107 protein-coding genes and 1 tRNA gene (2 of these 108 running past the window's edge) are annotated in these 111,726 nt (G+C 74.9%); 59 read left to right on the top strand and 49 right to left on the bottom strand.

From position 1 onward, the window contains the following. Positions 1 to 843: the 3' portion of an MFS transporter gene (locus tag ACT7CP_RS06450; RefSeq protein ID WP_445443806.1), read on the top strand. 471 nt of this gene lie to the left of the window's left edge; the window shows 843 of its 1,314 coding nt (coding positions 472-1,314); its start codon lies beyond the left edge, outside the window; its stop codon occupies positions 841 to 843. Positions 844 to 867: 24 nt separating this feature from the next. On the opposite strand, the gene ACT7CP_RS06445 is transcribed toward ACT7CP_RS06450, so the two are convergent. The 8 genes from ACT7CP_RS06445 to xylB form a co-directional block, all read right to left on the bottom strand. Next, positions 868 to 1,410, bottom strand: coding sequence for a pilus assembly protein TadG-related protein (locus ACT7CP_RS06445; RefSeq protein ID WP_445443805.1), 543 nt, complete (start codon positions 1,408 to 1,410; stop codon positions 868 to 870). Further along, positions 1,407 to 1,808 carry a hypothetical protein gene (locus ACT7CP_RS06440; RefSeq protein WP_445443804.1) on the bottom strand — a complete coding sequence of 134 codons (402 nt, stop codon included), beginning with the start codon at positions 1,806 to 1,808 and terminating at the stop codon, positions 1,407 to 1,409. The genes ACT7CP_RS06445 and ACT7CP_RS06440 overlap by 4 nt, the downstream gene beginning before the upstream one ends. Positions 1,809 to 1,836: 28 nt before the next feature. Next, the gene (locus ACT7CP_RS06435) at positions 1,837 to 2,214 is read right to left on the bottom strand and encodes a TadE/TadG family type IV pilus assembly protein (protein WP_445443803.1); all 378 of its coding nucleotides are present in this window, start codon (positions 2,212 to 2,214) and stop codon (positions 1,837 to 1,839) included. Then, entirely contained in the window at positions 2,214 to 2,408 is a 195-nt protein-coding gene (locus ACT7CP_RS06430) for a hypothetical protein (protein WP_445443802.1), read from the bottom strand. The genes ACT7CP_RS06435 and ACT7CP_RS06430 overlap by 1 nt, the downstream gene beginning before the upstream one ends. 50 nt (positions 2,409 to 2,458) lie before the next feature. Then, complete coding sequence (locus tag ACT7CP_RS06425) at positions 2,459 to 3,409, bottom strand: type II secretion system F family protein (protein WP_445443801.1); 951 nt, start codon at positions 3,407 to 3,409, stop codon at positions 2,459 to 2,461. Then, positions 3,406 to 4,269 carry a type II secretion system F family protein gene (locus ACT7CP_RS06420; protein ID WP_445443800.1) on the bottom strand — a complete coding sequence of 288 codons (864 nt, stop codon included), beginning with the start codon at positions 4,267 to 4,269 and terminating at the stop codon, positions 3,406 to 3,408. Before ACT7CP_RS06420 ends, ACT7CP_RS06425 begins: the two co-directional genes overlap by 4 nt. Beyond that, entirely contained in the window at positions 4,266 to 5,501 is a 1,236-nt protein-coding gene (locus tag ACT7CP_RS06415; protein WP_445443799.1) for a TadA family conjugal transfer-associated ATPase, read from the bottom strand. Before ACT7CP_RS06415 ends, ACT7CP_RS06420 begins: the two co-directional genes overlap by 4 nt. 71 nt (positions 5,502 to 5,572) lie before the next feature. Continuing rightward, positions 5,573 to 7,006 carry a xylulokinase gene (xylB, locus tag ACT7CP_RS06410; RefSeq protein ID WP_445443798.1) on the bottom strand — a complete coding sequence of 478 codons (1,434 nt, stop codon included), beginning with the start codon at positions 7,004 to 7,006 and terminating at the stop codon, positions 5,573 to 5,575. A 32-nt stretch (positions 7,007 to 7,038) separates the two neighbouring features. Here xylB and ACT7CP_RS06405 point away from each other — a divergent pair. The 3 genes from ACT7CP_RS06405 to ACT7CP_RS06395 all read left to right on the top strand — a co-directional run bounded on the left by ACT7CP_RS06405 (position 7,039) and on the right by ACT7CP_RS06395 (position 8,978). Beyond that, positions 7,039 to 7,120: transfer RNA gene (locus tag ACT7CP_RS06405), tRNA-Leu, on the top strand. A 69-nt stretch (positions 7,121 to 7,189) separates the two neighbouring features. Next, positions 7,190 to 8,113: a pyridoxal-phosphate dependent enzyme gene (locus tag ACT7CP_RS06400; protein WP_445443797.1), complete on the top strand. Its 924-nt coding sequence runs from the start codon at positions 7,190 to 7,192 to the stop codon at positions 8,111 to 8,113. Between the two features lie 136 nt (positions 8,114 to 8,249). Next, positions 8,250 to 8,978, top strand: a complete 729-nt coding sequence (locus tag ACT7CP_RS06395) for a DedA family protein (protein ID WP_413963316.1) — start codon at positions 8,250 to 8,252, stop codon at positions 8,976 to 8,978. A 75-nt stretch (positions 8,979 to 9,053) separates the two neighbouring features. Here the strand turns inward: ACT7CP_RS06395 and ACT7CP_RS06390 are convergent, their stop codons facing one another. From ACT7CP_RS06390 to ACT7CP_RS06370, 5 genes are all read right to left on the bottom strand, one after another. After that, positions 9,054 to 9,971 (bottom strand): cation diffusion facilitator family transporter, encoded by a 918-nt coding sequence (locus ACT7CP_RS06390; protein ID WP_445443796.1) that lies wholly within the window; start codon positions 9,969 to 9,971, stop codon positions 9,054 to 9,056. Positions 9,972 to 10,059: 88 nt separating this feature from the next. Next, positions 10,060 to 10,668, bottom strand: a complete 609-nt coding sequence (locus ACT7CP_RS06385) for a non-canonical purine NTP pyrophosphatase (protein ID WP_445443795.1) — start codon at positions 10,666 to 10,668, stop codon at positions 10,060 to 10,062. Between the two features lie 11 nt (positions 10,669 to 10,679). Continuing rightward, positions 10,680 to 11,417, bottom strand: coding sequence for a ribonuclease PH (rph, locus tag ACT7CP_RS06380; protein ID WP_445443794.1), 738 nt, complete (start codon positions 11,415 to 11,417; stop codon positions 10,680 to 10,682). Further along, positions 11,414 to 12,310 (bottom strand): glutamate racemase, encoded by an 897-nt coding sequence (gene murI, locus ACT7CP_RS06375; RefSeq protein ID WP_445443793.1) that lies wholly within the window; start codon positions 12,308 to 12,310, stop codon positions 11,414 to 11,416. Before murI ends, rph begins: the two co-directional genes overlap by 4 nt. 70 nt (positions 12,311 to 12,380) lie before the next feature. Next, positions 12,381 to 13,844, bottom strand: coding sequence for a cryptochrome/photolyase family protein (locus ACT7CP_RS06370; protein ID WP_445443792.1), 1,464 nt, complete (start codon positions 13,842 to 13,844; stop codon positions 12,381 to 12,383). 91 nt (positions 13,845 to 13,935) lie between these two features. On the opposite strand from ACT7CP_RS06370, the gene ACT7CP_RS06365 reads away from it, so the two are divergent. Beyond that, the gene (locus ACT7CP_RS06365; RefSeq protein WP_445443791.1) at positions 13,936 to 15,249 is read left to right on the top strand and encodes a nicotinate phosphoribosyltransferase; all 1,314 of its coding nucleotides are present in this window, start codon (positions 13,936 to 13,938) and stop codon (positions 15,247 to 15,249) included. A gap of 45 nt (positions 15,250 to 15,294) precedes the next feature. Here the strand turns inward: ACT7CP_RS06365 and ACT7CP_RS06360 are convergent, their stop codons facing one another. From ACT7CP_RS06360 to ACT7CP_RS06350, 3 genes are read right to left on the bottom strand one after another with little or no spacing between them, the layout of a single operon-like run. Then, positions 15,295 to 15,582, bottom strand: coding sequence for a DUF3039 domain-containing protein (locus ACT7CP_RS06360; protein WP_191148785.1), 288 nt, complete (start codon positions 15,580 to 15,582; stop codon positions 15,295 to 15,297). 58 nt (positions 15,583 to 15,640) lie between these two features. Further along, positions 15,641 to 17,212, bottom strand: coding sequence for an ABC transporter permease (locus tag ACT7CP_RS06355; protein WP_445443790.1), 1,572 nt, complete (start codon positions 17,210 to 17,212; stop codon positions 15,641 to 15,643). Further along, positions 17,188 to 18,990 carry an ABC transporter ATP-binding protein gene (locus ACT7CP_RS06350; RefSeq protein ID WP_445443789.1) on the bottom strand — a complete coding sequence of 601 codons (1,803 nt, stop codon included), beginning with the start codon at positions 18,988 to 18,990 and terminating at the stop codon, positions 17,188 to 17,190. Before ACT7CP_RS06350 ends, ACT7CP_RS06355 begins: the two co-directional genes overlap by 25 nt. Positions 18,991 to 19,279: 289 nt before the next feature. On the opposite strand from ACT7CP_RS06350, the gene ACT7CP_RS06345 reads away from it, so the two are divergent. From ACT7CP_RS06345 to ACT7CP_RS06330, 4 genes are all read left to right on the top strand, one after another. Next, positions 19,280 to 19,972 (top strand): phosphocholine cytidylyltransferase family protein, encoded by a 693-nt coding sequence (locus ACT7CP_RS06345; RefSeq protein ID WP_307502038.1) that lies wholly within the window; start codon positions 19,280 to 19,282, stop codon positions 19,970 to 19,972. A gap of 12 nt (positions 19,973 to 19,984) precedes the next feature. Then, positions 19,985 to 20,806, top strand: a complete 822-nt coding sequence (locus ACT7CP_RS06340) for an ABC transporter permease (RefSeq protein WP_413963324.1) — start codon at positions 19,985 to 19,987, stop codon at positions 20,804 to 20,806. Beyond that, positions 20,806 to 21,594 carry an ABC transporter ATP-binding protein gene (locus tag ACT7CP_RS06335; RefSeq protein ID WP_445443788.1) on the top strand — a complete coding sequence of 263 codons (789 nt, stop codon included), beginning with the start codon at positions 20,806 to 20,808 and terminating at the stop codon, positions 21,592 to 21,594. Before ACT7CP_RS06340 ends, ACT7CP_RS06335 begins: the two co-directional genes overlap by 1 nt. A 76-nt stretch (positions 21,595 to 21,670) precedes the next feature. Then, on the top strand, positions 21,671 to 21,982 hold the full coding sequence (locus tag ACT7CP_RS06330; RefSeq protein WP_086514604.1) for a hypothetical protein: 312 nt from the start codon (positions 21,671 to 21,673) through the stop codon (positions 21,980 to 21,982). Here the strand turns inward: ACT7CP_RS06330 and ACT7CP_RS06325 are convergent. Then, positions 21,972 to 22,295 (bottom strand): helix-turn-helix domain-containing protein, encoded by a 324-nt coding sequence (locus ACT7CP_RS06325; RefSeq protein WP_307502049.1) that lies wholly within the window; start codon positions 22,293 to 22,295, stop codon positions 21,972 to 21,974. The genes ACT7CP_RS06330 and ACT7CP_RS06325 overlap by 11 nt on opposite strands. 153 nt (positions 22,296 to 22,448) lie before the next feature. Here ACT7CP_RS06325 and ACT7CP_RS06320 point away from each other — a divergent pair, with 153 nt between their 5' ends. After that, positions 22,449 to 23,198 (top strand): hypothetical protein, encoded by a 750-nt coding sequence (locus ACT7CP_RS06320; protein ID WP_413963328.1) that lies wholly within the window; start codon positions 22,449 to 22,451, stop codon positions 23,196 to 23,198. A 42-nt stretch (positions 23,199 to 23,240) separates the two neighbouring features. Here ACT7CP_RS06320 and ACT7CP_RS06315 read toward each other — a convergent pair whose 3' ends face one another. From ACT7CP_RS06315 to ACT7CP_RS06285, 7 genes are all read right to left on the bottom strand, one after another. Continuing rightward, on the bottom strand, positions 23,241 to 24,524 hold the full coding sequence (locus ACT7CP_RS06315) for a hypothetical protein (protein WP_445443787.1): 1,284 nt from the start codon (positions 24,522 to 24,524) through the stop codon (positions 23,241 to 23,243). Between the two features lie 97 nt (positions 24,525 to 24,621). Beyond that, entirely contained in the window at positions 24,622 to 25,497 is an 876-nt protein-coding gene (locus tag ACT7CP_RS06310) for a glycosyltransferase family 2 protein (RefSeq protein WP_445443786.1), read from the bottom strand. Next, positions 25,494 to 26,315, bottom strand: coding sequence for a CDP-alcohol phosphatidyltransferase family protein (locus tag ACT7CP_RS06305; protein WP_413963331.1), 822 nt, complete (start codon positions 26,313 to 26,315; stop codon positions 25,494 to 25,496). Before ACT7CP_RS06305 ends, ACT7CP_RS06310 begins: the two co-directional genes overlap by 4 nt. After that, a complete protein-coding gene (locus tag ACT7CP_RS06300; protein WP_413963332.1) occupies positions 26,312 to 27,385 on the bottom strand; it encodes a glycosyltransferase family 2 protein in 1,074 nt (357 codons plus the stop codon). Before ACT7CP_RS06300 ends, ACT7CP_RS06305 begins: the two co-directional genes overlap by 4 nt. A gap of 145 nt (positions 27,386 to 27,530) precedes the next feature. After that, positions 27,531 to 29,051, bottom strand: a complete 1,521-nt coding sequence (locus tag ACT7CP_RS06295; protein WP_445443785.1) for a S1C family serine protease — start codon at positions 29,049 to 29,051, stop codon at positions 27,531 to 27,533. A 209-nt stretch (positions 29,052 to 29,260) separates the two neighbouring features. Beyond that, complete coding sequence (locus tag ACT7CP_RS06290) at positions 29,261 to 30,151, bottom strand: hypothetical protein (RefSeq protein ID WP_445443784.1); 891 nt, start codon at positions 30,149 to 30,151, stop codon at positions 29,261 to 29,263. Next, entirely contained in the window at positions 30,142 to 30,636 is a 495-nt protein-coding gene (locus ACT7CP_RS06285) for a hypothetical protein (protein ID WP_445443783.1), read from the bottom strand. Before ACT7CP_RS06285 ends, ACT7CP_RS06290 begins: the two co-directional genes overlap by 10 nt. Before the next feature lie 247 nt (positions 30,637 to 30,883). Between ACT7CP_RS06285 and ACT7CP_RS06280 the strand changes: the two genes are divergently transcribed. The 10 genes from ACT7CP_RS06280 (at position 30,884) to ypfJ (ending at position 39,720) form a co-directional block, all read left to right on the top strand. Next, complete coding sequence (locus ACT7CP_RS06280; RefSeq protein ID WP_413963336.1) at positions 30,884 to 32,089, top strand: aminotransferase class I/II-fold pyridoxal phosphate-dependent enzyme; 1,206 nt, start codon at positions 30,884 to 30,886, stop codon at positions 32,087 to 32,089. A gap of 129 nt (positions 32,090 to 32,218) precedes the next feature. Further along, a complete protein-coding gene (locus tag ACT7CP_RS06275; protein ID WP_413963337.1) occupies positions 32,219 to 33,154 on the top strand; it encodes an ABC transporter ATP-binding protein in 936 nt (311 codons plus the stop codon). Further along, positions 33,151 to 33,984, top strand: a complete 834-nt coding sequence (locus ACT7CP_RS06270; RefSeq protein WP_413963338.1) for an ABC transporter permease subunit — start codon at positions 33,151 to 33,153, stop codon at positions 33,982 to 33,984. Before ACT7CP_RS06275 ends, ACT7CP_RS06270 begins: the two co-directional genes overlap by 4 nt. 95 nt (positions 33,985 to 34,079) lie before the next feature. Continuing rightward, complete coding sequence (locus ACT7CP_RS06265; protein WP_413963339.1) at positions 34,080 to 35,327, top strand: sensor histidine kinase; 1,248 nt, start codon at positions 34,080 to 34,082, stop codon at positions 35,325 to 35,327. After that, positions 35,324 to 36,022 (top strand): response regulator transcription factor, encoded by a 699-nt coding sequence (locus tag ACT7CP_RS06260; RefSeq protein ID WP_445443782.1) that lies wholly within the window; start codon positions 35,324 to 35,326, stop codon positions 36,020 to 36,022. The genes ACT7CP_RS06265 and ACT7CP_RS06260 overlap by 4 nt, the downstream gene beginning before the upstream one ends. Positions 36,023 to 36,110: 88 nt before the next feature. Then, on the top strand, positions 36,111 to 36,479 hold the full coding sequence (gene clpS, locus ACT7CP_RS06255; protein WP_445443781.1) for an ATP-dependent Clp protease adapter ClpS: 369 nt from the start codon (positions 36,111 to 36,113) through the stop codon (positions 36,477 to 36,479). Beyond that, the gene (locus ACT7CP_RS06250; RefSeq protein ID WP_445443780.1) at positions 36,476 to 36,976 is read left to right on the top strand and encodes a DUF2017 family protein; all 501 of its coding nucleotides are present in this window, start codon (positions 36,476 to 36,478) and stop codon (positions 36,974 to 36,976) included. Before clpS ends, ACT7CP_RS06250 begins: the two co-directional genes overlap by 4 nt. A 90-nt stretch (positions 36,977 to 37,066) precedes the next feature. Further along, positions 37,067 to 38,080, top strand: a complete 1,014-nt coding sequence (locus tag ACT7CP_RS06245) for an NAD-dependent epimerase/dehydratase family protein (protein ID WP_445443779.1) — start codon at positions 37,067 to 37,069, stop codon at positions 38,078 to 38,080. Continuing rightward, positions 38,077 to 38,727, top strand: a complete 651-nt coding sequence (locus tag ACT7CP_RS06240; protein ID WP_445443778.1) for a DNA alkylation repair protein — start codon at positions 38,077 to 38,079, stop codon at positions 38,725 to 38,727. Before ACT7CP_RS06245 ends, ACT7CP_RS06240 begins: the two co-directional genes overlap by 4 nt. Positions 38,728 to 38,814: 87 nt before the next feature. Then, positions 38,815 to 39,720 (top strand): KPN_02809 family neutral zinc metallopeptidase, encoded by a 906-nt coding sequence (gene ypfJ, locus ACT7CP_RS06235; RefSeq protein ID WP_445443777.1) that lies wholly within the window; start codon positions 38,815 to 38,817, stop codon positions 39,718 to 39,720. Between the two features lie 39 nt (positions 39,721 to 39,759). On the opposite strand, the gene ACT7CP_RS06230 is transcribed toward ypfJ, so the two are convergent. Together ACT7CP_RS06230 and ACT7CP_RS06225 are read right to left on the bottom strand one after the other, a co-directional pair. Further along, positions 39,760 to 40,047 (bottom strand): CDGSH iron-sulfur domain-containing protein, encoded by a 288-nt coding sequence (locus ACT7CP_RS06230; RefSeq protein ID WP_445443776.1) that lies wholly within the window; start codon positions 40,045 to 40,047, stop codon positions 39,760 to 39,762. Continuing rightward, positions 40,044 to 41,186 carry an iron-containing redox enzyme family protein gene (locus tag ACT7CP_RS06225; protein ID WP_445443775.1) on the bottom strand — a complete coding sequence of 381 codons (1,143 nt, stop codon included), beginning with the start codon at positions 41,184 to 41,186 and terminating at the stop codon, positions 40,044 to 40,046. Before ACT7CP_RS06225 ends, ACT7CP_RS06230 begins: the two co-directional genes overlap by 4 nt. A gap of 171 nt (positions 41,187 to 41,357) precedes the next feature. On the opposite strand from ACT7CP_RS06225, the gene ACT7CP_RS06220 reads away from it, so the two are divergent. The 5 genes from ACT7CP_RS06220 (at position 41,358) to ACT7CP_RS06200 (ending at position 49,238) form a co-directional block, all read left to right on the top strand. Next, a complete protein-coding gene (locus tag ACT7CP_RS06220) occupies positions 41,358 to 42,623 on the top strand; it encodes an ROK family protein (protein ID WP_445443774.1) in 1,266 nt (421 codons plus the stop codon). 178 nt (positions 42,624 to 42,801) lie between these two features. Beyond that, a complete protein-coding gene (locus ACT7CP_RS06215; RefSeq protein ID WP_413963349.1) occupies positions 42,802 to 44,190 on the top strand; it encodes an extracellular solute-binding protein in 1,389 nt (462 codons plus the stop codon). 3 nt (positions 44,191 to 44,193) lie between these two features. Next, positions 44,194 to 45,183, top strand: coding sequence for a carbohydrate ABC transporter permease (locus ACT7CP_RS06210; protein WP_445443773.1), 990 nt, complete (start codon positions 44,194 to 44,196; stop codon positions 45,181 to 45,183). A 2-nt stretch (positions 45,184 to 45,185) separates the two neighbouring features. After that, entirely contained in the window at positions 45,186 to 46,106 is a 921-nt protein-coding gene (locus ACT7CP_RS06205) for a carbohydrate ABC transporter permease (RefSeq protein ID WP_445443772.1), read from the top strand. A gap of 105 nt (positions 46,107 to 46,211) precedes the next feature. Then, a complete protein-coding gene (locus ACT7CP_RS06200; RefSeq protein ID WP_445443771.1) occupies positions 46,212 to 49,238 on the top strand; it encodes an alpha-mannosidase in 3,027 nt (1,008 codons plus the stop codon). A gap of 41 nt (positions 49,239 to 49,279) precedes the next feature. Here ACT7CP_RS06200 and ACT7CP_RS06195 read toward each other — a convergent pair whose 3' ends face one another. After that, positions 49,280 to 50,494, bottom strand: a complete 1,215-nt coding sequence (locus ACT7CP_RS06195) for a mandelate racemase/muconate lactonizing enzyme family protein (protein WP_445443770.1) — start codon at positions 50,492 to 50,494, stop codon at positions 49,280 to 49,282. 55 nt (positions 50,495 to 50,549) lie between these two features. After that, positions 50,550 to 51,761, bottom strand: a complete 1,212-nt coding sequence (locus ACT7CP_RS06190) for a fumarylacetoacetate hydrolase family protein (RefSeq protein WP_445443769.1) — start codon at positions 51,759 to 51,761, stop codon at positions 50,550 to 50,552. A 110-nt stretch (positions 51,762 to 51,871) separates the two neighbouring features. Here ACT7CP_RS06190 and ACT7CP_RS06185 point away from each other — a divergent pair, with 110 nt between their 5' ends. From ACT7CP_RS06185 to ACT7CP_RS06170, 4 genes are all read left to right on the top strand, one after another. After that, a complete protein-coding gene (locus tag ACT7CP_RS06185; protein WP_445443768.1) occupies positions 51,872 to 52,918 on the top strand; it encodes a LacI family DNA-binding transcriptional regulator in 1,047 nt (348 codons plus the stop codon). 100 nt (positions 52,919 to 53,018) lie between these two features. Then, positions 53,019 to 53,750, top strand: a complete 732-nt coding sequence (locus ACT7CP_RS06180; protein WP_445443767.1) for a hypothetical protein — start codon at positions 53,019 to 53,021, stop codon at positions 53,748 to 53,750. 55 nt (positions 53,751 to 53,805) lie between these two features. Continuing rightward, complete coding sequence (locus ACT7CP_RS06175; protein WP_445443766.1) at positions 53,806 to 54,849, top strand: NAD(P)-dependent alcohol dehydrogenase; 1,044 nt, start codon at positions 53,806 to 53,808, stop codon at positions 54,847 to 54,849. Between the two features lie 236 nt (positions 54,850 to 55,085). Next, entirely contained in the window at positions 55,086 to 56,183 is a 1,098-nt protein-coding gene (locus ACT7CP_RS06170; protein ID WP_307502136.1) for a fatty acid desaturase family protein, read from the top strand. Between the two features lie 121 nt (positions 56,184 to 56,304). On the opposite strand, the gene ACT7CP_RS06165 is transcribed toward ACT7CP_RS06170, so the two are convergent. The 4 genes from ACT7CP_RS06165 to ACT7CP_RS06150 all read right to left on the bottom strand — a co-directional run bounded on the left by ACT7CP_RS06165 (position 56,305) and on the right by ACT7CP_RS06150 (position 62,366). Further along, positions 56,305 to 57,483 carry an AAA family ATPase gene (locus tag ACT7CP_RS06165; protein WP_445443765.1) on the bottom strand — a complete coding sequence of 393 codons (1,179 nt, stop codon included), beginning with the start codon at positions 57,481 to 57,483 and terminating at the stop codon, positions 56,305 to 56,307. Between the two features lie 119 nt (positions 57,484 to 57,602). After that, on the bottom strand, positions 57,603 to 58,619 hold the full coding sequence (locus ACT7CP_RS06160; protein WP_445443764.1) for a diacylglycerol/lipid kinase family protein: 1,017 nt from the start codon (positions 58,617 to 58,619) through the stop codon (positions 57,603 to 57,605). Between the two features lie 137 nt (positions 58,620 to 58,756). Continuing rightward, a complete protein-coding gene (locus tag ACT7CP_RS06155; RefSeq protein WP_445443763.1) occupies positions 58,757 to 60,586 on the bottom strand; it encodes a BCCT family transporter in 1,830 nt (609 codons plus the stop codon). Between the two features lie 124 nt (positions 60,587 to 60,710). Then, positions 60,711 to 62,366: a sensor histidine kinase gene (locus ACT7CP_RS06150; RefSeq protein WP_445443762.1), complete on the bottom strand. Its 1,656-nt coding sequence runs from the start codon at positions 62,364 to 62,366 to the stop codon at positions 60,711 to 60,713. A gap of 381 nt (positions 62,367 to 62,747) precedes the next feature. Here ACT7CP_RS06150 and ACT7CP_RS06145 point away from each other — a divergent pair, with 381 nt between their 5' ends. The 4 genes from ACT7CP_RS06145 to ACT7CP_RS06130 all read left to right on the top strand — a co-directional run bounded on the left by ACT7CP_RS06145 (position 62,748) and on the right by ACT7CP_RS06130 (position 65,783). After that, positions 62,748 to 63,296, top strand: coding sequence for an alternate-type signal peptide domain-containing protein (locus ACT7CP_RS06145; protein WP_413964097.1), 549 nt, complete (start codon positions 62,748 to 62,750; stop codon positions 63,294 to 63,296). A 141-nt stretch (positions 63,297 to 63,437) separates the two neighbouring features. Continuing rightward, positions 63,438 to 64,043 carry a TasA family protein gene (locus ACT7CP_RS06140; protein WP_413964096.1) on the top strand — a complete coding sequence of 202 codons (606 nt, stop codon included), beginning with the start codon at positions 63,438 to 63,440 and terminating at the stop codon, positions 64,041 to 64,043. Beyond that, positions 64,040 to 64,939 carry a hypothetical protein gene (locus tag ACT7CP_RS06135; RefSeq protein ID WP_445443761.1) on the top strand — a complete coding sequence of 300 codons (900 nt, stop codon included), beginning with the start codon at positions 64,040 to 64,042 and terminating at the stop codon, positions 64,937 to 64,939. The genes ACT7CP_RS06140 and ACT7CP_RS06135 overlap by 4 nt, the downstream gene beginning before the upstream one ends. 28 nt (positions 64,940 to 64,967) lie before the next feature. After that, entirely contained in the window at positions 64,968 to 65,783 is an 816-nt protein-coding gene (locus tag ACT7CP_RS06130; protein ID WP_445443760.1) for a signal peptidase I, read from the top strand. Positions 65,784 to 65,850: 67 nt separating this feature from the next. Here the strand turns inward: ACT7CP_RS06130 and mmsB are convergent, their stop codons facing one another. The 7 genes from mmsB to ACT7CP_RS06095 form a co-directional block, all read right to left on the bottom strand. Beyond that, complete coding sequence (mmsB, locus tag ACT7CP_RS06125) at positions 65,851 to 67,059, bottom strand: multiple monosaccharide ABC transporter permease (protein WP_445443759.1); 1,209 nt, start codon at positions 67,057 to 67,059, stop codon at positions 65,851 to 65,853. Beyond that, positions 67,056 to 68,600 (bottom strand): multiple monosaccharide ABC transporter ATP-binding protein, encoded by a 1,545-nt coding sequence (mmsA, locus tag ACT7CP_RS06120; protein WP_445443758.1) that lies wholly within the window; start codon positions 68,598 to 68,600, stop codon positions 67,056 to 67,058. The genes mmsB and mmsA overlap by 4 nt, the downstream gene beginning before the upstream one ends. 126 nt (positions 68,601 to 68,726) lie before the next feature. Further along, on the bottom strand, positions 68,727 to 69,866 hold the full coding sequence (locus tag ACT7CP_RS06115) for a substrate-binding domain-containing protein (protein WP_413964091.1): 1,140 nt from the start codon (positions 69,864 to 69,866) through the stop codon (positions 68,727 to 68,729). Positions 69,867 to 70,114: 248 nt separating this feature from the next. Next, complete coding sequence (locus ACT7CP_RS06110) at positions 70,115 to 70,780, bottom strand: response regulator (protein ID WP_445443757.1); 666 nt, start codon at positions 70,778 to 70,780, stop codon at positions 70,115 to 70,117. Next, the gene (locus tag ACT7CP_RS06105; RefSeq protein ID WP_445443756.1) at positions 70,777 to 72,027 is read right to left on the bottom strand and encodes a sensor histidine kinase; all 1,251 of its coding nucleotides are present in this window, start codon (positions 72,025 to 72,027) and stop codon (positions 70,777 to 70,779) included. The genes ACT7CP_RS06110 and ACT7CP_RS06105 overlap by 4 nt, the downstream gene beginning before the upstream one ends. A gap of 37 nt (positions 72,028 to 72,064) precedes the next feature. Further along, the gene (locus tag ACT7CP_RS06100) at positions 72,065 to 72,943 is read right to left on the bottom strand and encodes an ABC transporter permease (protein ID WP_445443755.1); all 879 of its coding nucleotides are present in this window, start codon (positions 72,941 to 72,943) and stop codon (positions 72,065 to 72,067) included. Further along, positions 72,940 to 73,884, bottom strand: a complete 945-nt coding sequence (locus ACT7CP_RS06095; protein WP_445443754.1) for an ABC transporter ATP-binding protein — start codon at positions 73,882 to 73,884, stop codon at positions 72,940 to 72,942. The genes ACT7CP_RS06100 and ACT7CP_RS06095 overlap by 4 nt, the downstream gene beginning before the upstream one ends. Before the next feature lie 132 nt (positions 73,885 to 74,016). Here ACT7CP_RS06095 and ACT7CP_RS06090 point away from each other — a divergent pair, with 132 nt between their 5' ends. Next, positions 74,017 to 75,249, top strand: a complete 1,233-nt coding sequence (locus tag ACT7CP_RS06090; RefSeq protein WP_445443753.1) for a DUF418 domain-containing protein — start codon at positions 74,017 to 74,019, stop codon at positions 75,247 to 75,249. Here ACT7CP_RS06090 and ACT7CP_RS06085 read toward each other — a convergent pair. Together ACT7CP_RS06085 and ACT7CP_RS06080 are read right to left on the bottom strand one after the other, a co-directional pair. After that, positions 75,236 to 76,375, bottom strand: a complete 1,140-nt coding sequence (locus ACT7CP_RS06085) for an SDR family oxidoreductase (protein ID WP_445443752.1) — start codon at positions 76,373 to 76,375, stop codon at positions 75,236 to 75,238. The two genes, ACT7CP_RS06090 and ACT7CP_RS06085, sit on opposite strands and share 14 nt — an antisense overlap. A 62-nt stretch (positions 76,376 to 76,437) precedes the next feature. Continuing rightward, complete coding sequence (locus ACT7CP_RS06080) at positions 76,438 to 76,713, bottom strand: hypothetical protein (protein ID WP_413964084.1); 276 nt, start codon at positions 76,711 to 76,713, stop codon at positions 76,438 to 76,440. 104 nt (positions 76,714 to 76,817) lie between these two features. Here ACT7CP_RS06080 and ACT7CP_RS06075 point away from each other — a divergent pair, with 104 nt between their 5' ends. The 3 genes from ACT7CP_RS06075 to ACT7CP_RS06065 are packed head-to-tail and all read left to right on the top strand — an operon-like array spanning position 76,818 to position 78,546. Next, a complete protein-coding gene (locus ACT7CP_RS06075) occupies positions 76,818 to 77,258 on the top strand; it encodes an iron chaperone (RefSeq protein WP_445443751.1) in 441 nt (146 codons plus the stop codon). A 59-nt stretch (positions 77,259 to 77,317) separates the two neighbouring features. After that, complete coding sequence (locus ACT7CP_RS06070; protein WP_445443750.1) at positions 77,318 to 78,079, top strand: alpha/beta fold hydrolase; 762 nt, start codon at positions 77,318 to 77,320, stop codon at positions 78,077 to 78,079. After that, the gene (locus ACT7CP_RS06065) at positions 78,076 to 78,546 is read left to right on the top strand and encodes a MarR family winged helix-turn-helix transcriptional regulator (RefSeq protein ID WP_445443749.1); all 471 of its coding nucleotides are present in this window, start codon (positions 78,076 to 78,078) and stop codon (positions 78,544 to 78,546) included. Before ACT7CP_RS06070 ends, ACT7CP_RS06065 begins: the two co-directional genes overlap by 4 nt. 17 nt (positions 78,547 to 78,563) lie before the next feature. Here the strand turns inward: ACT7CP_RS06065 and ACT7CP_RS06060 are convergent, their stop codons facing one another. Further along, complete coding sequence (locus tag ACT7CP_RS06060; RefSeq protein ID WP_445443748.1) at positions 78,564 to 79,691, bottom strand: hypothetical protein; 1,128 nt, start codon at positions 79,689 to 79,691, stop codon at positions 78,564 to 78,566. Between the two features lie 132 nt (positions 79,692 to 79,823). On the opposite strand from ACT7CP_RS06060, the gene ACT7CP_RS06055 reads away from it, so the two are divergent. Beyond that, positions 79,824 to 80,645, top strand: coding sequence for an Ltp family lipoprotein (locus tag ACT7CP_RS06055; protein ID WP_445443747.1), 822 nt, complete (start codon positions 79,824 to 79,826; stop codon positions 80,643 to 80,645). Positions 80,646 to 80,666: 21 nt separating this feature from the next. Here the strand turns inward: ACT7CP_RS06055 and ACT7CP_RS06050 are convergent, their stop codons facing one another. Next, a complete protein-coding gene (locus tag ACT7CP_RS06050) occupies positions 80,667 to 81,905 on the bottom strand; it encodes an MFS transporter (protein ID WP_445443746.1) in 1,239 nt (412 codons plus the stop codon). Between the two features lie 81 nt (positions 81,906 to 81,986). Between ACT7CP_RS06050 and ACT7CP_RS06045 the strand changes: the two genes are divergently transcribed. From ACT7CP_RS06045 to ACT7CP_RS06015, 7 genes are all read left to right on the top strand, one after another. After that, positions 81,987 to 82,886: a LysR family transcriptional regulator gene (locus ACT7CP_RS06045; RefSeq protein ID WP_445443745.1), complete on the top strand. Its 900-nt coding sequence runs from the start codon at positions 81,987 to 81,989 to the stop codon at positions 82,884 to 82,886. Positions 82,887 to 82,947: 61 nt separating this feature from the next. Then, positions 82,948 to 83,949, top strand: coding sequence for a ring-cleaving dioxygenase (locus ACT7CP_RS06040; RefSeq protein ID WP_445443744.1), 1,002 nt, complete (start codon positions 82,948 to 82,950; stop codon positions 83,947 to 83,949). Then, positions 83,946 to 84,569, top strand: coding sequence for an alpha/beta hydrolase (locus tag ACT7CP_RS06035; protein WP_445443743.1), 624 nt, complete (start codon positions 83,946 to 83,948; stop codon positions 84,567 to 84,569). The genes ACT7CP_RS06040 and ACT7CP_RS06035 overlap by 4 nt, the downstream gene beginning before the upstream one ends. A gap of 64 nt (positions 84,570 to 84,633) precedes the next feature. Further along, entirely contained in the window at positions 84,634 to 86,157 is a 1,524-nt protein-coding gene (locus ACT7CP_RS06030) for a cation:proton antiporter (protein WP_445443742.1), read from the top strand. Between the two features lie 227 nt (positions 86,158 to 86,384). Continuing rightward, positions 86,385 to 87,137: a molybdenum cofactor guanylyltransferase gene (gene mobA, locus ACT7CP_RS06025; protein ID WP_445443741.1), complete on the top strand. Its 753-nt coding sequence runs from the start codon at positions 86,385 to 86,387 to the stop codon at positions 87,135 to 87,137. Next, a complete protein-coding gene (locus ACT7CP_RS06020) occupies positions 87,127 to 87,561 on the top strand; it encodes a DUF6457 domain-containing protein (RefSeq protein WP_445443740.1) in 435 nt (144 codons plus the stop codon). The genes mobA and ACT7CP_RS06020 overlap by 11 nt, the downstream gene beginning before the upstream one ends. Continuing rightward, positions 87,558 to 88,910, top strand: a complete 1,353-nt coding sequence (locus tag ACT7CP_RS06015) for a molybdopterin molybdotransferase MoeA (protein ID WP_445443739.1) — start codon at positions 87,558 to 87,560, stop codon at positions 88,908 to 88,910. Before ACT7CP_RS06020 ends, ACT7CP_RS06015 begins: the two co-directional genes overlap by 4 nt. 78 nt (positions 88,911 to 88,988) lie before the next feature. Here ACT7CP_RS06015 and ACT7CP_RS06010 read toward each other — a convergent pair whose 3' ends face one another. From ACT7CP_RS06010 to nirD, 4 genes are all read right to left on the bottom strand, one after another. After that, positions 88,989 to 90,716, bottom strand: a complete 1,728-nt coding sequence (locus ACT7CP_RS06010) for an FAD-dependent oxidoreductase (protein WP_445443738.1) — start codon at positions 90,714 to 90,716, stop codon at positions 88,989 to 88,991. Then, complete coding sequence (locus ACT7CP_RS06005) at positions 90,709 to 92,790, bottom strand: molybdopterin oxidoreductase family protein (RefSeq protein WP_445443737.1); 2,082 nt, start codon at positions 92,788 to 92,790, stop codon at positions 90,709 to 90,711. Before ACT7CP_RS06005 ends, ACT7CP_RS06010 begins: the two co-directional genes overlap by 8 nt. An 80-nt stretch (positions 92,791 to 92,870) precedes the next feature. After that, positions 92,871 to 94,373 carry an MFS transporter gene (locus ACT7CP_RS06000; RefSeq protein ID WP_413964070.1) on the bottom strand — a complete coding sequence of 501 codons (1,503 nt, stop codon included), beginning with the start codon at positions 94,371 to 94,373 and terminating at the stop codon, positions 92,871 to 92,873. A gap of 105 nt (positions 94,374 to 94,478) precedes the next feature. Then, positions 94,479 to 95,555: a nitrite reductase small subunit NirD gene (nirD, locus tag ACT7CP_RS05995; protein WP_413964069.1), complete on the bottom strand. Its 1,077-nt coding sequence runs from the start codon at positions 95,553 to 95,555 to the stop codon at positions 94,479 to 94,481. A 253-nt stretch (positions 95,556 to 95,808) separates the two neighbouring features. Here nirD and nirB point away from each other — a divergent pair, with 253 nt between their 5' ends. The 7 genes from nirB to ACT7CP_RS05960 all read left to right on the top strand — a co-directional run bounded on the left by nirB (position 95,809) and on the right by ACT7CP_RS05960 (position 104,175). Then, positions 95,809 to 98,463: a nitrite reductase large subunit NirB gene (nirB, locus tag ACT7CP_RS05990; protein ID WP_445443736.1), complete on the top strand. Its 2,655-nt coding sequence runs from the start codon at positions 95,809 to 95,811 to the stop codon at positions 98,461 to 98,463. Positions 98,464 to 98,466: 3 nt separating this feature from the next. Further along, positions 98,467 to 99,531 carry a uroporphyrinogen-III C-methyltransferase gene (gene cobA, locus ACT7CP_RS05985; RefSeq protein WP_445443735.1) on the top strand — a complete coding sequence of 355 codons (1,065 nt, stop codon included), beginning with the start codon at positions 98,467 to 98,469 and terminating at the stop codon, positions 99,529 to 99,531. Further along, on the top strand, positions 99,528 to 100,679 hold the full coding sequence (locus ACT7CP_RS05980; RefSeq protein WP_445443734.1) for a uroporphyrinogen-III synthase: 1,152 nt from the start codon (positions 99,528 to 99,530) through the stop codon (positions 100,677 to 100,679). The genes cobA and ACT7CP_RS05980 overlap by 4 nt, the downstream gene beginning before the upstream one ends. Before the next feature lie 136 nt (positions 100,680 to 100,815). Next, complete coding sequence (locus tag ACT7CP_RS05975; RefSeq protein ID WP_445443733.1) at positions 100,816 to 101,013, top strand: hypothetical protein; 198 nt, start codon at positions 100,816 to 100,818, stop codon at positions 101,011 to 101,013. A gap of 91 nt (positions 101,014 to 101,104) precedes the next feature. After that, a complete protein-coding gene (locus tag ACT7CP_RS05970; RefSeq protein WP_445443732.1) occupies positions 101,105 to 101,647 on the top strand; it encodes a DUF2243 domain-containing protein in 543 nt (180 codons plus the stop codon). Further along, positions 101,640 to 102,452 carry a cytochrome c oxidase assembly protein gene (locus ACT7CP_RS05965; protein WP_445443731.1) on the top strand — a complete coding sequence of 271 codons (813 nt, stop codon included), beginning with the start codon at positions 101,640 to 101,642 and terminating at the stop codon, positions 102,450 to 102,452. Before ACT7CP_RS05970 ends, ACT7CP_RS05965 begins: the two co-directional genes overlap by 8 nt. 166 nt (positions 102,453 to 102,618) lie before the next feature. Then, the gene (locus tag ACT7CP_RS05960) at positions 102,619 to 104,175 is read left to right on the top strand and encodes a PASTA domain-containing protein (protein ID WP_445443730.1); all 1,557 of its coding nucleotides are present in this window, start codon (positions 102,619 to 102,621) and stop codon (positions 104,173 to 104,175) included. Here the strand turns inward: ACT7CP_RS05960 and ACT7CP_RS05955 are convergent. Further along, the gene (locus tag ACT7CP_RS05955; RefSeq protein ID WP_445443729.1) at positions 104,172 to 104,795 is read right to left on the bottom strand and encodes a helix-turn-helix domain-containing protein; all 624 of its coding nucleotides are present in this window, start codon (positions 104,793 to 104,795) and stop codon (positions 104,172 to 104,174) included. The genes ACT7CP_RS05960 and ACT7CP_RS05955 overlap by 4 nt on opposite strands. A gap of 47 nt (positions 104,796 to 104,842) precedes the next feature. Here ACT7CP_RS05955 and ACT7CP_RS05950 point away from each other — a divergent pair, with 47 nt between their 5' ends. The 6 genes from ACT7CP_RS05950 (at position 104,843) to ACT7CP_RS05925 (ending at position 110,816) form a co-directional block, all read left to right on the top strand. Then, on the top strand, positions 104,843 to 105,793 hold the full coding sequence (locus ACT7CP_RS05950) for a class I SAM-dependent methyltransferase (RefSeq protein WP_445443728.1): 951 nt from the start codon (positions 104,843 to 104,845) through the stop codon (positions 105,791 to 105,793). Positions 105,794 to 105,890: 97 nt separating this feature from the next. Then, a complete protein-coding gene (locus ACT7CP_RS05945) occupies positions 105,891 to 106,694 on the top strand; it encodes a hypothetical protein (protein ID WP_445443727.1) in 804 nt (267 codons plus the stop codon). Next, complete coding sequence (locus tag ACT7CP_RS05940; protein WP_445443726.1) at positions 106,694 to 107,503, top strand: hypothetical protein; 810 nt, start codon at positions 106,694 to 106,696, stop codon at positions 107,501 to 107,503. Before ACT7CP_RS05945 ends, ACT7CP_RS05940 begins: the two co-directional genes overlap by 1 nt. Further along, positions 107,493 to 109,253 (top strand): DEAD/DEAH box helicase, encoded by a 1,761-nt coding sequence (locus ACT7CP_RS05935; RefSeq protein WP_445443725.1) that lies wholly within the window; start codon positions 107,493 to 107,495, stop codon positions 109,251 to 109,253. The genes ACT7CP_RS05940 and ACT7CP_RS05935 overlap by 11 nt, the downstream gene beginning before the upstream one ends. A gap of 97 nt (positions 109,254 to 109,350) precedes the next feature. Beyond that, a complete protein-coding gene (locus ACT7CP_RS05930; RefSeq protein WP_445443724.1) occupies positions 109,351 to 109,917 on the top strand; it encodes a GNAT family N-acetyltransferase in 567 nt (188 codons plus the stop codon). Further along, positions 109,914 to 110,816, top strand: a complete 903-nt coding sequence (locus ACT7CP_RS05925; RefSeq protein ID WP_413964056.1) for an alpha/beta fold hydrolase — start codon at positions 109,914 to 109,916, stop codon at positions 110,814 to 110,816. Before ACT7CP_RS05930 ends, ACT7CP_RS05925 begins: the two co-directional genes overlap by 4 nt. Here ACT7CP_RS05925 and ACT7CP_RS05920 read toward each other — a convergent pair. Next, positions 110,813 to 111,523 (bottom strand): hypothetical protein, encoded by a 711-nt coding sequence (locus ACT7CP_RS05920; protein WP_445443723.1) that lies wholly within the window; start codon positions 111,521 to 111,523, stop codon positions 110,813 to 110,815. The two genes, ACT7CP_RS05925 and ACT7CP_RS05920, sit on opposite strands and share 4 nt — an antisense overlap. 129 nt (positions 111,524 to 111,652) lie before the next feature. Here ACT7CP_RS05920 and ACT7CP_RS05915 point away from each other — a divergent pair, with 129 nt between their 5' ends. Further along, on the top strand, positions 111,653 to 111,726 hold the start of the coding sequence (locus ACT7CP_RS05915) for an FAD-dependent oxidoreductase (protein ID WP_445443722.1). 1,198 nt of this gene lie beyond the right edge of the window; only the first 74 of its 1,272 coding nucleotides appear in the window; the start codon lies at positions 111,653 to 111,655; its stop codon lies beyond the right edge, outside the window.

Below are 111,726 nucleotides of genomic sequence, written 5' to 3'. Positions count from 1 at the left end.
GCGGTGATCCACCTGACGGGGGCGTCGCAGTCGGCGTTCGCGATCCACATCGTCGCGTGCCTCGCGGCCGCCGTGACGCTGCTGGTGCTGCCCGACCCGATGGACGTCGTGCGCCGCAACCGCGCCGCCGACCTGCAGAGCGCGGCACCCGCGACCTCCGGCGAGCCGCAGGACGACGAGTCCGTCGCCGCGGCCGCCGGCACCGCTCCCGCTGCGGCGGCCAAGCGCTCGGCGGGTCTCGGCCGGACGCTCTGGCGCTTCAAGGGCGTGCTCGTGAAGCTCGGCTCGGGCGCGGCCCTCATCGGCGCGATGCGGGCGGGTCGCGGCGTGCTCCTCCCCCTGTGGGCCGTGAGCATCGGCATCTCGGACGCGAACACGGCGCTCATCATCGGCATCGCGGGCGGCGTGGACTTCGCCCTCTTCTACGCGAGCGGCCAGATCATGGACCGCTTCGGCCGCCTGTGGAGCGCCGTGCCGTCGATGGTCGGGCTCGGCATCGGCTACCTCGTGCTCGCGTTCACGCCCGGCCTGCCGACGAGCGTGCAGTGGTTCATCGGCGTCGCCATGTTCATGTCGGTCGCGAACGGCATCGGGTCCGGGATCCTCATGACCCTCGGCTCCGACCTCGCGCCCAAGGACGACCCGGCGCCCTTCCTCGGCGCGTGGCGGTTCACGGGCGACGCCGGCAGCGCGGCCAGCCCGCTCCTCATCGCCGCGATCACCGGGGCTGCGTCGCTCACGATCGCGAGCGGGGTGATGGGGGTGCTCGGGCTCATCGGCGCCGGGATCCTCGTGCGGTACGTGCCGCGGTACGTGCCGCGGAAGCCGAGACCCGCGCGCTGACCCACCCGGCGACGCGCGCGCGGATCAGCCGCCGCCGGCCGGGCCCGCCGGGGCGCCTCCCGGCCCGACCAGCACGCTGCGGGCCGTGCTGGTGACGTCGATGCGCACGCCGCCCGGGGCCAGCAGCGACGCGACCGGCGGGATCCAGGTGGCGGACAGCGTGACGCGGGCGCTCCGGCCGTCGGGCGTGACGGCGCCGTCCAGGTGGAGGTCGTGGAGGCCGTCGGTCGGCTCGTCGGCCAGGAAGCCCGCGACCGCGGCGGCGACGCCGTCGTCCGTGAGGGGCGGGAGCGCGATGCCGTCGCCGTCCGCGTTCGGCGCCGCCGGGTGGCCGTCGCCGTCCACGTCGAAGGACTCGGCGCCCGCCAGCGCGGCGGCGTCCGCGAGGGAGAAGAGCCGCACCCGCTCGAGGTAGAGGGAGGACGCCGCCGACACCATCAGGATCACGGCCAGGCCGAGCGCGCAGGACGCGATCACCAGCGGAAGGATCGATCCCTCGTCCGCGGACGCCGCCCACGGGCCCGTCGCGGGGGCGACCGGTGGCCGCCGTCGGCGCGCGGGCGTCATCGCGCCGGCCGCGCGAAGACGGAGACGCGCTCGTCGGCATCGCCCCGCACCGTCACCGAGCCGGGTGCGTCCGGGCCCGCGACGGCCGGAGCCAGCGGCAGCGCCGCCGCGACCCGGACGGAGACGCGCACGAGCGAGCGCGGCGCGTGGCATCGCCGGGGATCCGGGGTGCAGGTGATGTCGAGCGCGATGCCGTCGGGCGCCACGCCCTCATCGGCGAGCGCGACCTCGACCGCCGCGCGGGCCGCCCGCCGCCCGGACGCGTCGTCGTCGGCCCGGACGTAGACGCGAGCCGCCTGACGAGCCGCGCCCTCCGTCCCGAGCGCCGCGCCCTGGACGGCCGAGAGGGCGATGACGAGGTAGACGAGCGGCACGAGCAGGAGGACGCCGGCGGTCATGAGCTCGAGCGACGCCGACCCCCGATCGTCAGCCCAGGCGCTCCACAGCCGCATGGCCCGTCACCTCCAACCCGCGGTCGACGCCGAGGAGGCCCACGAGGGGCAGCGTCGTGCGGACCGTCACGCTCACGACCGCGTGGCCGAGCACGGTGCCCGTGCGGGCGGTCACGTCCTGCGCGTACCGCTCCCCCACGGCCGTCGTGATGAGATCCCGCGTCCGCTCGACGCCGTCGGCGCGGGTCGCCCCGGCGAGCGCCGCGGTGCGCGCCCCCTCGGCGGCCGCGTCCAGCACGGTGGTCCGCACGTGCAGCGCCAGGGCGAGCTGGATCACCGAGAGCGCGAGGACCACGAGCAGCGCCCCGACCATGACGAACTCGGCGGGGGCCGAGCCGCGGTCGTCGCGCATCAGAACGACGTGACCCGGTCGATGGCCTGCGTGAACACGTGCTGCAGCAGGGGTCCGGCGACGCCCCACAGGATGACGACGAGCCCCGCCGTCATGAGCGTGATGAGCACCCAGCCGGGCACGTCCCCGCGGTCGTCGCCCCATGCGGCGCCGGGCGTCCGCTCCCCTGTCTGGATGCCTCGTTCGTCGGTCATGTCGTGCCTCTCCGTCGATGGTCGGTGGTGGGTCGGTGGTCGGCGTCCGCCTACAGCCCGAGCTGCAGGACGACGACGCCGGGGAACAGGGCGAAGACGATGGTGAGCGGGAGGATCAGGAACACCAGGGGCACGAGCATGCCCACCTCCTTGCGTCCCGCGCTCTCGAGCAGCTCGCGCTTGGCGACCTCGCGCGCGTCCTGCGCCTGGGCGCGGAGGACCTCCGCGAGGGGCGTGCCGCGCTCGAGGGATCCGGCCAGCTGGTCGACGAGGCGGGACACGGACGGCAGGGCCAGGCGCCGGGCGAGGTCGTCGAAGGCGCGGGTGACGGGGATTCCGGTGCCGACGTCGGCGACGACGCGCCCCAGCTCCCCCGCGAGCTCCCCCGACCCCACGCGGGCGACGCGGCGGAGGGCGTCGAGCAGCCCCTCCCCCGCCGCGAGGCTGAGCGCCAGGAACTCCAGCACCGTGGGCAGCTCCGCGGAGATGCGCGCGACGCGGCGCGTGGCCCGGCGTTCGAGCGCGGAGTCGCATGCGACGAGCCCCGCGACGGCGGCGACGAGGGGGATCGCGACCAGCTGCATCTGCGGGACGGCCCCGGCGACGAGGGCCGCGCCGCCGGCGAGCGCGGTGGCGACCGCTCCCGCCGCGGTCCCGAGCACGAGCCCCACGAGCTGGCGGGACCGGTGCCGCTCGACGTCCTCGGCGACGCCGGCCTGGCCGAGCAGCCGCTCGATCCGCTCCGTCCCGCCGAGCACGCGCGCGAGGCCGCGCCGCAGCGGGACGACCACCGGGGCGCCGAGCGTCCCGAGCACGGGCAGGGGGTGCACGGTGGTGAGCGCGAGATGCCGGCGCGCGCCCTCGGACACGTCGAGCACGTGCGGGGCGACGCGGTCGAGCAGGCGCGCACGGCGCAGGCGCGGGACCGCGCCCATCATGGACCAGAGGCCGAGGCCCGCCAGCAACCCGAGCACGGCGCCCCAGGACTCCGCTCCCGTCACGCGAACCACCTCCGGTCCTCGGGCAGGCGCCCGAGCGCGAGCATCAGCCGGTAGGCGACGGCCGAGACGGCGAGGCCGCTCACGATGACCACGGTGCCCGCGGTCGTGTCGTACGCGGCGGCGGCCTCGGGTCGGGTGGACAGCAGCGCCAGGATGATCCACGGCGCGGCGACCCCGAGCTTGGCCGCGTTCACCACCCACGACTGCCGCGCCTCGGCCTCGCTGCGGATGGCCGCCTCCTCGCGGAGGAAGCGGGCGAGGCCGCGGAGGACGTCGGGGAGCTGCGTGCCGCCCACCTCGCGCGCCATCCGCAGCGTCTCGAGGATGCGGTCGGCGGTGGGGTCGGCCAGCCGGTCCTTCAGCTCGTCGAGCGCGACGGCGAAGCTCCCGGTCGTGCGGTGCACGGACGCGAAGTCCTGGAACGCCGGCCGGAGGACGGTCGGACCGGCGACGGCGAGCGACCCCACGGCGTCCGGGAGACCCATGCCCGCCCGCACGGCGCTCACGAGGTGGTCGACCACGTCCGGCCAGACGTCGCGCTGCGCCCGCCGCCGGGCCGTGGAGCGCGCGCCCACCACGACCCATGGGAGGAGGAACCCCGCGAGGCCGGCGGCCAGCGCAGCGGCATCGACACGGAGGAGGGCCTCGACCAGCACGGCGGCCGCGAGCCCGACGAGGGCGGAGACGACGAGGAAGGAGCTGACGGACACCCGCTCCAGCCCGGCGTGCGTGAGGCGGTCGTGCACCGCCGCCGTCACGCCGCGACTCCGCTCGGCGCCGCCCTCGACCACCGGCCAGACCCAGGGCGCGAGGAGGAGGACGAGGCCCGCCCCGAGGGCGAGGCCGAGGGCGGCGCTCACGGCGCCCCCACCAGGATCCGGAGCGGGTCGAGCCCCGCCGACCGGTACTTGCCGAGGTGCGCCGGCTGTCCGCCCGTCGCGGTCAGCATCCCGTCCTCCAGCGCGAAGACCGAGCTCGCCTCGATGACCATGCCGGAGTGCCGGCCGCCGGGCGCGAGGATCTCGACCACGCGGCGGGCGCCCGACGGCAGCACCTCGAGGTGCACGACGAGGTCGACCGACGTCGCGACGGTGGGGACCACGAAGGCCGCGTCGATGTTGCGCCCCGCGAGCAGCGGCAGCGTGCACAGCTTGACCAGCGCCTCGCGCGCGCTGTTCGCGTGGATCGAGCACATGCCCGGCACGCCGGAGTTGAGCGCGATGAGGAGGTCGAGGCACTCCGCCTCGCGCACCTCGCCGACCACGAGCCGGTCGGGCCGCATGCGCAGCGCCTCCTTGATGAGGCGCCGCAGCGTGATCTCGCCGGAGCCCTCGAGGCTCGGCTGCCGGCACTGCATGGCGACGACGTCGCGGCCCGCGGGAGCGAGCTCGAACGTCTCCTCGACCGTGACGATGCGGTCGGAGGCCCGGGCGGAGGCGAGGAGCGCGTCGATCATGGTGGTCTTGCCGGTGTGGGTCGCGCCGCTCACCACGATGGACAGGCCCGCGCGCACGCTCATGCGGAGGAACTCGGCGGCCTGGAGCGGCAGGCTGCCGAGCGCCACGAGGTGGTCGAGGTCGCGGATCCGCCGGGAGAACTTGCGGATGTTGACGGCCCAGTGGCGGCGCGTGACGTCGGGGATGACGACGTGGAGACGCGAGCCGTCCGGCAGGGACGCGTCGACGAAGGGCGTCGAGAGGTCGACGCGGCGCCCGGACGACTGCAGCATCCGCTCGACGAGGTCGCGCACCTCCGCGTCGGAGAGGACGAGCGAGGTCAGCTCGGGGACGCCGGCCCGCGCAGCGAACACGCGCGTGGGGGCGTTGATCCAGATCTCCTCGATCGCGTCGTCGTCGAGGAGCGGCTGCAGCGCGCCGAAGCCCGTGATGCGCGCGAGCACCTGCCGCTCGGTGGCCGCCTCGTCGTCGAGGAGCCGGGTGTCTGATCCGAGCGCCTGCTCCGCGAAGCGCCGGACCTCCTCGCGCACCACGGCCGCCGTACCGGCCGGGTCCGGTGCCGATCCGTCGTCCCGCAGGCGCTCCCGCACGCGACCGGCGATGGTGTCGAGGGGCGTCCGCGTCTGCACCCGCACAGGATGCTAATCAGCAGGCGATCCCGCCGGGGCCGTCCACAGGTCGACGCGTCAGCGCCGGCCCGCGGGCGTCAGTACCCCAGCTCCGCCTTCGCCGCCGCGTACGCCGCGCGCACCGCGGGCACGCCCGGCGCGTCGAAGACCTCGTCGCCCGCGAGGGGCCACGCGGGCACGCTGCCCGTGAGGATCCACGCGGCCTGCTTCGCGGCGCCGTCGGCGACGAACTCGCCCGCGTCCGGCACGTGGATCGGGACGCCGAAGATCGTGGGCGCGATCTCGCACACGGCGCGGCTCTTCGCCCCGCCGCCGATGAGGAGCACCCGCTCCACCTGCACGCCCTGGCGCGTGATGGCGTCGAGCCCGTCGGCCAGGCCGCACAGCATGCCCTCGACGTGCGCGCGGGCCATGGTCGCCGGGGTGCTGTTGCGGAGGGTCATGCCGTGCAGCGATGCGGTCGCGTCCGGCAGGTTCGGCGTTCGCTCGCCCTCGAAGTACGGGAGGAGCACGAGGCCGTCGGATCCGGCGGGCGCCTCGAGCGCGAGCTCCGAGAGCCGCGCGTGGTCGACGCCGAGGAGGCGCGCTCCGCCGTCGAGCACGCGGGCGGCGTTGAGGGTCGCGATGAGCGGGAGGAAGTTGCCCGTGGCGTCGGCGAACCCGGCGACCGTGCCGGAGGCGTCGGTGATCGGGTCGGCCGTGACCGCGAAGACCGTGCCGGAGGTGCCGATGGAGACGACCACGTCGCCGGGCACCGCGCCGAGGCCGAGGGCCGCGGCGGCGTTGTCGCCGGCGCCGGGCCCGACGGGGATGCCCGCGGGGACGCCGGGGATGCCGTCCGCCGTGACGCCCGCGGACTCGCCGGGGCCGAGCACGCGCGGCAGGCCGACGACGCGGCCGAGGGCGCGCTCCAGCAGGTCGAGTCGGTACTCCCCCGAGACGCTCGACCAGTAGGCCGTGCCGCTCGCGTCGGAGCGGTCGGTGGCGAGGGCGGCGAGGTCCGGGGATCCGACGCCGTGGCCGAGGAGGCGCCAGGTCAGCCAGTCGTGCGGGAGGGCGACGGCGGCGACGCGGGCCGCGTTCTCCGGCTCGGCGTCGCGGAGCCAGCGGAGCTTGGTGGCGGTGAAGGACGCGACGGGGACGACGCCGGTGGCGCTCGCCCAGGTGTCGGCGCCCAGCTCGTCGCGGAGGTCGGTGGCGGCCTGCGCGGAACGGGTGTCGTTCCAGAGGAGCGCGTCGCGGACGACCGCGCCCGACTCGTCGAGGCAGACCATGCCGTGCTGCTGGCCGCCGACCGAGATGGCCGCGACGTCGTCGAGGCCCCCTGCGTCGGCGACGGCCGCGAGGAGGGCGTCCCACCATGCTGCGGGGTCCACCTCCGTGCCGTCGGGGTGGGACGCGCGGCCGGAGCGCACCAGGGCGCCCGTGTCGAGGTCGCGGACGACCACCTTGCAGCTCTGCGTGGAGGAGTCGATGCCTGCTACGAGTGTCTTCGTTGTCACGATCAACATATTAGGGGTCGTCCTAAGCTGGTCGGGCACCCGCGGGAGTGGTGGAATCGGTAGACACGCAGGATTTAGGTTCCTGTGCTTTCGAGCGTGAGGGTTCAAGTCCCTTCTCCCGCACGACGGCGAGGGCCGCCGCGAGCGGGATCCGCCCGACGGCGACGCTCCGATCCGAACGAGGAGCAGCCCGTGGACGACCGCATCCGCCTCTGGACCGAGCCGACGCCCGTGCACCCGGTCCCCCGGCTGGCCGAGGCGCTCGGCCTCCACCCCGAGCGGCTCCTGATGAAGCGCGACGACCTCATCGGCTGGGGCGGCGGCGGCAACAAGGCCCGGAAGCTCGAGCGGTCGCTCGGCCGGGCGCTGGCGCGCGGGGCGACGACGGTCGTCACGACGGGCGCCGCGCAGAGCAACCACGCGCGCATGACGGCGGCCGCGGGCGCGACGCTGGGGCTCGACGTGGTGCTCGTCCTCAAGGGGCACGAGGTCGCGGCGCGCGGCAACGTGCTGCTCGACGGGCTGTACGGCGCGCGCCTCGAGTGGTCGGGGGACGAGGACGCCGGGTCGCGCGCCGGGTCCGTCGTGGCGGAGCTGGAGGCGGCGGGCACGCGCGTGCACCTGGTGGCGTTCGGCGGATCCGACGCGAACTCCGTGCAGGGGTTCGTCGACGCGGGGCACGAGCTGCGGGATCAGGTCGGCGACGTCGACCACGTGGTGGTGGCGCTGGGCTCGGGCGGCACCATGGCGGGGCTCGTCGAGGCACTGGGACCGGAGCGCGTGCTCGGCGTGCACTGCGGGGCGGTGGAGGAGCCGCGGGCGGTGGTCGCGGGGTTCCTCGGGGAGCGCGGCACGGGCATCGGGGCCGAGCGCCTCCGCATCGACGAGGACAGGGTGGGCGCCGGGTACGCGCACCTCACCGTCGAGGCGCGGGCCGCGCTCGTGCTCGTCGCGCGGACGACCGGGATCCTCCTCGACCCGACGTACACCGCACGCGCGGCGGCGGGCCTCGCGGCGGCGGCGCGCAGCGGATCCATCGGCGCGGACGACCGGGTCGTGCTCTGGCACTCGGGCGGCGTGCCCGGGCTCTTCGGCCACGCCGAGCTCGGCGCCTGACGCCCGGCGCCTGACGCCCGGCGCACCCCTCGACCGGGGGTGTCCCGGTCACGGCGCGCTCGCGGCGGCTCCCGATATCCTGTGCTCTGCCACCGGTCGCCCACGATCGTCGGCCCACCACGACTGGAGCCCTCACGTGCATCCCCAGCTCTTCGACTTCCTCGACTCGACGACCCTCATCGAGTCGTTCGGGGGATTCGCCCTCATCGGGATCTGCCTCATCATCTTCGCCGAGACGGGACTGCTCTTCGGCTTCCTCTTCCCCGGCGACACGCTCCTCGTCATCGCGGGGCTGACGCTCCCCGGCATCACCGGCATCGACATCTGGTGGGTCTGCCTCGCCATCGCCTTCTCGGCGTTCGCGGGCGGCGAGGTCGGCTACCTCATCGGCCACAAGGCGGGCCCGAAGGTGTTCGAGCGCAAGGACTCCGGCATCTTCAGCCGGCAGAACGTCGTCCGCACGAACGCGTTCTTCGCCCGCTTCGGCGGACTCGCGGTCATCGCGGCGCGCTTCGTGCCGATCGTCCGCACCTTCGCGCCCATCGCGGCCGGCGTCGGCCACATGGACTACCGCAAGTACTCCTTCTACAACGCCGTCGGCGCGATCATCTGGGGCGCCGGGCTGACCTGGCTCGGCCACCTCCTCAACGGCTTCCCGCCCATCCGCGACTTCGTCACGCACTACATCGACTACGTCCTGCTCGGCGCGGTCGTCGTCACGCTCGTGCCCACGGCGATCCACTTCCTCCGAGCCCGCAAGCACGCGCGCGACGAGGAGCAGGCCGGCGTCGCGCACGACGGCGCGGACCTCGCGCTCGCGCCCGAGTACTTCGACCAGGACCCGTCGAACGACCCGCGCCGCTGAGGCGGACGGTGATCACGGGCGCCGCGCGGGCCGCGGGCTGCGGACGCGCCCACTGACGGCGTGCCCCTCCGCGGGTCAGACGTGGTGGCGGTGCTCGTGCCCGGCATGCTCCTCGGGCTCCAGCTGGAACGTGCTGTGCTCGACGTCGAAGTGGTCGTCGAGGCAGCCCGCCAGCCGGTCGAGCAGCTCCCCCGTGCGTCCCTCCCGGAACACCTCCTGCTCCACCACGACGTGCGCGGTGAACACGGGCGATCCCGAGGTGATGGCCCACACGTGGACGTCGTGCACGGCCGTGACGCCCGGGGTCTCGAGCAGGTGCGCGCGGATCCGCTCGGGCTCGGTGCCCACGGGCGTGGACTCGTTCAGCACCCGCACCACGTCCCGCAGCAGCACCGCGGCGCGCGGCACGATGAGCGCCGCGATGACGAGCGACGCGATCGCGTCGGCCCGGCCGAAGCCCGTGAGCGCGATGACGACGCCCGCGACGATGGTCGCCACGGATCCGAACGCGTCGCCGAGCACCTCGAGGTAGGCGCCGCGCAGGCCGATGGAGCGGCCCGCTCCCCCGCGCAGCACGAGGAGCGCGGCGACGTTGGCGACCAGGCCGATGCCGGCGGCGAGCAGCATGACGCCGCCGTCGACCTCCGGGCCCTCGGGCGCGAGCAGCCGCTGGACGCCCTGCACCGCGACGTACACGGCGACGACCGCGAGGATCAGGCCGTTGACGAGCGCGCCGAGCACCTCGCCGCGCTGGAAGCCGAACGTGTGCCGGTCGGTCGCGGGACGGGAGGCGACGACCGTGGCGACCAGGGCGATGCCGAGCCCCAGGAGGTCGCTCGTCATGTGACCGGCGTCCGCGAGGAGCGCCAGGGAGCCGGAGACGAGCGCGCCGACCACCTCCACGACGAGCACCGACGCGGTGATGGCGATCGCGATGACGAGGCGGCGACGGTCGGTCACGGCTGCGCCGTGGTCGTGCGATCCGGAACCCATGCCCCCACCGTACGGGCGCACGAGCGGACGGATCCAGCCGGCCGCGCAGTCGGGAACGAGTCCCGCTCTCAGGAGGGCGCGCGGGTGCTCAGCCCCGGCCGAGGAGCTCCCGCCGGACCACCGGCATGATCGCGTCGAAGGCCAGCGCACGGTGGCTCACGCGGTTCTTCTCGTCGGCGCTCAGGGCCGCCGCGCTCGCGCCGCCGGTCGCCGGTCGGAAGATCGGGTCGTAGCCGAAGCCGCCCTCCCCCTCGACCGCGCGGAGCACGGATCCCTCCCAGACGCCGAGCGCCGTGCGCTCGACGAGGCCGCCGTCGGTCGGCACGACGAGGGCGGCCGCGCACGTGAAGCGCGCGCCGCGGTGGGCGTCCGGCACGTCGCCGAGCTGCCAGAGCAGCAGCTCGAGGTTCGCCCGGCTGTCGCGGGCGGGGCCCGACCAGCGCGCGGAGAAGATGCCGGGCGACCCGCCGAGGACGTCGACGCCGATCCCGGAGTCGTCCGCCAGCACCGCGTGCCCGGTGTGGAGGGCGGCCGCGCGCGCCTTGATGAGGGCGTTCTCCTCGAAGGTCGTGCCGTCCTCCACGGGCTCCGGTCCGTCGTACGCGACCAGGTCGATGCCGTCGAGGCGAGCGCCGAGGATCCGGCGGAGCTCCTCGACCTTGTGGGCGTTGTGCGTGGCGAGGACGAGCGGGATCACGGGCGTCTGCCTCAGCGTCCGAGCGCCTGCGCCTGCAGGGCGGTGAGCGTGACCCCGCCGCCGAGGGCGAGGTCGAGCAGCGCGTCGAGCTCGGCGCGGTCGAAGGGCGCGCCCTCGGCCGTGCCCTGCACCTCGACGAACGAGCCGCTGCCCGTCATGACGACGTTCATGTCGGTCTCGGCGCGCACGTCCTCGACGTACGCGAGGTCGAGGAGCGGCCTCTGGTCGACGATGCCGACGGAGACGGCGGCGACGCTGTCCTTCAGCGGCGTGGCCCGCTGGGCGATGAACTTCCGCTCGCGGCCCCACTCGAGCGCGTCGGCGAGGGCGACGTACGCGCCCGTGATCGCGGCGGTGCGCGTGCCGCCGTCGGCCTGGAGCACGTCGCAGTCGATGACGATGGTGTTCTCGCCGAGCGCCTTCATGTCGACCACGGCGCGGAGGCTCCGGCCGATGAGGCGCGAGATCTCGTGGGTGCGGCCGCCGACCTTGCCCTTGACGGCCTCGCGGTCCATGCGCTCGTTCGTGGCGCGCGGCAGCATCGCGTACTCGGCGGTGACCCAGCCCTGGCCGCTCCCGGCCATCCAGCGCGGCACGCGGTTGGTGAAGGACGCCGTGCAGAGGACGCGGGTGCGGCCGAAGGAGATGAGGGCGGATCCCTCGGCCTGCTCGCTCCAGTTCCGCTCGATGCTGATCTCGCGCAGCTGGTCGGCGGCGCGGCCGTCGTGGCGGGTGGTCTCGTCGGTCATGTGCGGCCTCGGCTCTGGTCGGGGATGGAGGGGGTGCCGGACGCGGTCGACGCGGCGAACGCGTCCTCGCGGATCCGGCGGGGAAGGGTGATGGCGCCCGTCGCGACCAGCTCGACGTGCGTGACGCCGGTGCCGAGCATGCGGTGCGCGAGGTCCTCGAAGTCGGACGCCCGGCCGCCGGTCGCCTCGTACCGGATCACCGGCGGGGCGTCGGAGCGGCGCTCGATGCCCGCGGAGACGAGCTCGCGGTAGACGTCCTTGGCGGTCTCGGTGTCGCTCGAGACGAGCGTGACGTCCGGGCCCATGATGAGCGAGATGGCGCCCTCGAGGAACGGGTAGTGGGTGCAGCCGAGCACGAGCGTGTCGACGCCGGCGTCCTTCAGCGGCGCGAGGTACCGCTCGGCCGCCGCCATGAGCTCGGGACCCGAGGTGATGCCGCGCTCGACGAAGCCGACGAAGTCGGGCGCCTCCGCGGAGGTGAGCGCGAGGTGCGGCGCCGCGGCGAACGCGTCGTCGTAGGCGCGGCTCGTGACGGTGGCGTGCGTGGCGATGACGCCGACGCGGTGGTTGCGGGTGACGCTCACGGCGGTGCGCACGGCGGGCTGGATCACCTCGATCACGGGGATGTCGTAGCGCTCGCGGGCGTCGCGCAGCATGGCGGCGGAGGCGGTGTTGCAGGCGATGACGAGCATCTTGACGCCCCGGTCGACGAGGTCGTCGAGGACCGCGAGGGCGTAGCGGCGGACGTCCGCGATGGGCTTGTCGCCGTAGGGCGTGTGCGCCGTGTCGCCGATGTAGACGATGGACTCCCGCGGCAGGAGGGTCGCCACCGCTCGGGCCACCGTGAGGCCGCCGACGCCTGAGTCGAAGATCCCGATCGGCGCGTCGCTCATCCCGCCAGCCTACCGGCGGGTGCGGCCGCCCCCGGAGCCCGGCCCCTCGGGAGCGGACCGGCGCCGGCGGTCAGAGCGACGTCCGCGCGTCCTCCTGCGCGACGAGCTCCGGCAGGTCCTTCAGCCGCGACAGGCCGGCCAGCGGCTGGTTCATCCGCGCGTTCCCGCGGAGCCGCTCCTGGTGCCGCTCGAGGAACCTCCAGTAGCCGGCGGTGTACGGGCACGCCGTGGGCCCGACCCGGACCTTCGGGTCGAAGGGGCAGCCGCCGCAGTGGTCGCTCATGCGGTCGATGTACCCGCCGCCGGCCGCGTACGGCTTCGTCGCCATCCGTCCGCCGTCCGCGTGCAGCGCCATGCCCACGACGTTCGCCGGCATGACCCAGGGCGTGCCGTCGACGAAGGAGTCGATGAACCAGTCGTTCATGGCGCGGGGGTCGTAGCCGCGCTGGAGCGCGAGGTTGCCGAGGATCATCAGCCGCTCGATGTGGTGCGCCCAGCCGTGCGTCCGGACCTTGTCGACCACGTGGGAGAGGCAGGCCGCCTCGATGCCCGACGGATCGAGCGCCTGCAGCGCCGTGGGGACGCCGCGGTGCGCGTCGAGCCGGTTCTGGGACGTGTAGTCGTCCTCGAACGCCCAGTAGAGGTGCCAGACGTAGTCGCGCCAGCCCATGATCTGCCGCACGATGCCCTCGACGCTCTGGATGGGCGCCCGCCCGGCGGCGTGCTCCGCCGTGATGCGCTCGATGACGTCGGCGGGATCCAGCACGCCCATGTTCATGGTGGCGCTGAGCAGCGAGTGCGCCATGGTCCAGTCGCCGCGCAGCGAGGCGTCCTCGAAGGGCCCGAAGTCGTTGAGGCGGCTGGCCACGAAGTCGTCGAGCGCCCGGCGACCCTCCTCCGGGGTGACCGCGAAGCGCCGCGGCCCGTCCTCGCCGACGAACCGCACGAGGCCCTTCCGCTCCCACGCGTCGAGGTCGGCGCGCACCTCGGCGTCGATGTCGTCCTCCACGGGCCACCAGGGCTCCGGGAGCCCCAGGCTCGCGGCACCGCGGGGCGGGCGCTCGCGGTTGTCGTGGTCGTAGTTCCAGCGTCCCCCGACCGGGACGTCGCCGTCCATGAGGATGCCGGTGCGGGCGCGGGACCACCGGTAGAAGTCCTCCATCACCAGGCGGTTCGAGGTGCGGCCCGCCATCCACTCGGCGAACTCCTGCTCGCTTGTGACGAAGCCGCGGCTCGGCAGCACCTCCGCCCCGATCTCGGCCACGAGGCGACGGAGCCCTCGCGAGGTGGGGTCGATGACCTCGAGGTCGCGCCGGCCCTCGACGACCTCGCGGTAGTGGTCGACCTGGTGGAACTCGACGCGGTCGCCCAGCGCGCGGGCCCGGTGCCGGATGCCGGACAGGATGAGGTGCGCCTTCGCGCGGTGGTACGGCCGCCGCGCCAGCAGGCCGCGCGACTCGATGAGCAGCATGGGCCCGCCGTCGTCGAAGTGGTCGCCCAGCTGGTCGGCGAGGATCCATCGCGTGCGCTCCATGGCACGAACCTAGGCGGGACCCCCGTCATCGCCGCCGCGCGTGCGCTAGCCGGATCGGCCCGACCCGCGGGCGCCGTCCTAGGCTGGGCGCGTGCACCAGGCGACCTCCCTCCTCACCGACCGGTACGAGCTGACGATGCTCGACGCAGCGCTCAAGGCCGGCACCCACGACCGCGAGTGCGTCTTCGAGTGCTTCGCCCGGCGGCTGCCCACCGGCCGCCGCTTCGGCGTCGTCGCGGGCACCGGACGGCTCCTCGAGCTGATCCGCGACTTCCGCTTCGGTGAGGCGGAGCTCGAGTACCTCCGCGCCGAGCGCGTGGTGGGCGAGGACGCGCTCGCGTGGCTCGCCGACTACCGCTTCCGCGGCCGCATCACGGGCTACCGCGAGGGCGAGGCGTACTTCCCCGGGTCGCCGCTCCTGACCGTCGAGGCGCCCTTCGCCGACGGCGTGATCCTCGAGACGCTCGTCCTCAGCGTCCTCAACTACGACTCGGCCGTGGCCAGCGCCGCCGCCCGCATGGTGCAGGTGGCCGGCGGGCGGCCGCTCGCCGAGATGGGATCGCGCCGGACGGGCGAGCGCTCCGCCGTCGCCGCCGCGCGCGCCGCGTTCATCGCGGGCTTCAGCGCCACGTCGAACCTCGAGGCCGGGCGCACCTGGGGCGTCCCGACCATGGGCACGGCCGCGCACTCCTTCACGCTCCTGCACGACACCGAGGAGCAGGCCTTCCGCGCGCAGGTCGACGCGCTGGGCGCGGGGACGACCCTCCTCGTCGACACCTACGACGTCCGGCAGGGCGTGGAGACCGCCGTCCGCGTCGCGGGCACGGGCCTCGGCGCCGTGCGGCTCGACTCCGGCGACCTCCCCGTCCTCGTCGGCGAGGTGCGCGCGCAGCTCGACGCGCTGGGGGCGACGCGCACCCGGATCACCGTCACCAACGACCTCGACGAGCACGGCATCGCGGGCCTCGCGGCCTCGCCCGTCGACTCCTACGGCGTCGGCACCTCGCTCGTCACGGGATCCGGTGCCCCCGCGGCCGGCATGGTCTTCAAGCTGGTCGCGCACCGCCCCGCCGGCGGCGGCGAGTGGGTGGCCGTCGCCAAGCGGTCCACGGGCAAGCAGAGCCGCGGCGGCCTCAAGGGGGCCCTGCGCCGGCACGATGCGACGGGCGTCGCGACGTCCGAGCTCGTCACGGTCGGGCCGCACCCGGAGCAGCTCCCCGGCGACCGCGACCTCATCGTCACGCTCGTCGAGGACGGGGAGCCGGATCCGCGCTGGCTCGGTCCCGCGGGCACCGCCGCGGCACGCGAGCACCATGCCCGCGTCGTGCGCGACCTGCCGGTGCAGGCGTTCCGCCTGCGCGCGGGCGACCCGGCGATCCCCACCGAGGAGGGCGCGCCCGCCTGAGGCCGACCCGCACGCCGGCCAGGCGCGCACGGGCGGACGATCGGGCTACTCCGGCTTCATGCCCTCGTAGATGCGCTTGCAGTCGGGGCAGACGGGGAACTTCTCGGGGTCGCGGCCGGGCAGCCACTTCTTGCCGCAGAGCGCCTTCACGGGCTTGCCGCTGATGGCGGACTCGAGGATCTTGTCCTTCTTCACGTAGTGCGAGAAGCGCTCGTGATCGCCGGGCTCGATCGTCTCCTGCTCGAGGAGCTCCTCGAGCTCGCGGTCGAGGGTGTCGGTCCCGCCGCCCTGCGTGGGCCGGCCGGGATCCTGTTCGATGCTGAGGATGACCATGCCCCCAGTCTAGTTTTGCCGCGCGCGGGATCCGGCGGGCGCGTCGGCGGGGTCCTCGCTAGTGCCGCTGGGCGAACGCGAGGAGCTCCGGGCCGCGCCGCTCGAACACGCGGCCGCCGCCGACGAGGCCCGCGACCAGCGTCAGCGCGCCGATGCCGAGGCCCACGATGAGCGACCACGCCGGGTAGGCGCCGCCGTGGACGAGGCCCATCCAGCCGAGCCACGCGGACGGGAGCGCCAGCACGACCGTGGCCAGGAAGGTGAGCGTCGGGACCGTGGATCCCCCCGCGCCCGCGGACTGCGGCGCGTGGAACGGGCTGTCCCCCGGCCGCGACGCCGGGTAGGGGAAGCGCGCGGAGAAGAGCGACGCCAGCCCGACGCCGACGAGCAGGACCCCGCCGCTGACGCCGACGACCGACGGCAGGACCGACGCGTCGCCGAAGCCGAGCGCGCTGAGCGGCGCGCCGATCGCCACGAGCGGGACCCCGATGGCGAGCACCGGCACGATGCGGCCGACGCGGTCGGCGACGCCGCGGATCCCCGAGACCACGTGCAGCCAGACGGCCGTGTGGTCGTGCGCGGTGTCGTTGTGCACGCTCCAGCCGAGGAACAGGGCCATGACGGGCAGCGGCACGAGCGCGAGCACGTGCGCGTCGACGTCGACGATGACGAGCGGGACGAGCAGCACGAGCGGGAGCACGGGGATGAGGACGAGCGTGGCGCGATAGCGCGGGTCGCGGATCCAGTACGTGACGCTGCGCGCGGCCACCGCCCCTGCGGGCGACGCCCCGAAGCGACCGAACCAGCCGAGGCCGGTCTGCGCGCGGCCGCCGCCGGCGCGGTCGGGAGCGGTCAGCGCCCACGGCACGACGCGGATCCAGAGGAGAGTGAGGAGCGCCGCCGAGGCGATGGCCACGAGCAGCATGCCGGCCGCGTCGCCCGCGTCGCCGGCGACCGCCGCGGCGGGGGCGGCCCAGGCGGCGCCGAGCGGGGTCCAGGCGAGGACGTCGAGCAGGCCGCGCGCGGGTCGGAGCCCGTCGTCGAGGAGATCCGCCTGCGCGAGGGCGACGACGGCCGGGACGAGCAGCACGGCGACGAGGCCCGCCAGCAGGCCGGTCGCCTCGCGGGCTCTGCGCGTGCTGAGGAGGACCGAGGCGAGCACGGTGCTGATGCGGGCGACGAGCACGCACGTGACGACGGCGGCGACGGCCCCCAGGACGGCGACGAGGGCCGTGACCGGGTCGCGCGCCCACGTGACGACGGTGGTCAGCGCGAGGACGACGAGGATCACGCCGGGCACGCTGACGAGCGCGGCCACGCCGAGCGCGAGGGCGAGCCGCCGGGACGCGATGCCGTAGAGCGCGAAGCGCCGCGGATCCAGGGCGTCCTCGGATCCGAGCACGAGCGGCACGACCAGCGCGCCGAGGACGACGAGCGCGCCCCCCGCCACGACGAGGTCCCGCGCGGCCGGCACGTCCGCGTCGCGGAGACCCGCGAGCGCGCCCACGGCCAGCACCGTGACGAGGATCCCGTAGACGCCGGCCGCGACCAGGCCGAGCACCTGCCAGGGACTGCGGCGGAACGCGTTGGCGAGGAGGGCGAGCCTCAGTCGGAGAACGAGTGCAACCACGAGAATCCCTCCGCCGTGCGTCGGCCGCCGGCCAGGGCGACGAAGCGCTCCTCCAGCGAACGGCCCGCGCGGACCTCGTCCATGGTGCCCGAGGCGAGCACGCGGCCGTTGACGATGATCGCGACGTGGTCGCAGATGCGCTGGATGAAGTCCATGCCGTGGCTCGACAGCACGACGGTGCCCCCGTGCGCGACGTAGTCCTGGAGGATCTCGACGACGTTCGCCGCCGACACCGGGTCGACCGACTCGAACGGCTCGTCGAGCACGAGCATGCGCGGCGAGTGGATCATGGCGCAGGCCAATGCGACCTTCTTGGTCATGCCCGCCGAGTAGTCGGTGACGAGGCGACCCACGGCGTCCTCGATCCCGAAGGCCTCGATGAGGTCGGCCGAGCGGCTGCGGATCTCCGCGTCGTCGAGCCCCCGGAGCGCACCCGAGTAGTGCAGCAGCTGCGCGCCCGTGAGGCGGTCGAACAGGCGGAGGCGGTCGGGGAGGACGCCGATGCTGCGCTTGGCGGTGAGCGGGTCCCGCCACACGTCGATGCCGTTCACGGTCACGGTGCCGGCGTCGGGCCGGAGGAGCCCCGTGACCATGGACATGGTGGTGGTCTTGCCGGCGCCGTTCGGGCCGACGATCCCGTAGAAGGATCCCGCGCGCACCGTGAGCGCGATGGCGTCGACCGCGACCTTCTCGTCGAAGCGCTTGGTGAGCCCCTCGATCACGAGGACGTCGTCCCCGAGCTCGGGTGCGGCGGCGCGCTCCCCGCGCACCGAGGGCGTGAGGGCCGTCTCCCCCACCCCGGGCAGGCCGGGGCGGGTTGAGCGCGGCGAGGTCAGGCTGTCGGTGCGCACGGTCACGGCGCGCGCGGGGGCGACGGGGACCGGCTCGGGCTCGACCGTCGGCTCGGGCTCGGGTGTGGTCGTCGCGGCGACCGACGCGGCAGCATCGCCGGACGCCGGCTCCCGGTCGTCCGCGACCTCGCCCGACGCCCTGTCGGCGTCGTCGTCGTCGTGGATCGCGGTCGCGTCCTCTTCGGGTGCGACAGGATCCGCCCCGCTCACGTCATCCGCTCGCGTCGCGCCGGCTTCGTGGTCCACGTCCTCGTGCGCCACGCCCTCGTCCGGGGACGCCGAGGCCACCGGAGCCTCGAGGGCGTCGCCGTCCGCGGGATCGTCGTCATCCGCGAGCAGATCGCGGAGCTCCTCGAGCCCACCCTGCTCCCGCTCGGCGGCCGCCGGGCCCTCCTCCTCGGAGGCGGAGGCGGCATCCGCGAGGAGCGCGGCGTCGGCGGGCACGGCCCCTGCGGGAGCGGACTCGGACGACTCCGCCACAGGACCGCCGTCCACTCCGGCACCGGCCGCGACGGCGCCCTCGGCGCTCCCGGCAGGGCGCTGGACGCGCGTGCGGCGACGCACGCGCGGCGGACGCGGAGACGTCGCATCGCCCTCGGACCCGGTGTCGGCGTCCGCACCCGGGCGCACCGTCGACGCGACGACGGGCGAGGACTTCACACGGGGCGGGGTGGGTGACACCACGACGGCGGGCGCGGTGCGCGGGGACGGCGCCGTGGCGCGACGCGGCACCCGCTGTCCCGGGCGCGGCGGACGCGGGACGGCGGCAGGCGTTCCGGTGCTCGAGGCGTCGGTCGCGACCTCGGGACCGGTGGCGGCGGGCGCGTCGGCGGCCGATGCGGCGCGGTCCGATGCGCCGTCCCGCGGCTGCGCACCGATGTCGGACGTGGCGTCGGGGGAGGTCGTCTCGTCGGGGGCGTCGGTCACGCGCCCACGTTAGCAAGGCACCCCTCCGTGCCCACCCCGCCGTCCTCGACGGGGCGGTGACGCCCCTCACCGGAGGCCGTGAGGGAGACGGCGCCCACCGTCCCCGCGGCTGGCCACATCACGAAAGGGACACGACAGCACGCGGGATCCCGCCCATTTCCCCGCCTGCGGCCTACGATGGAGGAGGCATGACGGAGTGTCGAACAGGAAACCCGCGGGTGAAGACCCGGCGAACCCTCGACGTCCGAGGGTCCCGGCGCACTCGGCACCCGCATCGAACGGAGAACACATGACCACGCAGGTAGTCATCCTGGCGGCAGGCATGGGCAGCCGTCTCGGACGCAGCCTCCCCAAGCCCCTCACCGAGCTGAGCGACGGCCGCACCATCATGGGCCAGCAGTTCGACAACATCCGCTTCGGCCTCGGCGACGACGCCAAGGTGAGCATCGTCGTCGGCTACAAGCTCGACCACATCATCGACGCCTTCCCGGACGCCGACTACATCTACAACGAGCAGTACGACCAGACGAACACGTCCAAGAGCCTGCTCCGCGCCCTCCGCGCCTCGGGCCCCGGCGGCGTCCTCTGGATGAACGGCGACGTGGTCTTCGACCCGATGATCCTCCGCCGCGCCGCCGCGATGATCGCGCGCGACCAGTCCTTCGTCACCGTGAACACCTCGCGCGTCTCCGACGAGGAGGTCAAGTACACGACCAGCCCCGAGGGCTACATCCGGGAGCTGTCGAAGACGGTGAAGGGCGGCCTCGGCGAGGCGGTCGGCATCAACTACGTCTCCAAGGCGGACAAGCCGGTCCTCATCCGCCAGCTCGCCCGCGTCGGCGACCAGGACTACTTCGAGCGTGGAATAGAGTTGGCGATCGAGCAGGACTCCCTGCTCGTCGAACCGGTAGACATCTCCGACCTGTACGCGGTCGAGGTCGACTTCGCGGAGGACCTCGAGAGGGCCAACCTCTTCGTCTAGACCGCCTCGGGGATGCTGACGCAGAGGATCCCCGTCGTGCCCGATGCCGCTCCCGGCCGTGCCTCCCGCACCCCCGCCGCCCGGTATCGCCGCTCGCTCTGGCTCCTCACGACCCGCGACCTCAAGGTCCGCTACTCGACGAGCGCCCTCGGCTGGTTCTGGTCGATCCTCGACCCGCTCGTCATGTCGGGCATCTACTGGTTCGTCTTCACGGTCGTGTTCTCCCGCGACGTCGGCCAGGAGCCGTACATCGTGTTCCTCCTGGCGGCGCTCCTGCCGTGGATGTGGTTCACCGGCGCGACCAGCGACTTCACGAAGGCGTTCAGCTCGCAGGCCAAGCTCGTCCGGTCCACGCGGATCCCGCGCACCATCTGGGTGCTCCGACTGGTCTTCGCGAAGGGGTTCGAGTTCCTGGCGAGCCTCCCCGTCCTCGCCGTCTTCGCGGTGGTCGCGGGCGCCCGCCTCGACGTGCACGTGCTCCTCTTCCCGCTTGCCGCGATCCTGCAGGCGGCGCTGCTGCTCGGGATCGGGCTGATCATCGCCCCGCTCGTCGTGTTCTTCCGCGACCTCGAGCGCGCCGTCAAGCTCGTGCTGCGCTTCCTCTTCTACGCCTCCCCCATCGTCTACTCGGCACGCGACCTCCCGCCGGAGCTGCAGCCGTGGGCGGCGCTCAACCCCCTCACCGGCATCTTCGGCCTCTACCGGTCGGCGTTCTTCCCCGGGGAGCTCGACTGGTACGCCGTGGGAGTGTCCGCCGCGATCTCCGCCGCGCTGCTGCTCGTCGGCGCGCTCGTGTTCCGCCGCTCGCTCCCGGCCGTGCTGAAGGAGATCTGATGGCCGCACCGCACGAGGACCCGCCCGGACGCCCGGTCATCACGGTCGAGGACGCGGGCATCCGCTTCCGCCGGAACCGCAAGGCCCGTCGCAGCTTCAAGGACCTCTTCGCGGGATCCGCGCGCCGGTCGCGCCCGGGCGAGTTCTGGGCCCTGCGCCACGTCTCGTTCGAGGTCCGCGCGGGCGAGGCGATCGGCGTCGTGGGCCGCAACGGCCAGGGCAAGTCGACCCTCCTGAAGCTCGTCGCCGAGGTCCTCATCGCCGACGAGGGGACCATCGGCGTGCACGCGGGCGTCGCGCCGCTCATCGAGATCACGGGCGGGTTCGTCAACGACCTGACGGTGCGCGACAACATCTACCTCACGGCCGGGCTGCACGGGATGTCGAAGGCGGAGATCGACGCGCAGTTCGACGAGATCATCGCGTTCGCGGAGATCCCCGAGTTCGTGGACACGCCCTACAAGCACCTCTCCAGCGGCATGAAGGTCCGCATCGCGTTCGCCGTCATCTCGCGCCTCGACGAGCCGGTCCTCCTCGTGGACGAGGTCCTGGCCGTCGGCGACAAGGCGTTCCGCGAGAAGTGCTACCACCGGATCGAGGAGATGCTGGCGGAGGGACGCACGCTCTTCTTCGTCTCGCACAACGAGCGGGACCTCCGCCGCTTCTGCACGCGCGGCCTGTACCTCGACAAGGGCGCGCTCGTGCTCGACGGGCCGATCGACCGGGTCGTCGACGCCTACAACGCGGACCACGACCCGCCGGCCGCGGCGAGCCCGACGGCGGGCTGAACGCCCCTCCTCCCCAGCACGGCCCTTCCACAGGCCCACGCCCCCGCACGTCGCACGCCGCCCCTACCGTGCACGCATGCTGCGACCCGTCCCGCCCCTGCCCGCCCGTCCGGATCCCGAGCCCGCGTACCGCGTGCCCTGGCACTTCGACCGCACGCTGGAGCGCCCGCGCTTCGCCCTGGTCAACGTCGGGGACGAGGTGCTGCACGCCATCTCGCTGCACCTGCTCGGCTCCGGCACGATGCTGTCGCGCGCTCCCGTCACCGTCCGACCCGGGGAGCGCCTGTCGACCACCATCCGCGGCGACGACCTCGCGCTCGACACGATCCTCGTGGTGCGCTGGTTCCGGCCGGACGGGGGCGAGTACCTGTGGCGCGTCAGCTTCTGACGGGCGTGGTGCCGCGCCGGTCGCGCTCGCGCTCGAGGCGGATGAGGTCGGCGGGCGAGTCCCCGTCGTCCTGCGGCAGCATGTCGGCGGTGAGCCCGGTCACGAGCAGCCCGGCGTCCACGTCGAGGCCGCTCGCGATCTTGATGATGTTGCGGAGGCTCGGGTTGCGCTGGCCCCGCTCGATCTTGCCGAGGGCGGTCCAGTGGATGCCGGAGAGCTCCGCGAGCGTCTCCTGGCTGATGCCGATGCGCTGGCGCTGCTCGCGCACGCGGGAGCCGAACTCGGCTGCGGCGTCGGAGACGGTGGTGACCATCCCCCATGCCTATCCGCCACGTGGGGGAAAGATCAGAGCGCAGCCGGCCCATGCTTCCATGCCCGCGGCTGAGCGGATAGGTCGCGATCACGGGCGGGTCGTGCTCGACGAGGCCGGCGCGACCCCGACCGCCCCCGCGCGTAGGCTCGGAGCATGAAGGACGCTCCCGACCTCGACCCGACCGTGGCCACCGGCATAGATCGTCTCCTGTCCGTGCAGCGGCCCGTCGTGCTCGCCCACATCCGATCGATCCGGGCCCGTCACCCCGAGGCCTCCCCCGACCGCATCATCGCCATCCTCGAGAGCCGCTTCCTCGCGGCCGTCACGGCCGGCGGCGCGGCGGTGGGCGCCAGTGCGGTGATCCCCGGCGTCGGCACGGGCATCTCGCTCGCGCTCACCGGCGTGGAGACCGCCGGCTTCCTCGAGGCCAGCGCCCTCTTCGCCCAGTCCGTCACCGAGGTGCACGGCATCACGGTCGAGGATCCCGCGCGTGCCCGCGCGCTCGTCATGACCATGATGCTCGGGGCGCCCGGGGCGCAGGTCATCCAGCAGTTCACGGGCCAGTTCCAGGGCCAGCCCGTCGACCGCAACGCGAACTGGGGACGCGCCATCACGTCGGGCCTCCCCTCGTTCGCCATCGGCCCCATCGCCGACCGGATCAAGCACGCGTTCATCAAGCGCTTCATCGTGAACCAGGGCGCGAGCGCCATCGGGCGCGCGGTCCCCTTCGGCATCGGCGCCGTCATCGGCGGCACCGGCAACCGGATGCTCGGTCGCAAGATCGTGGCCAGCTCGCGGCAGGCGTTCGGCCCCGCACCCGCGGACTTCCCGGCGGAGCTCGCCGTGCCGGAGAAGAAGCCCCGCGTCATCCGCATCGCGGAGAAGAAGGCCGCGAAGCGCTAGCTCCCCACCGGCGCTCGCCTCGGCCCGGCCGGGTCCCGACGGTCAGGACTCCTCGTCCTCGTCGTCGATCTGCTCGTCGGCGGGGGCGACCTCCCCGTCGCGGGCGTGGAGCGCGGCGTGGCGGTCCCACTCCCCCATCAGGCGCTCGATCGCCGCGTGGAAGCGTGCCGTCGCCGCGCCCGGAGCGGCGTCGCCGAAGTAGTGCCGCACCCACGCGGCGAGGCGACGGTCCGCCGCGTCGTCGTGCTGCAGCGCGTCCAGCCGCGTGACGATGTCGCGCGCGTCCTCCGCGGTCAGCCACTCGCAGTCGGAGAGGTAGCCGTCGGTGTCGATCTGCGCCTCGGCGCGCACGGGCCGCGTCACCATGAGCGGCCGCCCGGCGGCTAGGCGGTCGTAGACCATCGCGGAGATGTCGACGATCGCGAGGTCCGCGGCGGACAGCTGCCAGGCGAGCTCGCGCGAGCGGTCCACGACGTGCTGCGCCGCGGGATCCTGCGCGTTCGCCCGCTCCAGCATGGCCGCGATCTCGCGGTTGGCGCGCGCGTACTCGGGGTCGACGACGCCCGATCGGGGATGCGGACGGTAGACGACGCGGTGCCGCCCGGTGGCGATGAGGTCCCGCACTAGGGGCACGCCGTGCGAGGCGATGGACCCGTACGCGGCGGCCGCGCGGTCCCCCTCCCAGGTCGGCGCGTACAGGACGACCGTCCGGTCGTCCGGCGTGTACGGCAGCTCACCCGAGTAGTGGTCGGCCTGCGGGCGGCCGATGGGGATCGCCCGGCGGTCGAGGTCGTAGTCCCAGAGCACCTTGCCCAGCCGGGCGCGGGCGGCGTCGCCGGCGATGAGGCTGTAGTCGTAGGCCTTGAACTGGTTGGTGGTCATGTACATCTTGTCGGACTCGCCGTGGTTGACGAAGACGTGCCAGCGGCGCCCGTACCGCATCATCTGGAAGTTGCGCGTGTTCTGGTTGACGTAGAGCACGATGCGGATGTCCTGCTCCGCGATGACCCGCTCGAGGTCGGCCACGCGGCGCACGTACTCGACCGGCAGCGGGCTCTCGTCGAGCAGCGCGTCCGCTCCGCTCGGGTGCCGGCTCAGGATCACGACCGGGTGCGTGCGGGCGAGCTCGAGGAGCGGCCGGTACCACTGGCGGATCTGGTACATGTTCACGGCCGAGTCGGCGAAGTACACGGCGACGCGGTACTCGCCCTGCGGCGACGGGGCGCGGAGCGCGAGCTTGCGCTGCAGGGAGCCGCGGGCACGGCGCTGCTGGACCAGAGAGCGGACAGCGCGTGCGCCCAGGCGAGCGTCGTTCAGGAGACCCATGCATCCACCGTAGCCAGCGCTCGGAGCGGCTCCGGACGCGCCCCGCTCGGGGGCGCGGAACGGTGTGGGATCGTGACCGACCGCGGCCGGGTCACGATCAGATGACGGGCGGCCTGCCCGCGCGCGCCATCCGGACGACGGTCCGCCACGACATGGGTCGGCGCGCGCCGGGCGACATCGTCCAGCCCTCACGCCAGCCCCGGATCCAGGTGCCCAGCCCGTCGCGGTTCCGCGCGCTGCGGATCAGCTGCACGGCCGTCCACGATGCGACGTACACGGGCACGAGCGGCAGCGGGAGGTTGCGCCGGGCCAGCCAGACGCGGTTCCGCGCATTGAGGCGGTGGTACTCCGCGTGGCGGGTGGGCGCGACGGCGGGGTGGTGGGCGACGAGGTCGCCGGCGTACCAGGCGCGGAAGCCCTGGTCCCAGACGCGCCACGCCAGCTCGATCCCCTCGTGCGCGTAGAAGAACGCGCCTGCCCACCCGCCGGCCGCCTCGAAGGCGTCGCGACGCACGACGACCGCGCCCTCGAGCACGGAGAAGACCGCGCTCGACTCGCCGGGATCGCCCTTGCGGATGCGCGGGATCCAGCGCCGGGGCGTCGCCGCTCCCGTGGGGTCGACGATGCGCGGTTGGATGAGCGCCACGTCGCCCAGCCGGCGCATGAGGGCGAGGCAGTCGACGAGGAAGGTCGCGCTCGGCACCGTCTCGTCGTCGTCCAGGAAGAACAGCGTCTCCCCCGCCACGTGCGGGACGCCGGCGTTGCGTCCCGCCGGGATGCCCAGGTTCTCCGGCAGGTGCAGGCCCCGGACACCCGCGGCGAGTCCCTCGGGATCCCAGCCGTTGCCGACCACCACCACGTCGAGCTCGACGCCCTCCTGCCGGAGCACCGAGGCGATCGACGCCGCGAGCCCCTCGGGTCGTCGTCCCTGGCTGAGGACGACCACGCCGACGCGGGGCAGGCCGTCCGTCACGCGGAGGTCAGCCGACGGGAGGTGACGATCATGACGAAGTGGCCGACGAGCGCGAGCACGGCCAGCGGCACGAGCGCGGCGAGCAGGACCCGGTCGGTCGCGGGCTGCCCCGCCACGATGCCGACGAGCGTGACGACGAAGACGACGATCGTGAGCTCGACCGAGTGGAACATGCGGTGGAACGGGAGGAAGCGCACGGCCCGACGCGCGACGGCGATGAGCGACTGCCGCGACGCGACGGTGCTCGCGCCGACGGGCGCCTTCGGCAGGTCGGCGGATGCGCGAGCGACCCGGACCATGTCGTTCAGGGCCTTGTTCAGCACGATCACCAGCGCCAGCGCGAAGGCGAGCGTCGTCCACGGCAGGTCGCCGGGCGCTTCGAACGGGTAGGCGGCCGCGCGGATCCCGAGCGCGAGGGCGATCAGGGTCTCCGTCGAGTAGTGGCCCACGGCGTCGAGGAAGTGCCCGACCGGCGAGGAGGTGCGGCGCCAGCGCGCGACCTCCCCGTCGCAGCAGTCCACGAGCATCTGCAGCTGGCCGAGCACCAGCGCGAGCGCGGCGCCGCCGATGCCGGGGATGAGCAGCGCCGCCGCCGCGGCCCAGCCCGTGAGGATCATGACCACGGTGACGCCGTTCGCGCTGATCCGGGTGCGCAGCAGCAGCCACGTGAGGTACGGCGACAGGTCGCGCAGGTAGAGGTGCGCCGTCCAGTGCTCGGCGTTGGCGCGGAGCCGCACCTCGGGCGGCTGCGTCACTCGCCGCAGCTCGGCGATGGAGGTGGGCAGGCCGCGGTCGCCGGTGCCGGGAGAGGCGGTCATCGGCCCGTGTGCCCGTCGAGGTCGTCGGTGAGCTCGAGGAAGCCGAGAACGAAGCCGGTGCCCCAGCTGAAGTGGATGGACGGGAGGACCGCCGCGAACCGCAGCATCGTCGCGGCGCCGTCCCGCGATGCCACCGTGACGGTGCTCACCAGGACGAAGCCGGCATAGACGCCGGGCACGACGAACGCGGCGACGAGCCGACGGAGGGCGGGCAGGCCGACGGCCGGTCCGACCAGGCCCGCGATCCCGAGGACGAGGCCCGCGGCGACCCCGGCCACCGCGACGGGGGGCACGAAGTAGCGCACGGAGTTCTGCCGCGTGTAGCGCCGCGCGAGTTCACCGCGCCAGAGGCCCGTGGCGAAGAACTGACGGATCAGCGAGCGGAAGGTGGAGCGCGGGCGGTACGTGACCTTCATGCGCGGGGTGAACCAGACGAGGCCGCCGGTCTGTCGGAGGCGCCGGTTGAGCTCCCAGTCCTGGCCGCGGCGGACGCCCTCGTCGAACAGGCCGACCTCGAGCAGGCGGTCGCGGCGGAACGCGCCGAGGTACGCGGTCTCCGCGGGTCCCTCCTTGCCGCCCACGTGGTGCGCGGTGCCGCCCAGCCCGACGCGCGCGCCGTAGGCCCGGGCCACGGCCTTCTCGAACGGGGTGCGTCCCTCGGCCGACATGAGTCCGCCGACGTTGTCGGCGCCCGTGGCCTGGAGCGTCTCGACGGCGATGCGCGTGTAGTCCCTCGGCAGCAGCGAGTGCGCGTCGACGCGGATCACGATGGGGTGCCGCGTGGCGCGGATGGCGGCGTTGAGGCCGCCGGGCGTGGAACCCGTGGGGTTGTCGACGCTCGTGATGCGCGGATCCGCTCGGGCCATCTCGCGGACGACCTCCGTGGTGCCGTCGGTGCTCGGCCCGAGGGCCAGCACGACCTCGACGTCGCCCGCGTAGTCCTGCTGCATCATGCTCTCGACCGCGGCCCGGACGTGGGCCGCCTCGTTGAGGATCGGCATGACGTACGAGACGGCGGGCAGTCCGCCGGTGCTGCCGGCGACGGGTTCGCGTCGCGGGAGGTGCGCCATCTGAGCCGATCTCGTGAGGGAGGTGCGGCCGGGGCCTGTCAGTGGCCGAGCCTCGCAGCACTTTACCAGCCTCCTCGTCCGGCCCCGCCCACGACGACGAGGGGCGGACCGGCACCCGCCGATCCGCCCCTCGTGATGCGTGGACCTACTGCTGGAGCGTGCCCAGCTTCACGTCGATCTGCTGCTTCTGCCCGCCGCGGATCACGGTCAGCTCCACGTCGCTGCCGCCCGCGAGAGCGCGGACCTGCGCGGTGAGGTCGCTCGCCTTGCTGATCGGGATGCTGCCGAACGCGGTGACGATGTCGCCCTGCTTCAGCCCCGCCGAGGCCGCGGCACCGCCGCTCTGGACCTCGGCGATGAAGGCCCCACCGACCGGGGTCGTGGAGTCGCCCGTGGCGACGTCGCGGACGCTCGCCCCCAGCAGGCCGTGGGAGGCGCTGCCCCCCTGGATGATCTCCTGGCCGACCCGCTTGGCGAGGTTGGACGGGATGGCGAAGCCGACGCCGATGCTGCCCGCGGTGGAGCTGGTGCCGCCCGCGTTGGCGATGGCGACGTTGACGCCGATGAGCTTGCCCTCGCCGTCGAGAAGGGCGCCGCCGGAGTTGCCGGGGTTGATCGCCGCGTCCGTCTGGATGACCGCGAGGTTGATCGTCGCCGCCGCCTGGCCCTGGGGGCCGGAACCGCCCTGTCCGCCGGATCCGCCCTGGCCCTCGTTGCCGAAGGGCCAGAAGTTGAACGGCGTCTCGTCGCTCTGGCTGCCGTCGCCCGGCGTCTCGGGAGCGGCGGAGGACGCGACCTGGATGCTGCGGTCGAGAGCGCTGACGATGCCGTCGGTCACGGTGCCGGAGAGCCCGAGCGGGGCTCCGATGGCGATGGCCGTGTCGCCGACGTTGAGCTTCGACGAGTCGGCGAACTCGATGGGCGTGAGGCCGCTCGCCCCGTCGAGCTTGATGACGGCGAGGTCGACGACGGGGTCGGTGCCGACGAGCTGGGCCGTGTAGAGGGCGCCGTCGGCCGTCTTGACCTGGATGGTCGCGTCGCCCGTCTGGCCGTCGAGCGTCACCACGTGCGTGTTCGTGAGGATGTATCCATCACTGGAGAGGATGACCCCGGATCCGGTGCCTCCGCCCTGCGCGCCCGCGACCTCGATGGTCACGACGGAGCCGGAGACCTTCGCGGCGACGGCGGTGATCGGGGTCGCATCGTCGGGGTCGTTGACGGTGATGTTGGCGGGCGACTGGCTGACCGACTCCGTGGCGTCCTCATCGTGGGCGACCGTCCAGGCCGTGAGCCCTCCTGCGGCGCCGCCGATGAGCGCGCCCACGGCGAGCATGGCGACGAGGGGCAGCGCCTTGGCGGTCTTGTTTCGGCGCGGAGGAGCGGCGGTCGTGGCGCCGTCGGTGCCGGTGACGGGGGCCGACGCCTGGTCGGAGTCGGAGGAGGACGGCGCGACCGGGGCCGCGCCGTAGGCGAGCGTGTCGCGCTGATCGGCGCCGGACGGAGCGGGATGGGCTGCAGCTGCGGGGCCGGCGGGTGCGGGCCAGGCCGCGGCGTCGCCTGATGACGGCGCGGGCGCGGAGGCCGGGCCGTCCGAGGAGCCGTCGGCGCTGCCGTCGATGTCTCGGCGGCCCTCGTGCTCGTCTGCTCCGTGGGTTCTGTCGGTCATCGGTGCTGCTCCTCTCAGGTCCTGCCAGCATTCCGGGCGAGTCTGGGCGTTCTCTATGGCTGCCCTGACAGCGGGCCTTCCTGACCCCGGCGGAGGATCCGCCGGTTCTCAGGACGACTCCCGCATGACCCGGTTGCTGGTCCGAGCGTACGCGTCGCATCGGACGCGGGGACCGCGGGCAGGGGGCTTGACCTGCCCTCGCTTCTCCGTCAGCAGCCGGGTCCGGCATGAGCCGATCCGCATGCACCGCCGACCAGGACCGTGGAACCCTGGAGGACATGGAGCGTGACCGGCCCGATGAGCACCGGGAGGACGCCCGGGATCTGCTGCCACCCACCCCCGTCGAACCTGTACGACGGCGAATACGCGATCGTCAGGCTGATCTGCCGGTCACCGACGCTCGGATACACGTGGCTCGTGTCAGTGGGACTGAAGTCCTGCTGGCCCAGCTGCCTCCAGGACGCCCCCGGACCCTCGACCGTCGTCGACGTCCCGTCGCCGTGATCCCACGTGAAGGACACCGGCACGAACCGCACCTGCGCCGGCCGACCCAGCAGCGTCCCGTCGACCACCTGCGGAGTTGCGTCCGTGAGCAGGTTCACCGGCGCCCCGACCAATGCCCACCCGTTCGGCTGCGACCGGATCGACGCCGACCGCGGCACGAACTGCGCCACGTCCTCCAGCGTCACCCCGGGGCCAGCGGGCGCGACCGGGGCCGGATCGGCCGGCTTCACGGGCGGCTGCGCGGGCGGGAGGAACGCGTGCTGCCCGTCCAGGCAGGTGCCCTTCCCCGGCCGACAGGCCGTGTCGACGTCTGCCGCGAGGCGGTCCTGCCTCGGCACCGGATGCGGCACCACCGGCGCACTTGACCCCTCATCGTCGGGAGAACTCGCTGCCCGACCGTCACCAGAGGCGGATCGCGGGACAGCCGCGCTCCCCGTCAGCTGCACCGACGCTCCGCTGATCGCACCAGCGGCGCATGCCCCGCTACTGGTCGTACGCGAGCTGCACCCGGCGTCCGAGGCGGATGCCGCATCCGCCGGCGTCAGCGAGACCACGGCGAGCGTCGCGACGACGAACAGCCGTGAGCTCATCCGCATGCGTGCACCCTGTCATTGCGCACGAAGTCGCTTATCCGCCAGCTGCCATCCTCGATCTTCACCGCCTTCATCTGCAGGCTGACGAGGTTGTCCCGCTCGGGCGTGATGTCCGCACCTGATGCATCGAGCACGCGCGTGCCACTCACGTCGAGACACACCTGCGCGTCCATGTAGGCGCGCCCCTGGGCGTCGCTTCCTCGATCAGTGACCTCGAAGCCGCGGAAGGTGTCCTTGCCGACGATTCGACGACCCGACTGGTGGTCGGATTCGAGGCTGTCAGCGTCCGACGAGAGCGCGGTTCCGGTCAGGAAGCCTCGCAGCTCATCGATTGTCTCCGTCTCCATGGGGAGGTCGAGGTAGGCCGAGTACAGGCTCTTGAAGGTCGCATCGTCCTGCTCCTGCCGGGTCAGCGTCGTCGATGGGGTAGGCGGAGCTTCCGCAGTCGATGAGCATCCCCCTAAGACGGACAAGCACGTGATGACCACGAGGGTCGACGCTGCCGATCCCCGTCCTCCGACAGGTAGGCCATGCCATCGCTGGTGCAAGATCTTCTCCCCCGGCCGTTCGGATCCCGCGCGTCTGGGTGCGCATGCACGACCAAGGCGCCGCGGGTGGAGGAAACGTAACGGGTGTCCGGGACGCCAGCTCGAAAGGCTCCACACGGCCGGAATCACCACGACGTCGACCACCTGTGAGGGGACCGCGGCGACGCGGCCGCGCCATGATGGGCGCATGACGATTCCCGGCGCGTGGGTGCGCGCGGCCCGCGGGGCCATGCTGCTGGCGCCGGACGGCACGCCCGGCACGACCGTGTTCGCGGAGATGAGCGCGCTGGCGGCGGCGACCGGCGCGATCAACCTGGGGCAGGGGTTCCCGGACGAGGACGGGCCGAGCGAGGTGCTCGAGGCCGCGCGCGCCGCGATATCCGCCGGCATGAACCAGTACCCGCCCGGACGCGGGACGCCCGAGCTGCGTGACGCCGTCGCCGCGCATCAGGAGCGCTTCTACGGCCTCGCCGTGGATCCCGCCACGGAGGTGCTGGTCACCGCGGGGGCGACCGAGGCGATCGCGGCGACCCTCCTGGCCCTCGTGGAGGAGGGCGATGAGGTCGTCACGCTCGAGCCGTTCTACGACGCGTACGGCGCCCTCATCTCGCTCGCCCGCGGGATCCACCGCACGGTTCCGCTGCGCGCGCCCGGCTTCCAGCCGCACCCCGACGACCTGCGCCGCGCGATCTCGGACCGCACCCGCGTGATCCTGCTCAACGACCCGCACAACCCGACCGGCACGGTGCTCAGCCCCGAGGCGCGCGCGCTCGTCGTGGAGCTCGCCGTCGCGCACGACGCCGTGATCGTCACCGACGAGGTCTACGAGCACCTGGTCTTCGACGCGCCGCACGTGCCCATCGCGACCCTGCCGGGCGCGCGCGAGCGGACGGTGACGATCTCCTCCGGCGGCAAGACGTTCCGGACCACGGGCTGGAAGATCGGCTGGTTGACGGCGCCCGCTCCCCTCGTGTCGGCGATCCTCGCGGTGAAGCAGTTCCTCACGTTCGTCAACGGCGCGCCGTTCCAACCCGCCATCGCGACCGGGCTGGCCCTGCCGGACGCCGTCTTCGACGGGATCGCCGCCGACCTGCGCCGCAAGCGCGACATCCTCGCGGCGGGTCTGACGGCGGCGGGCTTCCGGATCCACCTGCCGGCGGCGGGCTACTTCATCGTCGCCGACGCCGCCCCCCTGGGCTTCCCCGACGCCCGCGAGCTGTGCCTGCGGCTGCCCGAGCTGGTCGGCGTCGTCGGGGTGCCCCTGTCCGCGTTCTGCCGACCGCCGCTGGCGGAGGAGCACGCGTCGCTACTGCGCTTCGCGTTCTGCAAGCGGATCGACGTGCTCGAGGAGGCGGCGACGCGCCTCGCCGCCCTCGGGGACGGGACCGCCTGAGCCGGCACCCTGGTACCACCGCGGTGCCGCGGCGGGGTCCGGAGGGGGGACGCAGATCCGAGGACCCCGCACCTAACGTTGCTCACGCGGGCGCTGGGTCCGCGCAACCACCCTGAGGAGGCAGCGCGCATGATCGTCGCTGAGAACCTGACCAAGCGCTACGGCGCGAAGACCGCCGTGGACGGCGTGAGCTTCACCGTCCAGCCGGGCATGGTGACCGGATTCCTCGGCCCGAACGGCGCCGGCAAGTCCACCACGATGCGCATGATCGTGGGGCTCGACAGCCCCACCTCCGGCTCCGTCACCGTCAACGGCCACCGCTACCGCGACCTCCAGGCACCGCTCCACGAGGTCGGCGCGCTCCTCGACGCCAAGGCCGTGCACACGGGCCGGAGCGCCTACAACCACCTGCTCGCGATGGCGGCCACGCACGGGATCCCGCGCACCCGCGTGGACGAGGTCATCGAGATGACGGGCCTCCAGCCCGTCGCGAAGAAGCGCGTCGGCGGTTTCTCCCTCGGCATGGGGCAGCGGCTCGGCATCGCCGTGGCGCTCCTCGGGGACCCGCGCACGCTGATCCTCGACGAGCCCGTCAACGGCCTCGACCCCGAGGGCGTGCTCTGGGTGCGCAACATCACGCGCTACCTCGCCGGGCAGGGCCGCACCGTCCTCCTCTCCTCGCACCTCATGAGCGAGATGGCGCAGACGGCCGACCACCTCATCGTCCTCGGCCGCGGACGCGTGCTCGCGGACGCGCCGGTCGCCGCGGTGGTGGCCGGGGCCACGAGCGGCCTCGTCCGCGTCCGGTCCCCGCACGCCGACCGGCTCGGCCAGGCGGTGGCGCGGCCCGACGTCGTGGTCACGAGCGTCGAGCGCGACGTCATCGAGATCACCGGGCTCACGGCCGCGCAGGTCGGCGACGCGGCCCTGTCCGCGGGCGTCGTGCTGCACGAGCTCACGCCCGTCACCGCGTCCCTCGAGGACGCCTACCTGTCGCTCACGCAGGGCGACGTCGAGTACCACAGCGCCGCGATCGGCACGACGGAGCAGGAGACCGCACGATGAGCACCACGACCTACGCCCCCGCCCCGGTGACCACGGGACGCCCGACCCTCGCGCGCCTCATGCGCTCCGAGTGGATCAAGCTCCGCACCCTCCGCTCCACCATCTGGTGCTTCGCGCTCGTCTTCCTCCTCCTCGCCGGCTTCTCCGCGCTGTTCACCCCGTTCGTGGTGGACCAGCTGCGGGACCAGCTCTCGCTGCCCGGCGTCCCCGCGTCGGACCTGCTGGTCTCGGTGGGCCTCAGCGGCCTCACGCTCTCGATGCTCGTCGCGGGCGTGCTCGGCGTCCTGGTCATCAGCGGCGAGTACTCGACCGGCATGATCCGCTCGTCCTTCAGCGCGGCGCCCCGCCGGCTCGGCGTCATCGCGGCCAAGGCGATCGTCTACACGGTCGTCACGTTCGTCGTCACGGCCGTCGCGGTCGCCGCCGCGCTCGTCATCGCCCGCGGGTACTTCGGAGCCGCCGGCGCCGACGTCGACCTGCTGTCGGGCGACCTCCTGCTCGCCGCGCTCGGCGGCGTGCTCTTCGTGGTGCTGATCGGCCTCATGGGCTTCGGCTTCGGCCTGCTGCTGCGCAACGGCGCGGCGGGCATCGGCGCCCTCGTCGGCCTCGTGCTGGTCGTCCCGATCGTCGGATCGCTGCTCGGCGGCGTGCTCGACTGGGTCGCGGACCTCGAGCCGTACTTCCCGCTCAGCGCGGGCAACCGGCTCTACGCCACCGGCACCGCGGCGCCCGGCTCGCTCGAGTTCTGGCAGGCGCTGCTGGTCATGCTCGGCTGGGTCGCGGTGATCCTCGTGCCCGCCCTCGTGCTCGCCCGCAAGCGGGACGCCTGATCGACGCGGGCCGGAGGGCGCCGTCGGGCGCGGCGGACGTCGCCGCGCTCGACGGCGTCCGCCTGCCCACCCCGCCCGGCGCGATCCGCGGCTGGATGGCGCGGCACCCGCGCGTCGTCGACGCGGCCATCGCGCTGCTGTTCACGTGGGGCTCCATCGCGACCGGCGTCGGCCTCGGCAGCCGGTCGACCGTGCCCTCCGCGGGGATCGTGCTCGTGCTGCTGTCCCTCCTCATGGGCGCCGCGCTCATGTTCCGCCGCAGCCGCCCGGTGACCGTCCTCTCGGTCAGCGTCGCCTGCGCCGTCGCCGTCGCGATCATCTCCGGCACCTTCGACGGCGGCGCGATCCCCTTCGCGCTGTACGCCGTCGCCGTGCACGGATCCTCGCGGCGCGCCTGGATCGGCCTCGGCGGCGTGGCCCTCCTCGCCGCCGTGATCGTGCCCGTGACCGCAGGCACCGGGCCCCTCGAGCTGTCGGCCGCGACCATGCTGATCGTCAGCCTGATCCCCATGCTCATCGCGACGCTCATCGGCACCAACGTGGGCGGCCGGAAGCGCTACGTGCAGGCGCTCCGGGACCTCGCCGTGCAGCTCGCCCGGGAGCGCGACCAGCAGGCGCGGCTCGCCACGGCGGCGGAGCGCACGCGCATCGCCCGGGAGATCCACGACATCGTCGCCCACGGGATCACGGTCATGGTCACGCTCGCGGACGGCGCCAGCGCCAGCGCCGTGGCCCGGCCGGAGCTCGCGCGGGACGCCATGCGAGAGGTCGCCGACACCGGCCGCACCTCCCTCTCCGAGATGCGCCGGATGCTCGGCGTGCTCGCGGAGGATCCCGGCGACGTCGCCGCCGACGCGCCGTCGCTCCGCGCACCGCAGCCCGGCCATGCCGACCTCGCCGCGCTCGTCGACTCGTTCCGCTCGACGGGCCTGCCGGTGCGCTTCACGAGCACGGGCACGCCGCCGGACGACCCGGGCCGCCAGCTCGCCGTCTTCCGCGTCGTGCAGGAGTCGCTGACCAACGTTCTCCGGTACGCGCCCAACGCCGACCGCGTCGACGTCAGGGTCGACCACCGGCCCGACGAGATCGTGGTCGAGGTGACCGACGACGACGTGACCGGCCCGGTCGTGCCGCCCGTCCCCGGCAGCGGGCGCGGACTGGTCGGCGTCTCCGAGCGCATGGCCGTCTACGGCGGCACGGCGTCCGCCGGCCGACGCGAGAACGGCGGCTGGCGCGTGCACGCCCGGCTGCCCGGCGGGCTCCACGACGTCCGGCCCGGCGACGCGACGCGATCCCCCGCCCCCACCGCCGACGCCCGCCCCCGCATCCAGGAGGACCGATGACCGACACCCGCACCCCCGTCCGCGTGCTCATCGTGGACGACCAGGCGCTCGTGCGCATGGGCTTCCGCATGGTGCTCGACGCCGAGCCCGGGATCGAGGTGGTGGGCGAGGCCGCCGACGGGAGCGCCGCCGTGACGCGCACCGGCGAGCTCCGGCCGGACGTCGTGCTGATGGACGTGCGCATGCCGGGCATGGACGGCATCGAGGCCACCACCGAGATCGTGGCGCGGCACCCCGCGACCCGCGTGATCGTCCTGACCACGTTCGACCTCGACGAGTACGCGTTCGCGGGGCTGCGCGCGGGCGCGAGCGGCTTCCTCGTCAAGGACACGCGACCCGAGCACCTGATGCAGGCGATCCGCGCGGTGGCCGACGGCGACGCCGCCATCTCCCCCCGGGTGACGCGCCGCATGATCGAGCTGCTCGGCACCGCGATGCCCGCGGCAGGTGCCGCGGCGGGCACGGGCGACGGCGCGGCCGACCCGCGTCTCCGTCCCCTGACCTCCCGCGAGCTGGAGGTGCTCACGGCGCTGGCCGAGGGGCTCACCAACCAGGAGATCGCCGGCCGGCTCTACCTGTCCGAGTCGACGGTGAAGACGCACGTGGGCCGGGTGCTCGCGAAGCTCGACGTGCGGGACCGCGTCCAGGCCGTGATCCTCGCGTACGACTGCGGGCTCGTGCGGCCCGGTGCGTGAGGACGCGCGGGCCGGGTCGCCGGGGGCCCGCGCGGCGGGAGAGGATGGACCCGCCGGCCGCACGCCGGGACGGACCCACAGGAGCGCGATGACCACCACCGCCGAGGACGCGCGCGTCCCCCTCCCCCGGGCGCGACGCGCCGCCGATCCGCCCGCGGGCGATCCGGGGGCGGGGACGAGCACGGGCGCCGACACCAGCCTCCTCGAGCGCGCGTCGACGCCTCCGGTCTGGAGCTGCGTCGTCTGGAACGACCCGGTGAACCTCATGACCTACGTCTCGTACGTGTTCCGCAGCTACTTCGGCTTCCCGCGGGAGCGCGCCGACGAGCTCATGCTCCGGGTGCACGAGGACGGCCGGGCGGTGGTGGCCACCGGGATCCGCGAGGAGATCGAGCGCCACGTGCTCGCCATGCACGGCTACGGCCTCTGGGCCACGCTCGAGCGGGTCGACGCGTGAGGGCGTTCCGCCCGCGGCCGGACGGCACGGTCGCGGCCCACGTCGAGCCGCACGAGGTCGCGATGCTGCGGGGGCTGCTCGACGAGCTCCGCGGGATCCTCGACGAGGGGGCCGCGGGCGACGGCGCCCCCTCCCCCGTCGCCGGACGGCTCCTGCCCGACGCGTACCCGGGCGACGCCGAGGCGTCCGCTGAGTTCCGCCGATTCACCGCATCGGACCTCGTCGCGGGGAAGGCCGCGGACGCGACGTCCGTCGAGGCGACCCTCGCGGAGGCCGACGCCCGCGGGGCCGGGCGGCGCGGGCTCCTGGTGGTCCTGGATCCGGCGGGCGCGCAGGCCTGGCTCCGCACCCTCAACGACCTGCGGCTCGCGATCTCCGTGCCGCTCCGCATCGACGAGGCCGACGGCTGGCGCGACCGCGCTCCGCGGGAGAGCGCGAGCCTGTACGACTGGCTGAGCTTCGCGCAGGGGTCGCTCATCGAGGCCGTCGACCGCTGACCCCGGCCCCTCCGCAGGCTCGGCGAGCATGATGGAGGGGACCCGCGGACCCGCCGGCCCGATGGGCCGTGTCCGCAGGAGAGGAGCAGCATGCGCGTCGTCGTCATCGGAGCGACCGGGAACCTCGGGACCGGGGTGCTGCGGCGCCTCCACGCCGCCGGGGCGGACATCGTGGGGGTCGCGCGGCGCATGCCCGACGCCTCCCTCGAGCCGTACTCCGGCGTCACCTGGCGGCTCGCCGACATCGGCGCCGCGGGCGCCGTCTCCGGCCTCGCGGCGACCCTGCGCGGCGCGGACGCCGTGATTCACCTCGGCTGGGCCCTGCAGCCGAACCACCGCGAGCGCGTGATGCACCGCACCAACGTCGTCGGCACCGCGCACGTGCTCGAGGCCGTGGCGCAGGCGGGCGTGCCCCAGGTGGTCGTCGCCTCCTCCGTCGGCGCGTACAGCGCAGCTCCCAAGGACCGGCCGCGGGACGAGTCGTGGCCGACCGGCGGGATACACACCTCCCACTACTCCCGGCACAAGGCCGAGAACGAGCGCGCGATGGACGCGTTCGAGACAGCCCACCCCGAGGTCGTGGTGACGCGCATGCGGCCGGGCCTCGTGATGCACGACGAGGCCGCGGCCGAGATCGCCCGCCTGTTCCTCGGGCGCCGGATCCCCACCCGCTGGCTCGGCCTCGCCACCCGCACCCCGGTGCTGCCGCTCCCCCGCCAGCTCGTGTCCCAGGTCGTGCACAACGAGGACGTCGCGGACGCGTTCTGGCGCGCGGTCGAGCGGCGCGCGCCCGGCGCCTTCAACATCGCGGCCGACCCCGTCGTCGATCCCGCACTCGTGGGGCGCCTGCTCGACGCGCGCGTCGTGACCGTCCCCCTCCCGGCGCTCCGGGCCCTCGTGTCCGCGAGCTGGCGGCTGCGCATCCAGCGGACCGACCCGGGCTGGATCGACATCGCCGCCAACGTGCCCGTCATGTCGACCGAGCGCGCCCGCGAGGTGCTGGGGTGGACGCCGACGCACCGCGCGGAGGACGTCCTCGCCGAGTTCGGCCGCGCCTTCGTCCACCGCACCGGCCGCGAGGGCTCGGCGCCGCTCGCCGGATGACCGCGGACGCCGACTTCATCGCGGCCGCGCTCGAGCGCGAGGGCGACGGGTACCGCGCGGAGGCGGAGCGGGAGCGGCTGCGGTCGGACCTGGAGTTCGTCGGCGCGTCCGTGGGCGCCGTCCGCGGCACGGTGCGGGACCTCGGGCGGCGGCATCCGGGCATGAGCCGGGACGAGGCGGTCGCGCTCGCGTCGGAGCTGTGGCGCTCGCGGGTCTACGAGCGCCGGCTGGCGGCGGTCGTCCTGCTGCAGACCCATGTCGACCGGCTCGACAACGGCGACCTGACGCGGATCGAGGGGTTCGTGCGGGATGCGCGGCTGCGGGTGCTGGTGGATCCGCTCGCCCTCGACGTCATCGGCCCGCTCGTCGAGCGCCTGGCCGGGCCGTCGCGCGTGAAGGCCGACGCCGCGCTCGACCGCTGGGCGGGCGAGGCGGACGTGTGGCTGCGCCGGGCGGCCCTGCTCTCCCCGTCCCGGCCGCTCCGCGCGGGCGGCGGTGACTGGGACGGCTTCCTCCGCCGCGCCCGGGCGGCCCGGACTGCGCCGCGCGGCGGGCACGACGTCGTGCGGGAGGCGGTGGACCGCGTGCGCGAGCTCGTGCGCGACGCGCGGCCCGACCTCGCCGCGGATCCCGTCCCCGGCGGCTGAGCGTCCCCGGCCGCTGGACGCCGGCGGCGCCTGGCCGCCCGCGGCGCCCGCCCGGACGTCCCGCCCGCCCGCCGGTACGGTCGGGACATGACCTTCGACGACGACGCCCGCATCGACAGCAGCAAGGTCACGCGTCGCCGTGGCCGGGGACGCACCACCGGCATCGCCGCGGGCGGCGGCGGGCTCCTCGTGGTGGTCGCCGTGGTCCTCGTGCAGCAGCTCACGGGCGTCGACATCTCCGGCCTCGTCGGGGGCGCGGGCGGCGGCGGGGGCGGATCCTCCGAGCAGCAGGACGAGGCCCTGACGGGCTGCGACACCGGGGCCGACGCCAACGCGGACATCCAGTGCCGGATGGCCGGCGCCGCCGACTCGCTCGACACGTACTGGACCGCGACGGCGCCCGAGGTCGGGATCGGCGACTACGGCACGCCCGGCTTCGTGCTCTTCGACGCCGCGACGACCACGGCGTGCGGCGACGCGACGAGCGCGACCGGCCCGTTCTACTGCCCGCCCGACCGCAGCCTCTACATGGACACCACGTTCTTCGACGAGCTGCGCTCCCGCTTCGGCGCGTCCGGCGGGCCGCTCGCGCAGATGTACGTCGTGGGCCACGAGTGGGGCCACCACATCCAGCAGCTGTCGGGCGCCTTCGACCGCGCCGACCGCACGGGCACGGGTCCCGAGTCCGACTCCGTGCGGCTCGAGGTCCAGGCCGACTGCTACGCGGGCGCGTGGGTGGGGGCCGCCTCCGAGATCCGGGACGACGGCGGCACGGCGTTCCTCGAGCCGGTCACGCCGACCGAGATCGCCGACGCGCTCGACGCAGCCGCCGCCGTGGGCGACGACCGGATCCAGGAGGCGAGCGGCGCCGAGGTCGACCCGCACACCTGGACGCACGGATCCGCCGAGCAGCGCCAGCGCTGGTTCGAGGCCGGTCGCGCGGGCGGTCCCGCGGCGTGCGACACCTTCGCGGTGCCGGCCGGGCGCCTCTGACGCCCGGCCGCACCGGGTGCCGCGGCCGCCGCGCCGGCGTCAGCCCTCGGCGGGCGCGGGCGGATCCGTGCGGAAGCCGACCAGCCGGTGCGTGCCGTCGCAGTAGGGCTTGATCGAGGACACGCCGCAGCGGCAGAGGGCGACCGTGCTGCGGGTGCGCGGCAGGGGCCGGCCCTCGGGATCCACGATCTCGAACTCCCCGCGCACGAGCAGCGGGCCGTCCGGGTACGCGATGATGCGCGGCGGCTCGGCGGCGGGCGACCGCACGGGCGCGGGCACGGGCACGGGCCGGACCGGCCGGTCGTCGTCCGCGGGCAGCGCGCTCACGCGGCGCTCGGCGCGACGGCGTCCGCGACGGCCGTCGACCCCGGCCGGAGGGACGAGCGCCCGGCCGTCCAGCTCGACAGGACGTGCGTCCCGACCCAGCCCTCGACCTCGAGGCAGGCGGCCGCGCCGAACAGCACGTCGCCGAGGAGGTGCGGCTCGGACTCGACGAGCCCGCCCGCGAGGTCGTGCGCCGCGATCTGCTCATGGACGGCGTCGGCCTCGACGTGCTCGTCGTAGTACCAGGCGACGTCGTCGCCGAAGCCGAGGCGGCGGATCCCGCTGGCGTAGAGGCGGCTCGGGATGCTCGAGGTCATCTCGAACGCGGCGAGGTGGCCGACGATCGCACCGCGGAGGCGGCGGTGCAAGCCGAACAGCGACATGGTGTTCGACGACGCGAGCGTGATCGCGGGGACGTCGTCGAGGTAGGCGCCGTAGCGGTCGTCGAGGCCGACGCCGCGGAGGGTCGTCCCGAAGATCGTCGCGTGCACGCGCTCGGGGCGGCCGCCGCCGTACTCGTCGGCCTGGATCTCGACGAGCGCCGCCTTCGCGCGCCCGCGGAGCCGCGGGATCGCCCAGGAGTGCGGGTCGGCCTCGCCGAGCGTGTAGACCGAGCGCTGCACGAGGAGCTCACGGAGCTGCGCGACGCTGGCCTTCTTCGCGACGAAGCGCGAGAGGGACGGGCCGGAGTCGGCCGAGGTGAGGGCGAAGAGCGCCGCGGCGACGCCGGCGGAGGTCGGCTCGGGGAGCTCGGGGACGGTGACGCGCTCGCGGAGGGCGGCCTCGACGGCGCGCTCGAGGATCCCGCGGACCGCGAGGAGGCGGGGGTCCCACTCGCGGTCGTCGTCGACGCCCTCGAGGCCCGCGTGGTGCAGCTCGTACAGGCAGAACAGGGCCAGCTGGACGTCGTCGTCGCGCATCACGTCGTCGGTCGCGGCGAGCGCCTGCATCGCGAGCGCGGCGAGGTCGGGGCCGGCCGCGATGGCGAGCCCGTCGGCGGCGGTGCCGACCCCGGATCCGGGCGCGACGTCGGCGCCGACGAGGTCGGCGAGGAGCGCGGCGCTGAGCGGGCCGCGCGCGGCGGGGAGGGGGGACGGACGGGTGCGGACCGCTTCGTGGGCGGTGGCGAGCAGATCGGTCATGGGTCCACCCTGCCTCGACCCCCCATGGCCGGGTCGGGCGTGTCGGCGGTACCCCCGGGGAGCGGTAAGGAGGAGCGCGCGGATGCGGGGCGGCGCGACCGGGCCCGCGCATCCGGGATACTGCCGGGAGGCCCGCGCGCGACGGGCGACGCCGGCGCGAGGAGGTGCCCCATGCGACGCGGCACCAACCTGCCCGCCATCGGCGGCTACAACCGCACGGTCGTCCTCGACGCCGTGCGCCGCGCGGCCGAGGGGGCCAGCCGCTCCGAGATCGCCGAGCGCACGGGCCTCAGCGCGCAGACCGTCACCAACGTCTCGCGCCGCCTCATCGACGAGGGCCTCGTGCGGGAGGGCGGCACGGTGATCCGCGGCCCCGGCAAGCCCCGCACGCTCCTGCACCTCGTCGCCGACGGACGCTTCGCGGTGGGCGTGCACGTGGATCCCGCGGTCATCACCTCCGTGCTCCTCGACCTCGAGGGCACGGTCCTCCGGCACGTCAGCAGCCCGACGCCGTCCGCGTCGCGGCCCGACGAGGTGGTCGCGCTCGTGGCCCGCCTCGTCGACGGGCTCATCGCCGACGCGCGGGTGGACCGCACGGCCGTCCTGGGCGTCGGGCTCGCCGCGCCCGGCCCCATCGACGTGGGCGCGGGCCTGGTGCTGGATCCGCCGATGCTCCCCCGCTGGCGCCACGTCCCGCTGCGCTCCGCGCTCAGCACCGCGACGGGCCTGCCCGTGCTCCTGGAGAAGGACGTGACCGCGGCCGCCGTCGCCGAGCTGTGGTTCGGCCCCGGGGACCGCCGGCACCTCGCGTTCGTCTACTACGGGACGGGGTTCGGCACCGGGCTCGTGCTCGGCGGCGAGCCCGTGCGCGGCGCGAGCTCCAACGCCGGGGACTCCGGCCACATCATGGTCGCGTCGCGCGGGAGGCGGTGCACGTGCGGGCGCGTCGGCTGCGTGGGCGAGCTGATCACGCCGCACGCGCTCGTGCGGCAGGCCGTCGAGGGCGGCGTGCTCACGGCCGGTGACGTGTCGGACGCCGCGCTCGCGGAGGCCGCGGCGAGCGGCGACGCCGTCGACATGCGGCTCATCGGTGAGGCCTTCCACGCGCTCGCGGCCCGGGCGGACGCGGAGGACGGCCCGGCCCGGCGGATCGTGGAGGCCGCGGCCCGGCACCTCGCGCGCGCCATCGTGATCCAGGTGAACCTGCTCGACCTCGACGAGGTCGTGTGCGGCGGCCCGTTCTGGCCCCCGATCGCGCGTCTCGTGCTGGCGACCCTGCCCGAGGAGGTGCGCCGGTCCCCCGCGCTCATCGCGAAGCACCCCGTGCGCGTGGTCGAGTCGGCGGTCGGCGAGGACGTCGCCGCCGTGGGCGCCGCGTGCCTCGTGCTCGACAACGCGTTCTCGCCGCGTCCGTCGGCCATGCTCATCCGCGGCTGACCCGCGTCCGCGTGCGGCGGGCAGGACCGAGACCGGTCCGCATCCGCGCGGTGCGGCGGCGACGCCGTCACCGGATCGTCACCGCCGATGTCTTGACATGGATTAGTCCATACGTTTGGCTAACCCCGACGAGCCGCGACGATGCCGCCCGTCCGATCCAGTGGAGCAAGGGAGCACCATGACGAACCACCTGCCGCACCGCAGGACGCGAGCCCGCGTCCTCTCCATCACGGCGGCGTCCGTCGCCGCCCTCCTCCTCGCCACCGGCTGCTCGGGCGGCGCGGGCGGCGGGGACGGGAAGACACTCAAGGTCGCGTACCAGAAGTTCGGCACGTTCACGCAGATGGACGCCCACATGAAGGAGACCGCGGCGTCCTTCGAGGCCGCGAACCCCGGCATGAAGGTGGAGCTCGTGCCCATCGCCGCGCAGAACGACGACTACTTCACGAAGCTCGCGCTGATGAACCGCTCGGCGTCCACCGCCCCCGACGTGATGTACGAGGACACCTTCAAGGTGAAGTCCGACGCCGCCGCCGGCTACCTCCTCCCCCTCGACGACCAGGTCGCGGGCTGGGAGGACTGGGACATGTTCTTCGACTCCGCCAAGGAGGCCGGCGTCGGCGAGGACGGCAAGGTCTACGGGATCCCGATGGGCACCGACACGCGCGCCCTCTGGTACAACAAGGACCTCTTCGCCCAGGCCGGCCTGCCCGTGCCGTGGGAGCCGAGGACGTGGGATGACGTGCTCGACGCGGCGAGGACAGTGAAGGAGAAGCTGCCGGACGTCGTGCCCATCAACGTCTACTCCGGGAAGCCGCAGGGCGAGGGCGCCACGATGCAGGGCTTCGAGATGCTGCACTACGGCACCCCCACCGGCACCCTCTTCGACGACGCGAGCGGCAAGTGGCTCACCGGCTCGCAGGGCTTCATCGACTCGCTCGGCTTCATCGAGGACGTCTACCAGGGCGGCATCGGCCCGAAGCCCGAGGAGGCCCTCGACACGAACATCTCCACCATCGTCGGCGGCGAGTGGCTGCCGGCCGGGAAGCTCGCGATCGACCTCGACGGATCCTGGCTGAGCGGCACGTGGCTGGAGACCGGCACGAACCCCTGGCCCGAGTGGAGCGACGTGATGGGCCAGGCGCCCATGCCGACGCAGGACGGCGCCGCCCCCGGCGCGGTCAGCATGTCCGGCGGCTGGACCCTCGCGGTCGGCGCGAAGACGAAGGCCCCCGACAAGGCGTTCGCATTCATCGCCGATGCGCTCGACAAGGACGGCTCGAAGGCCTACGACATCGCCGCCAGCCAGATCGCGGTGCGCAGCGACGTGGCCGACGACCCGGAGTACGTGTCCTCGAACCCGACCTTCGAGTTCTTCTCCTCCATCGTCGACGTCACGCACTTCCGCCCGGCGACCACCGACTACAGCCGCATCTCCAACGCGATCACGGTGGCGATGGAGTCGGTGATGACCGGCCAGCAGTCGCCCGAGGAGGCGGCGGCCGCGTACGACGAGGCGCTCGTCGGGATCGTCGGCGAGGACGGGACCCAGAAGGCCGAGGACTGATCCGTGGCGACCATCGCCCCCGTCCCGGTCGGCCGCGAGGCCGGCCGGCGGGGCGCCGCGGCGCCGGGTGACGGCCCCGGCTCGGGCGGGCCGTCGCCGGTCCGGCCGGGCCGGGCCCGCGCCCGCGCGCTCCGCACCGGCGCGCGCACCATCCCGCTGCTGCCCTCGATCGTCCTGCTCGCCCTGTTCCTCCTCGGTCCCGTGATCTCGAGCCTCTACGGCTCCTTCACCGACGCGTCCCTCACCGGGTACGCGGCCGGCGGGGCGCAGTTCATCGGCTTCGACAACTACACGGCGCTGTTCGCGGATCCCGACTTCCCGAAGTCGGTGCTCCTCACGCTGGCGTTCGTCTTCTTCTCCGCGGTCGTCGGTCAGAACGTCGTCGGGCTCGGGCTGGCGCTCCTCATGCGGCAGGGGAACCGGGTCGTCCGCGCGGTCGTCGGCACCTTCGTCATCGCGGCGTGGGTGCTGCCGGAGATCGTCGCCGCGTTCGCCGCGTACGCGTTCTTCAACGACTCGGGGACGCTCAACACGATGCTCGCCGCCGTCAGCATCGAGGGCGCGAACTGGCTCTACGGCCTGCCGCTGCTGTCGGTGATCCTCGCGAACGTGTGGCGCGGATCCGCCTTCTCGATGCTCGTCTACTCGGCGGCCGTGCAGGAGGTGCCGCCGGAGATCACCGAGTCGGCCGAGGTGGACGGCGCGACCGGCTGGCAGCGGCTCGTCTTCATCACGCTGCCGGTGATCCGCCGCAGCATCTCGACGAACCTCATGCTCACCACGCTGCAGACGCTCTCGGTCTTCACCCTCATCTTCGTGATGACGGGCGGCGGCCCCGGCACCAGCAGCTCGACCCTGCCGATCCTCGCCTACCAGGAGGCGTTCCAGTTCTCCCAGCTGGGCTTCGGCACCGCGATCGCCACGATCATGCTCCTCGTGGGAGCCGTGTTCTCGGTGATCTACATCAGGGCCCTGCGCCCGGAGGTGGACTGACCATGGCCGTGACCACGACGGCGCCGGCACCCGCCCGCGCCTCCCGCCCCCGCCGCGCGGACCGCCGCGCCGCCCGCGCGTCCGGGACCGGCATGACCTCCCCGAGCGGGCGCGTGATGCGCGTCGTCGCGAACGGCGTGCTCGTCGTCGTCGCCCTGTGCTTCGCCGTCCCGCTCGTCTGGCTCGTGCTCGCCTCGGTCGACCGGTCGGCGACGCTGTCCGCCCGGATCCCGGAGGAGTTCACGCTCGACAACTTCACGGCCGTGCTCACGCCGGAGATCTCGTTCATCCCGCTGATGAACAGCCTCGTGCTCTCGGGCGGCTGCGCGATCGTCACGGTGGTGGTCGCGATCCTCGCCGCGTACCCGCTGTCGCGCTACCGGATGCGGATCAACAAGCCGTTCCTCTACGGGATCCTGTTCGGCACGTGCCTCCCCATCACCGCGATGATGGTGCCCGTCTACAGCCTCTTCGTCACGCTCGACCTCATCGACTCGATCGGCGGCACGGTCTTCTTCCTCGCCGCCACGAGCCTGCCGATGGCGATCTGGATGGCGAAGAACTTCATGGACTCGGTGCCGATCTCCCTCGAGGAGGCCGCGTGGACGGACGGCGCGTCGATGATGCGCACGCTCACCCACATCGTCGTGCCGCTCATGCGGCCGGGGATCGCGGTGGTGTTCATCTTCGTGTTCATCCAGGCGTGGGGGAACTTCTTCGTGCCCTTCATCCTGCTGCTGAGCCCGGACAAGCAGCCGGCCGCCGTGAGCATCTTCAACTTCTTCGGGCAGTACGGGTCGGTCGCCTACGGGCAGCTCGCGGCGTTCTCGCTCGTCTACTCGGTGCCCGTCATCGCGCTGTACGTGCTCGTGTCGCGCACGCTCGGCGGGTCCAACGCCCTGGCCGGCGCCGTGAAGGGCTGATCCCGACCGCACCATCCGCACGACCGCTCCACCGCACGACCCGCTCCACCCGCACCACCGATCCGCCCGCCCGCGGCCCGCCCGCGCCATCGACTGGAGATGACCATGCCCCCCACCACCGCGCTCGCCGAGGCCCGCATCGCCCGCTTCGTGCAGGACCGCCTCCTCCCCCACGTGCACCGCCGTCGGATGCCGCTCGCGATCGAGGCGTGGGACGCGCCGGGCGAGCCCGTGCCGTTCGCCGAGGCCGTGCGGCAGGAGCTCCGGCCCTTCGCGGTGGGCACGCCGTGGAGCCGGGCGTGGGGCACCACGTGGTTCCACGTCAGGGGCGAGGTGCCCGCGGACGGCGCGATGGAGGGCACGGCGCTCGAGGTGCTCGTCGACCTCGGCTTCAGCGACCGCCAGCCCGGGTTCCAGGCCGAGGGCCTCGTGCACCGGCCCGACGGCAGCGTCGTGAAGGCCATCGAGCCGTACAACGGCTACGTGCCGCTCGCGGCGGTCGGCGCGGGCACGGCGCCCGGCACGCGCATCGACCTCTGGATCGAGGCGGCGTCGAACCCCGACATCGGCGGCGACACCTTCCACGGCGAGACGCCGCTCGGCGACCCGGCGACCGCCGGCGACGAGCCCATCTACCGGCTGCGCACCATGGACCTGGCCTGGCGCGACGAGACCGTGTGGGAGCTCGACCGCGACGTCTGGACGCTGCGCGGGCTGATGGGCCAGCTGGACCCGGCCTCCTCCCGGCGCGCGGAGATCCTCGCGGCGCTCGAGCGCATGTGCGACGCGGTGGATCCCGACGACGTCGCCGGCACCGCCGCCGCCGGCCGCCGGGAGCTCGAGGCCGTGCTGGCGGCTCCTGCCCACGCGAGCGCGCACCGCGTGACCGCGGTCGGCCACGCGCACATCGACTCCGCGTGGCTGTGGCCCGTCCGGGAGACCCGCCGCAAGGTCGCGCGCACCTTCTCCAACGTGCTCGCGCTCATGGACGAGGATCCCGACTTCGTGTTCGCCGCGTCCAGCGCGCAGCAGTACGCGTGGCTCAAGGAGGACCACCCGGAGCTCTTCGCGCGGCTGCGGCAGCGCGTCGCCGAGGGCCGCTTCGTGCCGGTCGGCGGGATGTGGGTCGAGTCGGACACCAACATGCCGGGCGGCGAGGCGCTCGTCCGCCAGCTCGTGCAGGGCAAGCGGTTCTTCCTCGAGGAGTTCGGGATCGACAACCGCGAGGTGTGGCTGCCCGACTCGTTCGGCTACTCGGGCGCGCTCCCGCAGATCGTGCGCGGCGCGGGCGCCGAGTACTTCTTCACGCAGAAGCAGTCGTGGAACGAGACGAACACGATGCCCCACCACACCTTCCTCTGGGAGGGCATCGACGGCAGCCGCGTCTTCACGCACTTCCCGCCCGTGGACTCCTACAACTCCGACCTCTCCGGCGAGGACCTCGCGCGCGCCGAGCGGCAGCACGCCGAGAAGGCCGTGGCGAACTCCTCGATCGTGCCGTTCGGCTGGGGCGACGGCGGCGGCGGGCCGACCCGCGAGATGACGGCGGCGGCGCACCGCACGCGCGACCTCGAGGGGTCGCCCCGTGTGACGCTCGGCAGCCCGCTCGACTTCTTCGACGCCGCGAAGGCCGAGATCCGGGATCCGCACGTGTGGTCGGGCGAGATGTACCTCGAGTTCCACCGCGGCACCTACACGTCCCAGGCCCGCACGAAGCAGGGCAACCGGCGGAGCGAGCACCTGCTGCGCGAGGCCGAGCTGTGGCTCGCGACCGCGGCCGTGCGGGGCCTCGCGGAGTACCCGCACGACGAGCTCGACGCGCTGTGGCGCACCGTGCTCCTGCTGCAGTTCCACGACATCCTGCCGGGCACCTCGATCGCGTGGGTGCACCAGGAGGCGGAGCGCGAGCACGCGCGCGTGCAGGGCCGGCTGCGCGCGCTCGTCGCCGAGGCGCAGGGCGCGCTCGCGGGCGCGGGCGACCGGCGGATCGCGTTCAACGCGGCGCCGGTGGACGCGGTGGGCGTCGCCGCGCTGTCGGCCGCGGCCGTGGATCCCGCCGACGGCTCCCCCGCGCCCGTCGCGGACGGCGACGGCTGGGTCCTCGACAACGGCCTCGTCCGGGCGCGGTTCTCCGCCGACGGCACGGTCTCCTCGCTCGTGGACGCCGCGTCCGGTCGCGACCTCGTCGCCCCGGGCCAGCGCCTCGGCCTCCTCCAGCTGTTCCGCGACACCCCGAACCAGTGGGACGCGTGGGACATCGACGACGCGTACCGCCGCAACCGCACCGACCTCACGGACGTCGAGGCCGTGCGCGTCGACGGCGCCTCGCTCGTGGTGGAGCGCGCGTTCGGCGCCTCGCGCGTCACGCAGACATGGACCCTGCCCGCCGGCGAGCCGGAGCTGCAGGTGGTCACCGACGTCGACTGGCACGAGCGGCAGAAGCTGCTGAAGCTCGCGTTCCCGCTCGACGTGCACGCCGACCGCGCCGCCTCGGAGGTGCAGTTCGGGCACGTGCAGCGCGTGACCCACGCCAACACGTCGTGGGAGACGGCGCGGTTCGAGACGGTGGCGCACCGCTGGGTGCACGTCGGCGAGCCGGGCTTCGGCGTGGCGGTCGCGAACGACGCGACCTACGGGCACGACGTGACGCGGATCCCCCGCCCCGACGGCGGCAGCGCGACCCTCGTACGCCAGTCGCTCCTGCGGGCGCCCGTGTTCCCCGACCCGCACGCCGACCAGGGCCGGCACGTGCTGCGCTCGGCGGTCCGGGTCGCGCCCGACGTGCTCGACGCCGCGGACGCGGGCTACCGGCTCAACCTGCCGGTGCGCGAGGTGACGGGCGACCACGGCGTCGCGCCGCTCGTGACGTCGTCGTCGCCGGCCGTCGTGATCGAGGCCGTGAAGCTCGCCGAGGACCGCTCGGGCGACCTGGTCGTGCGGCTCTACGAGGCGCGCGGCGGCCGGGAGGCGGCCGTGGTGCGCGTGGATCCCGACGCCGGGCTCGGCGCCGCCCGCCGCACGGACCTGCTGGAGCGGACGCTCGAGGACCACGCCGTCGTCCCCGCCGGGGAGGGCGTGCCGATCACGCTGCGGCCGTTCGAGATCGCGACCCTGCGGTTCGCGCGGGGCTGACCCGCGACCACGACGGCGGCGGGCGGGCGGGCGGGCGCGCGTCAGGCGGACGCGACGTCCGGCCCCCGCGGCGCGATCGGCTCCCCGCCCCGCGTGAAGTAGATGCGGGCGTCCCGCGGCCGGATGTCGGCGACCGCGTCCTGGAACAGCCGCATCGGGTGCGGCGTGAACGGGTGCTCCGCGATGGCGTCGAGGTCGAGCTCGATGCCGAGGCCCACGCCCTCGGGGATCATCACGTCGCCCTCCGCCGTGAGCTCCAGCCGCTCGTCCGAGATGTCGGAGCGCCACGGCACGTCCACCGCCATGATCTCGAGGTACCGGAAGTTCGGCAGCGTCGCGCCGAGCTGCAGCGTCGCGGCCGTCGACAGCGGGCCGCTCGGGTTGTGCGGCGCGAACGGCACGTGGTGGTGCGCGGCGAGCGTGGAGATGAAGGACAGCTCCATCAGCCCGCCGGCGTGCGTCACGTCGGGCTGCACGAAGTCGACGGCCCCGCGCGCGAGCGGGGAGACGAACCCCTGCCGGCCGTACCAGCGCTCCCCCGCGGCGATCGCGACGGGCGACTTCGACCGGATCTCGATCATCGCGTCCACGCCCTCCGGCGGGCACGGCTCCTCGAAGAAGACCGGGTCGTAGCGCTCGAGGCGCCGGGCGATGCGGATCGCGGTGGGCACGTCGAAGCGCCCGTGCCCCTCGATGAAGAGCTCGACGTCGCCGCCGACCGCGTCGCGCACGGCGGCGACGGACTCGAGCATGCGGTCGATGTCGCGATCCGTCGCGTGCCGCTCGGCCGCCTCGAACGGGTCCCACTTGAGGCCGCGGAAGCCCGTCGCGACGGTGGCGACCGCGGCGGCCGCGAAGTCCTCGGGCGCGCTGATCCCGCTGAACCAGCCGTTCGCGTAGGCCCGGACCCGGTCGCGCACCTGGCCGCCGAGCATCCGGTGCACGGGCACGCCGAGCTCGCGCGCGGAGATGTCCCAGAGCGCCGTCTCGAGGGCGCTCAGCGCCGTGCCCGTGACAGGCCCGCCGCGCCAGTAGGCGTCGCGGGAGACCTCGTGCACGGTCTCGGCGATGCGCCGCGGATCCCGCCCGAGCACCGCCCGCTCGAGCACCTGCACGGCGCCCTGCACGGCGTGCTCCTGCCCCTCGAGCGTCGCCTCGGCGACGCCCGTCAGGCCCTCGTCGGTCTCGACGCGCAGGAAGACGAGGTTGGTGCGGTAGAAGTCGACGACGACGGTGCTGACGCGCGTGATCCTCACGGGGTCCCCTGCTTCCGGGTGGCGGCGGTGCCGTCGGTGACGGCGGCGGCGCCGGTCATGCGGATCCCCTCCCCGCCAGGTGCTGCAGGAGGGCGCGCACGCCGAAGGTCCAGGGCGCGCAGTCCTCGGCGGCGCGCACGCGGTTCTCCAGCGTGCCGAGCCGCGGCGACGAGATGCGGACGACGTCGTCCGCGTGGTGGGTGAAGCCGCGGCCCGGGGCGTCCCGGTCCTCCGTGGGCGCGAACATCGTGCCGAGCATCAGCAGCGCGCCGTCCGGGTAGGCGTGGTGCGGGCCGATGAGCTGGCGCACGAGGTCGAGCGGGTCGCGCGAGATGAGCGACATGTCGGACACGGCCCGGAGTGCAAACCCGTCGGCGCCGTCCACGCGCAGCGACACCCGGAGCGCCCGCACGTCGTCCATGCCGAAGGCATCGTCGAGCAGCCGGATGAACGGCCCGACCGCGCCGGACGCGTTGGCGTCCTTCGCGCGGCCGAGCAGCAGGGCGCTGCGGCCCTCCACGTCGCGCAGGTTGACGTCGTTCGCCAGCGTCGCGCCGACGACCCGGCCCGTCGACGCGACCACCAGCGCGACCTCGGGCTCGGGGTTGTTCCAGGCGCTCGCGGCGAGCACGCCCACGTCCTCGCCCGTCCCCACGGTCGACAGCGGCTGCCCCTTGGTGAAGATCTCGGCGTCCGGGCCGAGGCCGACCTCGAGGTACGGGCTCCAGGTGCCCTGGGCGAGCATGGCGTCCCGGAGGCGGAGGGCGGCATCCGAGCTCGGCACCACGTCGCGGATCTCGGCGCCGAGCAGCCGGGTGAGCTCGTCGCGCACGGCCGCGGCCGCCGTCGGGTCTCCCCCGGCGCGCTCCTCGATGACGCGCTCCAGGAGCGACGCCGCGAAGGTCACGCCCGCGGCCTTGACCGCCTGGAGGTCGATGGGCGACAGGATCCACGGGCGCGCGGGGTCCCGCCCATCCGGCCGCGCGTTGGCGACGACGTCGTCGACCGTGCCCAGCGGACGCGCGGGCGCCTCCCGGACGAGGGCGACCGGATCCGGCGCGTCGGCCAGCTCGCTGACGGTGGCGACGACCCTGCTGAGGTCGTGCACGACGCCGTCGCGGACGACCACGGGCGACGGGCCGCCCGTGCGCGGATCCCAGACCCGTCCGACGAGGACGGCCCGGTCAGCGTCCTCGGGCAGCGCGCCGGGCGCCGCGGGATCCGCGCCCGCCTCCGCCCCGGGCTGCATGCGCGTGTGCTCCTGCATGGCGACCGCTCCGTCCCGCGGCGTGCGGACGGATCCCCGGCGCATCGTCGCTGGGACGACCTTGGCCCACCCCGCCGCCGAGGTCCACGCATTTGCGCGAAAATGGCGTCGTGCACGAGGACGCGGACGACGACCGGACGGAGCGGGGCGACCCGCCGACCCTCGCCGACGTCGCCCTCCGCGCCGGCGTCTCCATCTCGAGCGCCTCCCGCGTGCTGGGCGGCCGGGGCGAGGTGCGGGCGGAGACGCGCGCCCGGATCCTGCGCGCCGCCGCCGACCTCGGCTACCGCCGCACGGACACCCGCCGGGGCCGGCCGGCGCTGCACGAGCCCCGCCTCATCGAGCTCGTCGTGGGACGCTTCGGCAACCCGTGGACCCGCACGGTCGCCGAGGCCGCCCGCGACCGCGCCGCCGCCCTCGGCTACGACCTCGCCCTCACGGTCGAGCGCGCGGATCCCGCCGACGACTGGTGCGCGCGCGTCGTCGCCCGCCGCTCCTCCGGCGTAATCCTCGGCGTCACCACCCCCACGGCCGCCGAGCGCGACGCCCTCCGCGACCTCCGCATCCCGCTCGTGCTGCTCGATCCCCGCGCCGAGGTGCCCGCGGGGTCGACGTCCGTCGGCACCACGGACCGCGCGGGCGGCCGGGACGCGGGCGCGCACCTCGCCGAGCGCGGCGCGACCGCCTTCCTCGTGGTCGCGGGTGCGCCGCGCTTCCGCTTCGGCCGGGCGCGCGAGGCCGGCTTCCGCGACACCGTGCGGGCGGCCCGGCCCGTGGTGCCCCTCCACCGGATCACGACGGGCTGGTCCGCGGACGAGGTTATCGACCCCGCCGAGCTCGCCCGCGCCGTCGCCGTCGCTGCCGCGGCGGGCGGCCCCCTCGGCGTCTTCGCGGTCACCGACGACATGGCCTTCGCCGTCTACCGCGCCGCCACGGCGGCCGGCCTCCGCATCCCGGACGACCTCCTCGTGGTGGGCTTCGACGACGAGCCGCGCGCCGCCGCCGCCCGGCCCCCGCTGACGACTGTCCGCCAGCCGCTCGCCGCCATGGCCGCGCGCGCCGTGGACCTCGTGCACGTGGCCCGCACCGGATCCCCGGCCGACGCGCACGTGGAGCTCCCGACGCGCCTCGTGGTCCGCGCCTCGACGGGCGGCTGATCGGCGGATCCCGCCCCGGACAGGGGGCCCGGCGCGGCCTCGGACCGGGTGCGGCCGACGGCAGGATGGACGCGGGCGGGAGCCCCGACGAGAGGGCCGCATGACCGCCGACGACACGACCGCCGACCGCGACGCGGCACCCGCCGACCCCGGCCACGAGACCCGTGAGCTCCTGCGCGTCGGATGGGACGCCCTCACGACGTGGATCGCCCACGTCCTCACTCCGCGGCGCCGCCTCACGGCGCTCGTCGTGGGGATCACCACCGGCGTCATCGTGACCCTGCTGCTGCGCGCCCTGCTCCTGCACGCGGACGACTCCGACGGGGACGAGACCGTGCTCGCCGCCGCCCTCGGCCTGGTGATCGGGGCCGTCGCGGGCGCCGTCCCCCTGACCACGTGGCTCTCGCGTGCGTCCCGCCGCATCCGCTCCGCGACGGGGGCGCATCCGCACTGGCGAGACGCCGCGCTCCTGGATCGGTCGGTGGATGCGCGTGGCCGCGTGGCCCTCGCTCCGGGGACCGCCGAGCGGATCGCGGTCGAGTCCCGCCGCGCGATCGCGTCGTCCGCGGTCGGGGTGCCCGGCGCGCTCATCCTCCTGGTCACCGTGCTGATCGCCACGCCCGTCGTGCTGCTGCAGGGGACGGCGACCGTGCAGATGCTCATCGTGCCGCTCTACATCGTGACGAGCGCCTCCACGCTGTACACGATGGCCCGCGCCGCCGGCCCCATGGCACTCCTCCGCGACGCCGCCGACGCCGAGCTCGCCCTCCCCGAGTCCGAGCGCCCGGTGGCCCCGCCCGTCGATCCCCCGCACGGCAGCCGCCTGCCCTGACCCGCGCGACGCGGCACCCAGCAGGTTCCCCCACTAGGGGAATACCGTGGGACGGATGAAGGCACTCCAGTACACCCGCATCGGATCCCACCCCGAGGTCGTCGAGATCGAGAGGCCGACCCCCGGTCCCGGCCAGGTCCTCCTCCGCGTCACCGCCGCCGGCGTGTGCCACTCGGACGAGTACGTCATGGGCCTGTCGGAGGAGGAGTACCACGCCGCCGGGTACGCGCTCCCCCTCACGCTCGGCCATGAGGGCGCGGGCGTCGTCGAGGAGTTGGGCGCGGGCGTCGAGCACCTCGCCGTCGGGGATGCCGTCGCCGTCTACGGCCCCTGGGGCTGCGGCCGCTGCCATGCATGCGCCGAGGGACGAGAGAACTACTGCGAGAACGCCGCCGCCGAGGGGATCAAGCCCCCGGGGCTCGGCGCCCCCGGCTCGATGGCGGAGTACATGATCGTCGACGACCCGCGCCACCTGGTGCCGCTCGGCGACCTCGACCCGATCGAGAACGTGTCCCTCACCGACGCGGGCCTCACGCCGTACCACGCCATCAAGACCTCCCTGCCGAAGCTCGGCGCGGGCACGTTCGCGGTCGTCATCGGCACGGGCGGACTCGGTCACGTGGGGATCCAGATCCTCCGCGCCCTGAGCGGTGCCACGGTCATCGCCCTCGACGTGAACGAGGAGAAGCTGGAGCTCGCCCGCCACGTGGGCGCGCACCACACGGTCATCAGCGACGCGGCCGCGGCCGACGGCATCCGGGCGATCACCGGCGGACGCGGCGTGCAGGCCGTGTTCGACTTCGTCGGCGCGACGCCGACCATGGCGACGGCCGTGCAGGTCGTCGAGCCGGGGGGCGACGTCACGATCGTCGGCATCGGCGGCGGCGCGGTCGAGGTCGGGTTCGGACGCATCGCGTTCGACGCCGCCATTCGGATCCCCTACTGGGGCAGCCGCTCCGAGCTCATCGAGGTGCTCGACCTGGCGCGCTCCGGACAGGTGACGGTCGAGACGCAGCGCTACTCCCTCGACGAGGGACCCGACGCCTACGCCGCCCTCGCCGCGGGTGCCGTCCGCGGCCGCGCGGTCATCGTGCCCTAGCCGCCCAGCAGCCTGTAACCCGCGGACTGGCGCGGCGGTGTCGCCCATCGACAGCGACACGCCGCCCGCGCTGTGAGTCTCCCTGGTGCGACGTGCCCGTCCCTATGGGAGTGTGGGTCCTGGTTGCCCCAGATCCCGGCCGCCTGCGTCATGTGCCCACGTGACGTCGACATACAGCGGCTCGCCACGGCGGCCCGCTCCACCTGGCCGAGAGGCCACGGACGAACGAGCTGACCATGACTGACACCACCGCAGCACCTCGCATCGTGCTCACCCGCCCCAAGCGCGGCGGCGGAGCCAACCCCACCACCGAGTACTCGGGCCTCCTCAACACGGTCCGCGACGCCGGCCTCCTGAACCGCCGCGTCGGGTTCTACGTCCTGATGTTCTCCGGCATCACCGCGGCCCTCGTCGGCCTCGGCGCCGGCTTCGTGCTCCTCGGGGACAGCTGGTTCCAGCTGCTCATCGCCGCCGGCCTCGGCATCATCTTCACCCAGTTCGCCTTCCTCGCCCACGAGGCCTCCCACCGACAGGTGTTCGAGTCCGGCAAGGCCAACGACATCGCCGGCCGCACACTGGCGAACCTCTTCGTCGGCATCAGCTACTCGTGGTGGATGACCAAGCACTCCCGCCACCACGCCAACCCGAACGTCCTCGGCAAGGACCCGGACATCGAGCGCGACGTCATCTCCTTCACCCCGGAGGATGCCGCCCGCGCCAAGGGCGTCTACGGCTGGTTCACGCGCCACCAGGGCTACGCGTTCTTCCCGATCCTCATGTTCGAGGGCCTCAACCTCCACGTCCACGGCTTCCGCACCGTGTTCGGTCGCGGCAAGGTCGACAAGCGCTGGCTCGAGATCTCGATGCTCTCCACCCGCATCATCGCCTACCTCGCCGTCGTGTTCTTCTTCCTCCCCCTCGGCATGGCGTTCGCGTTCGTCGGCGTCCAGCTCGCCGTCTTCGGCGTCTACATGGGCGCCTCCTTCGCCCCGAACCACAAGGGCATGCCCGTCCTCCCCAAGGACTCCAAGGTCGACTTCCTGCGCCGACAGGTCCTCACGTCGCGGAACATCAAGAGCACCTGGCTGACCGACATCTACATGGGCGGCCTCAACTACCAGATCGAGCACCACCTCTTCCCGAACATGCCCCGCCCGGCACTGAAGAAGGCCCAGGTCATCGCCAAGGAGTACTGCGCCACCCACTCGATCCCGTACACCGAGACCACCCTCCTGGCCTCGTACGGCATCGTCGTCGCCTACCTCAACCGGGTCGGCCTCTCCGCCGGCGGCGACCCGTTCGACTGCCCCGCGTCGGCGTCCTTCGGACGCTGACACCCGGCGGCCGCTCCGCCTCACCTGACGCCTCCCGCGCGCCGCCCTCCGGGCCGCGACCGGGAGGCGTCGTCGTGCGTGCGGCGTCCGGCGGTCCGGACGCCGCCGCCCCCGACGCGGACTAGCGCCTGCCCCAGTCCCAGGACGGCGTGCTGAGCAGCCCCTGCCCGCGGAGCGTCGTCTCGCCGTGCGGCTTCTCGAGCACGAGCTCCCCCGCCTCCGCGTGGGCCGAGATCGCGGCCGCGAGGCCCGGGGCGTGCGTGACCACGAGGATCTGGATCTGGCGCGACGCCTCCGCGATGAGCTCGCCGAGCGCGGGCAGGAGGTCCTGGTGCAGGCTCGTCTCCGGCTCGTTGAGCACCATGAGCTCGGGCGTCTCCGTGGTGAGGAGCGCCGCCGTGAGCATGAGCATCCGGAGCGTGCCGTCCGAGAGCTCGGCCGCGTCGAGCACGCGCAGCACGCCGGGCTGCTCGAGGCCGAGCGTCAGGATGCCGTCCTGGGAGCGGATGACGATGCGGGATCCCGGGAACGCCCGGTCGACCAGGGCGTCGAGCGCGTCGCCGCGGCCCCACTCGCAGATGGTCTGCACGGCCGCCGCGAGGTCCGACCCGTCGCTCGCGAGGACGGGGGTGCGCGTGCCGACCCGGGGCCGACGGGCCGGCGCGTCGGCGTCCGTGCGCAGGTGGTCGTAGAAGCGCCAGCCGCTCATCCGACGCCGGAGGATCATCGCCTCGGGGCTCGTGACCGCGTCGGCCACCTCGCTGAGCACGCTGAGGTGCGGCGGCACCATGGCGGGCACGTGCATCCACCCGTCGGCCTCGTCGCGCACGCGCACGTCCTGCCAGCGGCGCTCGAGCACGAGGGACCGCGGCCGGGCCACGGGACCGCTGAAGAGGAGCTCGCGCTTGATCTCCGGATCCCGCCCGAACATGGTCGGCGGCCGGGCCGACGGATCGCTCTGCGGGATGCCGAGGTCGACGAGGTAGCCGAGGTCGTCGCCCGCGAAGCCCAGCCGCAGCGCGATGGGGCCCTTCCGCACGGTGCCCTGCACCGCGTGCTCGCCGTCGCGCATCGCGCGGGACAGGCCCTCGGGGCCCGCCCACAGGACGGCCTCGAGGCCGCCCTCGCGGGCGAGCGCGCCGACCGCCCCGCCCTGCGCCATGTCGGCGATGAGGCGGAGCGCCCGGTAGACGTTGGACTTGCCGCTGCCGTTGGCTCCCGTGATGACGTCGAGGCCGGTGAGCGGGAGCGCCAGGTCGCGGACGGAGCGGTAGCCGGAGACGGCGAGGGTGCGGATCATGCCGCGACCCTCCCACGGGCCCCCGACAGCCGTCGTCCCCCCGGGGTCGCACCTGCCGCGCGGCCCCTGCGCCTCAGGTCGCAGACGAGAGGCCCGGGAGCGCGACCGCGAGCCGCGGATCAGGCGTCCTGCGGCACCCGCACGGTGAGGCCGCCGGGCAGCACCTGGATCTTGAAGCCGACGGCGCGGCCGAACGGGTCACCGTCGAGCTCGATGTCCTCCTCCTTCTCGAGGCGGACCACGACCTCCTCGGCCGTCCGGTACTCGAGCGCGCGGACCTCCTTCTCGGGCCCCATGAGGCGGCGGCCCGCGGCGGTGCGGCGGACGACGCCGTTCTCCCACGCGACCTTGACCCAGATCTGGATCCAGCCGAGGATGCCCTCCGGTCGCATGAGCACCACGTCGAGGATGCCGTCGTCGACCGCGGCGTCCGGCAGCAGCAGGATGTTGGCGGGCAGCGACCCGCAGTTGCCGACGATGAGGGTGTGCGCGCGGCGGCGGTGCGTGCTGCGGCCGTCGAGGCGGTAGCGCAGGCGCAGCTGGTCGCGGTCGCGGAGGGCCTTGAAGATCGCGTCGACGTAGGCGAGCCAGCCGACCTTCTTCTTCAGCTCCGAGTCGGTGTTGGCGAGCATCTTGGCGTCGATGCCGACCCCGGCCATGACGACGAACACGTGCTTGTCGCGCGTCTCGTCCTGGCGGAGGATCTCGATGGCCGCGAGGTCGACCTTCCGGTCGTGGCCGGAGAACGCGGCCTCGAGCGAGTGCTCCACGTCGTTGAGGGTGAGCTTGAGGTTGCGGGCGAGCAGGTTGCCGGTGCCGGAGGGCAGGAGGCCGAGCGCGACGCCGGATCCGGACATGCCCTCGGCGACCGCGCGGACGGTGCCGTCGCCGCCGGCCGCGATGACCATGTCGACGTCGTGGGACAGCGCCTCCTGAGCGGCGCCCTTGCCCGGGTCGTCCTCGCTGGTCTCGAACCAGAGGGTCTCCTCCCAGCCCGCGGTGCCGGCGGCCTGCGCCACCTTCGCCTTCAGGGAGTCGAGGTCGACCTTGATGGGGTTGTAGACGACGGCGGCACGGCGACCCGACCCGTCGGTGGGCGATGGTGCGGGAGCGGAGGCGGGGGTGGAGGTCGTCATCATGGTCACCCTACCGACGCGCGCGGCCGCCGAGGAGTGACGGGGCCGCCCGGATGCCGGGCGGCCGACTGGCCCGCGGACGACGATGCCGCCCCGCGCGCGGGGCGCGGGTCGGCATCGTCGTCGTCAGCGGCGCGTCAGGAGCGCCGGGCCTCGTCCTCGTCGCCGAGGGGCTCGCGGATCTCCGCGTCCTCGGGGTCGATGGGGTCGACCGAGAGCTGGAAGTGGTCGCCGTGCTGCTCGACGCCGTTGACGACCGCGTCGCGCATCATCTCGACCGCGACCTGGCGGCGCACGATGAGCGGATCCGTGCGCAGCTCCTTCCAGAGGGCGTAGCAGGCGACGAGCATCACGATCACGAACGGCAGCGAGGCCACGACCGTGAGGTTCTGCAGGCCCGTGAGGGCCTCGGTGCCTCCACCGCCGATGGCCAGCATGATCGCCGCGACCGCGCCCATGACGACGCCCCAGAAGACGACCACCTTGCGGCTCGGGTGCAGGGCGCCGCGCTGCGAGAGCGTCCCCATCACGATCGACGCGGAGTCCGCGCCGGAGACGAAGAAGATGCCCACGAGCAGCATGACGAGGACGGTGCTGACGCTGGCCAGCGGGTAGTGGTTCAGCAGCTGGAACAGCGTGTTGTCGGACACCACGGCGCCGTCGACGGTCATGTCGCCGTCGACCTGCTGCGCGTGGATCGCGGAGCCGCCGAAGATCGAGAACCAGATGAGGGCCACCAGGCTCGGCGCGAGGAGCACGCCGACCACGAACTCGCGGATGGTGCGGCCGCGGCTGATGCGTGCGATGAACATGCCGACGAACGGCGTCCACGAGATCCACCAGGCCCAGTAGAAGACGGTCCAGCTGGAGAGCCAGGCGCTCATCTCGTCGCCGCCGGTCGCCGCGGTGCGCGACGCCATCTCGGTCATGTCGCCGAGGTAGGCGCCGAGCGTGGCGGGGATGAGGTTGAGGATCAGCAGCGTCGGGCCGACCACGAACACGAAGACGGCGAGCACGACGGCCAGCACCATGTTGATGTTCGACAGCCACTGGATGCCGCGGGCGATGCCCGAGACGGCCGAGAAGATGAACGCGATCGTGAGCACGACGATGATGCCGATGAGCAGCGGGGCCGTGGCCTCGTCCACCCAGCCGTTGAACTCGAGGCCGGCGCCGATCTGCGTGGCGCCGATGCCGAGCGAGGCCGCCGAGCCGAAGAGCGTGGCGAAGATCGCGAGCATGTCGATGACGCGGCCCGCCCAGCCCTCGGTGCGCTTCGTGCCGAGCAGCGGCTGGAAGATGGAGGAGAAGAGCTGCTTGCGGCCCTTGCGGAAGGTGCCGTAGCCGATCGCGATGCCGGCGACCGCGTAGATGGCCCAGGGGTGGAGGCCCCAGTGGAACATCGCGGTGGCCATGGCGGTGCGGATGGCCGCCTCCGACTCCGGCTGCGTGGTGCCGGGCGGCGGGGAGACGAAGAAGCTGAGCGGCTCGGCGGCGCCGAAGAACATCAGGCCGATGCCCATGCCCGCGCTGAACATCATCGCGATCCACGAGACGGTCTTGAACTGCGGCTTCTCGTCGTCGGCGCCCAGCTTGATGCGGCCGTAGCGGCTCGCGGCCAGCCAGATGACGAAGATCACGAAGAAGCTCGCGGCGAGCACGAACAGCCAGCCGGTCTTCTCGATGACCCAGCTCTGCGCGGCGCCGGACACCGAGGCGAGGCCGTCGGTGCTCACGATGCCCCACACGACGAAGCCGACCGCGAGGACCGCCGTGATGCCGAAGACGAGGCGGTCGATCTTCGGGTGCTCGGGCTCGTAGAGGTCGACCGAGCCGGTGAACCGGGCCTCGAGGAGGCGGTGGTCGGAGTGGTCGCGGCGGGTGGGCCGCGTCCCGTCGGGACCCGATCTGCGCTTCGGGACGAGACGGTCGAGGAGACGTTCTGCGGGCGTGCGCGTGGAGGTCATGGAGGGGATGGGCTCCTGAGGGCTGGAGGGCATGGGCATCGCCCGCAGGGGTCCCGCGAGCGACCGGCCGAGTCTAGGCGGACCGCGCGCGGAGGGTCGATTCGCGCTCCGGTCTTGCCATCCGCTATGAGGAACGGTATTGGACGGGCTCGCGCGGGGCTGCCGGGAGGGTGGCGACGACGCGCGTCCCGTGGCCGAGGCGGCTGGCGATCCGCAGCGATCCGCCGTGCGCGACGACCGTGCGCTGGGCGATGGAGAGGCCGAGGCCGAGGCCCGGGACGGCGCCGTCGCGCGCCGACTGCGCGCGGAAGAAGCGGTCGAAGGCGTGGCGCTGGTCCTCCTCGCTGAGGCCCACGCCCGTGTCGGCGACCGCGAGCACGGCGTCGTCCCCCTCGCGCCCGAGGTCGACGTCGATCCGGCCGGACGGGGTGAACGCGATCGCGTTGGCGACGAGCGCCTCGACCACCTGCGCGAGCCGGTCGGCGTCGCCGTCGAGCAGCACGCCGGGCTCGAGGCGCGCGTGGAGCTCGAGGCCGCGCTCGGCGGCGCGGTCGGCGGCGGCGCGGACGACCGCGTCGACGCGGGCGGTCAGGTCGACGGGTCCGCGCGTGAGGGCGGGACCCTGGTCCGCGCCCGCGAGGAGCGAGCCGATGAGGCCGGACAGCTGGTCGACGTTCCGCTGGATGACGGCGACCTCGCCCGCGATGCCGAGCGCATCAGGATCGTGCAGCTCGCCGATGAGGTCGAGGTAGCCGACGATGCTGGTGAGCGGCGTCCGCAGCTCGTGCGACACGGTGGCGAGGAACTCGTCGCGCACCTGCACGGCCTGCGCGAGGTCGGTGACGTCGTAGGCCGCGAGCACCGTGCCCGTGCGCTGGCCGGGGCGACGGCCGATGGCCCGCACGGAGAGCACGAGGGCGCGCTGGTTGCCCGGCTCCCCCACCCAGTAGACGGGCCCGTGCACCTTGTCGGCGTAGAGGGCCTCGAGCAGGACCTTGCCGTCGCGGGCCACGGGCGTGACGCGGTCGGATCCGTAGACGGCCGTGGCCCGGCCGCTCACGGGGTCGTATCCCGCGATCTGGAGGAGCTCGCGGACCGCGGAGTTGCGGAGGACAGGCCGGTCCTCCGCGTCGAAGAAGACGATGCCCACGTCGACGGCGTCCGCGACGTCGCGGAAGGTCGCGGTCTGCTCGCGCGACTCGTGGAGGAGGCGCGCCTGCGCCTCCGTCGCCTCGGCGAGCTCGCGCCGGTCCCGCCGCTGGGTCGCCGCCGCCTGCGCGGCCGCGGTGACCAGGAGGGCCATGAGGAGCAGCCCGCCGCCGAGGTCCGCCCAGGCGATGGTCGTCGCGGGCAGCTCGCCGTCGCGCAGGAGGGGGAAGAGGGTGATGGCGAGCGCGCCCGCGATGGCCACCGCGACGCCCCCCGTGGGGAAGGCGAAGACGAGCCAGAGCAGCGGGAAGACCACGAGGAGGGTGGCCGCCGGGAGGGTGGCCGAGGTGGCGTCACGGAGCACCGCGACCGCGAGCAGGTCGACCGCCGGCACGGCGATGAGGAGGGCCGAGGGGGCGCGGCCGACCGCGAGGACGGCGGCGAGGACCGAGGAGACCGCCACCACGGCGAGCGCGGACAGGTACCAGGCGTCGGCCTGCACCTCGGGCTCGACCACGGCGACGAGGACGCCCACGACGACGCAGCTGAGGACGAAGGGCACCTGCGCACGGGCGGACCGCCGCCGCCGCTCGTCCGCGGGTGACCGCACGGGGAGCACGGCAGAGGACATGCGTGCCCCTCCTCCGTCGACCGGCGGTGCCCGCCGTGGCCCGAGCCTAGACCGGACGGCCCGCCCCGCAGGGCCCGCGGGGCCCCCGTCGTCGCGGTCCGGCCTGCTCGACGCGGCGGCGCGGCGGCTTGAGCCGGAGCTGGGACGCGCTTGAGGTGGAGCCGGGGACGGCTTGAGGCAAAGCTCGGAGGGACTTGCAGAAGCCCAGCGGGTCGCTTGAGGCCGCTCCGTCAGAGTGGTGTTCGTCGAAGGAACACCGGATCGACACCGCAGGAGCGCCGACCAGGCGCCGGCGGAGCACCGGAGACGACCGGCAGGACCCCACCCGCCGCCTCCCCCACGAACATGCGCGGCACACCGCGTGAGAGAACAGGAAACCCCATGAACAAGATCGTCTCCGGTGCCGTCGCAGGTGCCGCTGGAATCGTCCTCCTCCTCGGCGGCGCCGGCAGCTTCGCGCTGTGGAACGCCAACGCCACGGTCGCCGCCTCGAGCGTCTCCGCCGGCAACCTGGCCCTCGCCGCCGACACCACGGGCGTCTGGACCGACATCACGAACCCCAGCACCCCCAAGGTCATCGACCCCGCGACCTACCGCATCGTCCCGGGCAACGTCCTCCAGTACAAGAGCGCCCTCACGGTCACCGCGACCGGCGACTCGCTGGCCGCCGACCTCACGTACAACCCCCTCTCCATCAGCGGCGACGCCGCCCTCAAGGCCGCCGTCACCACCAAGCTCGACGTGACCTCGACCGACGCCAGCATCACCGCCGGCACCGCGGCCAACACCTTCACGGTCAAGCCCTCGACCGCCGCCTCCAAGGTCAACGTCGTCCTCACGGTCACGTTCCCCTCCTCCGCGACCACCGGCCAGAACGGCACGCTCTCCTTCGACAAGCTCGCCTTCACGCTCACCCAGCGCGCGCTCTAGTCCCCGGCTCCCCTCCTCGCGGTGACGTCACCCGCGGGGAGGGGGTTCCCATCTCCCCGGTGCCCCGCACCGAACCAGGTGCACGACCCGCACGACCCGCATCCCCACCCGCACCGGAAGCACCGACAGGAAGGCACGACCATGAGCCGGAAGCAGGCATCCGCCCCGCGTCCCGCCCACGGTCGTCGCTCCACCCGCCCGGCCGCGCGCCGCACCCCGCTGCGCGCGGCCTGGTCGACCATCGGGCTCCTCACCGCCGTGCTCGTCGCCTCGCTCGCCGCGACCGGCGGCAGCTACGCCCTCTGGAACGGCACGGCCAGCACCGCGGCCGCGCCGGTCACGAGCGGCACGAGCGGCCTCGTCGTCACCCAGCAGTCCGCGCTCGACCTCTCGGCGCTCCTCCCCGGCCAGGGCGTCCTCGGCACCTTCACCGCGAAGAACACCGGCACGGTAGCCTTGGACGTGGCCATCTCGGTGCGAGGCACCTCCTCCAACGCCGCCTTCCCGGGCGAGCTGTCGGTGCGCCTCGGATCCGTCTCCTCCACGGGCGCCTGCGTCGCCGGGGCCACCACCTGGTCCGGCCGGCCCGGACAGCTCGCCACCACGAACGCGTTCGCCCGGGTCCAGCCCGGCGCCTCCTCCATCACGTGCGTGCAGGTCGTCCTCGACGCCGACGCCCCCCAGACCGTCCAGGGCTCCACCGCGCAGCTCGCCTTCACCCTCGTCGGCACGCAGGTGCAGCCGTGACCCGTGCCCGTCGAGGCCAGCCCCGGCATCGGGCCGCGCTCCTCGTCGGCTTCACGGTCCTCCTCCTGGGCGCGGGCGCGACCGCCGGGCACGCGCTCTGGGCGTCCACCGCCACCACCGCGACGAACGTCCGCTCGGCCAGCGTCGCCGTGACCGAGGCCGGGTTCGACAAGCTGGCCGGCGAGCTCACCGCCGCTGCCCCCGCGCGCACCACCGCGGTCGTCGTCACGAACACCGGATCCACCGCGGGCGCGTGGAAGGGCACGATCACGACCGCCCCGACCAACGACGCGGACCGCACCCTCGCCTCCGGCACGATGGTCACCGCCTGGGCGTCGACCACCGGCACCTGCGCCGCCAGCACCTCCCCCGCCTCCGGCGCCGTCACGGGATCCTGGGCCTCGCCGCCCGCCCTCTCCGGCTCGCTCTCGGCCGGCGCCGCCGCCACCTGGTGCGTCCGCGCGGTCGGCAACCTCTCGAAGCCCGCCACCGCCAAGGTCGACGCCACCCTCACGACCGTGCTCGGCACGGGCGCCTGGACCGGCCGCGACACCTCGCGCGCCGTGCAGACCACCACCGCGCCCGTCGTCACCGGCGGCTTCCAGTGCACGCCCACGCAGGGCGACTGGTACGTCTTCGTGTCGTGGGACGCCTCCACGGCCGCGCAGTCCGAGTCCTACGGCGTCATGGTGAACGGCACGCGCATCGCCACCACGACGGGCTACTACCCCATGACCGGCATCACCCGCGACCAGGTCCCCACGACCCTCGCCCCGGACGGCACCGTCAAGGTGACGGTCGACCTCCTGCGGAACGGCGTGAGCGTCCGCCAGGTCGCGAGCGGCACCATCGTGGCCTTCACCAACAACGGCACGCGCGGCTTCCGCTGCAGCTGAGCCCCCACCCCCACGGAACGACATCACCATGGCCCGCCTCCTCCCCCGTCGCCGCGCTCGTCATGCCACCGCCGGTGCGCGCCCCGCCGACGACATGGCGCGCGTCGACCCCGACGAGGGCACGCCGGCCCGGGGTCCCGTCCGCCAGATCCTCAGCGCGGCGGGCGTCGGCCTGAGCGTCGGGATCCTCCTCGTCGTCATCGGGCTGGCGGCCGTGCTGCTCGTGGTGCCGAAGGTCTCCGGATCCGTGCCGCTCACGATCCTCACGCAGTCGATGGAGCCGACCCTCCCGCCCGGCACCCTCATCGTGGTGCGCCCGGTCGACACGGACGACCTGCAGGTGGGCGACGTCGCGACGTACCAGATCCGGTCGGGCGAGCCCGCGGTCATCACCCACCGCATCACGGCCATCGCGTCCGAGTCCGACGGCACCCGCTCCTTCACGTTCAAGGGCGACAACAACGCCGAGCCGGACTCGAAGGCCGTGACGCCCGCGCAGATCCAGGGCGAGGTCTGGTACTCGGTGCCGCTCGTCGGCTGGGCGAACCAGGCGGTCAACGGGCAGGCGCGCGGCTGGATCATCCCCGCCGCCGCGGTGGCGCTCCTCGTCTACGCGGCCGTCACGATCCTGACGGGCGCCGTGCAGGCGCGCCGGAAGCGCCAGGCGTCGGCCGCCGACGACGCGGACGCGGCGGGCGACCACGAGCACTCCGACCGGATGGCGGCGGGCGTCGCCGAGGCGGCCGCCGCGGATCCGTCCCACCCCGGCGCCGGCACCGCCGCCCTGCCCGCGACGGCCACGAGCGCCAGCCCGGCCCCGACCCGCGGGCGCCACCGCCGCTGAGCGCACGACGACGGCCCGGCCGCTCCCCGAGGGGGCGGCCGGGCCGTCGTCGATCCGGCGTGCCGGGTCAGCGCCCGGAGCGCCGCTTGCTGTAGACGTCGAAGGCGACCGCGAGCAGCAGCACCAGGCCCTTGATGACCTGCTGCCACGCCGCGTCGACCGACAGGATCGACAGGCCCTGGTTGAGCACGCCCATCACGAGGCCGCCGATGACCGCGCCGACGACCGTGCCGACGCCGCCCTGCACGGCCGCGCCGCCGATGAACACCGCGGCGATGGCGTCGAGCTCGAAGCTCCCGCCTGCCGAGGCCACCGCGCTGCCGGCGCGCGCCGTGCTGACGACGCCCGCGAGGCCGGCGAGCAGGCCCATGTTCACGAAGATGAAGAAGTTGACCCACTGGGTCTTGACGCCCGACATCATCGCCGCGAACAGGTTGCCGCCCATCGCGTACACGTGCCGGCCGAACACCGTGCGCGTGAGGAGGAACGAGTAGAGGAGCACGAGGGTCGCCAGGATGATCAGGATGATCGGCGTCCCGCGGTTGTACGCCAGCAGGTAGCAGAGGTACATGATCGCGAAGACGGCGATCGCGGTGCGGATCCAGAACGAGACGGCCCGCTCGCGCGGCAGCTCGAGCTTGCGGAGCGTAGCGCGGGTGCGCAGCTGCTGCGCCACGAGCGCGATCGACACGAGCGCGCCGATCCCCAGCGTGATGAGGTCGGGCGTGCCCGTGGTCGGCAGGTTGCCGCTGCCGATGGAGTTGAACTCGGCCGGGAGTCCCGAGATCGTGCCGCCCGTGAGGAGCACGAGCGCCACGCCGCGGAACACGAGCATGCCGGCGAGCGTCACGATGAACGCCGGGATCCCGACGAACGCGACCCAGAAGCCCTGCCAGGCGCCGATCAGCGCGCCGACGACGAGCGACAGCGCCACGGCGGCACCCCACGGCAGGCCCCACTCGTTCATGCTGAGCGCGGCGACGGCGCCGACGGTCGCGACGACCGAGCCCACCGACAGGTCGATGTGGCCCGCGATGATCACGATGACCATGCCCATCGCGAGGATCAGCACGTACGCGTTCTGCTGGATGAGGTTCGCCACGTTGCCCGGGTAGAGCAGGCGCCCCTCGGTGAGGACCTGGAACAGCAGGATGATCACGGCGAGGGCCGCGAGGATCCCGTACTGCCGGAGGTCGATCCGGCGGCGCGGGCGCTTCTTGATCCCGTCCGGCGTGGGCACGTTCGGCGCGGTGGCCTGCTCGGGCATGACGGTCACTTCTGCGCTCCTGACTTCCGGCTGGCGGTCATGTGCCGCATCAGCTCCTCCTGTGTCGCGTCGGCCCGGGCGACCTCCGCGGTGAGCCGGCCCTCGGCGATCGTGTAGATCCGGTCCGAGAGGCCGATGAGCTCGGGCAGCTCGGAGGAGATGACGATGACCGCCTTCCCCTCGGCCGCGAGCTGGTTGATGATCCCGTAGATCTCGTACTTCGCCCCGACGTCGATGCCGCGGGTGGGCTCGTCGAGGATGAGCACGTCGGGACCCGAGTAGATCCACTTGCTGAGGACGACCTTCTGCTGGTTGCCGCCGGACAGCTTGCCGACCACCCCCGAGACGTCGGGCGTCTTGATGTTCATCCGCTTGCGGTAGTCGTCGGCGACCGCGTACTCGCGGTGCCGGTCGATGACGCCGAGCTTGACGAGCTTCGACAGCGCGGCGGCGGACACGTTGACCGTGATGCTGCCGATGAGGTTGAGGCCGTAGCGCTTCCGGTCCTCGGTCGCGTAGGCGATGCCGTTCTTGATGGCCTCGCTCACGGTGCGGGTGCGGATCTCCTTGCCGTCCTTGTAGATCCGGCCGCTGATGCCGGAGCCGTAGGAGCGGCCGAAGATGCTCATGGCGAGCTCCGTGCGGCCGGCGCCCATGAGGCCGGCGAACCCGACGACCTCGCCCGCGCGGACCGTGAACGACGCGTTGTCGACGACGACGCGGTCGACGTCCACCGGGTGGTGCACGGTCCAGTCCTCCACGCGGAGCTTCTCCGCGCCGATGTGCGGGTCGCGCGGCGGGAACTGCGCGTCGAGCGGGCGGCCGACCATCGCGCGGATGATGCGCGTCTCGATCTCGTCGGTGTCGGTCACCGGGAACGACTCGATCGTCCTGCCGTCGCGGATGACGGTGACCTCGTCCGCGATGGCGCGGATCTCGTTGAGCTTGTGGCTGATGATGATGCTCGTGATGCCCTGGTCGCGCAGCTGGCCGATGAGGCCGAGCAGGTGCGCCGAGTCGTCGTCGTTCAGCGCCGCGGTCGGCTCGTCGAGGATCAGCAGCTTCACCTCCTTGGAGAGCGCCTTCGCGATCTCCACCAGCTGCTGCTTGCCGACGCCCAGCTCGAGCACGCGCGTGGCCGGGTTCTCGTCGAGCCCCACGCGCCTCAGCAGCTTGACGGCCTCGAGGTTGGTCCTGTTCCAGTCGATGACCCCGCCGCGCGACATCTCGTTGCCGAGGAAGATGTTCTCCGCGATGGAGAGGTAGGGGCTGAGCGCGAGCTCCTGGTGGATGATGACCACCCCGTCGCGCTCGCTGTCGTTGATGGATCCGTAGCGGACCTCGCGGCCGTCGATCGTGATGGTGCCCTCGTACGAGCCGTGCGGGTAGACGCCGCTGAGCACCTTCATCAGCGTCGACTTGCCCGCGCCGTTCTCGCCGCAGATGGCGTGCACCTCGCCGCGGCGGACGGTGACGTCCACGCCGTCGAGGGCGCGCACGCCGGTGAACTCCTTGACGATGCCGGTCATCTGCAGGATGACGTCGTTCATTCCTGTGGCTCCTGGTTCCCGTTCGGGTCGGTGGCGCGCGCCGGGTCGGCGCGCGCCGGGTGGAGACGGATGCGCGGCCGACGGGCGCCCGGCGTGGTGCCGGGCGCCCGTCGGCCGCCATGCGGGCTACAGGCCGACGTCGGCGGCCTTGAGGAAGCCGGAGTCGATCAGCGTGCTCTGCACGTCGTCCTTGACGACGACCTGCGGGTCGAGCAGGAACGACGGCACGACCTTCTTGCCGTTGTCGTACGACTCGGTGTCGTTGACGGTGACGTCGTCACCGGCGACGATCTCGCCGATCATCTTCTGGACCTGGTCGCCGAGCGCCCGGGTGTCCTTCCAGACGGTCATGGACTGCTTGTCCTCGAGGATCGCCTGCACGTTCGCCTTGTCGGCGTCCTGGCCGGTGATGACGGGCCAGTCGGCGCCGGGCGCGTAGCCGGCGCTGGAGAGCGACGCCTCGATGCCGAGCGCGAGGCTGTCGTTGGGCGAGAGCACGACCTGGACCTTCTGGCCGCCCGTGTAGAACGACTGCAGGCGGTTGTCCATCTCGGCCTGCGCGTCGTCGGATCCCCAGCCGAGGATGCCGATGGCCTGCCAGTCGGCGCTCGTGGCGGGCGACTTGCCCGAGGGCACGGTCAGCTTGCCGCTCTCCACGAAGGGCTGGAGGACGTCCCACGCGCCGCCGAAGAAGAAGCCGGCGTTGTTGTCGTCGGGGCTGCCGGCGAAGGGCTCGAGCGTGAACGGGCCGGCCGCGTTGTCGAGGTCGAGCTGCTCCTTGATGAACTCGCCCTGGAGCTGGCCCACCTTGTAGTTGTCGAACGTCGCGTAGTAGTCGACGGCGTCGGTGCCGTTGATGAGGCGGTCGTAGGCGATGACCGTGACGCCCTGGCTCTTCGCGTCCTCGAGGGCCGGGCCGAGCGTCTTGCCGTCGACGGCCGCGACCACGAGGATCTTGGCGCCGCCGGCGACCTGGTTCTGGATCTGGCTGATCTGCGCGTCGGTCTTGTTGTCGGCGTACTGGAGGTCGACGGTGCAGTCGTCGCCCTCGAGCTTGGTCTTCAGGCCCTCGCCGTCGTTGATCCAGCGCTCGAGGCTGCGGGTCGGCATGGAGATGCCGACGTTGCACTCGGTGCCGGAGTCGTCGCCGCCGCCGGCGGAGCCGGTGTTCGTCGCCCCCTGGGGCGCGCACGCGGTCATGCCGACGGCGACGCCGGCGAGGAGGAGGAGGGAGCTGATCTTTCGTGCGTTGCGTCCGGATGCCATCTGGGGCGGGTCCTCTCGGGTGGCCCGATCGGGTCGTGCGGGCACCCGGGCGGTCGCGTCCTCGCGAGGGCCGTGCGGTGCGCCGACGCGTCCTCGAGTCGGGTGCTGCTGTGGTGGGGTGCTGGGAGTGGTGCGAGGCGACGGGCGTCGGATCGGCGCGTGGGCGGGGATCCGTGCTTTCGTCGTCGGTCAGAACATATCCATTTCCGCAGTCGCCGATGAGGCTTCCCGGAGACGTTATCCAAGCGTTACCGCGGGGTCGCGGGCGGCAGCAGGCCGAGCTCCATCGCGAGCGTGACCGCGCGGGTCCGGTCGCCGACGCCCAGCTTCTCGAACACGTGCAGCAGGTGCGTCTTCACGGTCGCGGGCGTGACGTGCAGCTCGAGGGCGATGCGCGCGTTCGTGCGGCCGGCGGCGACGAGGGCGAGCACCTCGGTCTCGCGCGGGCTGAGGGTCGGCGCGGGCCGGACCGGATCCGGGGCGGGACGCGCGACCTGCCGCACGAGCAGCGCCGCGATGGCCGGGGCGAGGGCGACCTCGCCGCGGGCGACCGCCCGGACGCCGGCGAGGATCTCCTCCTCGGGCGCCGCCTTCAGCAGGTAGCCGCTCGCGCCCGCCTCGATCGCGGTGAGGATGCTCGCGTCGGTCTCATAGGTCGTGAGCACCAGGACGCGCACGTCCGGGGCCTCGTCGCGGATGCGCCCGGTCGCGCCGACGCCGTCGAGGACGGGCATGCGGAGGTCCATGAGCACGACGTCCGGCCGCTCGGCGCGCGCCAGGGCGACCGCGGCCTCGCCGTCCGGTGCCTGGCCGACGACCTTGATGTCGGGCGCGGAGGCGAGGAGGGCGGCGAGGCCGGCGCGGACGACGGGGTGGTCGTCGGCGACGACGACGCGGATCGGGGCGGCGGTCATGCGCCGGCCGTCGCGGGGAGGGACGCGGCCGGACGCGGCGAGGCAGGGGCAGCAGCGGCGGCGGGCAGGGGCGCGCGGCTCGGGATCCGCGCCGTGAGGACCGTGCCGTCGGGTCCGCTCGCGATGTCGAGGCGGCCGCCCGCCTCGCCCAGGCGCCGGCGCATGCCCTCCAGGCCGTAGCCGGCCGCGGCGCGCGAGGGGTCGAAGCCGCGGCCGTCGTCGCGGATCCGCAGCACCGCCTCCCCGCCGTCCCGCGCGAGCGACAGCCCGACCGAGGTCGCGTCGGCGTGGCGGCGGACGTTCGCGAGGCCCTCCTGGGCGCAGCGCAGCAGGATCACCTCGGCGTCGCGGTCGAGCGGCGCGGTGCCGTCGGCGTCCACCTCGACCGGCAGCCCCGTCTCGCGGGAGAAGCGGGCGCCTAGCCGCGCGAGGGCGGGGCCGACGCCGTCCTCGAGCTGCACGGGGGCGGTCGCCGCGACGATGGCGCGGGTCTCGGTGAGGGCGTCGCGCGCCCCGGCCTCGAGCGCGTCGAGGGTCCCGGCGGCGCGCTCGTCGTCGCCGGCGCGCAACTCGCGGCGGCCGCGCTGGGCGAGCATCACGAGAGCCGTGAGGTCCTGCGCGACGGTGTCGTGCAGGTCCGCCGAGAGCCGTGCCCGCTCGCGGGCCGCGCCGGCCTCCCGGCCGAGGTCCTCGACCTGCGCCTGCGCGGCCCGCAGGCCCTCCAGGAGCTCGAGCCGCTCACGGCTGAGCTGCTCGATGCGCGTGATCCAGAGGCCGAGCGCGATGCTCCCGGCGAGGCTGAGCCCCTGCGACACGACCACGGTCGTCAGCGACGCCGGCCCGGTGCCGAAGCCGAGGAGGAACCCCGCGGCGACGGATCCGGTGAGCACGAGCGTGCCGACCACCGCGTCCCGGGTGCGCGGGATGAGCAGCCAGACGAGCGGGCAGAGCACGCACTGGACGACCGCGAGCGACGGCAGGAGCGCCACCGCCCAGGCCGCGGCGGGGATCGCGACCGCGAGGAAGACGACGGCGAGCGGGACCGGACGGCCCGGCACGTCCGCCACGGCCTCGGCGGCGTCCGTGTCGGCGAGCGCGCGACGGCCGATCAGGAGGTAGGCGGCCGCGAGGAGCGCGACGGACGCGAGGGCGGGTCCTGCGTCCGCGCCGCGCACGGTGACGGACAGCACGGCCAGCAGCGCCATGGTCACCGCGTAGGCGACGTGCACCCAGCGGACGGAGATCATGACCCGAGCCTGGCAGGCGCCCGCCGGCCGCGCACGCTCAGGAGTCCCGGCGGATCCAGCGGAAGGTCGCCATCGCGGCGATCGTCCCGCCCACCAGCCAGATCGCGAGCACCGCCAGCACGCCGCCGAGGTCCCACGCGCCGCCGCGCTCGACGGCGGCGAGCGCGTCGGGGAGGAAGACGGCGCGCATGCCCTGCGCCATCCACTTCAGCGGCAGGAAGGAGGCCACGTCCTGCAGCCAGGTCGGCAGCATCGTGAACGCCAGGTACACGCCGCTGATGAACTGGAGCACCAGGACGATCGGCGTGATGACCGCGGTGGCCGAGGCGCCCGAGCGCGGGATGCGCGACAGGGCGATGCCGAGCACGGCCGAGGTCGTGATCCCGAGCGCGTAGACCCACGCGAACGTCGCCCAGCGGCCGGCATCGGTCGGGAGCTCGACGCCGAACGCGAAGCGCGCGACGAGGAGGAGCACGAGCACCTGCAGGACCGAGGTGGCGATCACCTGGCCGGCCTTGCCGATGAAGTACGACAGGACGGGCAGTGGGGATCCGGCGAGGCGCTTGAGCGTCCCGTCGCTGCGTTCCATCGCGATGTCGACCGCGAGGTTCTGCACGCCGCTGAGGAGGATGCCCGCGGCGATCATGCCCGGCAGGTAGTACGCGGCGGCGCTCACGCCGCCCGAGCCGTCGGGCGCGGTGCCCAGGTTGCCGGCCGAGCCGAAGGCGACCGAGAAGATCGACAGCATGATGACCGGGAACAGGAACGTGAAGATGACCGTGTCGGACTGGCGGAAGTAGCGGCGCACCTCGTAGCGGATGCGGTGGATCCCGAGCGGGAGGACGCCGGGGAGCGCGGGCGTCGCGGCACCCGCGGCGTCGTCGGAGCCGGACGCCGACGGGCGGACGGCGCTCACGCGGCGGCCCCCTCGACGACGGCGGTGGACGGGGACGTCGACGCCGACCCGTGGGCGCCGGGCCCGGGCGGATCCGCCGCCGCCCCGGCCTCGGCGAGGAGGCCCAGGTACACGTCCTCCAGGCTCGGCCGGACGATGCGGAGGTCGCGCGGCTCGCCGCCGGGCGTGGCGGCGGACAGGCGCGCCACGAACTCCCCGGGTGTCCGGGTCCGCTCGTCGTGCGGTCCGTCGTCGTCGCGCCAGAGCACGCGCGGCACGCGGGCCTCCTCGCCCCCGATCTCGTCGAGCGCGCCGATCGCGACCAGGCGTCCGCCCGCGATCACGGCGGCCCGGTCGCCGAGCTGCGCCGCCTCGTCGAGGTAGTGCGTCGTGAGGAGGATCGTCGTGCCCTCCGCCTTGAGCTCGCGCACGAGGTCCCAGAACCGGTGCCGGGCCTCGGGGTCGAAGCCCGTCGTCGGCTCGTCCAGGAAGAGCAGCTCGGGGCGGCCGATGATCCCGAGGGCCACGTCCACCCGCCGGCGCTGGCCGCCCGAGAGCGCGCGCAGCAGGGTGCCCGCCTTCTCGGTGAGGCCGACGGCCGCGATGGTCGCGTCGACGTCGCGCGGCCGCGGGTACAGGCGGGCGAAGTTCGCGACCTGCTCGCGCACGGTCATGGCGCCGCTCTCGGAGCTCGACTGGAGCACCATGCCGATGCGGGCGCGCCAGGCCCGGCCGCCCTTCGCGGGGTCGACGCCCAGCACGGACGCGCTGCCGCCCGACCGCAGCCGGTACCCCTCGAGGATCTCGATGGTCGTGGACTTGCCCGCGCCGTTCGGGCCGAGGAGGGCGAACGTCTCGCCGCGGTGGATGTCGAAGGTGACGCCCGAGAGGGCGGTGGTCGTGCCGTAGGTCTTCGCGAGGTCGCGCACGCGGACGTGCTCCTCGACGGCTGCTGTGGTCATGGGTCCAGCGTGGCGGCCGGACGTGCGGAGCGGAACGGCCGAGCGGTCGATCCCCGGCATCGGCCGATCGGTGGATGCCGCGCGCGCGGCGGGGCGGTGGCACCGCGCGGTTCCGCCGGGCAGGCTGGGCCCGTGACCCCGAGCCCCGACTCCCCCGCGCCCGTCGCCTACGTCCCGCCCGTCGCGGCCGCCGAGCGCATGCTCGCGCCGGACCTCCTCCGCGGGATCGCGCTGCTCGGGATCGCGCTCGCCAACTCCGTCTACTTCATCGCCGACCGGCCGCTCGGGCCGCTCGCCCGCCCCACGGACGGCAGCGCCCTCGACCACGTCGCCGACGCCCTCGTGGGCACGCTCGTCGACAACCGCGCCTTCCCGCTGTTCACGATGCTGTTCGCGTACGGGTTCACCGTGATCCTCCGCCGCCAGGCCGCCGCGGGCGTCGACGGGCCGCGCGCCCGGCGCCTGCTCCTCCGCCGGAGCCTCGGGCTGATGCTGTTCGGCGCGCTCCACGTGATCCTGCTGTTCGAGGGCGACATCCTCCTCGGCTACGGGATCCTCGGCCTCGCGCTCGCCGCCCTGTACCGGGCGCCCGACCGCGCGTACCGGTCCCTGGTGTGGACCACGGCGGTGGTCTTCCTCCTCGTCGCCGGGACGGACGGCCTCGCGGCGGACGCAGGCAGCGGATCCCTCCTGCCGGGCGACGACGGCACGTTCCTCGGCGACCTCGCCGGCCGGGCGGTGACGCTCGTCGCCGTCGTCGTCGCCACCCCGGTGCTCGTGGGCGCGCTCGTGCCGCTCGCCGCGATCGGCGTGCTGCTCGGGCGACGGGGCGTGCTCGAGGACCCGGTCGGGAACCTGCCGCTCCTCCGTCGGCTCGCGCTCGTCGGGATGCCGGTCAGCGTGCTCGGCGCCCTGCCGCTCGTGGTCGTCACCGTGGGCGCGATCGACGCGGATCCCGTGACGCTGTACCTGCTCGGCGTGCTGCACGGCGCGACCGGCGTGGGCGGGGCGCTCGGGCTGCTCGGCCTCATGGGGTGGGCCGTCGCCGCGCGCATCCGCCGCGGCGATCCGGCGCCCGGCCCCGTGCTCGGCGCGCTCGTGGCCGTGGGCCGCCGCTCGATGACCTGCTACCTGCTCCAGTCGCTGCTGTTCGCGATCCTGCTGGAGCCGTGGTCGCTCGGGCTCGGCGTCGGCGCGGGGACGGCCCGCATCGCGCTGATCGCGATCGGGGTGTGGCTCGTCACCGTCGCGGTGGCCGTGGCGCTCGAGCGCCGGGGCCTGCCGGGTCCCGCCGAGCGGGCGATCCGCCGCCTCGCGTACGGCCGCCCGGCCCGGGGACCCGTCGCGCCGGTCAGCGCGGGATGAGCCCCTCGGCGCGGTAGCGCTCGAACAGGCCCAGGAAGCTGTCGAGCGTGCGGTGGTGCGTCGTGAACCCGGCGAGGCGGCTCTTGCTGATGTCCGTGACGACCTCGATGTCCCGCCCGAGGTCGGCGTCGGTGTGCCACCAGGAGGCGAGGCGACCGAGGTCCGGCTCCACGAGGCCGGCGTCGCGGGCGATGCGCGCCCACTCGTCCTCGAAGCCCGCCATCTGCTGCTCGAGCGGTCGCGGGGCGTCCTCGAAGCCGACGGCCTCGACGCCGAAGTGCGCGGCGAGCCGCGGCCACATCCAGCGCCAGCGGAAGACGTCGCCGTTGACGACGTTGAACGCCTCGTCGCGGCCCGCCTCCGCGGTGGACGCCCAGACCATCTGGTCGGCGAGGACGGTGGCGTCGGTCACGTCGGTGAGCCCGTCCCACTGCGTGGCGCTCCCCGGGAAGACGAACGGCAGGCCGAGGTCGCGGCAGATCGACGCGTAGACCGCGAGCGTCAGGCCCATGTTCATCTGGTTGCCGACCGCGTGGCCGATGACGGTGTGCGAGCGGTGCACCGACCAGGTGAAGCCCTGGCGGGAGGCGGCGGCGAACAGCTCGTCCTCCTGCGCGTAGTAGAAGTTCGGGGCGTCGAGGCGCGGCTCGTCCTCGTGGAACGGGGTGTCGGGCATGGATCCCTGGCCGTACGCCTCGAACGGGCCGAGGTAGTGCTTGAGCCCGGTCACGAGGGCCGCGTGCTCGACGGGCGCGCCGTCGAGGGCGGCGAGGAGGTCGCGGACCATGCCGCCGTTGACGTCGATGTTCTCCTGCTCGGTGGCCTGGCGCGACCACGCCGTGAAGAACACGTGCGTCGGCCGCTCGGGCGCGAGGACGCGGCGGAGGTCGGCGGCGGAGCGGAGGTCGGCGCTGATCCAGCGGACGCCCGGGCGGTCGGCACCCGCGCGGCGGCTGAGCGCCAGCACGTCCCAGCCCTCGGCGGTGAGCTGGTCGACCAGCGCGGATCCGCTGATGCCGGTCGCGCCGACGACGAGGGCCGTGCGGCCGGTCCCGTCGGATCGCGGCGCGACGGCGGGCGCGGGGGCGGCGGACGTGGGGGCGGGGGTCTCTCGCGTGTCGGTCATCCCCTGCCCCAACCACGAGGAGCCGCCCGGGCATTCCGGGCGGCTCCTCGCGGGCGTGTCGATCAGGGGCGGTTGGGGTGCGTGCCGTCGGTCGTGGCCTCGGCCTCGCCGTCGACGCCCTCGCGCCCGGTGGACATGGTCTGGGTGGCGGACGGGTCGGCGTCCTCGTCGCCGAGGCCGGCGTCGGCCGTGCGGCGGTCGAGGTCGTCGGCCATCGCCTCGGATCCGGTCTCCCGGTGGTCGTACGCGACCTGCTCGGCGAGCCCGGCGCGCTTCTCCTCCTGGGAGGCCTCGAGGGCGCCGTCCATGATGGGCTGGTCCTGCTCGTTGGTGCTCATGGTCCGACGGTACGCCGTCCGGCCGGGCGGCGGATCCGCGCCGCGCTTGTCCGCGCGCCGCGGGCGTGTCACGCTCCAGCCACACCACCACGCGAGGAGCGGACATGACCGACGGGGGATTCTCGAAGGACGAGCGCGAGGCGATGAAGCAGCGCGCCCGCGAGCTGCGCGAGGAGGCCAAGCGGCAGAAGGCGACCGACAAGGCCCAGGCCGCGCTCCAGGGCGTGCTCGACGCGTTCGCGGCGATGCCGCCGGAGGAGCGCGCGATCGCCGAGTGGCTGCACGCCCTCGTGCTGCGGCACGCCCCCGACCTGGCGCCCAAGACCTGGTACGGCTTCCCCGCCTACGCGGACGCCGACGGCAAGCCCGTGGTGTTCTTCCAGCCGGGCTCGAAGTTCGGCACCCGGTACTCGACGCTCGGCTTCCAGGATCCGGCGCAGCTCGACGCGGGCACCATGTGGCCGACGTCGTACGCGCTCACCGCCGTCGACCCGGCGAACGAGGAGCGCGTCGCGGAGCTGCTGCGGAGGTCCGTGGGCGGCTGATCCGCGCCTCACCCTCTTAGGGGCTGCCCGGCGGCGTGCCGGCCCCCTAGATTGATGACATGTCATCGGTCAACTCCCCGCCCGCTCTCGTCGGGGTCCCCTGCTTCTCCGGCGCGCCCTGGGACTTCGCGCCCCTCGTCGCCCTCACCGCCTACCCGACCTCGACGTTGCGGCTGCCCGACGGCGCCGCGTCCGTCGAGGAGGCCGCCGACGCGCTCGAGGACGCCGTGGCCGATCTGCCCCGCTACGTGCTCGTCGGCGACTCGTTCGGCGCGGTCGTGAGCCTCGCGCTCGCGCTCCGCCGACCCGCGGGGCTCGCCGGTCTCGTGCTCTCGGGCGGCTTCGCGGCGGATCCGACGCCCGCGTGGAAGACGCGCGCCGCCTCCCTCGCCGCGCACCTGCCGCGCGCGGCCTACGAGCAGGGCGTGCTCCGCTTCCACGCCGCGCAGCTCGCGTCGCGGTTCGACGCGTCCGCGCCGCACCCGCGCACGCGCCGCGACTACCGGGAGCTCTTCCGCGTGCACACGCCCGCGGCCGCCTACGCCGCGCGCGTCGGCGCGGTCGTCGGCTTCGACGTGCGGGCGCGGCTGCACCGGATCGAGGTGCCGACCCTCCTGATCACACCCGAGGACGACCGGCTCGTCGGACCCGAGGCCGCGGCCGCCCTCCGCGCGGGCCTGCCGCACGCCCGCGAGGTCGTGATCCCCGGCACCGGACACATGCTCCGCTTCACGCACCCGGAGCGGTACGCCGAGGAGGTCGACGCGTTCGTGCGCGCGGAGGTGCGCTCCCCCGCTGAGTCCGCGGCGGGCGCGTCGTGACCCCGGCCGAGGAGCTCCGGTACCTGATCCTCGGCGCGCAGCGCGAGGGCGCGCGCGCCTACGCCGCGGCCCTCGCGTCCACCGGCCTGACCCCGGCGCAGGCGGAGGCGGTCGTCGTGCTGGACGAGGCGCCCGGGATCAGCCTCGCCGCGCTCGGGGCGCGGCTCGTCTGCGAGGCCGGGTCGCCGAGCCGGCTCGTGGACGCGCTCGTCCGGGCGGGCCTCGTGCACCGGGACCCGGATCCGCGGAGCCGCCGCAGCGTCGTGCTGCGCCTCACCGAGGAGGGCGCGAGCCGCGTTGCCGCGGTGCGCGCGGCCGAGGCCGGCGTGCACGACGCGATCGCCGGAGCCCTTGACGACGAGGAGCTGGCGGCCGCGATCGGCGCGCTGCGTCGCCTCCTCGAGCGGCGTCCGACGCTCGACGCCCTCACGCTGCGCCGCGGGGATCGGGCCGCCTCCACGCGCTGACGCGACCGGCGCGCGCCTCAGCGCCCGTCGACGATCGACATGAAGCCGGCGAAGGCGAAGACCGCGGGGACGAAGACCAGCAGGAAGCGGAACGCCTGCCACGCGAGCCAGCCGACGACGGCGAGCGCGCCCGTGCGGCGGTCGTGGACGTCGAGGCGGCGGCCGTCGGCGGCGATGCGCGGGGCGCGCGGATCCGGGGGCTGCTCGTCGAGGTCGGCGCGGAGCGGTGCGGCCGGTCCCCCGTCGCCGAGGAGCACGCGCTCGTCGCGGTACCGGAGCGCCCGCCGGCGGATGCGCGCGGCGACCCCGTCGAGGATCCGCCCGACCGCGATCCACGGCTCGGGCTCGGCGTAGTCGGCGAGCTCCCGGCGGAAGAACACGAGCGTGTCGTCGACCATCTCCACGTCGAAGTCGCGGGCGTCGTCCACGAGCGCGGCCATGACGTCCGGCGTCAGCAGGTAGAGGGCGTCGCGCTCGTACTCGGCGGGTGCGTACAGGCGGAAGGACCGGTCGAAGTCGCCCTCGAGGGACAGGCGCTGCGCGCCGCGGACGCTGGCCGGCAGGTCGCTTCCGTGCCGGTCGTTCGCGGTCGCGTCGAGCACGAGGTGGGGCAGCGGCACCGGCAGCGTGACGGCGACGTAGGTCCAGCCCCCGCGGCGCGCGCGCCGACGCCGGACGACGCCGAACTCGACGCCGGACGCGCGGAAGCGCGGCTGGTGGACGACGCCCCCGACCTCCTCGGTGATGAGCGCCCGGAACGTCCGCCCTCCGCTCGGCTGCGGGACGAAGCCGTTCGCGAGCGCCGTGAGGTGCTGCCGCCACTCCCGCCCGCGGGCGCGCGGCGACGGGGGCCGGGCGGCCCAGCGGTGGAGGAGGAGGGATCCGCCGAGCCACGCCGCGAGGACGGCCGCGGCCCCCGCGAGCCCGGCGACGACCGCGGGCGTGACGGTGCCGTCGCCCAGGTCGTCCGTGACGATCCCCCAGTACATGAGGACGAGGCACACGTACCAGAGGATGAGCGAGTCGTTCACCCGCGCCAGCACCTCGCGCCGCGACGGCACCCAGCGTGGCCGGCCGCTGGTGCGCACGGCGCGCATCGCCTCCGCGACCTCGTCGTCGGGCGCGCTCAGCCAGCGCAGGTCCATCGGCGTCCCCCTCGTCGATCCAGGGTAGGGCGCTGCGCGGACGGCCACGGGGAGGGCCGACGCCCGCGAAGTGGGGGTCCGCCCGACCGCGATCCGGCGTCGCGGCGAGCGCTCACCTGCGAGGCTGCGGGCATGACCGCCCCCGAGCAGCCGGGATGCCCGTCCCCGGACCCGCACCAGCCCCCGCCGCCCAGCCCCTACGGACCGCCCAGCCCCTACGGCCCGCCCGCACCCGGGGGGAACGCCACCGCGTACCCGCCTCCGCACCCCTACGTCGTGCAGCCGAAGGGCCTCGCGATCGGCGCCCTCGTCGTCGGCATCGTCGCCTTCCTCTCCGGCCTGGTCCCGGTCCTCGGCCTGATCGCGGGCGCGGCGGCGGTCGTGCTCGGGATCCTCGCCCTGCGCCGTCGCCAGAGCACGGGCCTGGCCGTCACCGGCCTGTCCCTCGGTGCGGTCGCCGCGATCACGTCGCTGTTCGTCACCCTCGCGTTCGCGGCCGCGATCAGCACGGCGGGAGAGACCACGGGTACCGCCGAGGTGGTCGAGTCCCCCGCGGCGGAGGCGCTGCCCGCTCCGGAGGCGACCGTGCCGCCCGTCGAGGAGACCACGGCCGCCGCCGAGCCCGCCGCGCCCGCCGCGCCGGCCGTCCCCGCGGAGAGCGCGACCGCGCTCATCAAGGCCGACACCTACGCGAACGGCCTCGACATGAGCAAGGCCGGTCTCTACGACCAGCTCACGAGCGAGTACGGCGAGCAGTTCGCGCCGGAGGCCGCCCAGTACGCCGTCGACAACGTGCAGGCCGACTGGAACGCGTACGCGCTCGCCAAGGCGCGGACCTACCGGGACATGGCCGCCATGTCCCCCGCGGCGATCCGCGACCAGCTCACGAGCGAGTACGGCGAGGAGTTCACCGCCGCGGAGGCGGACTACGCCATCGCGCACCTGGACGACTGAGGCCGCACCCGGCGCCGCCCGTCAGCCGCGCCGCGCCACCCGCAGCAGGGCGGCCCCGGAGACCGCCGTCGTCACGAGCATGACCGCCGAGAACGCGGTCAGCACGACGACGGGCTGCACCCAGGAGAGGGCGACGCCCGCGATCACGGCCGGGATCGCCATGCCCGCGTAGGCGACGAGGAACACCGCGGCCAGCACCTCACCGCGCTGCGCGGGAGTCACGAGCGACGCGGCGGTCGCGAGCGCGTTGCGGAACGACAGGCCGACGCCCGCGGCCGCGACCACGCCGCCCGCCACGAACAGGACGAGCGACGCCAGGATCCCGCCCGCCGCGAGCAGCACCAGCCCGGCGGGCAGGAGCGCCAGCGACAGCGCGATCTGCCGTTCCCGGCCGACGCGCGCGAACACGATCGGCGACACGGCCGCCGCCGCGAACACGGCGAAGGAGACGGATCCCGCGACCAGCCGGTCGGTCTGGCCGAGCGTGGCCGCGAGGAAGGTCGGGGTGAGCGAGGAGAAGAGGCCGAAGACGGCGAACGCCGCGAAGGCCGCGGCCGCCGCCGCCCCGAAGTCCCGGCGCGCCGACGCGGGGACGGACACGCGCTGCGGCCGGTACGGGCGCCGGAGCGCGGGCTCGCGGACGGTCTCGGGAACCAGCATGACGGCGACCAGCGTGAGGACGAGCAGCACGAGGAAGACGGCGTGCGGGAGGACGAGCGGGGCCGGCAGGTACTCGGCGAAGAGGCCGCCCGCGAGCGGTCCGAGCGCCAGGCCGCCGATGTTGGCGACGCCCGAGACGGTGGCGGGACGCTGCGGTGAGGCGTCCGGCCGGGCCGCCGCGTGCAGCTCGCCGAGGTGCGCGGTGGCCGTCGCGGTCAGCATCCCGACCCCCACGCCGTTGACGAGGCGGGCGACGACGAGGCCCGGCACCTCGGGGAAGAGGAGGAACAGCACGGCGGAGAGCACCTCGACGGCGACGGCGAGCATCGTCAGGCGCCGGCGTCCCACCTGGTCGCTGAGGTGGCCGACGAGGAACAGGCTCGCCACGACGCCGACGGCGTAGGCGGCGAAGACGACCGTGAGCACCCAGGTCGGGAAGCCGTCGCGCTGCTGGTAGAGCGCGTAGAGCGGGGTCGGCACCGTGGCGTAGGCCATCACGACGGCGAAGGCGACGGCGGCGGTCCAGAAGCCGGCCGCGTGCGGCAGGCGGTGGCGCGCGGCGGACGGCGCGGGGGGCGAGGCGAGGAGCTCGGTGGTCATGGTGCGAGGATCCACCCGCGCACCCATCGTGTCCAACGGATCTTCTCGGTGCTCCCCATCGCCATGGGCGATGATGGTCCCATGGAGACCCGCCAGCTCGAGTACCTCGTCGCCGTCGCGGAGGAGCGCGGCTTCACGCGCGCCGCGCGCCGCCTGCACGCCACGCAGTCCACCGTCTCGGCCTCCGTGCAGGCGCTCGAGCGGTCGCTCGCCACGGTGCTGCTCGACCGCTCGACGTCGCCCGTGTCGCTCACGGCCGCGGGCGAGCGGCTCCTCCCCCTCGCCCGCGCGGCCGTGGCGGCGACGGCCCGGCTCGAGTCGGAGGCACGGGAGACGGGGCACGAGCTGCGCGGCCGCGTGCGCCTGGGCGTCTTCGCCAACATCGACCTGGTCGACCTCCCCCGCGTCCTCGGCGCCTTCCACGCCGCGCACCCGGCCGTCGACCTGCAGCTCATCACGAGCGCGGAGGGCACGCGCGGCCTCGCCGACGACCTCGCGGCGGGGCGCCTGGACATCGCCTTCGTGGGGCTGCCGCCCGGCGACCTCCCGCGACTCCGGCTCGAGACCGTGCTCGAGGTGCCCACCGTGCTGCTGCTGCCGCCCGGGCACCGGCTCGCCGCCAGGGCCCGGGTCCACGCGCGCGACCTCGCCGACGAGGTGTTCGTCGACACGCCCCCGGGGTTCGGCAACCGCGTGCACGCCGACCGGCTGCTCGCGGCGCGCGACGTCGGTCGGCGCGTCGGCATCGAGGTCGCCGACCTCACGGCGATCCCCCGCTACGTCGAGGCCGGCCTCGGCGTCGCCTTGGTGCCGCTGTTCGCCGACCCCGGTCGATGCGCCGTCCACCGCGTCGCGGGGCTCGACGCGCCGTGGCGGCTGTCGATGGCCGTCCGCCGTGACGCCGTCCTGGAGGCGGCGACGCGCGCGCTCCTCGACGACCTGCGCGAGGCCCACCGCGGCCCCGGGACCGGCCGGGAATGATCCCGCGTCCCATGCGTTTGCATGGACATGGCCCGACCGGGCCGCGCGAAGGGAGCGCCTCATGACCGCCACCACCCAGGGACTGCACCACGTGACCGCCATCGGCGGCGACCCGCAGCGGAACGTCGACTTCTACGTCCGCGCGATGGGCCTCCGGCTCGTGAAGCGCACCGTCAACTTCGACAGCCCCGGCACGTACCACCTCTACTACGGCGACGCCGAGGGCCGCCCCGGATCGCTCCTCACCTTCTTCCCCTGGCAGGGCGTGCCCGCGGGCCGCGTCGGCGCCGGCCAGTCCACGACCACCGCGTTCTCCGTGCCCGCCGGGAGCCTCGGCTGGTGGACGGAGCACCTCCGCGGCCTCGGCGTCGCGTCCGCCATCAGCACGACCTCCTCCGAGGAGGAGCGCCTCTCGCTCCGCGACCCCGACGGCCTGCGGATCGACCTCGTCGCGTCCTCCGTCGTCGACCCCCGCGCGCCCTGGGACTCCGCCGACGTCCCGGCCGAGCACGCGATCCGCGGCCAGCACTCCTCCGTGCTGACGGTCCGGGATCCCGCGGGCACCGCCGCCGTCCTCACGGACGACCTCGGGCTCCGGCTCGTCGACGAGCGCGATGGCCGCTTCCGCTTCGCCGCGGGCGACGGCGGCGCCGGCGCGATCGTGGACCTCGTCGCGGAGCCGGGCGCGCCGCAGGGCCTCACCGCGGGCGGCACCGTGCACCACGTCGCCTTCCGCGTGCCCGACCGCGCCACGCAGCAGGCCTGGCGCGACGAGCTGGCCGACCGCGGGCACCACGTGACGCAGATCCTCGACCGGCAGTACTTCACCTCCGTCTACTTCCGCGAGCCCGGCGGCGTGCTGTTCGAGATCGCGACGGACACCCCCGGGTTCGACATCGACGAGCCGCTGCTCGAGCTCGGCCGGAGCCTCCGCCTCCCGCCGTGGCTGGAGCCCAGCCGCGCCGACATCGAGGCCGCCGTGCCGCCGCTGCGCCTGCCCGACGAGGAGCCCGCGCCGGTCGCGGGCGGCGCGGACGACGCGACCACGGGATCCGTCGCGTGAGCGGCATCCTCGACCGCACGCCGCACGTGCTCCAGCCGGGCGCGGACGACGGCCCCGTGATCCTCGGCCTCCACGGCACGGGCGCCGACGAGCGGCAGGGCCTCGAGCTCGCGCGGCTCGTCGCGCCCGGGCAGCCCGTGCTGGCGCCGCGCGGGAGCGTGCGCGAGGGATCCGCGGCCCGCTGGTTCCGGCGCCACGCGGAGGGCGTCTTCGACGTCGACGACGTGGTCGCGCGCGCGGCCGAGCTCGCCGACCTGGTCGCCGAGGCCCGGGCGGCCTACGATCTCCAGGGGCGCGCGATCGTCGCGGTCGGGTTCTCGAACGGGGCGAACATGGCGCTGGCGACCACCCTGCTGCATCCGGCGGCCCTGCCGGAGACCATCGCGTTCTCCGCGCGGTGGCCGCTCGGCGACCGCGTGCCGGCGACGGACCTCGCGGGGACGCGGATCACCCTGCTCAACGGCGACGCGGACGCCATGGCGCCGCTCGTCGACGTGGAGCGGACCGTCCGCAAGGCGATCGCCCGCGGCGCCGACGTCGTCTCGCACGTGCGCCCCGGCGGCCACGGGCTCGACGCGCGGGACCTCGACGCGGCCCGCGCGCGGATCCGCGCCGACTGACGACCGCACCGCCCGCACGCCCTCCCCCTCCGCCCCTCCCGCCCCTCCCGAACGGAAGCCGCGCATGCCCGAGATCATCGCCTGGGTCGTCTCCTTCGTCGTCGTCACCGTGGCGGTGTCCGGCATCGCCGGCCGCGCGGGGTGGTCGGCGCCCGTCACGCTCGTGGCGGTGGGGGCGGTCGCGTCGTTCGTGCCGGGTGTGCCGCAGATCGAGATCGAGCCGGACGCCGTGCTCTACGGGCTGCTGCCGCCGCTCCTGTTCGCCGCGGCCATCCGCACGCCGCTCGCGGACATCCGGGCCCGGCGCGACAGCATCGTCGTGCTCTCGGTGGGCGTCGTCGTCGTGACCCTCCTCGTGTTCGGGCTCGCGCTGTGGGCGCTCGTGCCCGCGGTCGGGCTGGCGGCGGCGCTCGCGCTCGGCGCGGTCGTGGCGCCCACGGACGCGGTCGCGGTGTCGGCCGTGGCGGGGCGCGTGCGGCTCCCTCGGCGCGTCATGTCGATCCTCGAGACGGAGAGCCTCCTCAACGACGCGACCGCGCTCGTCGCCCTCAACACGGCCATCGCCGCGATCGTCGGCATCGTGCACCCGGTCGACGTCGCGGGCGGGTTCGCGGTCGCCGTGCTGGTGGGCGTCGCCGTGGGCCTCGCCGTGGCGTTCCTGTTCTCGGCCGTCCGCCGGTTCCTCCGCTCGGCCGTGCTCGACACGAGCCTCTCGCTCGCGATCCCGTACGTGGCGTTCATCCCGGCGCAGGAGCTCGGCGGATCCGGCGTGCTCGCGGTCGTCGCCGCGGGACTCGTGCTCGGGTACCGCGCGCCGCTGATCCAGTCGGCCGAGGCGCGGATCGCCGAGTCGGTGAACTGGCGGACGATCCAGTTCCTCCTCGAGAACGCCGTCTTCCTCCTCATCGGGCTGAGCCTCGCGGGCATCGTGCGGGGGCTGCCCGAGTCGAGCCTCGACGGCTGGGCCATCGCCGGGGTGTCGATCCTCCTGCTCGCGGTGCTCACCGCCGCGCGCTTCGCCTCCGTGGCGCTCGCCAAGGTGCTCTTCGACCACGGTCCGCCCCGGCTGCGGGCGCGCACCTGGACCTGGCGGACGGTCACGGCCGTCTCCTCCGCCGGGGTGCGCGGCGTGGTGACGCTCGCCGCCGCATTCCTCCTGCCCGTGGAGACGCCCGAGCGGGAGCTCCTCCAGTTCCTCGCGTTCGTGATGGTGGCGGGCACGCTCCTGGGCGGGCTCGCGCTGCCGTCGATCATCCGCCGCCTCCACCTCGGCCACTCCGCCGACGACCAGGAGCGCTCCGACCGCGACCGCCTGCTCGACGAGGCCCGCGGGGCGGGGCTCGCGGCGCGCGACCAGGCGCTGCGCGAGGGCGACGAGGGTCCGGGCGACGACGCGCTGCCCGAGACCACCGCCGAGCGGCTCACCCACGACCGGGTCCGTCGCCGCATGATCGACGCCGAGCGGACCGCCGTCCTCGTCGCCCGGCGCGAGGGCCGCTACCCGGAGATCGCGGTGCGCGCCGTGCTCGGGATGATCGATGCGGAGGACGTGGCGCTCGGCCGGCGCGAGGCGGACGGGGCGCGCTGAGCGGATCCCCGCTTCGCCGGCCGGATCGCGCGAGGTGACCGGATCCCGGCCGCACCCGGCGGACCGGGCGCGCGGAACGGATCCGGCCTCACGCCGCGGACCGCGCCCTGAGAGGTCCCGGCAACGCGGCGACGCGCGCCGCGCAACGCGCCGGAAACGCCGGGGCGCTAGCGTCGGCCGGGAACCGATGACCACCCGGACCCCGGGCGCACCAGGCCGGAGGACCCGTGAGCGGAGCAGCGACCGACGTGCGCGCCGTGCGCGTGACCCCGGCAGCGCTGCCGTCCGCGGCCGACCCGGACGCCCACCCGCTCCCCGCCGCCGACACGGCCGCCGTGGTCCTCGCCGGCGGCCGCGCCCGGCGGCTCGGCGGCATCGACAAGACCGCGTTGGCCCGCGACGGCGCCTCGCTGCTCGCTGAGGCCGTGCGCGCCGCGTCCGGGTGCGCGCGCACCGTCGTCGTCGGGGCGGGCAACCGACCGGGCGGCGCGACGGACGCGCAGCGGCGGGCGGCCGGATCCGCGCGGCTCGTCGACGAGGATCCCGCGCACGGCGGGCCCGCCGCGGCCCTCGCCGCCGGGGTCCGCGACCTGGCGCGCGCCGCCCCGACCGCGTGGATCCTCGTGCTCGCCGCCGACCTCGCCCGCGCCCCCGAGGCGGTCGCCGCGCTCCTGCCGCTCCGGCGCGACCCCGCGCACGCCGCCGGGCGCGACGCGATCCTCGCCCGCGACCCCGGCGGGCGCGTCCAGCCGCTCCTCGCCCTCTACCGCGCCACGCCGCTCCGGGCGGCCCTCGCCGCGGTCGACGCGGACGCGGGCCTCGACGGCGCGTCCGTCCGCCGCGTGCTCGCCGCCCTCGACGCGGACCGCATCGCGTACGCCGACCTCCCCGCCCGGCTCTGCGCCGACGTGGACACGCCCGACGACGCGCTCGCGCACGGGCTCCGCCTCCCCGACGACAGGATCCCCGATGACCGCTGACGCCTCCCCCGCCGCCGCGCCGACCGCCGCCACCGCACCGACCGCCGGTGCGCCCGCGACGCCCGCGCCCGCGGACCCGGCCGTCCTCGACGGCTGGGTCGACCGCGTGGCCGCGCTCCTCGAGCTGCCCGCGCAGGAGGTCGACGTCGCCCTCGTGCTCGACCTGGCGCGCGACGCCGCGCACGGGATCGCCCGGCCGGCCGCGCCGCTCACGACCTTCCTGCTGGGGCTCGCCGTCGGCCGCGCGGGCGGCGGGGCGGCGGACGCGCGGCGGCTCGCGGCGGAGATCACGGCCGAGATCGACCACATGCGGGATCCGGTCGGCCCGGTCGCGCCCGTCGGCGGCGCGGCGCTCGGCGAGGACCTGCTGCGCGCCGACCAGGCGCCGCCCGTGCCCGAGTCCGACCTGGGCGGCCGCGCGTGACGGCGGCCCGCGCGGTCGGCACGACCCGCGTCGGCACGGCCCCCGCCGACGAAGCCCCCGCCGACGCTGCCTCCGCGCGCGCGACCGCTCCGCCGATCGCCCTCCGGGACGCGTCCTGGGACGACGCCCGCGCGGCGGCCCACCGGCTCGGCGAGCGCATGGCCGCGCACCGTCCCGTCGCCCCGGAGCTCGTGCCGCTGGACGCCGCGGGCGGGCGGATCCTCGCCCACGACCTCCGCGCCCGCGCGGACCTCCCCGGGACGGCGGTCTCCGCGATGGACGGCTGGGCCGTCGGATCCTGCGGGTCCGGCCCGTGGCGCGTCGGCGCGCCCGTGCTCGCGGGGCACGCCCCTTCCGCCGTCCCCCTCGGCCCGGGCGACGCGCGGCCCATCGCGACCGGCGCGCCCGTCCCGCCCGCGACCGCGGGTGTCCTCCGCAGTGAGCACGGCGACGTCGCGGGCGGCGTCCTCCGGCCCAACGCGCTCGCGCCCGCGGGCGGCGCGCGCACCGGGGCGGAGATCCGGCCCGCGGGCGAGGAGGCCCGGCGCGGCGACGCGCTGCTCCGCGCGGGCACCCGGATGACGGCGGTGCGCCTCGGGCTCGCGGCCGCCGCGGGCCACGACCTCCTGCCGGTGGGCGCGCCGTGCCCGGCCGACGTGATCCACCTGGGCGACGAGGTCGTCGCGCGGGGCGTCCCCGCACCGGGTCGCGTGCGCGACGCCATCGGCCCCGCGCTTCCCGCGCTGCTCGCCGCCTGCGGGCTCGCGGCCGGATCCGCGACCCGCGTCCCCGACGACGCCCGCGCCACCCGCGACGCCATCGCCCGCGACGCCATCGCCCGCGACGCCGTCGCCCGCGACGCCATCGCCCGCGGCACCGCGCCGCTCGTCGTGACGACGGGCGGCAGCTCCCGCGGCCCCGCCGACCACGTCCGCGCCGCCCTCGACGCCCTGCGCGCGCGCCTGGTCGTCGACGCCGTGCGCATGCGCCCCGGCCACCCCGTGATGCTCGCCGAGCTCCCCGACGGGCGCGCCGTGCTCTGCCTCCCCGGCAACCCCCTCGCCGCGGTCGCCTGCCTGCTCTCGCTCGCGCCGCCGCTCGCCGACGGCCTCGCCGGACGCGCCACGCCCGCGCTGCCGCGGTGGACGGCGGGCGCCGAACTGCCGGGCGGCGGATCCTCGACCCGGCTCGTCGCGTGCGCCCTCGACGCGGACGGCCGCCTCGTCCCCGTCGCCGCGCAGGGACCGGGGATGCTCCGGGGCCTCGCCGCCGCGGACGCGCTGGCGGTCGTGCCGTCGGCCGGGACGCGGGCGGGCGACGCCGTGCGGGCGATCCCGCTGCCCGGCTGACCCGCGCCCGAGCCGGGAGCGCCACCCGCATCACCGGGCGGACCACGCCGACGAGGCCGACCCCTGCCGAACCCGACCTCAGATCAGCGCCGCCGTCCGGCCGCCCGCCGACGCGAGGACCTCCTGGATCCGCCCCCGGCACGTCCCGCAGCCGGTGCCCGCGCGCGTGCACGCGCCGATCTCCTCGACCGTCCCGGCGCCGCCCGCGGCCGCCTCCGCGATGGTCCCCGCCGTGACGCCGTTGCACCAGCACACGGTCGCGTCGGGCGCGAGCGGATCGCCGGTCGGCAGGGCCCCGGCGTCGGCGGCGTCGAGGCGGAGGAGCACGGACCGGTCGGCCGGGAGCTCGCCGCGGCGCTCGAAGAGGAGCGTGAGCTCGGCACCCGCGCGGGGCATGCCGACGGAGACGAAGCCCACGAGGATCCCGTCGCGCGTCACGGTCTTGACGTACGCGCCGCGCGCCGGGTCGGTCCACACGGCCACCTCGCGCGGGGACGGCGCGTCCGCGTCGGGCGCCTCCGCCCCGCAGGACGCGGCGTGCACGAGACCGGGACGCCGGCGCCGCGCGGGCGGGTCGTCCCACGGCTCGGCGGTGACGTCGCCGCCCGCGACCACGTCGACCCCCTCGGCCTTGAGCATCACGACGGGAGGGCGACCGGCGTCACCCGCGAGGGCGGAGACCCCGACCGTCGCGGCCGTGCCCCCGCCGGCCGATCCCGCCGCCCATCCCGACGCCGCCTCCGCCTCGCCCGCCAGCAGCCCGGCGAGCGCGTCGGCCTGCCGCCAGCCCGGCCCGATGAGGCCCGACGGCCCGCCCGGGACCTGGCCGTCGGGCCGCGCGGATCCCGGCGCCGCGACGTGCGCGCAGTCCCCGATCGCGAGGACGGCCGGGTCGGTCCAGCTGCGGAGGTCCGCGTCCACGAGCACGCCGCGCCCCACGGCGAGGCCCGCCGCGGTCGCGAGCTCGTCGCGCGCCGTGACCCCGCAGGACAGCACGAGGAGGTCGCCGTCGATTCGCCCGCCGTCGGCCAGCAGCAGCGCCTGGAACCGCTCGTCGTCCGTCCCGCGGTCGTGCAGCAGGACGCCCTCGGCCCGCGCGTGCGCCGCCATCGCCACGCCCGCCGCGTCGGCCGCGTGGCTGAGCGTGCGGCCGCCGCCGCGGTCGAGGTTCCGCGCCATGGGGACGTCGCCGTGGTGCACGGCCACGACGTCCGCGCCCTGCTCGGCCGCGGCGAGCGCGAGCTCCATGCCCAGCACCCCCGCGCCGAGCACGACGATGCGCCGCCCGGCCGTCACGGCGGCGAGCACGGCGCGCGCGTCGCGCAGGTCGCGGAGCGCGACGACGCCCGCGGGCAGCGGGTGGCGTCCGTGGTCGAGGCCGTCCGGATCGCGCGGGACGTCGCCGCGGACGTGCCGGGACGCATCGAGCCCGTCCATGGGCGGCACGTGCGCGCGGGCACCCGTGGCGAGGACGAGCCGGTCCCAGCGCAGGACCTCGCCGGTGTGCAGGGTCGCGGTCCGCTGCGCGCGGTCGATCCCGACCACCGCGCCGTGCCGGACCACGCGCACGCCCGCGGCCTCCGCGGCGGCCGTGTCGGCCACCTCGAGGCGCGCCCGGTCGGCGCGCCCCACGGCGTGCTCCGCGACGAGCACGCGGTTGTACGGGTCCTCGTCCTCGGCCCCCACGACGACGACCCGCAGGATCCCCGCGCGCACGGCCGGCAGCAGCCCCTCGACCAGCCGCGCGGCGACGGGCCCGTGGCCGACGACCAGCACGCGCATCGCGCCGCCGTCCGCGTCAGCCACGCGCCGCCTCCTCGGCCGTCGCGAGCGCGCGGACGGTCACGGGTGTGCGCTTGAACTCGGGCATGGCGGAGACGGGGTCGACGGCGGCGGCCGTGAGCAGGTTCGCGCACTCGGATCCCGCGTAGTGGAAGGGCAGGAACACCGTGTCGTGCCGGATCCCCGCCGTCACCTCCGCGACCGCCCGCACCTCCCCGCGCGCGTTGGCCACCGCGACGGGCGCGCCGTGCACGATCCCGAGCCGCACGGCCGCCGACGGGTGGATCTGCAGCCGCGCCACGGGCTGCGCGCCCTGCAGCTCCGGCACCCGCCGGGTCTGCGCGCCCGACTGGTAGTGCTCGAGCAGCCGCCCGGTGACGAGCGTCAGCGCGCCGCCGACGGGCGCCGGATCCCCGGCCGTCACGTCCCGCGGCGTCACCGCGACGAGCCGCGCGCGGCCGTCCGGGTACGCGAACCGGTCGGCGAAGAGGCGGGGCGTGCCCGTGGATCCGGCCGGGTACGGCCAGAAGGCCTCCACGGCGTCGTCGTCGAGGAGGGCGTGGCTGAGGCCGGAGTAGTCCGCGATCCCGCCCGCGGAGGCGCGCGCGAGCTCGTCGAACACGACGGCGGGGTCGGTGGGCCAGGTCGAGGGCGCGTCGAGCCGGCGCGCCAGCTCGGCCATCACCTCGAGCTCGCCGCGCACCTCCGGCGGCGGGGCGAGGGCGCGACGGCGGCGGATCACGCGGCCCTCGAGCGACGTCGTCGTGCCCTCCTCCTCGGCCCACTGCGTGACGGGCAGCACCACGTCGGCGAGCGCGGCGGTCTCCGAGAGCACGAGGTCGCACACGACGAGCAGGTCGAGGCGCGCGAGGCCGCGCCGGACGGCGGTCACGTCGGGCGCGGAGACGACCACGTTCGAGCCGTGGACGAGGAGGCAGCGGATCCCGCCGGGCTCCCCCAGCTCGCCGAGCAGCTCCACGGCGGGGACGCCCGGCCCGGGGATCGCGTCGGGCTCGACGCCCCACACCGCGGCGACGTGCGCGCGGGCGGCCGGGTCGGTGATGCGCCGGTAGCCGGGCAGCTGGTCGCACTTCTGCCCGTGCTCGCGCCCGCCCTGCCCGTTGCCCTGGCCGGTGAGGGTGCCGTACCCGGATCCGGGCCGTCCCGGGAGCCCGAGCAGGAGCGCGAGGTCGATCGCGGCGGTCGCGGTGTCGGTGCCGTCGACGTGCTGCTCGACGCCGCGGCCCGTGAGGATGAAGGTGCCGCGCCCGTCCGCGAGCCGCCTGGCGACCCGGCGCAGCTCCGCGACCGGCACGCCCGTCACGGACTGCACGCGCTCGGGCCACCACGCGTTGGCGCTCCGGCGGACGGCGTCGACGCCCGTGGTCCGGGCCGCGATGTAGGCGTCGTCGGCGAGGCCCTCCGCGAGCACGACGTGGATGAGCCCGAGCAGCAGCACGAGGTCGGTCCCGGGCGCGGGCTGCAGGTGGATCCCCTGGCCGTCGTCCGCGAGGTGCGCGGTGGCCGAGCGGCGCGGATCCACCACCACGAGCCCGCCCGCGGCCCGCGCCCCGCCGAGGTGGCCGATGAAGGGCGGCATGGTGGCGGCCACGTTCGAGCCGAGCAGCAGGATGGTGGACGCGCCGTCGAGGTCCGCCACTGGGAACGGCAGGCCGCGGTCGACGCCGAACGCGCGGTTGCCGGCGGCTGCCGCGGACGACATGCAGAACCGCCCGTTGTAGTCGATGCGCGAGGTGCCGAGCGCGATCCGCGCGAACTTGCCGAGCTGGTAGGCCTTCTCGTTGGTGAGGCCGCCGCCGCCGAAGACGCCCACGGAGTCCGCGCCGAAGCGCGCGCGGCTGTCGCGGAGCCGGTCGGCGACGAGGTCGAGCGCGTCGTCCCACGTCGCGCGGACGAGCTCGCCCGACGCGTCGCGCACGAGCGGGTGCGTGAGCCGCCCCGCCGCCGTGAGCACCTCGGCGCTGGTCCAGCCCTTGCGGCAGAGGCCGCCGCGGTTCGTGGGGAAGTCGCGGCCGGCGATCGCCAGCGGCGGACTGGCGGGCACCGCGGCCCCGGCCCCCGTGGGCGTCATGGTCATCGCGCACTGCAGCGCGCAGTACGGGCAGTGCCCCCGCGTGCCGGCGCCTCCGCCCGCGCCCGCCTCGGCGACCGCCGGCATCAGACGCGCGCGCCGGCGTCGGTCCCGCGGCGGATCCCGCCCGCCCGCAGGTAGACGAGCCCGGTCACCGCGAGCATCACCGCGTACGCGACGACGAAGCCGCCGAGGCCGGTCGTGTAGCCGCCGGTCTCGGTCTTCGAGAGGCTCAGCACCTGCGGGATGATGAAGCCGCCGTACGCGCCGAGGCCCGAGATGAGGCCGAGCGCCGCCGCGGTCTTCCGCTGCGTGCCCACGTCGCCCGAGCCTCGGCCGGCGCGGACCGTGCCGGAGCGCAGGGCGAAGACCGCGGGGATCATGCGGTAGGTCGCGCCGTTGCCCATGCCGCTCGCCGTGAAGAGCACGAGGAACAGCGCGAGGAAGAGCGGGAAGCTGCCGAGCGGGAGGGTGGCGATCACCGCGACCACGGCGAGGCCCATCACGACGAAGGCGCCCATGGTGACCGCGGCGCCGCCGTGCCGGTCCGCGAGGCGGCCGCCGAGGGGCCGGGCGATCGATCCCATGAGCGACCCGAGGAACGCGAGCGACAGCGTGGCCGAGCCGACCGCGAACGTCGAGAGCTCCGGGAACTCGTCCGAGATGAGCTTCGGGAAGACGCCCGCGAAGCCGATGAACGAGCCGAAGGTGCCGACGTAGAGGAACGCGAGGATCCACAGGTGCGGCTCCTTGAGCGCCGCGAGCGACGCCGTGAGGTCCGCCTTCGCGTGCGACAGGTTGTCCATCCGCCGCCACGCCCCGAAGGCCGCGACGAGGATGAGCGGCACCCAGACCCAGCCGGCGAGCGGCAGGTCGAGCGTCGCCGCCGCGCCCACCGTGATCACGAGCGGCACGACGAGCTGCGCCACCGACGCCCCGAGGTTGCCGCCCGCGGCGTTGAGCCCGAGCGCCCAGCCCTTGCGGCTCTGCGGGTAGAAGTAGGTGATGTTCGACATGGAGCTCGCGAAGTTGCCGCCGCCGAGGCCCGCGAGCGCCGCGACGAGGAGCAGCACGCCGAACGGGGTCTCCGGGTTCCCGACGCACAGGGCGAGCGCGATCGTCGGGATGAGCAGCAGGAGCGCCGAGATCACCGTCCAGTTGCGGCCGCCGAAGCGCGGGACCATGAACGTGTAGGGGAAGCGGAGCGTCGCGCCCACGAGGCTCGGCATCGAGATGAGCCAGAACACCTCGCCCGTGGTGAGGTCGAAGCCGGCGGCGGGGAGCTGCACCACCACGATCGACCACAGCTGCCAGACGACGAAGCCGAGGAACTCGGCGAGGATCGACCAGCGGAGGTTCCGGCCCGCGATGCGCGCGCCGCCGCCCTCCCACTGGCGGGCGTCCTCCGGGTCCCAGCCGTCGATCACGGCGCCGTCGCGGAAGGTGAGGCCGGGCGCAGACGCGCCGTGCGCGTCGACGGTGCGGGCGCCGGGCGCGGGGGCGCCGGGCGCGGGAGCGCCGGGCGGGGTGGTCGGCTGCGCGGGAGCGGGGGCGGTGTGCCCGGTCGCGGGCGGGAGGAGTTCGGTCATGGCGGTTCTCCTGGTCGGTGCGGTGCGGTGCGAGATGGAGGCCGCGGGCGCGGCGGGAGGGCCGCCCCCGGGATGCGGGTGCGGCGATGGCGGGCCGGGCGCGGGTCAGCGCACGGGCACGGCCGCCGACGCGTGCAGCTCGACGACGATGTCGACGAGCTCCGAGGGCGGCGCCTCGCCGTCGACGAGGAGCGGGGCGCTCGTGGCGTCCCCTCCCGCGCGCTCGGCGAGGGTGGCGAAGTAGCCGGGGGCGAGGAGGTAGGTGGCGACGACGACGCGGGATCCCGGGTGGGCCTCCCGCTCGTCGCGCACGGCGGCGGGCACGCGCGGCCGCGCGGCGGAGATGAACGACGTGACGACCTCGCGGCCGAGCTCCGCCTGGAGCAGCGCGCCCACGGCGTGGCAGTCGGCGACGGCGCCGGCGTCGCTGGATCCGGCCGCCGCGAGCACGACGCGGTCGCCCTCGCGGAGGCCGGCCTCGCGGAGGCGGCGGGCGAGGACGACGGCGAGGCGCGGATCCGGCCCGAGCGCCCCCGTCACCCGCACCTCGCGCGGCGCGGCGTCCGCGGCGGCCTCAGCGAGGTCGACGTGCACGTGGTAGCCGGCGCTCAGGAGGAGCGGCACGACGACGACCGCGCGGTCCGGGTCGTCGAGCCCGTCCATGGCGGCGGGCACGTCGGGCTGCTGCACGTCCACGTGGGCGTCCACGACGAGGAGGTCGGGCCGGGCCTCCCGCACGGCCTGCACGAGGGCGGCGACGGCCCGGCGGCCGGCGGGATCCGAGGTGCCGTGCGACGCCGCGACGAGCGCCGCCGAGCGGGCCACCTCCACCACGCCGTCGCGCACCCGGCTCCGCCACACGGGCAGGCGCAGCGACGGCGTCGTGAGGCACTCCCCCGTGTCGAGGTCGAAGACGTCCTTGTGCAGCGGTGAGGCGATGGTCGTGCGTCCGCCGCGGGATCCGACGATGCCGCGGGCCATGACGTGGGCGCCGGTGGCGGGATCCGCGTGGCCGACGGCCCGCACGCTGTCGTCCGGCAGGCGGAGGAGCGCGACCTGCTCGCCGCCGACGAGCGCGGCCTCGCCCCACAGCGGCTCCAGCTGGTCGAGCCGGCACACGGCGAGCCAGGGGCCCGTCGACGTCGTGCCGGGCGCGGACGCGGCGACCTCGGTCATGGTCATGCGGTCTCCTCGCGGTCGGATGCGGGGTGGAGCGGCGGATGGTGCGGCCGGCCCGGGATCCGGGCGGCTCGTGTCGGCCACGCTAGGGAGGCGGTGTTTCCGTCTCCGACCGCCGCCGTGACGGCGGCGTAACGAAGACCTCTCGGCCGCGCGGCATCGGCGTGAGGCGCCCGTCACACGGCGTGACACGGGGGCAACGACGCCGAAACGGGCCCTGAATAGCGTGGGAGGACACCCGAGGAGGAGGCCAGCCATGAGCGCATCCGGTGCCACGACGTCCGACCCGCACGCCGTCCCGACGGGCGCGTCCGCGTCGCCCGCGACCGGGCCCGACGGGGTCCGCCGCGTCGTCATCGTGGGCGGCGGTCCCGCGGCCCACCGCCTCGCCGAGTCCCTCGCATCCCGCGTGGACGCGTCGACGCCCGACCTCCGGATCACGGTGGTCGGCGACGAGCCGCACCTCCCCTACGACCGCGTGCAGCTCTCGAAGCGCCTGCACGGCGACGTGGACCTGACCCTCGGCGAGGCCGCGTTCTGGGACCACGTGGCCCTCGACTGCCGGCCCGGCCGCCTCGCGACGCGCATCGACCCGGTCGCCCGCACGGTCGCCCTCGACGACGGCGACGTCCTCCCCTACGACGAGCTCGTGCTCGCGACGGGATCCACCGCGACCGTGCCGCCCATCGCGGGCGCCGAGCACGGCCGCGTGTACCGGACGCTGCGGGACGTCGCCGACCTCGTGGCCGAGATCGCGGAGCTGCGGGAGCGGAACGGCCGGCCGGTGGACGTCGTCACGGTCGGCGGCGGGCTCCTCGGGCTCGAGGCCGCGGGCGGCGTGCACGCGCTCGGCGCACGCTCCGCGGTCGTGCACTCGGGGCGCTGGCTCATGTCGTCCCAGCTCGACGAGGGCGCGGGGCAGGCGCTCGGCCGCATCGTCCACGGTCGCGGCGTGGAGCTGCACCTCGGCGTCCGGCCCACCGAGGTCCTCACGACGCCGACCGGCCGGGTCATCGGCGTGACCCTCACGGACGGGCGCACGATCTCGGCGGACGTCGTCGTCTTCTCCATCGGGATCACGCCGCGCGACGAGCTGGCGCGCGACGCCGGGCTCGAGATCGGCCCGCGCGGCGGCGTCGCGATCGACGCGGCCTGCCGCACCTCGGCCCCGCACGTGTGGGCGATCGGCGAGGTCGCAGCGGTCGACGGCGTGTGCGTCGGCCTCGTCGCGCCCGCGAACGCGATGGCGGAGACCGTCGCCGACCGGATCACGGGCGGCGAGGCCGTGTTCCCCGGGATCGACGACGCGACGAAGCTCAAGCTCGCGGGCGTCGAGGTCGCGTCCTTCGGCGACGCGATGGGCCGCTCGGAGGGCGCGCTCGAGGTCGTCTACGCGGATCCAGCCCGCGGGCTGTACCAGAAGATCGTGATGAGCGACGACGCGCGGACCCTCCTCGGCGGCGTCTTCGTCGGCGACGCGGGCCCGTACAGCGCGCTCCGCCCCCTGCTCGGCCGCGAGCTCGGATCCGAGCCCGGCGCCTACCTCTCGGCGGCCGGCGCCGAGCCGCCCGCGGCCACCGACCTGCCCGACGACGTGCAGGTCTGCTCCTGCAACGACGTGAGCGCGGGCGACGTCCGCCACGCGGTCCGCGGATCCGACGGCGTCCCCGGCTGCACCGACCTCGCGGCGCTCAAGGCCTGCAGCCGCGCCGGCACCCAGTGCGGGTCGTGCGTGCCGCTCGTGAAGAAGATCCTCGACACCGAGCTCGAGGCCGCGGGCGTCGAGGTGTCGCGGGCGCTCTGCGAGCACTTCGCCGTGAGCCGCAGCGAGCTGTTCGAGACCGTGCGGATCCTCGGCCTCACCTCCGCCGCGCAGGTGTTCGACCGCCTCGGGTCGGGCCTCGGCTGCGACGTCTGCAAGCCCGTCGTCGCGTCCGTGCTCGCCACGCAGACCAAGGGCTACATCCTCGACGCCGGCCAGGGCCCGCTGCAGGACACCAACGACCGCGCCCTCGCCAACATGCAGAAGGACGGCACGTACTCGGTGGTGCCGCGCATCCCCGGCGGCGAGATCACGCCGGCGAAGCTCAAGGTCATCGCCGAGGTGGCGGAGAGATACGACCTCTACACGAAGATCACGGGCGGCCAGCGCATCGACATGTTCGGCGCGCGGCTGGAGCAGCTGCCCGAGATCTGGCGGATCCTCGTCGACGCCGGGTTCGAGTCGGGCCAGGCGTACGGCAAGGCGCTCCGGAACGTGAAGTCGTGCGTCGGATCCACGTGGTGCCGCTATGGCGTGCAGGACGCGGTCGCCATGGCCGTGCACCTGGAGCTCCGGTACCGCGGGGTGCGCTCGCCGCACAAGTTCAAGATGGGCGTCTCCGGCTGCGCGCGCGAGTGCGCCGAGGCCCGCGCGAAGGACATCGGCGTGATCGCGACGGAGACCGGCTGGAACCTCTACGTCGGCGGCAACGGCGGCTTCACGCCCGCCCACGCGCAGCTGCTCGCGAAGGACCTCGACGACGACACCCTCATCCGCTACATCGACCGCTACCTCATGTACTACGTGCGGACGGCCGAGCGGCTGCAGCGCACCGCGCGCTGGCAGGAGGAGCTGGAGGGCGGCCTCGAGCACGTGCACCAGGTGGTCGTGGAGGACTCGCTGGGCATCGCCGCGGAGCTGGAGGCGGCCATGGCGCTGCAGATCGACGGCTACGAGGACGAGTGGGCGGCGACGCTCGCCGACCCCGACCGGCTCCGCCGCTTCCGCTCGTTCGTCAACGCGCCCGCCACGCCCGACCCGTCGCTCGCCCGCGTCGAGGAGCGCGGCCAGCGGCGGCCCGCCTTCCCGGAGGAGCGCGACGGATCCGTCATGCTGTCGGGACCGTCCATCCCCGTCCGGAAGGTGTGAGCCGTGCCGATCCCCCTCGATGTCCAGGGCCGCCGCGTCGTGGTGGTCGGCGGGCCGGCCGCCACCCGCCGGATCACGGCGTCCCTCGCCGCGGACGGCGCCGACGTGGAGCTCGTGCCCGACCACGCGGCCGGCGCCGCGCTCGACGCCGCCGCGCTGCCGGCCCGCGCGCTCCCGGACCTCGTGCTGTGGGTGGAGGGCGACCCCGTCCGCCGCGCCGCCGTCGCCGAGGCCTGCCGGGCCGAGCGCGTCTGGTTCCAGGCGGTCGAGGGCACCGCGCCCACGCCGCTCGGGCACGTGACCCTCGTGGGCGGCGGCCCCGGGGATCCCGCCCTCATGACCGTCGGCGCGCGCACCGCCCTGGCCGAGGCCGACGTCGTGCTGCACGACCGCCTCGGCCCCACCGACGACCTGGCGGCCTTCGCCCCGGGCGCCGAGCTGATCGACGTCGGCAAGACCCCCGGCCACCACGCCGTGCCGCAGCGCCGGATCGAGGAGCTGCTCGTCGAGCACGCCTCCCGCGGCCTCCGCGTCGTGCGCCTCAAGGGCGGCGACCCGTTCGTCTTCGGGCGCGGCGGCGAGGAGGTCATCGCGTGCCGCGCCGCGGGCGTGCCCGTGACCGTCGTCCCCGGCGTCACGAGCGCCGTCGCGGTGCCCGCCGCGGCCGGGATCCCCGTGACCCACCGCGAGGTGAGCCGCGCGTTCACCGTGGTCTCCGGCCACGTGCCCTTCAGCGAGGACGAGCTGTCGCACCTCGTCGGCCTCGGCGGCACCCTCGTCGTGCTGATGGGCGTCGGCACGCTGCCGCACCTGGTGGCCGGCCTCCAGCGGCACGGGATGCGCGCCGACATGCCGCTCGCGATCGTCGAGCGCGGCTACGCGATCGACCAGCGCACCACGGTCACCACCGTCTCCGGCGTGGCCGGGCTCCTCGGCACGGTCGCGCCGCGCTCGCCCGCGGTCATCGTCGTCGGCGAGGTCGTGCGCGTGCCGGGCTGGGCCGAGGAGGCCGCGGCCTCCGGGCACGCCCCGTGGGAGGATGGCCGCCGGGCACGGGCGACGCCGTGACCGCCGAGGGAGCGCCCGCCATGACCGGATCCGACGCCGAGCCCGGCTTCCGGCCCGACCAGCTCGAGGGCTTCCGCATCGCCGTGACCTCCGACCGGCGCTCCGAGGACCTCATCGCCGCGTTCGAGCGCCGCGGCGCCGACGTGGTGCACGCCCCCACGATCCGCATGACGGGCGTCAGCGACGACTCCGCGCTCGAGGCCGAGACCCGCGCGATCATCCGGGAGCGGCCCGGGATCCTCCTCGCGACCACCTCCTACGGGATCAGCCGCTGGTTCGAGGCGGCCGACGCCGCCGGCATCGGCGACGAGCTCACCGAGGTGCTCGCCGAGGCGCGGATCCTCGTCCGCGGCCCCAAGGCCCGCGGCGCCATCCGCGCCGCCAGCCTCGACGACCACGGCATGAGCGAGCGCGAGACCACCACGTCCCTCGTCGACCTGGTGCTCCGCGGGGACGTCGCCGGCGTCACGGTGGCGGTGCAGCTGCACGGCTTCACGGATCCGGTGCAGCTCGCGCGCCTGGAGGCGGCCGGGGCCCGGGTGCTCACCGTCGCGCCCTACCGCTGGACGGTGCACGAGGACTCAGCGCGCGTGCTGCGGCTCGTCGAGGCGCTGTGCACGGGTGGGATCGACGCGGTCACCTTCACGAGCGCGCCCGCGGTCGAGGCGCTGTTCACCACGGCGGACGCGGCCGGCCGGCTCGAGGACCTCCAGGAGGCGCTGCGGACGATGGTGGTCGCGGCGGCCGTCGGCCCGGTCACCGCGGCGCCGCTCGTCGAGGCGGGCATCCTCCCGATCACGCCCGACCGCTTCCGCATGGGGGCGCTCATCCGGCTCGTGTGCGCGCACCTCGAGGAGTCGGGCGTCGCGCGCCTCGCGACCCAGCACGGCACGGTCGAGCTCCGCGGGCGGCTCGTGGTGATCGACGGCGAGCGCCTCACCCTGAGCCCCGTGCCGCTCGCGCTGTTCCGCGCGCTCGTCTCCGCCGAGGGCGCGACGGTGCCTCGCCGGGTGCTCGCCCGGGCGACCCCGGAGGTGCTCGACGACCACGCGGTCGACGTCGCGATCTCCCGGCTGCGGCGGTCGCTGCCCGACGGCGGGATCATCCAGACCGTCATCAAGCGCGGGTACCGGCTCACCACCGCCTGACCCGCGCGTGGTCCTCCGGACCCGCGCATCTCCTGCCGCGGGAGGAGGGGCGGGGGCCGGGAGGAGGACGCGCGCCGCGGCGGGGTCCGCGAGCCTGGGGTCACCGCCCGCCCGGGTGGTCGATCAGGAGGATCCCGTGCCCGTGTCCGTCGCCCCCACCGCCCCGTCCGCCCCCGCGGTCCCCGTGTCCGCCGCGCAGCCGGCCGCGCCCCGCCCGGGCGACCCGGCCTGCGTCGCGTTCTCGTCCACCGGCGCGTTCCGCCACGCGGGCACGTCGACCCTCGAGGTCGACCTCGCGCCGGCGCGCGCCGCGGCCGCGCTGCTCGCCGCCTGACCCGGGACGCGCCCTCCCCGGACTCGCGGTCCCATTCCCGCCTTGAGCACGGGATCGTGCCGTCCGCCGCGGACGCGCCTAGCGTCGAGGCATGAGCGCGACGACGAGCGGCACGACCGCCTCCCCCTCCCGCGACGCCGAGCGGCTGCCCGGCCGGAACCTCGTCGCGGGCCTCCTGCTCGGCTTCGGCACGGCGACCTTCGTGGACGAGACCGTCTTCCACCAGCTGCTGCGCTGGCACCACTTCTACGACCGATCCACCACCGAGGTCGGGCTGATCTCGGACGGGATCCTCCACGCCGTCGGCTGGTCCGCGGCCATCGGCGCGATGTTCCTGTTCGCCGACCTCCGGCGTCGCCGGGCGCTCATCTGGCCGCGCTGGGCCGGCGGCCTGCTCGCGGGCGCGGGCGGGTTCCAGCTGTACGACGGCACGATCCAGCACAAGGTCATGGGCCTGCACGAGATCCGCTACGGCGTCGACCTCCTCGCGTACGACCTCGTCTGGAACGGCGTCGGCGCGGTGCTGCTCCTGGCGGGCCTCGTGCTGATCCGGCGGACGCGCGCCTCCGCGCGACGCGCCTCCGCGGGATCCTCCGTCGGCGAGCGCGGCGTCGGGCGGACTCCCGGTGCATGACCACGGGGCCGGGTCCGCCGGCGCCCTCGCCCTGGCCCCCGCGGCGCTCGCGCTCCTGCTCGCGGTGGCCTACGCGTCCGCCGCCTGGCGCGACCGGCGTCGACGCGCGTGGCCCGCGCACCGCACGGCGCTGTGGATCCTCGGCCTCGCCGCCGCGGTCGCCGCGGTCACCGGACCCCTCGCCGACGCGGGCCACGACGACCTCGTCGCCCACATGGTCGGCCACCTCCTCCTCGGGATGCTCGCCCCGCTCCTCCTCGTGCGCGCCGCCCCCGTGACCCTCGCGCTCCGGAGCCTCGACGTCGTGCCCGCCCGCCGGCTCACGGCGCTCCTGCGCGCGCGGCCCGTGCGGATCCTGTCGCAGCCGCTCCCCGCGGCCGTCCTGAACGTCGGCGGCATGTGGGTCGTCTACGGCACGCCCGTGCTCACGCGCATGCACGAGGATCCGCTGCTCGCCGCCGTGGTGCAGCTGCACGTCCTCGCCGCCGGGTGCCTGTTCACGTACGCCATCGTGGGCGTGGACCCGTCGCCGCACCGGGCGTCGCCCCCGCACCGCGCGCTCGTGCTGGTGGCGGCGATGGCCGCGCACGGGATCCTCGCGAAGTCGCTCTACGCCGTCCCGCCCGCCGGGGTGCCCCGGGCGGAGGCCGAGCTCGCCGCGCAGGTGATGTACTACGGCGGCGACGCGGTGGACGCGGTCCTCGTCCTCCTCCTCTGCGCCGGCTGGTACCGCGCGACGCGTCCGCGACCCGAACGCGGTGCCGCGGTCGTCGTCGGATCGCCCGCCCCGGCGACCACCGCCTGAGGGCACGGGCGGGCGCGTGCCACGGGCCGCCGATCCGTCGTCGCGGGCACGCCGCGCCCCTGATTGGGGGTGCCCGACCCGTCCGCGCGCCGCGCGCGGGCTTCCCGCGCACCGCGGTGCCGCCTAGCCTGTGGGCACGGAGACTTTTCTCCACCTGAGGAGCATCATGTCGTCGACCCCGCCGCCCGCCTCCCCGACGTCGGTCACCCCGTCGTCCGACGAGCCCGGCTGGTTCGGCGACGGCGAGGGCAACCAGCGCTTCTGGGACGGATCCCGCTGGACCACGCAGGTCTCCAGCCGCCGCGTCTTCCCGGGCCGTGCGTCGTCGACGCCCGAGCCCCGCCTCGTGAGCGAGTCGCCGCTGCCCGCCGACTACGCGCCCGGCGTCGCCGCCGCGGGTGCCGCGGGTGCCGGATCCGCCGCCTCCGTCGCGGACGCGCCGCCCGCCGGCCTGCCGCTCGCGCCGCCCACCGGATCGCCCGTGGCCCCTCCCGCCGGCTACCCGCTCGCGCCACCGACCGGTGCCCCCGTGGCGCCGCCCACCGGAGCCCCCGTCGCGCCGCCGACCGGTGCGCCCGTCGCGCCGCCCGCCGGCCCGCCCGTGGACGCGCCCATCCCGGCCCCGCGCTCGACCTCCGTCGCCGGCACCTTCGCCCCGACGCCCGCCGTGCCGGCCCCGCCGCGCGCCGCGACCACCGCCGCCTCCGCGCCCACCGCGCGCAGCGCCGGCACCGCGCCCGCGCTCCGCGGCCGCAGCACCTGGCCGTGGGCCGCGCTCGCGGTCGCCGCGGTGCTCGTCGTGGCGGCCGCCGTCATCGCCGGGATCCCGGGCCTCCTCATCGCCCTCGGCGTCGTGGCGCTCGTCGCCGGGCTCGTCCCGCTGATCCGCTCCGGGACCGCGTGGATCCCCGGCATCCGCAGCCGCGCCACCGGCGGCGTCGCGGCCGGCCTCGCGCTCGTGCTCATCGCGGGCGGCGCGTACGCCTCCACGGTGCCGACGCCGAGCGAGGACGTCGCCGACCCGGACGCCATCGAGATCTCCGACTCCCGCCCCGTGCCCCAGGCCACGGATCCCGCGAACCCCCTCCCCGTGTCGGCCGACGGCCTGGTCGAGATGGTCGACGTGACCCGCATGAGCGGCGTCGACGCCGGCGACACCCTCGCCGCGGCGGGCTTCGGCATCGCCTTCGCGGACGCCGCGGGCGGCGCGCTCGTCCGCCAGGACGTGTGGATCGTCGCGCGCCAGGACCCCGCCGCGGGCACGCGCGTCGCCCCCGGCACCACCGTGACCCTCACGCTCTCCGCCCCCGCGCCCGAGCGGATCGCGCTGCCGATCGTCCCCAAGGCCCCGGACGTCCCCTCCCGGCCGGGCACGCGCCCGGGCACGCAGAAGCCGGGCACGCCGTCGAACCCCGGCACGGGGAACGGCGGCAACGGGAACGGCGGGAACGGCGGCTCGCCGGCCGGCCCCGGCCCGACCACGCCCAGCGATCCCGCGCCGCAGCCCACCACCGACCCGGTGACGCCGCCGAGCCCCGACCCGGTGCCGACGACGGATCCGCCCGTCGAGCCCACGACGCCGCCGGTCGAGCCGCCCGTCGAGCCCCCGGTCGAGCCGCCGGTGGAGCCGCCCGTCGAGCCGCCCGTCGAGCCGACAATCCCGCCGGTGGATCCCGGCACGGGCGGCGAGCCGGTGCCCGAGCTCCCGCCGGTCGAGGGCTAGCCCGCCTCGTCGTCCGCCGCCGCGTCGACCGCGGCGGCGGCCCCGCCCGTCGTCCGCAGGTGCGCGCGCTCCCCGTCCCGGTCGAGGATCGTCAGCACCTCGGTGACCCCGCGGTGCGCGCTGATGCCATGCGGCACCATGGTCGAGAACTCGGCGGCATCGCCCGCCTCGACGAGGATCGTCCGCTCCCCCAGCTGCAGGCGCGCGGTCCCCGACAGCACCGTGAACCAGTCGCGGCCGGGGTGCACGCCGAGCTGATCGACGGGGAACGGCCGCGTCGGCGTCATGCGCATCTTCGCGACGAACACGCCCGATCCGCTGGCGCCACCGCGCGAGAGGATCCACGTCGTCCGGCCCGCCTGCTCGTCCCGCTGCGGCCGGATGACCACGTCGGCGTCGTCGCCCGACTCGATGAGCGCGTCGAGTGAGGTCTCGAGGGCCTGCGCGATCGGCACCAGCTGGTCGAGCGCAATGCGGCGGTGCCCGGTCTCGATGCGGCTGAGCGTCGACGGGCTGAGGAAGCAGCGGGCCGCGAGCACGTCGAGCGACCAGCCGCGCGCCTCGCGGAGGCTCCGGATGCGCTGGCGGACGAGGGCGTCGAGATCCGTGTCTTGCGTCATGGGCAAGATGCTATGCGCCATGAGCAGGCGCACGCGACCATGGGTCCATGCCGCACCCGCCCGCCCGTCCCCTCGTCCACCCCGACGCCCGCCTCCCCGGGCCGCCCCACGGCCACGGCCACGGCCACGCGCACGCGCACGGGACGGATGACCGCCACCCCCACGGCGTGGCCGACGCGCCGCTCGCCGCCATGCTCGACCTCGACGCCTGGATCCTGCACCGCCACCAGCTCGAGCTGACCACCTGGATCCGCCGCCTCGCCCGCGACACCGCCGGCCGTGTCGTCGTCGACCTCGGCGCGGGGACGGGCACCGGCACGGTCGCCCTCGCGCGGCGGTTCGACGCGGCCGAGGTCATCGCGGTGGACGCGAGCGCTCCCATGCTCGACCGCGTCGCCGAACGCGCGGTCGTCGACGGGCTCGCCGGCCGCATCCGCACGGTGCGCGCCGACCTCGACGCGGGCTGGCCGGCCCTGCCGCCCGCCGACCTCGTGTGGGCCTCGCTGATGCTGCACGAGGTCGCCGATCCCGCGCGCCTCCTCGGCCGCGTGCGCGACGGCCTCGTGCCGGGCGGGATCCTCGCCGTCGTCGAGATGGACGGGCCGCCCCGCTTCCTGCCCGACGAGCTCGACCCCGCCCTGGGCCGCCCCGGCCTCGCCGACCGCCTCGACGACGCGGTCACGCACGGCGGGACCGGCGGCCCGTCGCACCCGGACTGGGCGCCGTGGCTCGAGGCGGCCGGGCTCGTGGACGTCGAGACGCGCGTCTTCCCCGTCGATCCCGATCCGGCGGATCCGGTCGCCGCGGCCGCGACGCTCCCCTACGCCCGAGCATGGCTGTCCCGCGTCCGCGACCGCTCCGCCGACCGCCTCGACGCGGACGACCGCATGGCGCTCGACGCCCTCCTCGACCCGGACGGCCCGCACGCCCTCGAGCGGATCCCGGACCTGCGCCTCCGCGGCACCCGCACCGCGTACGTGGGCCGGCGTCCGCGCTGACCCGCGGCGCCGGTGCGCCATCGGCCGTTCACCCGGGTGGGGGGATTGGACGCGCCGCGTTGCCCCGCGCGGCCGCCGACTCGGGTAGTCCTGGGCCATGACCCCCCTCGACCGCACATCCGGCGCGGACGCCCGACCGGGAACCGTCCCGCGCGACCCCGGGCCGCCCACCGCCGCGTGGCCGGATCGCCGCCCCCGCACCGGCTGGCGCCTCGCCGCGGCCGCCCTGCTCATGGGCAGCGCGCTGCTGCAGCTCCACGCCGCGACCGAGCGGTGGATCGTCGCCGCCACCACCCGCGTCTTCGACGACGCCGGGATCCAGGACGGCCGCTTCGACCACGCCTTCCCCTCACGCGAGTGGGAGCCGCTCGGCGACGCGGCGGAGACGCACGGCGTCGGCCTGCTCCTCCTCGCCCTCGCGGTGGTCGCCGTCGCACGCGCCACGGGGATCACGGGGGCGGCGGGCCTCGCCGGCACGGCCGTCATCGCCGCGACCTCGGCCGCGGTGGGTGCGCACGCGCTGCTCTCGGGCATCACGGGGACGCCCTCGCCCCTCGCCGGCACGTACCTCCCGATGCTCGCGCTGAGCACCACCGGATGCGTCGCCGTCGCGGTGGCCGTCGTGCGGGGGCGGGCGCCGCGCGGGACGGCGTGGGATGCGCTCGGTGCCGTGCTGGTCGTCGGCGCCCTCCCCGTCGGGCAGCTGGTGGCGCTCTTCGCGATCGCCCCCGTGATCTGGGGTGGCACGTACTCCGACACGCCGATCCACACCGAGAGCGTCGTCGCCACCAGCACGGCCTGCGCCGGGGTCGCGATGCTCGTCTCGGCGCTGCTCGCCCGCCACCGCCGAGACCGAGGGTCCCTCGTCCCCCGCGACGTGCCCGCGGAGGAGGCCGCGTGATGCGCACGACCCCGGTGCGGGCCGCGACCCCGCCATGGCCCGCGCCCGCGAGCTCGGGGCGCCTCCGCGCCGTCGGCGGGCGCCTCCTCGCCGCCCTCCTGCTCGCGGGATCCGCCGCCCTGCAGATCGACGCCTCGCTCCAGCGCTGGGTCACGGCCCGCGGCGCGCTGCCGGCCTTCCGACGCGACGCGATCGAGTCGCACGAGCACGACTACGACACCCCGACCGCGGGGTGGGTGCCCCTCGGCGACGCCGCCCAGCGGCACGGGATCGGCATGATCCTGCTGGCCCTCGCCGTCGTCGCGCTCGCGGTGGCCGTGGGCGCGGGCGGGTGGACGGGCGCGCTCGTCACGCTGGCCGTGGCCGCGCCCTTCGGCCTCGCGGGCGTCCACGCCCTGTGGTCGGGGATCGCGGGCGCGCCCTCGCCCCTCGCCGGGGCGTCCCTCCTGCCCGCGCTCCTCGGCGTCGCGGGGCTCGTGGCGGTCGCGGTCATCCGGCCGTGCCGGGCGCACGCCTCCCTGCTCGACGCCGTCGCGCTCGTGCTCCTCACCGCGCCCGCGCTGCCCGGCTACCTCGCCGCGGCCTTCCTCATCGCGCCCCTGATCCACGGCGACACCTCCTACGACACCACGCCCTGGACGGAGACGGTCATCGGCGCCGAGGTGGGACTCGCGGCCCTGGTGCTGCTCGTCGCCGCCGTCGCGGCCGCCGTCTCCCGCGACGCGACGCGTCCGCGGATGCGTCCCCGATCCGCGCGCGGTGGGGCCGGCGGCGCCGCGGACCCCCTACCGTTGAGGCATGAGCACTGACGACACCGCATCCACCCCCGACGCGGACGCCGCCCCCCGCACGACCTTCAGCGACCTCGGCCTCTCCGACCAGGTCCTCAAGGCCCTCAAGGACGTGGGCTACGAGACGCCCTCCGCGATCCAGGCGGCCACCATCCCCTCCCTCCTCTCCGGCCGCGACGTCCTCGGCGTCGCCCAGACCGGCACCGGCAAGACGGCCGCGTTCGCGCTGCCGATCCTCAGCAACCTCGACGTGTCGCAGAAGACGCCGCAGGCCCTCGTGCTCGCGCCCACCCGCGAGCTCGCGCTCCAGGTGTGCGAGGCGTTCGAGCGCTACGCGTCCGGCATGCGCGGCGTGCATGTGCTGCCCGTCTACGGCGGCCAGGGCTACGGCGTGCAGCTGTCGGCCCTCCGCCGCGGCGTGCACGTGGTCGTCGGCACCCCCGGCCGCATCATGGACCACCTCGACAAGGGCACCCTCGACCTGTCGCAGCTGAAGTTCCTCGTGCTCGACGAGGCCGACGAGATGCTGAAGATGGGCTTCGCGGAGGACGTGGAGACGATCCTCGCGGACACCCCGAAGTCGAAGCAGATCGCGCTGTTCTCGGCCACGATGCCCGCGCAGATCCGCCGCATCTCGGGCAAGTACCTGCAGGACCCCGAGGAGATCACGGTCAAGAACAAGACCACGACCTCCGCGAACACCTCGCAGCGCTACCTGATGGTGTCGTACCCGCAGAAGGTCGACGCCCTCACGCGCATCCTCGAGACCGAGAACTTCGAGGGCATGATCGTGTTCGTCCGCACGAAGAACGAGACCGAGACGCTCGCCGAGAAGCTGCGTGCCCGCGGGTACGCGGCGGCCGCCATCTCGGGCGACGTCGCGCAGGCGCAGCGCGAGCGCACGGTCGAGCAGCTGAAGTCCGGCAAGCTCGACATCCTCGTCGCCACCGACGTCGCGGCGCGCGGCCTCGACGTGGAGCGGATCAGCCACGTCGTCAACTACGACATCCCGATCGACACCGAGTCGTACGTGCACCGCATCGGCCGCACGGGCCGCGCGGGCCGCAGCGGCGCGGCGATCAGCTTCGTCACGCCCCGCGAGCGCCGCCTCCTCACCGCCATCGAGAAGGCCACGCGCCAGCCGCTCACCGAGATGCGCATGCCGAGCGCGGAGGACGTCAACGTGACGCGCCTCACCCGCTTCGACGACGCCATCACCTCCGCGCTCCAGGACCGCGAGCGCCTCGACGCGTTCCGCGACATCGTGGGCCACTACGTGAACCACCACGACGTCGTCGAGTCCGACGTGGCCGCCGCGCTCGCCATCGTGGCGCAGGGCGACACCCCGCTCCTCCTCTCGGCGGACGACCTCCGCCCGCCGCGCGTCGAGCGCGAGCGCCGGGACGACCGCCCGGGCCGCGACGGCGACGACCGCGGCGAGCGCCGGGCCCGTCCCGCGCGCGGCAGCGGCAACATGGCCACGTACCGCATCGACGTCGGTCGCCGCCACCGCGTCGAGCCCCGGCAGATCGTCGGCGCGCTCGCCAACGAGGGCGGCTTCAGCCGCGAGGACTTCGGGCACATCGACATCCGCCCGGACTTCTCGCTCGTCGAGCTGCCCGCCGGCCTCGACCAGGACAGGCTCGACCGCCTGTCGGGCACGCAGATCAACGGCCGGCCGATCGACATCCGCCCCGACCGCGGCGGCCCCCGTGCCGCCGAGCGCGGCGCGGCCCCCGAGCGCCGGGGACGCAAGCCCCGCGACTGACCCGCGTCCGCGCCGCCGACGGCCCGTCCCCATCCAGGTGGGGGCGGGCCGTCGTCGCGTCGGGGGCGGCCCGTCGTCCGGCCGATAGCGTGGCCCGATGGATCCCGTCACCCTCCGCACCGCGCGCCTGACGCTCCGCCCGCCCGAGCCCGGTGACGTCGACGCGATCGCGGCGGCGTGCCAGGACCCGGGGATCCAGCGGTACGTCCCCGTCCCCGTGCCGTACACGCGCGACGACGCCGTCTCCTACGTGACCTCCTTCTGCCCCGACGGCTGGGCATCCGGCGAGCGCCTGACGTGGGCCGTGGTCGAGGGCGGGCAGCTCGTCGGGACGGCCGGCCTGCACGCCGTCGCGGACGGTGCCGCGGAGATCGGGTACTGGCTCGCTCCCGGTGCGCGCGGCCGCGGGATCATGCGCGAGGCGGCCTCGGCGGTCGTCGACCACGGCGTCGACGCCGGATCCGGCCTCGGCCTCGCCCGCATCGGCTGGCGCGCGTACGCGGGGAACACCGGATCCGCCGCCGTGGCCCGCACCCTCGGCTTCCGCTTCGAGGGCGTCACCCGGCTCGGCGCGCTCGGCCGCGACGGCCGCGAGGACGACTGGCTCGCCGGCCTCCTCGCGACGGACGACCGCGCTCCGCGGCCGTGGCCGGTGCTCGCGTGAGCTGCGCGCGGCGCGGCGGCGACCGTCACAGCCTCGGGCTCCTCGGCGAGGACATCGTGGTCGCGACCCCCGACGGCCGCCGCCTCCGCGGGGTCCTGGCAGGCACCGGGGACGACCTCGTCGTCCTCGAAGCCGGGCTCGGCGGCAGCGGGCTCACCTGGGGCCCCGTGCTCGAGCGGGTCGCGCGGACCAGCCGCGTCCTTGCCTACGACCGCGCCGGCCTCGGGAGCAGCGACCCGGATCCGGCACCGCGCGACCTCGAACGCCTCGCCGACGACCTGGAGGCCGTCGTGGCATCCGTTCCGCACCGTCGGCTCGTGCTCGCCGGGCACAGCTGGGGCGGGCCGATCGTGCGAGTCGTCGCGTCGCGTCGGATCGCGCGCGGGGACGACACCCTCGGCGTCGTTCTGGCCGATCCGAGCGATGAGCGGGCGCACGCCTACGCGTCCTCCACGACGCGGTTCGCCTTCGGCGTCCAGGCGGCGCTCCTCGTGCCGCTCGCCCGGACGGGCCTGCTGCGGCCCCTGCACCGGATCGCCCTCGCCGGCCTCCCCCGGCCCGTCCTCACGGCGGCCTCGGACGCCGCCGGCTCGGTCGCGGCGGCACGTGCCACGGCCGCCGAGCAGCGGCACGTCCTGCCCGGCCTCGCCGCGCTGGCCGCACCGACCCGGACGCTGCCCGGCGTCCCCGTCCGCATCGTCTCGGGCACGGGCACCGGACGCCTCGCGCGCCTGCAGCGCGCGGACCTCGTGCGCGCGCACCGGGCGTCGGCAGACGCGTTCGAGCAGGGCGGATGGCTCCCCGCGCCGCGGTCCGCGCACATGGTGCCGGTCACGGATCCCGAGGTGGTCGCCTCCGCGGTCGCCGAGCTGCTCGGACGACGAGTCGCTCCGGACTAGGGCGCCGGGATCGTCCGCGCCCACGCCCGGAACGATGCGAGGTCGGATCCGGTGAGCACCGCCACCGGGCCGGGCAGGGGCTCCCGGATCGGGACGAGGGCGAGGGCGTCGGCGGGGAGGCCGACGAGCACCTCGCCGACGGTCGAGTCGGGGGACGCGACATCCACGCGCGTCAGGTGGACGGTGCCGCCGGGGACGTCGGCGGGGTCGGCGTCGACGGACTCCGCCAGCCCTCCGCGGTCGCTCACCACCTGGTGCAGCTCGTCGACGCGGAACTGCGCGGACACCTCGCCCGCTTCCCGCAGCACGCCGGTCTCGGTCGCGCCCCGCAGCCCGATCGGCACGTCGGTCAACGATGCCGCGAGGCCCGATCCCGACCACGGCCGGATGCTCGAGAGCGGCCGCGGCTGGCGCTCGCGCAGCCGGTCCTCCGGGGTGCGACGCCACGGCCACTCGTCCCGCGAGAGGAACGACCCGACGAGGAGCCCCGCCAGCCACGGCAGCATCCCGGCCCGCATCGCGGACACGGCCAGCGCGACGGCGACCCCGACCGCGAGGACGAGGACGAGCGGCCGGACGCACTCCGGACGCGCCATGGGGACGAGGAGCCCGGCGGCGAGGACGAGGACCACGGCGATGAGCACCCCCGTGGAGGCCATCGACCCGCGACGCGTGCGGACGGTGCGGGACGTCTTCGGCGCGGTCATGGTGCTCCTCGGGTGGCGGCTGGGGCCGAAGCGGCGTCCGGATCCGGAGCCACCCGCCCTGCCGGTGACGGGCACGCGACCCGGCGCACGGCACGACCCCCGAGCGGGTGGGGCGGTCGTCTCGGGACGATGCGCCACGCCGTCCGGTCACAGACCGCGACCGGCCGGTGTCCCATGGTCGGAGCAGTTCCGGAGGGAGACGA

Source organism: Clavibacter rahimiani, assembly GCF_052654495.1.
This window is presented reverse-complemented; position numbering and strand designations above follow the sequence as displayed.

Bases quoted from the DNA above. Each gene is read 5' to 3' on its own strand.
- ACT7CP_RS06345 (WP_307502038.1), top strand. From the start codon at position 19,280: ATGACCACGCAGGTAGTCATCCTGGCGGCAGGCATGGGCAGCCGTCTC.
- ACT7CP_RS06370 (WP_445443792.1), bottom strand. From the start codon at position 13,844: ATGGAGCGCACGCGATGGATCCTCGCCGACCAGCTGGGCGACCACTTC.
- ACT7CP_RS06360 (WP_191148785.1), bottom strand. From the start codon at position 15,582: ATGGTCATCCTCAGCATCGAACAGGATCCCGGCCGGCCCACGCAGGGC.
- ACT7CP_RS06390 (WP_445443796.1), bottom strand. From the start codon at position 9,971: ATGGGTTCCGGATCGCACGACCACGGCGCAGCCGTGACCGACCGTCGC.
- ACT7CP_RS06060 (WP_445443748.1), bottom strand. From the start codon at position 79,691: ATGGACCTGCGCTGGCTGAGCGCGCCCGACGACGAGGTCGCGGAGGCG.
- ACT7CP_RS06165 (WP_445443765.1), bottom strand. From the start codon at position 57,483: ATGATCCGCACCCTCGCCGTCTCCGGCTACCGCTCCGTCCGCGACCTG.
- ACT7CP_RS05935 (WP_445443725.1), top strand. From the start codon at position 107,493: ATGAGCACTGACGACACCGCATCCACCCCCGACGCGGACGCCGCCCCC.
- ACT7CP_RS05940 (WP_445443726.1), top strand. From the start codon at position 106,694: ATGCGCACGACCCCGGTGCGGGCCGCGACCCCGCCATGGCCCGCGCCC.
- murI (WP_445443793.1), bottom strand. From the start codon at position 12,310: ATGAGCGACGCGCCGATCGGGATCTTCGACTCAGGCGTCGGCGGCCTC.
- ACT7CP_RS06315 (WP_445443787.1), bottom strand. From the start codon at position 24,524: ATGGGTCTCCTGAACGACGCTCGCCTGGGCGCACGCGCTGTCCGCTCT.
- clpS (WP_445443781.1), top strand. From the start codon at position 36,111: ATGACCACCACCGCCGAGGACGCGCGCGTCCCCCTCCCCCGGGCGCGA.
- ACT7CP_RS06170 (WP_307502136.1), top strand. From the start codon at position 55,086: ATGACTGACACCACCGCAGCACCTCGCATCGTGCTCACCCGCCCCAAG.
- ACT7CP_RS05920 (WP_445443723.1), bottom strand. From the start codon at position 111,523: ATGACCGCGCCGAAGACGTCCCGCACCGTCCGCACGCGTCGCGGGTCG.
- ACT7CP_RS06050 (WP_445443746.1), bottom strand. From the start codon at position 81,905: ATGACCACCGAGCTCCTCGCCTCGCCCCCCGCGCCGTCCGCCGCGCGC.
- ACT7CP_RS06335 (WP_445443788.1), top strand. From the start codon at position 20,806: ATGGCCGCACCGCACGAGGACCCGCCCGGACGCCCGGTCATCACGGTC.
- ACT7CP_RS06115 (WP_413964091.1), bottom strand. From the start codon at position 69,866: ATGGCATCCGGACGCAACGCACGAAAGATCAGCTCCCTCCTCCTCCTC.
- xylB (WP_445443798.1), bottom strand. From the start codon at position 7,006: ATGTTGATCGTGACAACGAAGACACTCGTAGCAGGCATCGACTCCTCC.
- ACT7CP_RS06445 (WP_445443805.1), bottom strand. From the start codon at position 1,410: ATGACGCCCGCGCGCCGACGGCGGCCACCGGTCGCCCCCGCGACGGGC.
- ACT7CP_RS06430 (WP_445443802.1), bottom strand. From the start codon at position 2,408: ATGACCGACGAACGAGGCATCCAGACAGGGGAGCGGACGCCCGGCGCC.
- ACT7CP_RS06150 (WP_445443762.1), bottom strand. From the start codon at position 62,366: ATGTCCTCTGCCGTGCTCCCCGTGCGGTCACCCGCGGACGAGCGGCGG.
- ACT7CP_RS06300 (WP_413963332.1), bottom strand. From the start codon at position 27,385: ATGGCGCACCTCCCGCGACGCGAACCCGTCGCCGGCAGCACCGGCGGA.
- ACT7CP_RS06275 (WP_413963337.1), top strand. From the start codon at position 32,219: ATGATCGTCGCTGAGAACCTGACCAAGCGCTACGGCGCGAAGACCGCC.
- nirD (WP_413964069.1), bottom strand. From the start codon at position 95,555: ATGACCATGACCGAGGTCGCCGCGTCCGCGCCCGGCACGACGTCGACG.
- ACT7CP_RS06265 (WP_413963339.1), top strand. From the start codon at position 34,080: ATGGCGCGGCACCCGCGCGTCGTCGACGCGGCCATCGCGCTGCTGTTC.
- ACT7CP_RS06205 (WP_445443772.1), top strand. From the start codon at position 45,186: ATGGCCGTGACCACGACGGCGCCGGCACCCGCCCGCGCCTCCCGCCCC.
- ACT7CP_RS06075 (WP_445443751.1), top strand. From the start codon at position 76,818: ATGACCGACGGGGGATTCTCGAAGGACGAGCGCGAGGCGATGAAGCAG.
- ACT7CP_RS06260 (WP_445443782.1), top strand. From the start codon at position 35,324: ATGACCGACACCCGCACCCCCGTCCGCGTGCTCATCGTGGACGACCAG.
- ACT7CP_RS06270 (WP_413963338.1), top strand. From the start codon at position 33,151: ATGAGCACCACGACCTACGCCCCCGCCCCGGTGACCACGGGACGCCCG.
- ACT7CP_RS06245 (WP_445443779.1), top strand. From the start codon at position 37,067: ATGCGCGTCGTCGTCATCGGAGCGACCGGGAACCTCGGGACCGGGGTG.
- ACT7CP_RS06140 (WP_413964096.1), top strand. From the start codon at position 63,438: ATGAGCCGGAAGCAGGCATCCGCCCCGCGTCCCGCCCACGGTCGTCGC.
- ACT7CP_RS06030 (WP_445443742.1), top strand. From the start codon at position 84,634: ATGCCCGAGATCATCGCCTGGGTCGTCTCCTTCGTCGTCGTCACCGTG.
- ACT7CP_RS06105 (WP_445443756.1), bottom strand. From the start codon at position 72,027: ATGATCTCCGTCCGCTGGGTGCACGTCGCCTACGCGGTGACCATGGCG.
- ACT7CP_RS05950 (WP_445443728.1), top strand. From the start codon at position 104,843: ATGCCGCACCCGCCCGCCCGTCCCCTCGTCCACCCCGACGCCCGCCTC.
- ACT7CP_RS06320 (WP_413963328.1), top strand. From the start codon at position 22,449: ATGAAGGACGCTCCCGACCTCGACCCGACCGTGGCCACCGGCATAGAT.
- ACT7CP_RS05945 (WP_445443727.1), top strand. From the start codon at position 105,891: ATGACCCCCCTCGACCGCACATCCGGCGCGGACGCCCGACCGGGAACC.
- ACT7CP_RS06440 (WP_445443804.1), bottom strand. From the start codon at position 1,808: ATGACCGCCGGCGTCCTCCTGCTCGTGCCGCTCGTCTACCTCGTCATC.
- ACT7CP_RS06080 (WP_413964084.1), bottom strand. From the start codon at position 76,713: ATGAGCACCAACGAGCAGGACCAGCCCATCATGGACGGCGCCCTCGAG.
- ACT7CP_RS06085 (WP_445443752.1), bottom strand. From the start codon at position 76,375: ATGACCGACACGCGAGAGACCCCCGCCCCCACGTCCGCCGCCCCCGCG.
- ACT7CP_RS06130 (WP_445443760.1), top strand. From the start codon at position 64,968: ATGGCCCGCCTCCTCCCCCGTCGCCGCGCTCGTCATGCCACCGCCGGT.
- ypfJ (WP_445443777.1), top strand. From the start codon at position 38,815: ATGACCTTCGACGACGACGCCCGCATCGACAGCAGCAAGGTCACGCGT.
- ACT7CP_RS06190 (WP_445443769.1), bottom strand. From the start codon at position 51,761: ATGCAGGAGCACACGCGCATGCAGCCCGGGGCGGAGGCGGGCGCGGAT.
- ACT7CP_RS06215 (WP_413963349.1), top strand. From the start codon at position 42,802: ATGACGAACCACCTGCCGCACCGCAGGACGCGAGCCCGCGTCCTCTCC.
- ACT7CP_RS06045 (WP_445443745.1), top strand. From the start codon at position 81,987: ATGGAGACCCGCCAGCTCGAGTACCTCGTCGCCGTCGCGGAGGAGCGC.
- ACT7CP_RS05955 (WP_445443729.1), bottom strand. From the start codon at position 104,795: ATGACGCAAGACACGGATCTCGACGCCCTCGTCCGCCAGCGCATCCGG.
- ACT7CP_RS06040 (WP_445443744.1), top strand. From the start codon at position 82,948: ATGACCGCCACCACCCAGGGACTGCACCACGTGACCGCCATCGGCGGC.
- ACT7CP_RS06200 (WP_445443771.1), top strand. From the start codon at position 46,212: ATGCCCCCCACCACCGCGCTCGCCGAGGCCCGCATCGCCCGCTTCGTG.
- ACT7CP_RS06095 (WP_445443754.1), bottom strand. From the start codon at position 73,884: ATGACCACAGCAGCCGTCGAGGAGCACGTCCGCGTGCGCGACCTCGCG.
- ACT7CP_RS06295 (WP_445443785.1), bottom strand. From the start codon at position 29,051: ATGACCGACAGAACCCACGGAGCAGACGAGCACGAGGGCCGCCGAGAC.
- ACT7CP_RS05970 (WP_445443732.1), top strand. From the start codon at position 101,105: ATGAGCGCGACGACGAGCGGCACGACCGCCTCCCCCTCCCGCGACGCC.
- ACT7CP_RS06160 (WP_445443764.1), bottom strand. From the start codon at position 58,619: ATGACGACCTCCACCCCCGCCTCCGCTCCCGCACCATCGCCCACCGAC.
- ACT7CP_RS06305 (WP_413963331.1), bottom strand. From the start codon at position 26,315: ATGACCGCCTCTCCCGGCACCGGCGACCGCGGCCTGCCCACCTCCATC.
- ACT7CP_RS06220 (WP_445443774.1), top strand. From the start codon at position 41,358: ATGCGACGCGGCACCAACCTGCCCGCCATCGGCGGCTACAACCGCACG.
- ACT7CP_RS06055 (WP_445443747.1), top strand. From the start codon at position 79,824: ATGACCGCCCCCGAGCAGCCGGGATGCCCGTCCCCGGACCCGCACCAG.
- ACT7CP_RS06070 (WP_445443750.1), top strand. From the start codon at position 77,318: ATGTCATCGGTCAACTCCCCGCCCGCTCTCGTCGGGGTCCCCTGCTTC.
- ACT7CP_RS06240 (WP_445443778.1), top strand. From the start codon at position 38,077: ATGACCGCGGACGCCGACTTCATCGCGGCCGCGCTCGAGCGCGAGGGC.
- ACT7CP_RS06225 (WP_445443775.1), bottom strand. From the start codon at position 41,186: ATGACCGATCTGCTCGCCACCGCCCACGAAGCGGTCCGCACCCGTCCG.
- ACT7CP_RS06330 (WP_086514604.1), top strand. From the start codon at position 21,671: ATGCTGCGACCCGTCCCGCCCCTGCCCGCCCGTCCGGATCCCGAGCCC.
- ACT7CP_RS05960 (WP_445443730.1), top strand. From the start codon at position 102,619: ATGTCGTCGACCCCGCCGCCCGCCTCCCCGACGTCGGTCACCCCGTCG.
- ACT7CP_RS06435 (WP_445443803.1), bottom strand. From the start codon at position 2,214: ATGCGCGACGACCGCGGCTCGGCCCCCGCCGAGTTCGTCATGGTCGGG.
- ACT7CP_RS06290 (WP_445443784.1), bottom strand. From the start codon at position 30,151: ATGCGGATGAGCTCACGGCTGTTCGTCGTCGCGACGCTCGCCGTGGTC.
- ACT7CP_RS06340 (WP_413963324.1), top strand. From the start codon at position 19,985: ATGCTGACGCAGAGGATCCCCGTCGTGCCCGATGCCGCTCCCGGCCGT.
- ACT7CP_RS06325 (WP_307502049.1), bottom strand. From the start codon at position 22,295: ATGGTCACCACCGTCTCCGACGCCGCAGCCGAGTTCGGCTCCCGCGTG.
- ACT7CP_RS06110 (WP_445443757.1), bottom strand. From the start codon at position 70,780: ATGACCGCCGCCCCGATCCGCGTCGTCGTCGCCGACGACCACCCCGTC.
- ACT7CP_RS06145 (WP_413964097.1), top strand. From the start codon at position 62,748: ATGAACAAGATCGTCTCCGGTGCCGTCGCAGGTGCCGCTGGAATCGTC.
- ACT7CP_RS06020 (WP_445443740.1), top strand. From the start codon at position 87,127: ATGACCGCTGACGCCTCCCCCGCCGCCGCGCCGACCGCCGCCACCGCA.
- ACT7CP_RS06000 (WP_413964070.1), bottom strand. From the start codon at position 94,373: ATGACCGAACTCCTCCCGCCCGCGACCGGGCACACCGCCCCCGCTCCC.
- nirB (WP_445443736.1), top strand. From the start codon at position 95,809: ATGAGCGCATCCGGTGCCACGACGTCCGACCCGCACGCCGTCCCGACG.
- ACT7CP_RS06155 (WP_445443763.1), bottom strand. From the start codon at position 60,586: ATGACCTCCACGCGCACGCCCGCAGAACGTCTCCTCGACCGTCTCGTC.
- ACT7CP_RS06180 (WP_445443767.1), top strand. From the start codon at position 53,019: ATGACCGCCGACGACACGACCGCCGACCGCGACGCGGCACCCGCCGAC.
- ACT7CP_RS06280 (WP_413963336.1), top strand. From the start codon at position 30,884: ATGACGATTCCCGGCGCGTGGGTGCGCGCGGCCCGCGGGGCCATGCTG.
- ACT7CP_RS06175 (WP_445443766.1), top strand. From the start codon at position 53,806: ATGAAGGCACTCCAGTACACCCGCATCGGATCCCACCCCGAGGTCGTC.
- mmsA (WP_445443758.1), bottom strand. From the start codon at position 68,600: ATGAACGACGTCATCCTGCAGATGACCGGCATCGTCAAGGAGTTCACC.
- ACT7CP_RS05930 (WP_445443724.1), top strand. From the start codon at position 109,351: ATGGATCCCGTCACCCTCCGCACCGCGCGCCTGACGCTCCGCCCGCCC.
- ACT7CP_RS06005 (WP_445443737.1), bottom strand. From the start codon at position 92,790: ATGACCATGACGCCCACGGGGGCCGGGGCCGCGGTGCCCGCCAGTCCG.
- rph (WP_445443794.1), bottom strand. From the start codon at position 11,417: ATGACCGACGAGACCACCCGCCACGACGGCCGCGCCGCCGACCAGCTG.